Genomic DNA, 115343 nt, shown 5'->3' with positions numbered 1-115343 from the left:
ACCTTCGACTTCTGGCGAATGCAATATTTCTATCAAAGCAGTTCGCAACTGCGGGATATAACGAGTGGACATGATCATGGCCAGTGTCATGACTGGCAGGACTAAGCCCAGCTCATTGGCCGTTGCCTGAATGGGAAACCAGTGCAGCTGAACGGAAAAGATCAGAATCAGGATAATTCCCATAACAAAGCTAGGAATGGCATTTAGGAAGGCCAGACCTGCCATCAGGAAGCGATCAACTGGCTTTCCAGAATGGTAGGATGTGTAGAGAGCCGTCGGCAGGGAAATTCCCAGAGTTGCTAGCAGGGTATAAAAAGCTAGGTAGACTGTATTGGGAAAATAGAAAACCAGCTGCTCCCAGACCGAAGCTCCAGAATTATAGGTCACACCAAAGTCGCCATGGACAATCCTGCCCAGCCAGGCCAGATATTGCTCCATAAAGCTGCCATTCAGACCCATCTCTGCCCGCTTGATTTCCAGCAGTTCCTTGGTATAAGGAATGCCCTGAGCGTTGAGGATGCTCTCAGCCGGATCTCCCGGTGCTAGATAAACCAGTAAAAAGGAGATAAAGCTGACGCAGAGCAGGATGAGGACGAATTGCAGAATCGTTTTGATAATAAATTTAATCATGCGCCTCCCTTTCAGATGTCTGGTAGCTTCCAGGCTTCTTGCTAGCTACAGCCAACAGCACTTCGCCTTGGTGGACGACCAGGGTCGCTTTCTGGTAGAGGACCAGACCGTCTTCCTTGGCAGTCACCTTTTCTAAAATATTGCCATAAATATCACAGATTTCGCCGATGACCTGACCAGCCTGTACTGTTTGATTGGGCCGGACAAAGCACATCCAGCAGCCTGACCTTTGACAGGTCAGATAGTAACTGTCGTCAAAGATCAGTGGCGCCTGCTTATAATAGGGCATAGTCCCTTCAAAAAGATAACGTGCGACTTGTTTGACCGACTCTTTCATGGCCAGCACATCCTCTGGCAGACAGGTGCCATTTTCTCCCTGCTCCAGAAGGATGCTGGGCAAACCATAGTCCACCGAGGCAGCGTGATAAAGATTGCCGCGGTCCTGAGACTGATAGATAATCGGTGTCCCAGAAGCCTGCAGCATCTGATAGGACTTTTCAACTACCTCTGGATTCGCCCGCAGAGAGTAGTAACCATGCGGTGTCAATAGCTCTTCGCGATTGCCACTGTGCAGGTCAATCAGGAAATCACTGACACTAAAGACCTGGCTCTCAATCACAGACCGAATCTGATAGCTGAGGCTGGAAACTGGCCCTTGGTCCTGAAAGATCCTGTTTAGATTGAGACCGTCCTCAGGTACAAGCGTCGTCTCCCGAGCCCAGAAGCCGCTGACATTGACTGCATGCAGGAGGAGGACAGAGCCCTGAAAGTTAAAGTCCCATTCATGCGCCAAGTCCATCAGCGCCTTGACACCGACATACTCGCAGCCATGGACTGCAGCACTGATGGTCAGCAAGGGCTGGGTAGCCTGTCCTTTAAGCAGAGTGTACTGGATAGCCAGCTTATCCGTGATAGGCAGACTTCCTTGATAGCTGCTGCATGGAGCCATAGAGTCTAGTTCTTGCTTAATCCTCATCTTTATCCTCCCTGTACTGACTGAGCAAGAGCTTGGTATAGTCACTCTTGGGAGCAGAAACGACCTCTCGCATGCTGCCTTTCTCCTGCACGATTCCGTCCTTGAGGACGACCAAATCTTCCGCAAAATTGCTGACCAGAGCGATGTCATGAGAGATGAAGAGAAAGGAGGTCTGCGAGCGCTCCTTGATATCTGCCAGCAGCTGCATGACTTCATACTGAACGGTCACATCCAGAGCACTGGTGATTTCATCGCAGATGAGCACATCGGGATTAATCAGCAGGGCACGGGCAATAGCTGCTCGCTGACATTCTCCTCCGCTCAGTTGATGCGGAAGCCGTTGGGCAAGCTCAGGTGTCAGACCAACCGAACTCAGCAAGTCATGGATGGCTTGCTTCCTATCTGACGGCTGCTGATAGAGAGAGAAGTTTCGACAGACCTCTTCTAGGCTCTGCTGAATGCTGCGCTTGGGATGAAAGGTTGACTGGGGCTGCTGGGCGATATACTGGACCCGAGCATAGTAGTCCCTATCCTTGTAGGCAGAGACTGGCTGGCCCAGTAGAGTCAGCTCCCCTTGGTCCGGCTTTAAAAAGCGGCAGATGAGCTTGGCAATAGTACTTTTTCCAGAGCCTGATTCACCGACCAGACCCAAAGCCTGTCCCTTTCCTAAGCTAATATCAATATCAAAGACACCGATTCTCCGCTCGCCTATCTGATCATACTCGTAAGTCAGCTGCTGACCAACTAATACTTGATTCATAGCCGCCCCCCTTCTCTAAACTCCGCCAATTTAGGCACTGCCTTCAGCAATTTCTGAGTATAAGCCTGCTCAGGATAGCGAAGAACTTGATGGGCTGGACCGCTTTCGACTATCTGTCCTTCCTTCATGACGACTACTTTTTGCGCCAGATGCTCAGCTACGCTGATATCATGTGTGACAAAGAGAATGGCCATGTTTTCCTCCTGATGAAGCTTGCTCAAGAGATCAAGCAGCTTCATTTTCGATAGGACATCCAGAGCGCTGGTTGGCTCATCAGCCAGCAGCAGTTTGGGTCTGCTGGCTAGAGCAAGCGCTACACCGACTAGCTGCATCATACCGCCGCTGAGCTCGAAAGGATACTTATTGACGACTTTTTCAGGCAGCAGACCCACCATCTCTAGGCATTCTTCCAAGGGACGGAGATTTACTGCTTGCTGGCCCTGATTTTTCACCAAGTCCTGATAATGCTTTTTGATCTTACGGCGGTTATTGAAGCTGAGACTGGCATGCTGACTAATCCAGGCCACTTCTCGGCCTACAAAAGGCAGATAAATGCGATGGTTCTGGGGATGAATTTCCTGCCCCTCAAAGGTAATACTGCCCTCTGTCACTGTCAGCCCCCTAAGAGGGAGGCCCAGCAGCATCTTGAGCAGGGTAGACTTGCCACTGCCGCTCTCGCCCACAATCGAAAGGGACTCCCCCTCTGCAAGATAGAGGGAGACCCGATCGAGAATGACTTTATCTGCTGACTGCACCAGCAGATCTTTCATTTCCAGCATGTTTTATTCCTTTGATAGTTTGTTGCTGACGTGATAGTAGTCTGTTGGATGGGATTCCAAACCAGAGACGGACTTGTCCATTACCAGAGCGACCTTGAAGAATCCGATGATGGTAAAGCCGTAGTCCTTGTCCATGATTTCTTGGATTTCCTTGCTGAGCTGATTGCGCTTAGCTGGATCAGTTTCAGTCGCCAGCTCTTCGATTTTCTTGTCTGCTTCTGGGTTGCTGTAGTGACCGATATTGGCTGTACCATTGGTCTTAACGGCACTGTTGAAGAAGGCATATGGATCACCGATAGGAGCTGCTACCACCGCATAAGGTGTGAAGGCATAGTCCTTTTCACTGGCAACGGCACTGACTTCAACTTTCTTAATAGTCGCTTCGATTCCGACTTCCTTGAGCTGTTGTTGGCTTGCTTCTACAGCCAGCGGCATTTCAGGCAGACGAGTAAAGGACAGCAGCTCAATGCTGACTTTTTGACCGTCTTTTTCACGGTAGCCATCGCCGTCAGTATCCTTGTAGCCAGCTTCATCCAAGAGTTTTTTAGCTTTTTCTACGTTAAATTCATGGACGCTCTTTTGCAGGGCAAAGGCAAATCCTTTAGGGAAAGGGCCAACAGCTGGCACAGCTGAGCCTTTAAAGAGGGATTCAGAGTAGGTCTTCTTGTCAACCAAGGTATCTAAAGCCTGACGGAACTTGTCATCTGCTACGTAAGGATTTTCAAAGTTATAGTAGTAAGCTAGGTAGCGGGAACCTTCTACTTCAGAAATTTTGTAGTTCTTATCGGAAGCATAAGTACTTAGATTTGCATAAGGCAGACCATAGACGGCATCAACTTCCTTAGACTTGAGGGCTGCAGAAATAGCTGTCGGATCAGAGAAGTATTTGATCTTCAGATTAGCAACTTTTGGCTTGCCATCCCAGTAGTCATCATAAGCTTTGAGCTCTGCTCCGCTCTCAGGAGTGTACTTGGTCACCATGTAAGGGCCAGTTCCGACAGGAGCCTTGTCAGATGCACTCTTGCCAGTCGTATCGACAATGGCGGAGTATGGCTCTGCCAAGAGATTCGCCATGATAGGTTGCACAGCCTTTGTCTTGATGGTCACGGTTTGACCCTCCGCAGAGATACTGTCAATGCCCATATCTGATGCTGCCCGTTCGCTGGTCTTAATCAAGCGTTCCAGAGAAGCTTTGACCTTTTCACCGGTCATTTTTTCACCATTTTGGAAAGTCACCTTATCCTTGAGGGTAATTTTCCACTCTAGGTCTGAGACTGCTTCGATTTTCTCAGCCAGCCAAGGTTTTACTTGGAGTTTGTCGTCCATCTTAAAGAGGGTTTCTCCCACTCCGTAACGGACCGTGAACCAGCCATTGTATTCCGCTGCTGGATCCACATTTGCTGGAAATTGCGTATAACCGATGGTTACAGTCTTACTGCCACTATCGCCAGCAGGTTCGCTGGTTTTGCTAGGGTTTACACAGGAGGCTAGGGCTAGGCCTGCCAAGGCTAAAACCATTATTTTTTTAAAATGTTTCATAAAATATTCAAATTCCTTTTCTATTTTGTAAACTACTTTAAGACGGTCTGTCCTAGTCAAATCTAAATAGACTTTAGCTCTCTGTCTAAGGTGGCTCAGTGTCCTGCCGATGTGAGAGCAAACGAGTAAAAAACAAATGATTGCTCATTCTCTTTCCTCCTTGGGGATTTGTTTGTCTTAGTCTTAGTCTTTTCTTTCCAGATAGCTTCGAGCATCTTCGACAAAGGCAGTTGGCAAAGCCAGGTCAGCCTGTAGCTCATCGCGATAAGCTCGGATGACTTCTGCCTCTCGGCCAGAGACAACCTTTTCAGCCCAGTCTGGGTCTAGGAGCAGAGCCTTGCCGAGGGCAAAGAGCGGAATCCCCGCATCCAATACTCGCTGGGCATCCTGCTTGGTCTCTATCTGACCGACACCAATGAGAGGCACTCTATCATTAATTTTTCTGATAATTTTCTCAATCACTGGCTCCGAGTCCTGAGAGTCTCTGATGGACGTGCGCCAGACATCAGAGGTCGAAATATGCAGATAGTCCACCTGATGATAGATAAGCTGCTCCAGTAACTGCAGGGTATCATAAAGCTGGATACCTGGCTCTTCAATCTCTTCCGGAGAAAAGCGGTAGCCAATCAGGAAGGGACGGTTAGCCTCTTCTTTGACTAGTTGCTTGGCTCTTTTCAGCAAGGTCTTTGGAAATCGCAGGCGGTTATTCAGACTGCCGCCCCACTTGTCCTGACGGACATTTGAATGAGGAGAGACAAACTGCTGGATCAGATAGGTATTGGCACCATGAAGCTCGACTCCGTCAAAGCCAGCCTGAATTGCCCGTCTAATAGCTGACAGAAAGTCCTCTATCACCTGCTCCACTTCAGCGTTCTTGAGCGCCCTCGGCTCCGCCAGATAATCGCGTGGAGCCTTAACAGCACTGGGTGCTACTGGCTGACCGTCAATCAAATCAGGCAGAACCATACGACCACCATGATAGAGCTGCACAATAGCCAGAGCCCCTTGGTCCTTGATGGCCTTGGCCAGACGGCTAAGCCCCTCAATCTTATCGTCCTCGGCGCCGCTGAAGCTCTCCGCAAAGGACTTGCCCAGAGGATGGACATAGGTACTGCCAGTGATGACCATGCCAACCGACCTGGACCGACGGGCAAAAAAGTCAATATCTGCCTGAGATACATAGCCACCCGGCTCACTAGCGCAGATGGTCATAGGAGCCAAGACAACGCGATTGCGCATAGTCTGACCATTTTTAAAAGTGAATTCATCCTGAATCTGTGTATTCATCTGGTCACCTCTTTCCCAAGATAAATCCTGTTGTTTGTTTTTTAATAATAAATCCTTAGAGTAAGGTCGCCTGCCAATTCTGGTCGCGTTCTTCCAAGAGCAGCACTCGGCCTTGCGGGACATCAATGTTCCAAAAAACTGCCTCCGGGTCAACCAAACGCTGGTAAATCAAGCGTAGCACTCCCAAATGAGCCACTAGAGCCATTGAGTCCTCAGTACTATCTAGCAGGCGGTCTGTTGCTGCCCAGACTCTGGTCTGAAAGTCAGCGAACACTTCTGCCTCAGGAGGCGTGACCTCAAAAGGTTCCTCCAGCCAAGCCTGCCAGACTTCTGGAAAAGCCGCTTCAATCTCATCAGCCGTCAAGCCCTCCCATTGTCCAAAGCCTCGCTCGTCAAAATCAGCTATGGGCTGGACTTGTCTGTCTGGAAAAGCTAGCTGGGCTGTTTCCTGTGTCCGTTTGAGACAACTAGTGTAAATCACATCAACTGGGTGCTCCTGCATCAGCAGCGCCAGCTGCTTGGCATCCGCTTGTCCTTGCTCATTAATCGAGACGTCATGGCTGCCATAAAAGCAGCGTCTGCGGTTGTAGTCTGTCTGACCATGCCGCATTAGATACCATCTTTTCATCCTAGTACCACCAAACCTAAGAGATAGAGGAGCTGGGCAATTTCGACATAGGCCCCTAGCGTATCGCCTGTGTGGCCGTCAATTTTATTATAAACGAAACGACGATAGCCAATTGCTCCCAGAAATACCAAGCCGTAAGCCAGAAGGCCTCTCCAGCTGAAAACCAGCAGAGACAGGAGCAAAGGCAAAAGCTGGGCAAGCAGGATATGACTAGTCTTGCTGCCACTGAAGAAATTTCCCGAGCCGCCGCCTTCTCTGGCATAGGTCATCCGGTAAAGCTGCAAACTGAGACCGGCCTTGCCAATCATAGTCAGACTGGCCACGATAAACCAGCGAGGCTCTGGCAGATAAGGGTAGAGAACCAGCATCAGAGCATAGTAGAGAATGAGCGCTAGTACGCCATTGCTGCCAATCCGGCTGTCCTTCATAATCTCTAGCATCCGCTCCTTCTTACGAGAGGAGAAGAGACCATCTGCCGTATCCGCCAGGGCGTCTAAATGAAAACCACCTGTCAGCAGAACATCGAAAGCAAGGGTCAGAACCCAAGCGACCATCCCTGGCAGAACTAGACTCGTCAGGAAATAAAATCCACCTGAAATCAGCCCCAGCAAGAGGCCAAAGAGGGTCAGAAAAGGAAGCCCCCGTCGCAGATAGGAAATATCCACTGCTTTTGGGATTACAATCCGGCTAAAAAATTGGGTATAGATAATCAATGCCTTTATCATTTCAACTGCTGAGCGAGGCCGCAGATGACTAGGTAAGCCTCACTCGCCTCCTTTGCAATCAGTTGGTTAATCTTGCCCTGCACATCACGGAAGAAGCGCCCTAGTCTGGTCTCTGGGACAATGCCCAATCCAACCTCGTTCGTTACAATCCAGCACTCAGCATCTGTCTGATGGATTGTAGACAAGAGCTCTTGCCATTCTTCTTCCAAGAGCTGCAGCAGGAAAGACTGCTCCTGCCGACTGAGAAAGTGTTCCTCGGTCAGCTCCAGCTTGTCTGGAAAATGCTGGGCAATTAAATCAAAGAGGCGATTGCTGGTCAGAAGGGTGGCACAATCCAGCAGGTAAACTGGATGCGACTGTTCTCGCAGCCAGTCCGCCAGCCCTGCATACTGTTCCTGAGTTGTCCAGGAAGCCGGCCGGCGTTCTTGGTGAAGCCGAATCCTCTCCTGCCATTCTGGATCCTCTCCTCGGGGCAGGCCGGTCGCAATGTAGCAGACTTCCTCTCGGTCCGCTAGTCGCTCCTCTGTAAATGCTGACTTACCGCTTCTAGCACCGCCTGTCACTAACACAATTTTAGCCATTTGCTTCTTCTTTCATTTCTTGAAATGCCTGCTCAAAGGCCGCCAAGGTCTGGTCTAGGTCCACTCTAGTATGAGCACTGGACATAAAATTGGTTTCATACTGAGATGGCGCCAGATAAATGCCCTGTTCCAACAAGAGACCGTGCAGTCTTGCAAACTGAGCATGGTCAGCCGCCTTAGAATCCTCAAAGTTACGGACTGGCTTCCGGCTGAAGAAGAAGCCAAACATGGTACCTTTTGACACGACTTGCAGATTAATGCTGTACTTATCGGCTAAACTTCGTAAGCCATCACAGAGGTAGTTCGTTTTCTCTTCAATCTCAGCAAAAAGCTCAGGTGTCAACTGTTTCAGGGTTTCGTAACCGGCCGTCATAGCCACGGGATTACCCGACAAAGTACCAGCCTGATAGATGCTACCTAGGGGAGCCACCTGATCCATATAGACGGCCTTGCCGCCAAAGGCTGCGACTGGGAAGCCGCCACCGATGACCTTGCCCAAGCAGACAAGGTCTGGCTCTGTCTGATAGAGGCCAACTGCTCCCTGATAATGAGCTCGAAAACCACTCATGACCTCATCCACGATAAAGAGAGAGCCGTATTCCTGAGTGAGGGAGCGAATATTACTGATAAAGTCCGCATCCGCAGGAATCAAGCCCATATTGCCAGCAACTGCTTCTAAAATGACACAGGCGATATCGTCTCCGTACTTTTCAAAGCAAGCTTTGAGAGCATCTGTGTCATTGTAAGGCAAAGCCAGAGTTTCCCCAGCTACCTGAGCAATGACTCCGGCAGAATCAGCAATCCCAAAGCTAGCCAAGCCTGAACCAGCCTGAACCAAAAAGGAATCACTGTGGCCGTGATAGCAGCCGATAAATTTAACAATTTTAGATCGCTTGGTCACTCCACGTGCTACCCGAATGGCGCTCATGGTCGCTTCCGTTCCCGAATTGACCATCCGCATTCTTTCCATGAAAGGCAGACGCTCCTGCACCAGCTGGCCGAGAGCGATTTCTCTAGGACTAGGAGCACCAAAGCTGGTCCCTTCCCAAATAGCTTCCTCAACTGCCGGCAAAACATCCTTAGGAGCATGCCCCAAAATCATAGGCCCCCAGGACAGGACGTAGTCAATATAGCGGTTGCCATCGACATCATGCAGATAGGCTCCGCTGGCTTTTTCGATAAAAAGCGGATAGCCGCCCACAGCCTTAAAAGCCCGGACAGGACTGTTAACCCCGCCTGGAAAGAGCTTTTGAGCCTCTGCGAAATATTGGTTGGAATGTTCTCTCTTCAAGTTGGTCCTCCTTATCTAGAAAACTGCTGATTTTCCGCAGTCTCTATCCTTCTCTCAGATAGCCAGCCGCATCCTTGGCAAAATAAGTGATAATCAAGTCTGCACCAGCCCGCTTCATACTGGTCAAAGTTTCCATAACAATAGCTTTTTCATTGATCCAGCCCTGCTGAGCTGCTGCCTTGACCATGGCGTATTCTCCACTGACATTATAGGTCACCAGAGGCAGCTGGGTTTCCTGGCGCAGCTCTCTGAGGATATCTAGAAAGGCCAGAGCCGGCTTAACCATGAGAAAGTCTGCTCCCTGCTCCTCATCACTCTTGGCTTCTCTAAGAGCCTCCAAGCGATTGGCCGGATCCATCTGATAGGTCTTGCGGTCGCCAAAGGCCGGAGCACTCTCACCTGCATCTCGGAAAGGTCCATAAAAGCTAGAGGCAAACTTAATGGCATAGGACATGATCGGAATATCTTCAAAGCCCGCCACATCAAGCCCCTGACGGATAGCCGCCACAAAACCGTCCATGGCATTGGAAGGCGCAATGACATCTGCTCCAGCCCTGGCTTGGCTGACAGCAACTTCTGTCAGTCTAGTCAGAGACAGATCATTGTCCACTTCCTCCCCTCGCAAAATGCCGCAATGGCCGTGACTGGTAAACTCACAGAGACAGGTGTCTGCAATGACGACCGTCTCAGGGAAATGCTTCTTGATCAGACGGATAGCTTCCTGCACAATGCCATTTTCAGCTGAAGCTTGGCTGCCTCTTTCGTCCTTTTCTGACGGAATGCCAAAGACGATAAAAGCCCGAATGCCCAAGTCTATACATTCCTGAACTTCTGGCAGCAAATCCTCGAGGGAGAACTGATAAACTCCCGGCATGGAGGCTACTTCTTGCTTTTCAGTTAGGCCTTCCTTGACAAACAAGGGTTGGATAAAATCATCCACAGACAGCTTGGTTTCTCGAACTAGCTGTCGCAGACCGCTGCTTCTCCTCAGTCTGCGATGTCTATAAAATTCCATGCTTCTTCTCTTCTTTCTTGATTATTTCCTTGACCATTTCCTCAACAGAAGGACTCTGGGGCTGGTAGTCTACCCCATAGCCGGACTCCTTGACTGCCTGAGCCGTTGTCTGGCCAATCACTGCAATCTGATGGCTGGTCGCTAGATGGGGCTTAATAGCACAAAAACTCTGCCAAGCCGATGGACTGGCAAAGGTCCAAATCACATCCTCTTGGGACAGATAGATCTCGAGCTGGTTCTGACCAGCAGGATTTGAGGTCGTTTCGTACATAGGCCAAGCCCAGACATCATGACCTGCTTCTTTTAATTTCTCGGCCAGACTGGGATTGGACAGGCTGCTCTGGGGCAGCAAGATCTTCTGCGTCGGCAGAGCTAAATCCAGCCACTCCTGAATAAAGTCAAGACCATAGTGGCTGCTAGACTCAAAATCACAGGCTCGGCCTAGCTTGTCCAGCGCCTGACTGGTCTGAGGTCCAATGGTCGCAATCTGGTAGTCAGCTTTCAGATAGGGATTGAAAGCCTCCACTGCGACAGCACTAGTAAAAAAGGCCCAGTCGGCTTCTGGCAGAACTGCTTGAACAGCTTCTGGCAAGGGTAGAGACTGACAGCGGATGAGAGGGACATGCTGCGTCTCAAATCCAGCCCGTCTGATTTCTTCTAGCCAAGTAGAGTCTGGCGCCTGTTCTCTGGTAAAGATTATTTTTTTAACCATGGCATTCCTACTGCTCCCTTATCGGCTAACTGGCGCACAGCCTGCTCTGCCAATTGCTGACCATCTTGCCCTTTAAGGCTGACAAAGACACATTGGCCGTCTTCCTTGGCCAGCATGGCCTCTAGCTGATAGTCCTGACCTTTTTTCTGAGCCAAAGCAGCGATAGGAAAGGTGCAGTCTGCATTCATCTGAGCCAAAACTGCCCGCTCAACTGCCACTTCAGCAGCTGTCTTCTCATCCTGAACAGTTGCCAAGAGACTCCGCAGTTCCTCATCCTCTTCCCGGCATTCCACTGCCAAAGCTCCCTGAGAAATAGCCGGCAGGCAAAGACTGGTCTCTAAAGGCTGAATGTGAAGATGGCTTTGGTCCAGCCAGCCCAAACGTTTAAGTCCAGCCATAGCCAAGACAATCGCATCGTATTCACCTTCTTCCAGCTTCTTTATGCGTGTATCAATGTTGCCCCGAAGTGGCTTAAAAGTCAAATCCGGTCTCTGAGCCTGCAGCTGAACCTGTCGGCGAATGCTGCTGGTTCCTATAAGAGCGCCCTCAGGAAGATTAGCTAGCGTCTGGCCAGCTTGACGGAAAATCAAGCAATCGCGAACATCTTCTCGCTGACTAATCGCACCGAGCGCACAGCCCTCAGCTAGCTTAGCCGGCATGTCCTTGAGACTATGGACTGCCATATCAATCTCACCAGCCAAGAGAGCCCGCTCGATTTCCTTGACAAAGACTCCCTTGCCGCCAATTTCCTGGAGACTGACATGGGTCAAGCGATCTCCTTTTGTCGTATAGGGAACGAGGACAAAATCCCGCTCTGGATGGAGCTTCTTGAGCTGGTCCACTAACTGTTGGGTCTGGGTCATGGCCAGCTTACTCTTGCGGGTTCCTACCTTAATGACCTTCATCTTTTCCCCTTTCTCTGTGTAAACCAAATATCTTGGCAATCAAGGCAATGTCATAGTCTGAATGCTCTCCGACTGACAGCTCTTTGAGCTGCAAGATTGGCTCCTTCAGGACTTGGTTGATAATACTCTTCATGTGCTTGGAAATCTGCTTTTGCTCCCGCTCGGTCAAATCCGGAATCTTACGATTAAGGCTTTCCATGGCCGAAGCTTGAGCTTCCAAAGCCTTATCCCTGATTTCCTGAATCAGAGGAATAATACCCAACTGCTGACGCCAGTCAGCAAACTTGACCAACTCCTCATCAATCTCCAAAGCAATCCGACCGGCAATCTCCTGCCGCTCTGCCTTATATTGTTCCAGTTGATTGGTCAGATTTTCGATATTATAGAGCTTGAGAGACGAGCTAGGATGGCAAGAACGAGGCAGACAGAGGTCAAACACAACCGCATCCGCCTTAAGCATGGAGGGAAAGATAACGTATTCTTCCGTTTTAACTGCTGAAAAGACCACATCCGCATCCGCCAGCACCGCTTCCAATTCATCCCAGCCATGGGCAGATACCCTGTCTTCTGTCAGAAATGCTTGGGCCTTGCTGACCGTACGATTGAGCAGCATGACTGACTTGAAAGGCCGCTGGAGTGCATACTTAGTCACCAGCTGACCAATCTCTCCCAAGCCGATAACAGCTACCTTTTTAGTGCTGTAATCCAGCCCCAGTCGGTCCAATTCTTGGATGGCAGTTAGGCCGATGGAAATGGGCCGGTCATTGATTCGATAAGTATCATGCATGCGCTTAGCAAAGGTCAGCGCCTGCTTGAAAGCCTGATTGAGGACAATTCCAGTTGTACCAGCATCTTGCGCCGTCAGAAAAGCCTGCTTGAGCTGGCCCAAGACCTGACTTTCACCGACAATCTTGGATTCCAGGCCGATAGAGACCCGCAGGAGATGCCGCAAGGCCTCATCCCCCTCACGAAAGACCAAATACTCTTCCAGCTCCTTAACAGGAATCTGAAACCAGTCCGCCAAAAAATGCTTGGAATAGTAGCGGCCAGTGTGCAGCTGGTCCACCACCAGATAGAGCTCGGTCCGATTGCAGGTAGACAGGATGATATTTTCCAAGATACTTTTTTCTCTTTTCAGGAGCTTTAGAGCTTTGAGCCCCTCCTGATCTGAAAAATGCGCTTTTTCCAAAATTGTCAGCGGTGTTTCCCGATGGGTCAAACCCACATATAATAGGTGCATGCTTCTTTCTTTCTTTTAAAGTTGGTCTAAAATTGCTTCTATCTTCTTGCGAATCTCCTTGGAGCGACTAGGCGAGAGACCATTGGTCGAGATCATGACAGATACGTCCTTCTTTCGCGCAATGGCTACATTATAAAAGTCAGAGAAGGTCTTGTCTCCCGTATTGTTCACCAGCTGACTGGGTGCCGCTTCCTCCATAATCTGACGGTTGACTTCCTCCTGATCTGTACAGGCAAAGACCAGCTTCGCGCCTTCCAAATCACCTGTCTGGTAGGATCTAGCTAGCCACTGGATCTCCGCCTGCGGAATATCAGTATGCAGAGTCGGACTGACCACTGTCACAGCAGCCTGCTCAGCCAGCAGGGTCTTAATCTTCCGCGCTGCGACCTTGCCGCCTCCCACTACCACGACTTTCTTCTCTCTGATATTAATCATGACTGGATACATGCTAGCTTCTCCTATTTCTTTTCCCGAAAGATTTTCGCGCTGCGTTTGTAAACTGTATCTGGCTCCTCTAGACGGTCATTAACCAATCGAGCCAGCACAAAAAAGTAATCCGACAAACGGTTGATGTAGATCAAGCCTACCTCATTGACTGCTTCTTCTGCCTCTATAACAGCTACCATACGGCGCTCCAGGCGTCTGGTCATGGTGCGGGCCACATGCAGGAGACTGGCAATCCGATGGCCGCCCGGAATGATAAAGCGGTCGATTTTCGGAGGAATATGCATATACTCATCCATCCGCTCCTCCAGCCAGCTGACATTGGCTGGCTCTTGCTTGTAGGGACGCAATTCCCTCGGTGTCGCCAAGTCGCTGCCACAGTCAAAGAGATGCTGCTGGATTTCCTCGCATTCCAGACGCAAGTCGTCCAAGATAGGATAGTCACGCATCTCAGATACGACATAGCCTAGATGAGAGCAAAGCTCGTCCATCGTTCCATAAGCTTCGACCCGAATATGGGTCTTGGATACTCGATCCCCACCGTAGAGACGTGTAAAGCCCTTGTCTCCGTATTTGGTATAAATTCTCATTTTTCTTCTCTATTGATGATTTGATAAATCTGCTCCATGTCCAAAGACTGGCGCAGGACGTCTGCTAACTTATCATACTCTCTGTCTTTAAAGTCTTTGATACTGACAAGCTGGTCCTCTAGCGGCTCTAAGCCCTTAGCCAGACGAAGTTCATTCAGGTACCGACGAGTCCATTCTAGATTGTCAAAGACCCCATGAAGGTAGGTCCCTTGCACCTGCCCACCATAAGCCACTGCCCCATCTGGACGCTCGGTTGCCTCACCATTTTGCTCCTTGATGATGGAGAATGGCTCAAGACTATCCGCCAGCTGGGTTTCCCCCATGTGAATCTCGTAGCCCTCTAGCTCTTGCCCCTCATGCAGGGCTCTGACCTGAGTCGTCCGCTTGACCGGCTGAAGCACCGTCTCTGTCTCTAAAATCCCTAGACCGCTAATCTCTTCTAAGTCAGACTCTAAGTGCAGCGGGTCGCTAATCTTCTGCCCCAGCAGCTGATAGCCGCCGCAGATACCAAAGATTGACACCCCCTGCTCCAGACACTCGAGAATCTCGGCTTCAAGACCAGACTCTCGCAGATAGTTCATGTCTTCGATGGTATTTTTACTGCCCGGCAGAATCAAGAGATCCGGCCGACCGATTGCATCACCAGGCTGGACATAACGGACAGAAACATCCGGCTGGATTTCTAAATTGTGGAAATCCGTAAAGTTAGACAGGCGCTTGAGGCTGACAACTGCGATATCCAGACTCTTTCTGCTATCAAAGCGCCGGCTCTTCTGCACCAGTGCGACACTGTCTTCGCTGTCAATATCCAGCTGGGCATAAGGCACGACTCCGATGACCGGCACCTGAGTCAACTCCTCAATCATATCAATGCCAGACTGCAGAAGAGCCACATCGCCGCGGAATTTATTGATAATAACCCCCTTGATCCGCTTGCGATCCTCAGGCGGCATGAGCTCAATCGTTCCGTAGATAGAGGCAAAGACGCCTCCCTTATCAATATCCGCCACTAAAATCACTGGCGCATCAACTAGCTTGGCCATGCCCATATTGACAATGTCTCGGTCATTGAGATTGATTTCAGCTGGACTTCCAGCGCCCTCAATGACGATGATATCATTCTCAGCACCCAGCTCCTCATAGACTTCCTTAATCTTAGGCAGGAGCTGCTGCTTGTATTCATGGTATTCGACAGCATCCATATCCCGCAGGACACGGCCTAGAAAAACAACCTGGGACTTGCGGTCAGAGGTGGGTTTGAGCAGGACTGGATTCATGCGGACATCCGGCTCTTTGCCAGCTGCCTCAGCCTGAACGACCTGAGCCCGGCCCATTTCATCTCCTTTTTTGGTGATAAAGGAATTAAGCGCCATATTCTGCGACTTAAAAGGCACCACTTCTAGGCCATCCTGCTTAAAAATCCGGCAGAGCCCCGCCGCAATAATGCTTTTCCCAGCATCTGAGGCAGTCCCCTGTACCATCAATGATTTGACCATTTTACATTTCCTCCTAGCTGCTCAAAGAAAGCAGCTTCATTTTCTGCCAGTGGCGTCTGAATAGTCTGATGAAGCTTGACAATCCAAGGCACAGCCAAGCCCGCCTCTACTAGCAGATCTCCCTGCTGGAAGAAATCATACTTGCTGCCCTCCGCGATCAAATGCCCTTTCTGCAGCAGGTAGGCATAGTCGCAGCAGTCATACATCAGATCCATGTCATGGCTGGATACGATGATGTTTGTCCCAGCCTGAACCAGCTTTTTCATGGTCTCGGCCATCTGATCCCGCCCTTTGGGATCCAACCCTGCCGTAGGCTCATCCAGCAGCAGATACTTGGGCTGCAGGGCTAGCATGCCGGCAATAGCCACCCGCTTTTTCTGGCCGTAGCTCAGATACTGCAAGGGTCTGTCCTGCAGATGGGAAATGTCCATTATCTCTAAAGCCATCGCTACTCTGCTTGCTATCTCGTCTTCTTCATAGCCTAAGTTTTCCAAGGCCATGCCAATATCGTCCTTCACAATGGTATAAAAGAGCTGCTGCTCCGGATTCTGAAAGACCATATTGACATGCTGCCGATACTGAAACAAAGCCTTCTTAGAGTCGCCTACAGGCTGACCATCATATAAAACACTGCCCTTCTGCGGTTGGAGCAGTCGGGTGATGATTTTCATGATGGTAGACTTACCTGAGCCATTAACTCCCAGAATGCCGGTAATCCGGCCTTCTTCGAAGTTCATAGAAATATCGTGCAGCGTTGGATTTTCGTCATACGAAAAAGAAATATTCTTTACTTGTAACATCTGAGTTTCCTATCTAATTTCCATTATAGTATAAAAGCAGTCTTATTGTAAATGCGCTTTCATTATTCACTGTGCTCAGCATCAAATCTTAGCGTCAGCACCTCATTTAAATGCTGATTATCATCTAGCAATTTAACAAAGAGAGTATTGGCTAATCTGCCCCAAGCTTGGTGTTGCTTCCTTTTATTGTAAAAGGAGAATTTCAAGTCCAAGGTATCTCGAATGGTCACAAACTCATAGAAGACCAGGAAAATGAAGCGATACATGAGGACAATCAAGTCTAGCAGTACCCGTGGAACATGCATAGCTTTAAAAAGCCGCAGCATCTGAGCAAAAGGCACCGTCAGGACAAAGAAATAAGTCGAAACCAAGGATGAATAGATGCGCAAGAGGATAAAAATGGTCTGCTGGACAGAAGATTGACTGATGCCCAGATAGCCCTGACCTAAAGGCAAGGCCAGCAAGAGCTGCTCCTGACTGTTCTGATAGGTCAAGACAAAGGTCAAGAGACTAATCAGGATAAAGATACTGGCATGCAGATACCACTTCAGATAGCGCAGCCACGGAAGCCGAGCCACATAGCAAGTCAGAGGCGCCACCAAGACGATAAGTCCTAGCTGCAGACTCCTGACACCAGAAAAGCTGACAGCTAACAAGAGCAGATAGATGACAAATTTATAAGCAACCGGCAGATTTTTCAGCCGATTTTGATAGGCGTATTTATCAATCGCAAACAAGTGGAGGTCTCCTTTCTAGCTTTGTTTTTACCATGCCCCCAGTACAGAGCAGCTCCGGTCCCAAACAAGCTGAATCGCTATCAAGAACCAGAGCTCTCTCATACTGTTGAAGGCTTTTATTTATGTTCAGAGTTTTCCTTTTGTTGGCCTTGCTTTTTCCCTTTGTGGTAGCCAATGACATAGAAGATGATACCCGCTCCGATACTGCCTTGCAGGGTGAAGAGCAGACTTTCTACTTCCGGACCTGCTGGCTCAAAAATTGGTGAAAACCAAGGCTCATAGTCCTTTTGGATAGAGCTAATGGTTTTTTCAGCAGCGTCATCTGTTCCACTGTATTCCACACCCTTAGGTGCAAAGATAAAGGCAGCTAGAGTGACTGCTACTGCAGCCAAGATCAAGATGAGATTCTTATATTTTTTCATTTGAACAGACCTGCTCTTTCTTTGATATTTTCTGAGATCAAGTTATAGAGGACAACTGTCAGCAATCCTTCTACGATAGCGATCGGGATTTGAGTGGTCAAGAAGACACCCATGAACTTCAACGCAGAACCAACAAAACCGCTGTTAGCATCTGGGAAGACCAAACCGAGCTGGATAGAAGTTGTCGCATAGGTCGCCAAGTCAGCAATCACAGCACAGATAAAGATAGAAACCGGTGTAGACAGCTTAAGCGATTTAGCAAACTTGTAAACGAAATAACCAACGAATGGACCAACCACTGCCATTGAGAAGGCATTGGCACCCAGAGTTGTCAAGCCACCGTGAGCCAAGAGAAGAGCTTGGAAGAGCAAGCAGATGGTTCCCAAAACGCTGATAACGGATGGACCAAACATAGCAGTTCCCAGACCAACCCCTGTCGGATGAGAGCTAGATCCTGTCACAGATGGAATCTTCAAAGAAGACAGGATAAAGATAAAGGCACCGGACAAGGCCAGCATGGTCTTGGAATTTGGATCCTCTGCAACGATTTTCTTGATGCGCATCAAGCCTACGACAAAGAAAGGCAGGAATACGGCGAACCAGAAGATACACCAAAAGAGTGGAAGATAGCCTTCCATGATATGCATAGCTGACACAGACTGGGTACTCAGTACCGCCAAAATAGCCAGCAAGGCCACAAAAGTTACTTTTTTATTTTTCAATAGTTTCATGTTTTTTTCCTTTACTAAGAACCTAAGCTCAAAAAGATGAATGCCTATCCATGAACATGGGCTCTGATATTAAAAAATCTTCTTTTTCACGAGGAAGGTAGTAAAATAAGGCAGCTTGGTTTCTGGTGTGATTCCTTCGAGGCCCAGCAGAGTCTGCTGCTTGTCTGTCGAAGAATTGCTAACCATAAAAGTCTGCTGCAAGAGACCGAGCTTTTCGAGCAGGGGCATGACAGTATCTAGGTGATTGGCCACCTTCATCAGCACAATCGAGTCATGCAGCTCAAGCGCCGCCTCAATCTTCTCAGCAGAAGCCGTAGCCGGCATGACCGCCAGAGACTCCTCATCCATAGTCAGGGGCTGACCTAGCTCAGAAGCCATGCTGCAGAAAGAGGTGATACCAGGGATGGTCTGACAGTCGATTTCCTTTTCCAGCAGAGCTAGCAGGTAGCTGTAAGTGCTATAGACCATGGGATCTCCCAGTGTGATAAAACCGACATTCTTGCCAGACTTGACATCTTCTGCGATTTCAGCAGAGATGGCCTGCCACTGGACTTCTTTGGTCGAATTGGAACGGACCATGGGGAAATGCCGCTGCTTGATTTCCAGATGCTCTTTCAGATAGGGTTCTGCAATACCTAATGCAAAGCTCTTGCTCCCCTTCTTAGCCTCTGGTGTATAGAGAATATCTAAGTCTTCCAAAAGCCGACTGGCCTTGATAGTGACTAGCTCGCTATCCCCCGGTCCCACACCAATTCCGTAAAATTTTGCCATTCCTTCCTCCTATTCGATGATTTCTTCTAAATGCTGGATGTAGAGCTGTTGAACTTCAGGGTATTCGCCCAGACCAACCAGATGGGCCTTAACCTCATATCCCCGCTCCTTGAAGAAGTGATACCAAGAACCTTCCTCATCTGAGCTCATATCATTGGTCGCATGGTCGCCTGCTACCAGCATGAAAGGTGCTAGATGCACTTCTCGGACGCCCTCTTTCTTCAGTTCCTGCTCAATCAGTTCAACTGGAGGATAGCTTTCTACACAGCCGATATAGACTGAGCTTCCCTTCATCATATGATCCAAGGCCGCATAAGCTGTAAAAGCATAATGCTGGCTGCCGTGGCCCATCAGAACTGTTGCTGCATCTTGACCTTCATGGCCATACCGTTCCAGCAGAATATCCTTGACAGCCTCATAGTCTTCCTGACTGTTGAGCAGAGGCTTGGCAACGACCAGCTTTTTAAAAGCTGATTCAAACTCTTTGGCTTGAGCGAGAATCTTCTCATACTCGCTGCCCAAAATGACATGGAGAGGCTGGATATAGACCTCTTCAGTGCCCGCCTCCAAGAGCTGCTCCAAAACCTCTTTGACCGTAGGAATATCTAGCCCTTCCTGCTTTTTAATCCGCCGTCTAACGACATTGGATGTAAAAGCTCGGTGTACCGGATAGTCTGGAAAATGTTCCTGAATAGCCTGCTCACAAGCCTCAATTGTTTTGCGTCTGGTCTCGGGATAGGTCGTTCCGAAACTGACTACTACTATAGCTTTACTCATGACCTTTATCCTTTCAGAGAATTTCCCGACATTTATCAATGATGGAAGCGATGGTCGCTTCATCCGTCTCAACAATCTTGCTAAAGCCTGCTTCCTCTAAAACAGCCCGCGTGCTAGCACCCATGACAACGATAGGGACATCTGTCCAGTCAAATCCAGCTTCCTGATTAGCTGCTACAAAGTTCATGGCCGCAGTAGAGTTTGGGAGACAGACAACTTCAATCTCTGACCAATTGTCACTGCTAATCTGACTGTCAAAGGCCAGCCTGTGGCTAGCAATAATCGGCAGCGAATAGAGTTCTGCCAGACTGGCTTTCTTATGCTCAGCTGTCAGAATATACCAGTTGCCGCCTTCTTTTTCAAGAGCAGCTGCAAAATCCGCATCCGACTGCTGAGGCGTCATCCGATCCAGCACAATACCGCTCGCTTCGATAGACTTAGCCGTATGATGACCAATAGCTGCAAAGCGGATGTGCGGCAGACTACGCAAGTCTCTGCCTGCCTTGCGGAGGGATTTCAAGAAGAGCGGCCAGCTCTGCATATCTGCAAAGAGAAGGCCGTCTACCTGCTCCAAGTCCGGCAGCTGCAATTCTAACTCTTCAACCAAATCTCGAGCTGGGAATGTCGTCAGCGCTGCTCCAGCATCCTTGAGCAAGCGAGGAAGTCTGCCAGTCTCTGACTGTTGGATAAGGATTTTACGACCGAAAAGTGGCAGATTCTCATGGAAATTCAGCTGCTGTCTATAGGCCACGACATCACCTACCACGATGACACTCGGTGCCTTAAAGTCTTCAGCTTCTGCTAGTTCGACTATGTTACCCAAGGTTCCGTCCACCGAGCGCTGCTGAGGATGGGTTCCCCATTCAACGATGGCGGCTGGCTTGTCCTTGCCATAGCCTCTAGCCGTCAGCTCTTGGACGATGGTAGGCAGATTTTTCATGCCCATAAGGAAGACCAAGGTTCCTTTGAGCTTAGAAATTGCTTCCCAATTAAGCATTTCTGTCTCATCCTTGAGATGGGCTGTAAAGACATGAAAGCTTGTCGCTACATCCCGATAAGTCATAGGAATCCCTGCATAGGTCAGACCAGCCACAGCAGAGGTGATACCTGGCACCACTTCAAAGTCCACACCGGCTTCCACCAGCTTGACTCCTTCTTCTCCGCCTCGGCCAAAGATATAGGGATCACCGCTCTTGAGGCGGACTACCCGCTTACCCTGACGGGCTTTTTCGATGAGAATCTTTTCAATCTCTTCCTGTCGGATGCAGGGCTGGCCTGGCTTTTTGCCGACATCTATCTTTTCGCAGTCAGACTTTAGATGCTGAAAGAGCTCTTGATTGACCAAGCGGTCAAAAACCAAGACATCTGCTTCTTGAAGCCGTCTCTTGCCTTTGAGGGTCAACAACTCCGCATCGCCTGGACCTGCTCCCAGTAATGTTACTAAACCGGACATTTTTTCTCCTTTTATTAACTATTTTGTCAGATAGGCCTCTAACTCTTCTAAGTTAGAAACCATCTGCGGATAGGCCACAATTGGCCGAGAGATGATAATGCAGTCCATCCCCAGCTCTTGACAGCCGTCAATCTTTTCACGAATACCACCGACGGTACCGCTCTCCTTGGAAACAAAGACATCTGCTCCCGAGCGCAGCAAAAGCTCTTTATTGCACTCTTTGGAAAATGGAGCCTTGATCGCATCGATCTGATCCGCTACCAGTCCCAGCTGCTCACAAGCTAGAAGCACTTCTGAAGTCGGCAGAACACGAACGACAATCCGCTGCTCTGGCAGCCCCTTGACAAAGAGCGGCAAGGTCTTGCTGCCCGTTCCCAGATAAACAGTCTTGTAGCCGCGCTTGGCAATTTCTTCAATCGCTTCTTGGGTCGAATGCACCACGATGGCTCCGCTCAAATCCAAGGTAGCCTGACGCTCAAAGCGCAGGTAAGATACACCAGCCATCTCTGCCGCCCGAATGGCTTCCTTGGAAACAATATCCGCAAAAGGATGGGTCGCATCAATGATTTCATCTACATCATTCTCTTTGATAAAGGCAACCATGTCCTCGGCTGTCAGCCGGCCCTGAATGACCGGCTGGCCGTATTTGGAAGCCAAGTGCCGGCCGTAGTCTGTGACAACAGAGCTGGTCACATCAATTTTCAAGCGGTCAAGCACTTCTAAAATAGCGGTGCTGTCGGATGTCCCTCCCAGCAGTAATTTCATCATAAAGTATATCCTCGAGGTGTGATCATGCGTCCGTTTTTAACATAAGTTTCTTTGTTACCAACGATAACGATTGTCGTCATATCTACCAAAGTCTCATCCAAGTCTTTGATAGTCGTCAAGATGATTTCCTCATCCTTACGGCCAATGTCCTTACCGATACCGACAATGGTATCCTCTGACTTGTACTCAGACATGATAGAAAGTGCTTTTGTCAGATGGTCTGGACGTCCCTTACTCCGAGGGTTGTAAAGGCAGACTACAAAGTCACCTTGAGCTGCGGCATGCAGACGCTTCTCAATCATTTCCCAAGGCGTCATCAAGTCACTCAGACTGATATGACAGAAGTCGTTCATGAGGGGAGCACCCATAACTGCAGCAGCACCCAGACTAGCTGTAATACCTGGAACCACCTTAACTTCTACATCACTGGCATCTCCCAGCAATTCTAAAATCAAGCCAGCCATTCCATAGACTCCGGCATCTCCACTGGAAACAACTCCGACATTTTTGCCAGTCTCTCTAGCCAAATCAATGGCCTTTTGACAACGGTCGATTTCCTGGCGCATTCCATTCGCTACGAGCTCCTTGTCCTTGACCAAATCAAGAATCAATCGCATATAAGTCGAGTAGCCGACGATAATTTCACAATCGGCTATAGCAGCCAATGCTTCTTGCGACATCAATTCTTTTTTACCTGGGCCTAATCCGATAACGTATAACATATATTTTTTCTCCTTTATGGGTATGATAAAATTTTATAAGGGCAGTTGGTTCATAAGACCGTCTGCTCTTTTTGATTTACTTTTTGGTTATTGCTTTTGCAAGCGCATAGGTACAGCCGTTCTTGGCAAAGCGCTCTGTCAGGACTTGACCCTGACTGGCCAGATCTGCGCTGGCCAAGGCGACACTGCCGACTCCTACTGTCTTTTTGACAAATTCTGACTGAGGATAGCGGTCTGCTACGACAGACAGCTCCTCCTTACTAAAGGTCTCAAAGGGACAGCCCAATTCCTCAGCTAAGGCCAGAATGGCTGCTTCATCCTTCTTGACATCAATGCTGACGATTTTGGAAATCTCACTGGCAGAAATCCCCTGCTGCTGACAGAATTCCTCAAAGCCTTCTCGGAAGACAGCAGGAGCCACATCCTTTCTAGCACCAACTCCTAAGATATAAGGTTGAGGATAGATGAGAGCCAGATTGTCTCTTTGAATGTCCTTTTTTTCTGCAGTCAGCAGAATCAACGGTTCCGTTCCCTTGAGAACAGCTGCAAGTCCTTCCTCATCCACCAGAGTCAGACCGCGAAGGTCGGTAACCCAGTCCTTTTCCTGATAGAAATAGACGGTTCGGCCGCTGCCTAGATAGCTGTTGAAAGGTTTGATAAATTCTCTCAATTCCGGTCGCCAGCCATTGACTGATTGAGCCAGATTGTCCAGAGCTGTTACATTCTGCACATCTGTCGCTGTCGTGATAACAGGATTGGAACCGAGCAATTCTGCGATGTCTCGCGTCACTTGATTGGCTCCGCCTAGATGCCCGCTCAGCAGGCTGATGACATTCGTCGCTTTCTCATCCATGACCACTACTGCTGGATCGCTCGCCTTGTCTTTCAAGACTGGAGCAATAGCTCGCACAACTGCCCCGATAGCCATGATACAAATGAGAACATCCACTTCCTGAAAGAGCTGACCAAGCGCCTCAATCACTCGTCCTTCGATGGCAATGACTCTGTCATCTGCCAATCGAGGCGTCGTATAGATAGGGATTTCCTTGCCCAGCTTCTCCCGCAGAGTCAGAGCCAAGTCCTTGCCGACCGCTGTCACTGTCGCAATGGCATAGCGGGCTTGAGAATCACTTGGCATGGCTGCTCTTCCCCCGTCTGAACTCATGCTGGAAATCCGCATGATAGAGCTTGGAATAGTAGAATTCCTGACCTAAAAAGTCACCGACCAAAATCAAAGCTGTCTTTCTAATCTTAGCTTCCTTGACCTTCTCAGCAATGTTTGTCAAATCGCCAAAGACCTTCTTTTCATCTGGCCAAGTAGCCTTGTAAATGACAGCCACAGGCGTTTCTGGAGGATAGCCACCCTCAATCAGCTCACTGACGACCTTTTCAATGCCTTGAACGGATAGGAAGATGGCCATAGAGGTCCGATGCTGAGCATAGCTTTTCAGGGATTCCCGATCTGGCACAGGCGTCCGGCCAGCCATCCGAGTGATGATGAGGCTTTGAGAAACCTCTGGTACAGTATACTCCGCCCCGATACTGGAAGCAGCTCCCAGAAAAGAGCTGACGCCCGGCGTACAGTCAAACTCAATACCCCGCTTCTTCATCTCTTCGATCTGCTCTCGAATGGAGCCATAGATGGAGAAATCACCCGTCTGCAGGCGGACCACATCTTTACCAGCCTTGACTCCAGCCTCCATGACATCGATGATTTCCATCAAGTGCATGCTGGCGCTATCATGAATCTCAGCCCCTTCCTTACAGTAGTTCAGCAGGTCTGGATTGACCAAGGAGCCTGCGTAAATGACCACATCAGCCTCAGACAGCTGCTTGTAACCTTTGAGCGTAATCAGCTCTACATCACCTGGGCCTGCTCCAACAAAATGTACTTTGGACATCAATTAGCCTCTCTTTCTTTTTTCTTACAGGAAACGATAATGGTCGGATTCTGAGGCTTGAAGTAGTGCCCCTTGCCTATAGCTGTCCAGCGGCTAGCCTGAACTGATACAATCTCTAAATCCTCCCAGTCCATCTGCTCCGCTATTTGAGCCGCTTCCAGAGCATTCTCCAGCAGGATAAAGTTCAAGACCAGCCGACCGCCCGGCTCCATGAGCTGGGCACACCAGTCGAAAATCTCCTGCATATTGCCCCCGGTCCCTCCGACAAAAATGGCATCAAAGCTGCCTTCCAGCTCAATCGGAGCTAGTCCTTGATGGAGACGGACATTTTGGCAGCCAAAGTGCTGGATATTCTCCTGAGTCAAGGCCACCGCGTCTTCATTGCGCTCCACTGCCACCACTTCCAGTTCTGGATAGGTTCGGGCTGCCTGAATCGTGACACTGCCAGTGCCAGAACCGACATCCAGCATGCGCTTGGCTCGATGCAGCTCCAACTTATCCAAACTGATGGCTCTGACTTCTTCCTTAGTCATAGGGACTTTAGCCCTTATAAATTCCGAATCCCTCATCTAACACCACCACCACATTCATTTCATATTCTCTATCTTCCACCTCACTCGCAGGCAGAATAGTAATACGCTCGTCTTCATAACTCAGCTGCTCACCGATGACCAGCACCTTATCTAAGCCTCTTTTAACGGCCTCTTGAGCAATCTCGTAGGGACCAACTTTCTGATCCGTCACCATAAAGACTTTTGACAGACTCATAATCAAGTCAAAGTTAGGTGCCTTAGCATGGCTGCTCGTCAGATAAGCGTCGTTCATGGGCAGGGCAATTCTGCTGGCCAGATACTGCATGGCGCTTATACCTGGGGAGATGACCACGCGCCCCTTGAACTTCTCTGATAGCCATTTGCCCAAACCGTAAATCAGCGGGTCTCCTGAGGCCAGATATAAAATTTCCTCATCCTCACCAAAGCTTTCCAGCAATTCTGCCAGCGCGGCTAATTTTTTAGGCGGGACCAGGCCCTTATCCTTATAAGCCGGTGGCAAAATTTCTAAATGCCGCTCGCTGCCTAAAATGCGGTTAGCCTTTTCAAAATAGGCTTCCTGTCCCAGAAGACCATAGCTAGGATCTCCCGGACCAATTCCGATAACATAAATCATGTCCATTCCTCCTTTATCTGCTCTAAAGGCTGAGTTGATGCCAGATAGCCTTCCTCAGTCCCAAAGACAACCACTTCAATACTGACTTCTGGCTTACGATAGCGGAGCAGGCGCTCACTTCTAGCCTTGATCTTATCCGCCAAGACCTGATAGACACCCTCATAAGAAAATTCTTTAATGGCTGTCCCAGCTGCCTCGGTCGTCAAGCACTTATCCACCTTTTCCAGCAGCTCCATGGGCGCCCCCATCAGGGCTAGATTAGCCACCAGCGTTTCCATACGGGCATCCGAGTCCTTACTGTGGGTAGAGAAAATCCCAGCCGCCACTTTGACAAACTTGCCCATGTGACCGATCATCAAAACCTTTGTAAATCCGATTCGCTGCACTTCTTTGAGGACATGGCCGACAAAGTTACTCATATTGACAATGCGCCCAGCTGGAATCCCCACAGTATTAGTAGCAAAATCTTCACCGTAATTCCCTGGCACCAAGACGACTGAGCGATGTCCTTGATTATAGAGCATGGTTAACTCGATCGTTATGGACGCCTTCCAGCTATCCTCGGACATAGGATTGACAATCCCTGTCGTTCCCAAGATTGAAATGCCGCCGACAATGCCTAGTCTGGAATTGTAGGTCAGCTTGGCCGTTTCTTCGCCGCCAGGAACGGAAATGATAACCCGTGCTCCACAGTTGGGACCGATAATCTCACGGACATGCTGCTCAATCATCCGTCTAGGAGTTGGATTGATAGCTGCCATGCCGACATCGCAAGCCAGCCCCTTCTCAGTCACGCGCCCGACGCCCTGACCGCCGTCAATCTCGATTTCCGTCTGATCTGGTAAAAGAGTCACGGTCGAATAAATCAAGAGGCCATGCGTCGCATCCGCATCATCGCCGCCATCTTTTTCAATGGCCGCTGTCGCTTCTTCTGGTCCAAAGGAAGGATTGTGAACATCCATGGTCACTTCCACACCTGAAGCCGTATGAACAGTGACCTTTTCTTCTCTTTCCTGATTTAAAATCATGCTCATGGCTGCAACGGTCGCTGCCGTCGCACAAGTACCAGTTGTAAAACCTTTTCTTAATTTCTTTCCATTGACATAAGCGTATTCATCCATCATTAGCCCTCTCCTTTCTCCGGAGCCTGCTTTTTATCTGAAACACTGTAACGCTCATAGTCTGTAGTGTCGAGCTTGAGCTGGTAGAGGATGGCATTGACCACAGCCGCTGCGATGGTACTGCCACCCTTTTGTCCCAACGCCGCGATAGAAGGCACAGAACTTTCATGGAGCTTGAGCTTGGATTCTGCCGCTCCGACAAAGCCGACTGGAACTCCGACAACCGCATCCGGCTGCAAGCTCCCCTCTTCGACCATATCCAAAACCTTAAAGATAGAAGTTGGAGCATTCCCAAAGACAAAAAGTTTTGGACCGTCCACTTTAGCTGCATATTCTACAGCAGCCATGGAGCGAGTAATTCCTTTTTCCTTAGCTTCCTGAAAGACTGCCGGCTCATTGACCAGACAGCGATAGGAAACACCTAGGTCATCCAGCAATTTCTTATTAAAACCACCCAAGACCATGGTTGTATCCGTAAAAATCGTGCCCTTGTTTCGGAGGACGTAGAGGATTTTCTCAATAACCTGATTGGAAAACTTGATATTGTAGAGGTAGTCAAAGTCTGCACTGGTAAAGACAACCCGCTTGAGCACTGCCTCTTCAAAAGGATCCGAAAAATGAATATCTGGATGCTCTTGGTCAATAATTTCTTGAATCTTGCTGAAACTTGCTTCTTCAATCTTGTGCGCTGCTTTTAGATAGGACATCTAGTTCTTTCCTCCTTCTTTACTGGATGGTGTAGAGTAGCGGACATAGTCATCCGTCACCACTTCTCTCAGCTGGTAGATAATGGCATTGATAATGGCTACAACAATCGTACTGCCACCTTTTCTGCCGACATTGACAAGGGCAGGAAGACCTGACTGAAGCAGCTCCTCTTTGGATTCTTCAACATTGATAAAGCCGACCGGAACCCCAATCACAGCGTCCGCTTCTACCAGTCCCTGCTCTGCCAGCTCAATCAGATAAGACAAAGCCGTCGGAGCACCACCAAAGGCAAATACTTTAGGGCCTTCAATCTTGGCTACTATCTCAACAGCCGCCATAGCTCTGGTAATCTGCTTTTCCTTAGCCAGCGCAACCACTTCTTCATCGCTAATCAAACAGCGGTAGCTCACACCTAGCTGGTCAAGAACCCGCTTATTAATCCCATTGAGAGAGATATTGGAGTCCAGCAGGATAGTCCCCTTAGCTCTGATTACTTCTTCTATTTTTTTAAGTACATCATGCTCAAATCGCATGGTATAGAGATAATCGAAATCTCCCGTCGTATGGATAGCCCTCTTGATAATGGATTCTTCCATTTCCGAATGGAAGACATAATCAGGATCTTTTTCAGTAATCATAGACTGAATAATTTGAAAGCTCTTTTCCTCGATAGAGGAAGGATTTTGGATATATGTCATAGTATACTCCTAGAAATATGCTTGCTTTACTAAATAAAAAAGAGTGAACAAGATTAAACCTGTCATGGTGCTTGTATAAAGCAGAGAGATAGCCGTCTGAATATCATCCGCCGCAACCGGCCTGGAAGCCTCTCCAATGGTCGGCTTCTCGATTAGCTCTCCGTGATAGACGTGCGGTCCGCCCAGCTGAATGCCCAGAGCACCAGCTACAACTGCCTCCGAAAAAGCACTGTTGGGACTAGCATGCTGATAGCGATCCCGCCAGCCAATTCGCAGGGCTCCTTTGATATCCAGCAGTAAAATCTGACTACTGAGAATCAAGAAAATCCAAGTCAACCGCGCAGGAATCAGATTGGCCAGATCATCCATCTTGGCAGATATCAAGCCGATTTTGCGGTATTTCTCCGTCTTATAGCCCACCATGGAGTCCAAGGTATTGATGGCCTTGTATGTCATGGCTAAGATGGGGCCACCTAGAAAGAGGCAGAGCAGCGGTCCGATAACCCCGTCGCTAGTATTTTCAGCCACCGTCTCAATCGTCGCCTTGCTGATTTCCTCTGGTGTCAGCTGAGAAGTTTCACGGCCGACAATCATGCCAACTTGCTTTCTAGCTTCTTCCAAAGTACCAAACTTGAGCGTATAGTAAACTTTTTGGGCCTCAAAAGCTAGACTCTTAGTCGCCAGACTGGCATAGGCCAGATAGATCCAGACGATCCAGTAGAGGACAGGATGAACCAAACCAGCTAACCAAAGCAGCCCGTAGCTAACTCCCAGCGCCAAACCAACTGTTGTCAACCAGAGGAAAAAGCCAAATAGATAGGGCGAAAACTGCCTTTTCTCCTGCAAGCGCATACATAGATAAATACAGGAACCCATCCACTTGACCGGATGAGGCCAGCTATAAGGATCGCCAATCAGCCAGTCCAGTAAGACGGCTAGAAAAATTGCAATGAGTGTCATATCACTTCGCCTCTTTGATATAGTTCAGCCAGTTGGCCAGCAGTTGCTCATCCTGATAAAAATGAACATGCAGGTAGCTGGCAAAGGTTCGGCCCTTTTGATAACCGCCTGTCCAGGCAGCTACGACCTGACCGTCTCTGACCTTCTCCAGCTTGAGGACCGTATCTTCCTCAGTCTCAAAGACCGAATGGTGAAACTCATGTCCCCTGACAGCTGTACCTTTAGGACCAAAAAGACTATTTACCTGCGTTTCTGCTTGACAGTAGCCAAAGCTTTTCAGGCCGGGTGTCATCAGGCTCTTGCCCTTGAAAATACCGACCATTTCATAGACCTGACCCTCTACTTCCAGCAGCTCTCCCAGATACATGAGTCCGCCGCATTCTGCGTAGATTGGCCGTCCCTGCTCATGAGCCTTCAGGACTGAAGCCCGGAAAGTCGCATTTGCCATCAGCTCCTGAGCGTAAACTTCTGGAAAACCGCCGCCAAAATAATAAGCATCTGCAGCTGGGAGTTCCTTATCTTTCAGAGGGCTGAAAGGCACTAGCTGGACATTGAGCTCTCTTAGAAAGTCTAGATTATCTTCGTAGTAAAAGTGGAAAGCATCATCCAAAGCATAAGCCAAAGTCAAGGGCTGATCATTGTGGATATGAAAAGGATTGGTCATCCGCTTATCGGGAAGTTCTGCCTTTTCCAGCAGCCTGTCTAGATTTATATGCTTGGCTGCTGCCGCTCCCAATTCCTCAAATCGATGGTCCAAATCATCCATTTCTACATCAGGGATTAGACCCAGATGGCGCGATGGCAGCTCTGCTGTTGCATTCTTAGGAAGATAACCCAGAACTTCAACATCGGTATACCGCTCTATGGCGCCCTTGATGAGTTCATAGTGGTTCTGTGAAGCCACCCGATTGATAATGACTCCAGCAATATCCAAATCCGGATCAAAAGTCGCAAAGCCATGGACCATGGCTGCTGCCGAGGTGGATGTCGCCTTCCCATCGATAATCAAGACAACTGGAATACCCAACTTCTTAGCAACAGAAGCAGAGGACGCACAGTCCTTATCTGTTCCCAGACCATCAAAGAGGCCCATGACTCCTTCAACCACTGCCACATCTGCGTCTCCATGCCATTTGTAGTAGGACCAAGCCAGACTCTGATTATCCGGTATCATAAAGCTGTCCACATTCCGCGACGGCCGCTTGGTAATCCGACTATGGTAAGCCGTATCAATATAATCTGGTCCAACCTTATAAGGCTGGACCTGATAGCCTCTGTCTGCCAGAACTTTCAAAATCCCTAGGGTAACTGTGGTCTTTCCGACACCGCTGGAAACACCAGCCAGCATAAATTGCTTCATCGTTTTTACTCCAGATTCGCTGATAAAAAAAGTACTACAAAAAATAAAGAATTTTTATTTTTTTGTAGCACCGTTGCTCACTTATATATAGAGCAAACACCCCGTTGTGTTCGCTTTCAGTTCTTATATTAAATTTATTTTAATATAAAGCATAAAAGCTGTCAAGTTTTTAATAGAGCATCTGCAAAAAAAGTCAGGATTTTAGAGCGTCTTCACTGAAAACTGAGCATTTTTTACAATTCTGTTAAATTAAAAAAAACATCAGAAAAACGAACATTCCTGATGTTTTATTTGAGCATCAACTTGCATCTTCCTCTACAAACTGGCTATTATAGAGGTCCGCATAGAAGCCATTCTGATTCATGAGTTCATCATGGTTGCCCTGCTCGATGATATTTCCATCGCGCATGACCAAGATAAGATCTGCATTACGGATAGTGGACAGGCGGTGGGCAATGACAAAGGAAGTCCGGCCTTCCATGAGTTTGTCCATAGCCTTTTGAATCAGCTCCTCCGTCCGTGTATCGACCGATGAAGTTGCCTCATCCAAGATCAAGAGCGGTGCATCTTTCAGCAGAGCACGAGCGATCGTCAATAGCTGCTTCTGACCGACCGATAAGTTGACCGTGTCATCCAGCACTGTATCATAGCCCTGCGGCAGAGTCATGATAAAGTGATGAACACCGACCGCCTTCGCTGCGGCAACAACTGCTTCATCTGTCACATGCTCCTGATTGTAAATCAAGTTTTCTCGAATTGTTCCCTCAAAGAGCCAAGTATCCTGCAAGACCATTGAAAAGGCATCGTGAACCTCGGAGCGTTTCAAATCCTTAATATCTATACCATCAATGCTGATCCGTCCCTTGTCAATTTCATAGAACTTCATAAGGAGATTAACGATAGTTGTCTTGCCAGCACCCGTTGGGCCGACAATGGCAATCTTCTGTCCGGCTTTGGCCTGGGCTGAGAAATCATGAATAATGGTCTGGTCCGGCTTGTAGCCAAAGAAGACATCTTCAAAGGCAACATCTCCCTTGACAGCAGTAAACTTCTGCTCTTTATGCTGGTCGTCTTCCATCTCAGGCTCAGCTAGAAATTCAAAGACACGAACCAGCGCTGCACCAGCCTGCTGCAAGACAGTGATTCCTTGCGCAATCTGTGACAAAGGCTGAGAGAAGGTCCGCACATAAACCATAAAGGCGACAATAATTCCGATACTAATAGAGCCATTAATCGCCAGAGCAGCACCGACCAAAATAACCAGCACATAGGCAAAATTCCCCGTAAAGAACATGAGCGGCATCATCATGCTAGAGATAAATTGCGATTTCCAAATACTGTTATAGAGATTATGATTGAGAACCGCAAAGTGCTCCTTTGACTGCTCAATGGCATTATAGCTGGTAACGACATTATGGCCGGAGTACATCTCCTCCACGTAACCGTTGACAGCTGCCAGATCGTTTTGCTGGGCGGTGAAATAACCCTGGGACTTGCCCATAATGAGACCAACAAAGACAAAGCCTATTACAGTAGCCAAGATAGTTACCATGGCCAAGATCCAGTTCATGAAGAACATGGTCAAAACTACAGCCACCAAGAGCAGGCTGGCAGAGATGACGTTACCCAAACTCTGGTTGAGGGATTGGCCGACCGTATCCACGTCATTGGTCACGCGCGACAGAGTATCCCCCTGAGAATGACCATCGAAATAGCCCAACGGCAGCTTGTTAATTTTCTCTGCAATGGCCGTCCGCAGCCGCTTGGAGAAATACTGGATAACCGTACTGATGATAAAGGACTGACCGTAGTTGAGAATAGCTCCGACTGCATAGAGCACGGTCAGCAGAAGGGCAATCTCAGACACAGCTTTCAAATCAATGCTGGTAGTCAAACCATCAGAAATGAGATTGGTAATTTCTTTTAATTTATTTGGCCCATAGACCGTAATAATGTTTGACAAGACAGCTCCCACAAATGCCAAAGCAAGAGGAAGCTGGAAGCCTTTGAGATAAGGCCTTATCTGGCTAAATAATGAAGGCTTCTTATTTTCCATTTTCTAATTCCTCCTTGGATAGTTGTGAGTAAGCAATTTCTTGATAGACTTCGTTGCTGGCTAAGAGCTCTCTGTGGGTCCCTTGACCGACAACCTTACCAGCATCCAAGACCAAGATTTGATCCGCATCCATGATGGTAGAAATCCGCTGCGCCACAATCAGCTTAGTCATATCCTGCGTCCGCTCAGCCAGTTCCTTGCGCAAAATGCGGTCTGTCTTATAATCTAGGGCTGAGAAGGAGTCGTCAAAGATGAGTATTTCTGGCTTACGAGCCAAGGCTCTGGCAATAGCCAAACGCTGACGCTGACCACCAGAGAAGTTGGTCCCGCTTTGAGCCACTTCAGCTTTCAGCCCCTTTTCCTTCTCTTGGACAAAGGGCTTAGCCTGTGCTAGATCAAGAGCCTCCCACATTTTCTGCTCATCCAGCGGGCTTTCTTTGCTTTGACCGAAGTCCAGATTGCTCTCGATATCACCAGAGAAAAGCACAGCCTTTTGCGGGATGTAGCCGACCTTATTATGCAAGTCTTCCAGCTGATAATCCTGAACATTGACACCATCTACCAGAATCTCTCCTTCAGTCACATCGTAGAAACGAGGGATGAGATTGACAAGTGTGGATTTCCCTGAACCAGTTGAACCGATAAAGGCCACGGTATCACCAGTCTGCGCTGTAAAGCTAACATGCTCAATGACCGCTTCAGAATTCTTAGCATAGCGGAAGGACACATCTCGAAATACCACTTCTCCCTTGCTATCTGCCGCTGCCTTAGGATGTTCCGGACTGGTGATAGAAGAATGCAGATCCAGCACTTCATTAATCCGGCCAGCCGATACAATGGTCCGAGGCAGGACGATGAAGAGGGCACCCATGAGCAAGAACCCAATCACAATCTGCATAGCATAGGACATAAAGACGACCATATCACTGAAGAGCGGGAGACGCTCCTGCAGTCCAGCCTCCTGGATCAAATAAGCACCAATCCAGTAAATCGCCAGTGTCAAGCCGCTGGAAATCCCCATCATAACTGGATTCATCATGGCCATCAGACGACCGATAAAAAGATTGAGCCGGGTTACTTCATCATTGGCCGCCGCAAATTTCTCATCCTGATAATCCTCAGCATTGTAAGCCCGGACCACGCGAATCCCAGTCAGACTCTCTCTAGTGACACTGTTTAGCTTATCGACCAAGCGTTGCGCAACTGACTGTTTGGGAAAGGCCAATGTCACCAAAACTACTGTCAGCAGGATATTGACTATAACAGCAATAAGAACTGCTATCAGCCAGTTCTCGGACTTGCCAATAATCTTGGTCATGGCCCAAATCGCCATAATCGGTCCCCTGGTCACCACCTGAAGCCCCATGGTAATTAAGGTCTGTACCTGGGTAATATCATTTGTCGTCCGAGTCAGCAGACTAGGGATTGAAAATTTCTTAATCTCCGTCTGCGAATAGTCTAGCACACGGTTGAAAATATCGCTCCGCAAGCTCTGGGTAAAGCTGGCTGCTATACGAGCGGCAAAAAAGCCAACCACAATAGCTGACAGCAAGCTAGCAAAAGACAGGCCGATCATTTTCAGACCTGGCTCCCACAAATCTGCCAAACCAGTCCCTGGTGTTTGCAGCAACTCTGTAATCGTCGAAATATAGGTTGGAACTTCTAATTCCAGATATACCGTTAGGAAGGTGAAGAGCACACTGAGAACAATCATGCTCACTTCCCTTACCGTCAGCCGTTTAAATAACTTAAACATCTTTCCCTCCATTTTCTAAACTTTCGATATTCTGATAAAACTTGGCCATGACTTGAGAAAAAATCAGCAGTTCCTGCTCAGAAACACCATTCAAAATAGAAAGGTTCATTTCATCAAAAAAGTCACGGATTTTTTTCATTCTTTCCTGCGACTGCGGAGTGAGACGGATATATTTAGCCCGCTTGTCTGTCTTGCCCATTTCCAGCTTGATAAAGCCATTCTTCTCCATCCTTTTCATTAAGTTAGAGGCCACCGATTTTGAAATATCCAACTCCTGCTCAATATCCTTGATAAGGGTATCCTTCCCCTCTTCCATACGACAGGCGACAATATGCAAGACCTGCCCCTGAGGCCCAGCCATGGACTCAATCCCTTGCTCCTTGGCAAGCTTTTCCGCTATGAGATGAATCTTTCGTCCAAAACGCTTCAATTCCAGTAAAGGCTTATCCATACCTGTATCCTTTGTAAAAATAGTTTTCGTGAGAACTATTTTAACACAAGAAAAAAGAAAGTCAAGAAAAAAGTTTCCATGAGAACTATTTTTTCAACAAGAAAAAAAGCGAAGAAAATTTCTTCACCCTTCCTTTCAAACTGACAAACAGCCTAAAAATTGATTGGTCCCGCATTAAAATTTTGAAGAAGAAGCGAGGAATAGAGCCCCTCCAATGATAAGGAGAATGCCTGCAATCCAGCCTATAAATGGAATGGGCGCGATGTTGCTGCTTCCGACGATAAGGAGGACGCCCGCTGCGACACTGAAACGCATTTGACCTTTGTAATAAGCCAAGGAAGTAATTCCCAAGCCCAGAGCTGCCAATTTAATCACCGCTCCCAGTAAATTCAGGCCAGAATCACCTAGTAGGGCTGAAAAAGGAACAAAAAAGATATTCGAGAGCAGCAAAATAGTCCCTCCAATCAAACCAACCAGACCGCTTATCAGTGCTAAAGTTTTTGTTTTCATTTACATCTTGCCTCCTTCAATATTATTCTGCTAATTATCTCTAATTTTAGACATTTTTTGCAATTTTGTCAAATTTTTCTAAATGATAATCCCTTCCAAATGATCCAATTCATGCTGGCAGATTTGGGCAGGCAGGCCTTTCAAGGTCATGGTCTGCTGCTGCCAATGTTTATCCAGATAATCAATTGTGATTTCCTGATAACGTTGGGTAGGACGGCTTCCAACCAAGGACAGGCAGCTCTCTTCTGTCTGATAGGGGCCTGACTTAGAGCGCAGCACCGGATTAAACATGACTACCGGCACCAAACCATATAGAAAGATAATGACTCGCTTACGGACGCCAATCATATTGGCTGCGAGTCCTATACAGTTTTCTTGATTTGCCTGCAGCGTATCCTGCAAGTCTTGAGCCAGATAAAGGTCTGCTCTGATGGCTGCTGTAGGAAGAAAATATCTTTGAAAATTGCTTTTTCCATTACTTTTCCTCATAGAGAAGGGCCTGATAAATCAGACCCTATAAACTTATTTTGCGTGGCGCTCACTAACTTCTTTAGCCAGTACAAAGTTGCCCAGCGTTGCGGAGCCATTTCCAGCCACAGCTGGTGTCACGATATAGTCACGAACATCGGGAACTGGCAAATAGCCATTCAGGAGAACTGTGAATTTCTCACGAACCCGATCCAGCATGTGCTGCTGAGCCATAACACCGCCACCAAAGACGATGACATCTGGACGGAAAGTCACTGTCGCCTGAATAGCCGCCTGAGCGATATAGTAAGCTTGAATATCCCAGACAGAACTATTGAGTTTAATATTTTCCCCACGAACTCCGGTCCGCGCCTCTAAGCTTGGTCCAGCCGCCAATCCTTCCAAGCAGCCATTGTGGAAAGGACAAACGCCATTGAACTCTTTTTCCACATCCATAGGGTGCTTAGCCACATAATAATGCCCCATCTCTGGGTGTCCTGTCCCCCCTACAAATTCGCCTCGCTGGATAGCGCCAGCACCGATTCCTGTTCCAATCGTATAATAGACCAGATTTTCAATGCGGCCGCCAGCATTGTTGCGGGCTACTACTTCACCATATGCTGAACTATTGACATCCGTTGTAAAGTAAATGGGCACATTGAGGGCCCGGCGCAGAGCGCCAACAATGTCCACATTAGCCCAGTGCGGCTTAGGAGTAGTCGTGATAAAGCCGTAAGTCTTTGAATTAGGGTCAATATCAATTGGCCCGAAAGATCCAACAGCTAGACCAGCTAGATTGTCGAAACGAGAAAAGAACTCAATCGTCTTATCTAGCGTTTCAATAGGTGTGGTCGTTGGAAACTGTGTCTTTTCAACAACTTCAAACCGCTCATCGCCTACAGCACAGACAAACTTAGTGCCGCCCGCTTCCAAACTTCCATACAATTTTGTCATTATAAATCCTCTTTTAAAATTTGATTTCTACTCTATTCATTATAGCATATCTCTTGCAGACTTCTTGTTAAAAATAGTCTTTTTAAAGCTTTTTCAACAAGACTGTACTTATGACATAAAAAACGAACAAATCAACTTTTGTTCGTTTTCTAAATTCCATTAGGCTTTCACTTCAATAATTGCGTCGCCTTTAGCAAGAGCTCCTTCTGCTACTGGAGTCACAGAAGCGTAGTCAGCTGTGTTGGTAACGATGACCATAGTCGTATCATCCAGACCAGCGGCTGCAATTTTCTCAGCTTCAAATGTTCCCAGAACATCACCAGCTTTGACCTTGTCACCTTGAGCAACCTTTTGGTCAAAACCTTCGCCATTCATAGACACCGTGTCAATACCAACGTGGATAAGGATTTCAGCACCATTAGCTGTCTTCAAACCATAGGCATGGCCTGTCGCAAAAGCGATCGTCACTTCTGCATCAGCTGGGGCGTAAACAACACCCTCACTAGGTTTGATGGCAATTCCTTGTCCCATCGCTCCGCTAGAGAAAACAGGATCATTCACATCGCTCAAAGCCACTGCCTGACCAACGATTGGACAAATAATTGTTTCGTCTTGAAGAGCTGCTGGAACATTGCCAGTTGTTTCTTCTTCTACTAATTTTTCAGTTTCAGCTTTTTCTTCAACAGTGTCTTCATCTTTATAACCGAACATATAAGTCAGTACAAAACTCAAACCAGTTGTTAAAACAACCATAAAGATATATTGCAACAATTGACCATTCAGGTAAAGGAGTGTACCTGGAATAATTGTGATACCGAAACTTGTTCCTGCAAGCCCCATAATAGAAGCTAACCAACCACCAACAGCACCAGCACCCAGTCCAATTACAAACGGTTTAACAAAGCGCAAGTTAACACCGAAGATAGCTGGTTCAGTAATTCCCAATCCCGCAGATAGTGCCGCAGGAAATGCAAGAGCCTTGAGTTTTTTAGATTTTGTCTTCACAGCTACAGCCAAAGTCGCACCAGCCTGAGCTGTCATAGCAGCAGTGATAATCGCATTAAATGGATCTTTCCCGGTTTGAGATACCAATTGAGATTCTAGTAAGTTGAAGATGTGATGAACACCAGTTACGACAATCAGTTGATGAACTGCACCGATAATCAAACCAGCAAGACCAAACGGAAGGCTAAGAAGGAACTCTGTACCATTCAAAACATATGACTCAACAATGTGGAAGACTGGACCAATCACAAAGAGTCCCAAAATAGACATTACAAGGAAGGTAAGGAATGGAACAAGAAGAAGATCCAAAACATCTGGAATTTTCTTGTGTAGCCATTTTTCAAATTTAGCACCAAACAAACCTACAAAGAAGGCTGGAAGCACAGAGTTTTGGTAGCCGACTACTGGAATAAAACCAAAGAAATAAATCGGATGGACTTTTGTTGCTGTAACTTCGCTAGTGAATTTCAAACTTCCAAGAACATCCATATTAGCAATTTTGTCTAAAATATCCTTAGAAGGATCAACAGCAAATTTAGTAGCCTGACCAGCTACATCCCAAGCATTTGGAAGTGCTGAGTTAACCATCATTAAACCAAGAACCAAACCAATGATTGGGTTTCCGCCAAAGACTCTAAAAGCTGACCAGCAAATCAGAGCAGGGAAGAATGCAAAGGCTGTATCAGTTAAGACTACTGTATAAGTGTAGAAGTCAGTCGATTTGAAAGCATCCGCTGTGGTACCAAATAAAGATAAAACTTGATCCTGAGCAATTGCTCCACGAACTCCCATGAAAAGACCTGTCGCAACAATAGCCGGAAGAATTGGCACAAATACATCACCAAATGTACGGATAGCACGTTGGAACCAATTTCCTTGCTTGGCAGCTTCTGCTTTCATGTCATCTTTTGATGAAGTTGGCAATCCTAAGGCTACAACTTCGTCATAGATTTTATTAACCGTACCAGTACCAAAGATAATCTGGTACTGGCCTGAGTTAAAGAAGGCACCCTGAACTTTTTCCAGATTTTCGACAGTATTTTTGTCGATTTTACCTTCATCTTTTACCATGACGCGCAAGCGAGTCGCACAGTGAGCCACACTGTTGACATTCTCACGTCCGCCAAGGGCATCGATGACTTTTTTTGCAATTTCAGTATTATTCATTTGCAAAAATCTCCTTATAAATATTTTTAACTTTTTGAAAGCGATTTTATCATCTTTACGAATATTATTTTACCATGATTCAAAAATATGTCAAGCGTTTTGCAGAAAAAATATTTTTTTACTGTTAAATGTTGATTTTTCAGCAGAAAACGTTTACTATAGTAATAAGAAATAATATGATTCGGAGGACAAAAGATTGGCTTGGACGACTGAAAAACGCTACAAACGCTATGAAGACTGGACTCAGGAAGAGCTACAGCAGATCAAAGAAAACATCGCTAAATCTCCTTGGCGGGCTAACTACCATATGGAGCCTCAGACAGGTCTCCTCAATGACCCTAATGGCTTTTCTTATTTTGACGGCAAGTGGGTCGTTTTCTACCAAAACTTTCCTTTCGGAGCTGCTCATGGACTCAAGTGCTGGGTACAGTTGGAAAGCGATGACCTAGTTCACTTCACGGAAACTGGTCTTCGGGTGCTGCCAGATACTCCTCTGGACAGCCACGGCGCCTACTCGGGCTCTGCCATGCAGTTTGACGACAAGCTCTTTCTCTTCTATACTGGCAATGTACGTGATGAGAACTGGGTGCGTCACCCCTATCAAATCGGTGCCTTGTTAGATAAATCAGGTAAGCTGGAAAAAATTGACAAGGTCTTGATTGAGCAGCCTGCTGAAGCGACAGACCACTTTCGCGACCCACAAATCTTCAACTACAAGGGGCAATTCTATGCCATTGTCGGTGGGCAAAATCTAGACAAACAAGGCTATATCAAGCTGTACAAGGCTGTTGATAACGACTATACCAACTGGGAAGCCGTCGGCGATTTAGACTTCGCCAATGACAAGACAGCCTATATGATGGAGTGCCCTAATCTAGTCTTTATCAATGACCAGCCAGTCCTGCTCTATTGCCCTCAAGGTTTGTCTAAGGACGTACTGGATTATGGCAACATTTATCCAAACATGTATAAAATAGGTCAATCGTTTGATACAAGCAAAGCTGCTATGATTGATCCGAGTCCTATCCAAAATATGGACTACGGCTTCGACTGCTACGCCACCCAAGCCTTTAACGCACCTGACGGTCGCGCACTGGCTGTCAGCTGGCTAGGCTTGCCTGATGTGGAATACCCATCTGACCGCTTCGACCATCAAGGAACCTTCTCCCTCGTCAAGGAATTAACCCTGAAAGACGGCAAGCTCTACCAGTATCCAGTGCCTGCTATCAAGAATTTGCGAGCAGAAGAACGGCCTTTCGCTGCTTTGGCAGAAAGCAAGAACAGCTATGAACTAGAGCTGAATCTCGCTGCAGACACCGAGCATGAAATCGTCCTCTTTGCAGACAAGGATGGCAAGGGACTACGTATCAACTTTGACCTCAAGGCTGGTCAAGTGACCGTTGACCGCAGTCAAGCGGGTGAGCCATTCGCTCTGGACTTTGGAACCAGCCGAAGCTGCAATATTGACAAAGAAGCTACAAATGCTAGTATATTTATAGATAAATCGATTTTTGAAATTTTCATCAGTAAAGGAGAGAAAGTATTTTCCGGCCGTGTCTTCCCGAGAGAAGACCAAACAGGTATTGCCATTACTAAGGGCAATCCAACCGGTACTTACTATGAATTAGATTATGGTCGCAAAACTAACTGATGTAGCAAAACTAGCAGGAGTCAGCCCCACAACTGTTTCCCGCGTCATCAACAGAAAAGGCTACTTGTCTGACAAAACGATTTCCAAGGTTGAGGCAGCCATGCGAGAATTGGCTTACAAGCCCAACAATCTGGCACGCAGTCTCCAAGGAAAATCAGCCAAGCTAATTGGACTCATTTTCCCTAATATCAGCAATGTCTTTTATGCAGAATTGATTGACAAGCTGGAGCATGAGCTCTTTAAACAAGGTTATAAAACCATCATCTGCAATAGTGAGCATGACTCTGACAAGGAGCGAGAATACCTTGAGATGCTGGAAGCCAATCAGGTGGACGGCATCATTTCTGGCAGCCACAATCTAGGCATTGAGGACTACAATCGTGTGACCGCACCAATCATTGCCTTTGACCGCAATCTCTCGCCGGATATCCCAGTTGTCTCTTCAGACAACTACGGAGGCGGAGTGCTGGCAGCTCAGACCTTGGTCAAGGCTGGAGCGCAAAATATCATCATGATTACTGGCAATGACAATTCCAACTCACCGACCGGCCTGCGCCATGCTGGCTTTGCCTCTGTCCTGCCTGATGCTCCTATTATCAATGTATCCAGTGACTTTTCTCCAGTCCGAAAGGAAATGGAAATCAAGCAAATCCTGAGTCAAACTAAGCCCGATGCTATTTTTGCTTCAGATGATTTGACAGCCATTTTAATTATGAAGGTCGCACAGGAGCTGAACATCCAGATCCCTGAAGATTTGAAAATCATCGGCTACGATGGCACCTACTTTGTGGAAAACTACTACCCGCAGCTAGCAACGATCAAGCAGCCACTGAAAGATATTGCCCGTCTCTCTGTAGACCTACTCCTCAAAAAAATTGCCGGCCAAGAAGTCCAAACAACTGGCTATTTCCTGCCAGTCAGTCTCTTACCTGGTAAGAGTGTTTAACACAGATATAAGCAAGCAAAGACGACATCCATTATTGGAAGTCGTCTTTATTTAGCCATAGTCTAAAAAATTTCTCACAGGGCAATAATCAATTATTACTCTTTCTTTCTAAAGGTTAACAAACCGGCCAGGAAAGCAAGGAAGCCACCTAAAAGTGCCAGCAGGGAAGTGCTTGTTCCGGTTTTTGGCAAGGTTTTTTCTGTTTGGCTAGCCGCTTCTTTTACTTCTGAAGCCTGAGGTTTTTGCCCATCCAAGGATATAGCCTGAAGCTGAGCATTGGCTGCAGAAGGGGCAGACAGCTGCTCTTTTTGAGCTACTGGAGCTTGAGATTTTTCTTCCTGAGCTGGGGTCACTTTTCGAAGTCGCAAAATAGTCGCTGTCAGCGGAGCTAGGGCTAAACCATTGCTGTTTCTGGTGACACCTGCTGGATCAGCAATGGCAGTCAATCCTGCGGTATTGCCGTCTGCTACAACCTCTGCACCTGCTAGATGCTTGTAGGCTTCACCAAAGTTGAATTGTCGTTCCTTGGTGTCCGCATTGACAAAGACCGCATAAATATCGCCATTCGACGCAACTACTTGGTAGCCGAGTACAAGGTCTTCTTTCTCAATACCATCCGTACCAGGCTGAGTGATGAGGGTCACATTTTGCTCCACTTCATCTTTGGAACTGCGGGTAAAGGCATCCGTTGATTTCCGCAAGGCAATCAAGCCTTTCATATAGGCACGACTCTTGGCATTTTCAGGGAACTTCTCCGAATCAGTCGCCTTGGTCCAGTCAAAATGGTTGACCGCGTCGCTCGAATCATAAGAATCATGAATGAAGTACGGATAGTCAAACGGCGTGCCGTCTTCATTGGTCAACAAATGCGCTTTATTTGGAACCTTGTCTTCAGAGACAGGATATTTGTAGGCAGGATCACGGAATTGCTTGGTCCGGCCGTACTCTTGACCAGAATGGATAAATGGTGTCCCTTGCGAAGTCAGAATCATCAGATTTCCCAGACGTAGGCGGCGATGAATCTCTTGATAATTGGCAGCCACTGCCGGATCTTTCTTGATCGACTGGGCAATGATATCAAAGAGCGTCAGATTATCATGGGCGGCGATGTATTGAATCACATCCCCTGGGCTATCCGCCTCAAAATTGGTTGGCTGCGCCTTGATGTTTTTGAAGACATTTTCCACACTACGCTTGCCACCAGTGATGAAGGCTGGTGTTCCTTCATTTGGATAACCTGATTTCAAGGTATTGCGAATATCATCTGAGAAGACCGCTACCGTGTCTGTTGACTTCATCCAAGATTGGTCAGCAGGCTGGACAGCTTTATTTTCATCACCTGTATAGGTCTTCCAGCCCTCACCCAGCATAATGAGATTTGGATTAAGCTTTTTAGCTTCTTCAAAGGCTTTTTGGATGGACTCAGCATCATGATCTCCCATCATATCAAAACGGAAACCATCTACCTTGTATTGCTCTGTCAGATACTTAATCGAATCCACCAAGACTCGTCTGCTCATATAGTGGGTGGTCCCCAAGCGGCCGCCACCAAAGTTGGTTCTCGGTGTACCATCCGCATCCATAAAGTGGTAGTAATTGGGCTCCAAGTCTTCAAAGATAGAGGTCTTAGCTGTATGATTATAGACCACATCCAGGATAACGCCCATTCCACGCTTATGAATTTCGTTGACAAGATTTTTGAATTCCTCAATGCGCTTGGCTGGATCTGTCGGCGCGCTGGAGTACATACCTGTCAGCGAGAAGTAGTTTTGCGGATCATAACCCCAGTTATAGTTGCTGTTACTGGAAGCGTACTTGTCCATGCGCTCAGCATTTTTCAGCTCATTTACAAAGTAATAACTTAGAACTGGCAAGAGCTGAACGTGGGTCACTCCCAAGTCTTTCAAATAATCTAATTTCTCAATGAAAGCTGAGAAAGTTCCAAATTGAGATTTCAAATCCTTTGAGATAGCTGGATCAGAGGTAAAGTCACGAACGTGCGCCTCATAAATCAAGGCATCTTCCCGCTTCTTAAAGTTCGGAATAGTAGCATAGGTCAGGTCTTTCGGTCCATATTCACTTGGATCTACAAAGGCTGCCTTGGCAATCTTGTAGGCATCCCCCTTGTCCGCATCTTCACTGTTCCAAGCGGCTAAAGACTTGGCATAGGGATCCAGCACAAGAACTTTTTTGCCGCCGCGAGTGATTTCATAATGATAGAAATACCCTCGATAGTCTGAAATTCCTAGACCGCTCTCAGGCGTCAGGCTGCTGGTCCATGTGCCAGACTCACCTTTCTGCATAGCAAGGCGTCCAATGACCTTGTTCTGATCTTCCTTGTCATAGACCACCAAATCGACTTGGTCCGCACTTGGTGACCAGAAAGTTAGGTCCACTTGTTTGCCCGCTTGAGAAACACGCGCTCCCAAATCACCATCATACTTATAAATACTATCTTTCAGCTGCCAGTTCATGCTGGTTTTGAATTGATCATTACCATATTTGATAATATAAGGTGACTGAGCTTGGTTAAAATCACCGATGAATTTGGCGCTTTTGGTCTTAGGATCCAGAACTACATCTTTAACAACGACTTCATTGCCATCTTTGTCTGTAATCTTTAAGTTCTTTAAAATGTCCTCTTTTTTAGCATTTTCTAAGGTAGAAAAGCTGGCTTCAATCTCGGTCAATCCTACATGCTGGGCACCCGTCATACGAATATCATTGACAAAGTAAGGGTTGGTATAAACTGTCGGATCCGCATCACGCAAGAAAATTTGGCTGTTTTTCTCCAAATTAGCGAAATTATAATCCTGATTTTGAATCTTCACATCATCTCCTGATTTGCTCTCGTCTAAAAGCAAAAGGCCAATCATCTTAGCAGCATCTTTCAGGGGAACATCTACATAGCGGCCGTATTTCCCAGTATTTTCAAAATCCACTCCGTCAGGCCAATTCTTGCTTGGATTTTGGACATCTCCCCAGAGCCAGAGCGACTTCTTATCATACTGGCCATCTGTACGATAGTAGTTGATTCGAACCATCCCTTTTTTCAAAGGCTCATAAGTATGAGGTTGATAGTCTGTGTCAAACCAAACCTCATTCATCTGAGGACTGAGCAGTTCAACTGTCTTGTCACCCGTAATATTCTGACCTGCTGTATTATTGATTAGAAGGCTGATCTTGCTTCGTTTTTCGGCCATCTTGACATCAAGATAATAGCCGTAGTCGTCTTCTTTAGCAGTCGCAAAACTAGTCGCTCCAGTCGGCCAACCTCCCTTTTGGCTAGAAGGCGTCTCAACATCATCCCAAGTCCACAGGCCTAAGCTCTCTAGATTTTGTGACGGCAAGGTTTTGAAATGAAAGCGAATATTGCCTTCTTCAATAGCATCTTTCGCTGAAGCTTGCGACTGACTAACTGCTTCATGCTTGTCTTTTTCACTTGGATTTGCAGCTTCTTGACCAGCTGCTTCTGAACCTGCACTAGCTGGAGCTTGATCTGCTAGCACACCAGTTAGAGCTGCCTGCTCTGAAGCTCCCTCTCCTGAACTATCTGTCTCTCCAGTTTTTTCTTCATCTGCTGACTTAGGTTGGGCTGCCGCATTTGTATCAGAGACTGCTGCTGTCGCTGGGCTACCCGATGTGCTCGCTTCATCCGCTTGGACTAATTGGGCATTCCCCAGTAGGAATCCTGAGGCAATGACAACAGAGGCTACTCCTACTTTTAAGCGACGGATGCCGAAATAATGACGCTTTTCGCTCTTCCTAGACTGTAGGTGATAGTTATTTTTCATAAACAGAAAACTCCTTTATATTTCTTAGAGAACATCTGTGCAAACGTTTTCTGTATTTATTATACCGATTCTTTTTGAACTTGTAAAGGCTTTCAAGAGGAGTTTTTTCACTCAGATACTTCATGCTCTCTGTGTGGATTTTGATGATTCGATAAGCTATTTGCGATTCAAACAACAATAGGCAAACAAAAAAGCCAAGACACTTGTCTCGACCTTCATTTTATTCAACGATAAATTGACTCAAAATCCCATTAATGAACTTACTGGACTTTTCGTCAGAGAATTGCTTGGAAAGCTCAATGGCTTCGTTGACTGCTACTAGCTGTGGGGTGTCAAACTCTGTAATCTCAAAGATACCCAGACGCAGGATATTTTTCTCTACCAGCGTCAGACGATCCACTGTCCAGCCCTTTTTGAGGTGCTGGGCAATTTTCTTATCCAAGTCGTCCTTGGACTGGACCACACCAGAGACCAGATTGAGCAAGAAGGCCGGAATATCAGCTTCCGCCGCTTTGTCTGCCTCTTCGTCCTTATCATAGGAATAGGCAAATCTACAAGCTTCTACAAGATCCCCTTCATACTCTAGGCTCATCAGGGCCTGAAAAGCCCGCTGGCGCAGACCTCTTCTGGATTCCAACAGTATATCAGTCATTGAGGAAGTCCTCATCAAATAGATCTTTCAAATCTGGCTTTGGTGCCTTTTCTGGAACAATGCCTGCCACATGGATATTGACAGCAGACAACTCTACCTCAGCCATATCAAAAACAGCGCTTTTTACAGCCTTCTGGATTGCTACTGCAACAGTCGGAACGCTGACACCGTATTCCAAATACAGGTAGATGTCCACCGTCACATCACCTGTCTCATCGGTATGGAGTGATACTCCGCGACCAAGTGAGCGCATAGAAAGACTGTCTGACATACTCTTATTTGCGAAGGAATAAACACCTTCTACCTTTGCCGTTGCAATGGCAATGATTTTTTCCAAAACACGTGGCGCAATGACGATTTCACCTAATTGTTCAGCTGCCATAGTTATTACCTCTTCTATATTATGCGCGAGAAACGTAAGTTCCTTCTGCAGTGTTGATGATTAATTTTTGTCCAACTTCGATGAAGTCTGGTACGTTGACAACAAGACCTGTCTCTAGTGTCGCTGGCTTACCAGATCCGGTAACAGTAGCTCCCTTGATAGAAGGCTGAGTATCTGTCACGACCAATTCAACTGTTGTTGGTACAGTCACACCAATCACTTCTGTTCCGTAGAACTGGATTTTCACATCAGAGTTTTCAAGGATGAATTTCAATTCTTCTTCTACATTGACTACTGGAATTTCATATTGATCGTAAGTCTCAGTATTCATGAAATAAGCAGTGTCATCCATTTGGTACAAGTATTGAGCTGGAACAGTTTCAATAATGGCTTGTTCAAATTTTTCTTCTGGACGGTAGCTGGTATCAAAGGTAGAGCCAGTACGAACATCGCGCAGCTTCATACGCATAATCGTATTTCCCTTACCTGGTTTGTGGTGGCTCGCTTCCAAAACGCGGATGAGTTTTCCATCAGCTGTTTCGAAGGTCATTCCAGCTTTCAGCTTACTTGCTTCAATCATTCTATATTACCTCTTTTTAAAATTATATTTCTACTTATTCTATCATAAAGCCTGATAATTCTCAAATAACAATCAACTCTTTCGGCGCAAGAGTTAGGACTTCACAGCCTGTTTCTGTGATGAGGAGATCGTCTTCGATGCGGACACCGTATTTGCCGTCCAAATAAATACCCGGCTCATCCGTCAGGACCATGCCCGCCTCAATCGGCTCTTCTGATTTGCCAAAGTAAGGAATCTCATGGATATCCAGACCGATACCGTGGCCAATCCCATGGCTAAAGTGAGGACCATAGCCAGCATCGTTAATAATCTGACGCGGAATCCGGTCAAAATCAATTCGGCTAAGCCCAGCCTTGGCTGCTTCTATCAGGGCTTGATTGCTACGCAGGACGATATCATAAATCTCCCGTTCCTCATCCGTCACCTGCCCCACATGAACAGTCCGCGTCATATCGCTGACATAGTGATTGTAGTAGCAGCCAAAGTCCATGGTCAGGGTTTCACCCTTTTGAATGACCTTGTCACTAGCCACACCATGCGGCATAGCAGAGCGGTAACCCGAAGCGATGATGAAGTCAAAAGAGGCACCTGAAGCACCTAGCTGCCGCATACGGGCATCTAAAAAGTTCATAACAGCCAGCTCTGTCGTCTCACCAGGCTTGATAAAGTCCAGTACATCTAGGAAGGCTTGATCCGAAATCTGACAGGCCTTGCGAATGGTCGCGATTTCTTGCTCATCTTTAATCATGCGCAGATTTTCAATAAAGCCCGTCATGGGAACCAACTCGTAGGCAGAGAAGACACTTTCCAGCATTTTGAAGTAAGCATAGGAAATCTCATCCTCAAAACCGATTTTTTGCAGCTTGTCATCCGCAATAATCTTGACAATCTCTCCAATCGCGTCGCGCGATTCCACAATATCAAAACCTTGGACTACTCCCTTGGCAATCAGCGTATAGCGTGCATCCGTCAGAAAAATCCGACGATTCTTGCTGATGAAAACCGTCGCTTCTGTCCCGCTGAAACCAGTCAGATAGTAAATATTTTTCAGATTGGTTACTAAAACAGCATCGCAGTCTGTCTGAGCCAATGCTGCTTCAAACTTTTCAACTCTTGATAACATGAGGCACCTCCGTGAAATAACTAAGCTTATTATATCAAAAAACCAGTCAAATAGGACATTTTTTGACAAACCTTATCCAGGAATTAGAATCCAACGAGCATTCTCTGACACAAAAAATCCCTGTTTTTAATATCAAACAGGGATTTGATGAATTATTTTACGTGCAGCTTGCCTTTCAAATATTGACCGGTATAGCTGGCTGGATTAGCTGCGACTTCTTCCGGTGTCCCCGTCGCAATAATCGTACCGCCACCGACACCGCCTTCCGGTCCCAAATCAATGATATGGTCAGCTGTCTTGATAACATCCAAATTGTGCTCGATAACGAGTACTGTATTGCCATCGTCCACAAAGCGTGATAGCACTTGAAGGAGCTTGGCAATATCTTCAGAATGCAGACCCGTGGTCGGCTCATCCAAGATATAGAAGGACTTACCAGTCGAGCGCTTGTGAAGTTCGCTGGCCAGCTTCATCCGCTGAGCTTCACCACCTGACAAGGTTGTGGCTGGCTGCCCTAGAGTCACATAGCCTAGTCCCACATCCTTGATAGTCTGAAGTTTGCGGGCAATCTTGGGAATATGCTGAAAGAACTCTACCGCATCATTGACCGTCATGTCCAGAACCTGAGCGATATTCTTCTCCTTGTAGTGAACCTCTAGAGTCTCGCTATTATAACGGGTACCGTGGCAGACCTCACAGGCCACATAGACGTCAGGTAGGAAGTGCATCTCAATCTTGATAATCCCATCACCCGAGCAGGCCTCACAGCGACCGCCCTTGACGTTAAAGCTGAAACGGCCCTTCTTGTAGCCGCGAATCTTAGCTTCATTGGTCTTGGCAAACAGATCGCGAATATCGTCAAAGACTCCAGTATAAGTAGCTGGATTAGAGCGCGGTGTCCGGCCAATCGGACTTTGGTCGATATCAATCAGTCGATCCACGTGCTCAATACCGTTGATTTTCTTGAACTTACCTGGCTTAGCAGAGTTGCGGTTGAGTTTTTGAGCAATAGCCTTTTTAAGGATAGAGTTGACCAGCGTTGACTTACCGGATCCAGAAACTCCCGTCACAGCGATGAATTTGCCCAAGGGGAATCTAGCCGTGATATTCTGCAAGTTATTTTCCTGAGCACCAGTCACTTCGATAAAGCGGCCATTGCCTACACGGCGTTCCAATGGTACTGGGATCTCGCGCTTACCTGACAAGTATTGGCCTGTGATAGATTTCTTACTCTTAGCTACTTGTGCAGGGGTGCCGGCTGCGACGATTTCACCACCGAAAACACCGGCTCCTGGTCCCACATCAATCAGCCAGTCAGCCTCCCGCATGGTGTCCTCATCATGCTCAACCACAATGAGGGTATTGCCCAGGTCGCGCATCTTCTTGAGGCTGGCAATCAAGCGGTCATTGTCACGCTGGTGCAAGCCAATAGAGGGCTCGTCCAAGATATAGAGGACACCACTCAAGTTAGAACCGATCTGAGTCGCCAAGCGAATCCGCTGACTCTCACCTCCTGATAGAGTCCCAGCCGAGCGAGACAAAGTCAGGTAATTAAGGCCAACGTTATTAAGGAAGGTCAGTCTATCATGAATTTCTTTAAGAATAGGCTGCGCAATCGTAGCTTCATTGTCAGTCAAGCTAAGCTTATCCAACTGAAGCAAATGATCAGCAATCGACAAATCTGAAATCTCACCGATATGCAAGCCAGCTTCGCCGCCAACCTTGACAGACAAGGCCTGAGGGCTGAGTCGATAACCGTGACAAGCCGCACAAGTCAGCTCATTCATATAAGCTCGCATCTGCGTCCGAGTAAAATCACTATTGGTTTCATGGTAGCGGCGGTTGATATTGGTGACAACCCCCTCAAAAGGAATGTCAATATCGCGCACACCGCCAAATTCATTTTCATAATGAAAATGGAACTCTCGTCCATCTGAGCCAAAGAAAATCAGCTGCTTTTCTTCCTCCGTCAGCTCCTCAAATGGCTTGTCCATATCAATGCCAAAGGCAATCATGGCCTGCTCCAGCATCTGTGGATAGTAGTTGGAGGAGATGGGATTCCAAGGCGCTAGCGCTCCTTCGCGCAAGGTCTTGCCAGCTTCTGGCACAACCACATCTAGATCCACCTCCAGCTTAACCCCCAGACCATCACAGTCCGGACAGGAGCCAAAAGGCGCATTGAAAGAGAAGAGGCGTGGCTCCAGTTCTGGGACTGTAAAGCCACAGACTGGACAGGCGTAGTGCTCAGAAAAGAGCAGCTCTTGACCGTCCATAGTATCAATCACCACATACCCCTCAGCAATCCGCAGAGCTGCTTCGATCGAGTCAAAGAGGCGGCTGCGCACCCCTTCCTTGATGACAATTCTGTCCACCACGACCTCAATATCATGTTGCTTGCTCTTGGACAGCTCTGGTACTTCCGTCACATCGTAAATATCGCCATCCACGCGCACACGGACATAACCGTCCTTCTGAATCTTATCAAAAACGGTCTTATGCTGGCCTTTTTTCTTGCGGATGACCGGCGCTAAAATCTGCAGCCGCTGACGCTCTGGCAATTCCAAGACCTTGTCAACAATTTGCTCAACAGATGAAGCCGTAATAGCTCCATGACCGTTAATACAGTAAGGCGTCCCAACACGAGCATAGAGCAGGCGCAGGTAGTCATTGATTTCGGTTGCAGTTCCCACTGTTGAGCGGGGATTTTTACTGGTCGTCTTCTGGTCGATGGAAATAGCCGGGCTGAGTCCATCAATCGAATCCACATCTGGCTTTTCCATATTGCCCAAAAACTGCCGAGCATAGGCCGACAGACTCTCCACATAGCGGCGCTGCCCTTCTGCATAGAGCGTGTCAAAAGCCAGACTGGACTTGCCTGAACCAGACAACCCCGTCACCACGACTAGCTTGTCCCGTGGAATTTCTACATCAATATTTTTTAAATTATGAGCTCGCGCTCCATGAATCACAATTTTATCTTGCATCTTGACCTCGTTTCACTTATAAACCTTCTCCATTATAACAAATTTTTCTGCAAACTTTTGCCCCAAAAACCCGAATTTGTAGTATAATAGTACGGTATGCAAAAAACTCTGGAAAGGAAAATGATTATGAAGCAAGTCTTTTTATCAACTACGACAGAATTCAAAGAGATTGATTCACTCGAATCAGGCACTTGGATCAATCTTGTCAATCCTTCCCAGAGCGAATCAATCGAAATCGCCAACGCCTTTGGTATTGACATCGCCGACCTGCGAGCACCGCTCGATGCAGAAGAAATGTCCCGACTTACGATCGAGGATGAGTATACACTAATCATCGTTGACGTACCCATCACTGAGGAGCGGAATAACCAGACTTACTATGTCACGATCCCCCTTGGTATTATCATCACGGAAGAGGCTATTATTACCACTTGTTTGGAAAAATTACCTCTGCTGGACATCTTCATTCACAGGCGCCTGCGCAACTTCTATACTTTTATGAAGTCACGTTTCATCTTTCAGATTCTCTACCACAATGCCGAGCTGTATCTGACAGCCCTGCGCTCCATTGACCGCAAGAGTGAGCAGATTGAAAGTCAGCTGCACAAGTCCACGCGAAATGAAGAACTGATTGAGCTCATGGAGTTGGAAAAGACCATCGTCTATTTCAAGGCCTCCCTTAAGACAAATGAGCGCGTGATTAAGAAGCTGACCAGCTCCACTAGCAATATCAAGAAATACCTGGAGGACGAGGACTTGCTGGAAGATACCTTGATTGAGACCCAGCAGGCCATTGAGATGGCTGATATCTACGGCAACATCCTCCACAGTATGACAGAGACCTTTGCTTCTATCATTTCTAATAACCAGAACAATATCATGAAAGCCTTGGCTCTGGTGACCATCGTCATGTCGATCCCGACTATGATTTTCTCGGCCTATGGGATGAACTTCAAAAATAACGAACTGCCTCTCAACGGTGAACCACATGCCTTCTGGATTATCATGTTCATCGCCTTTGCCATGAGTGCTTCGGTCATGGCCTATCTCATGCACAAAAAACTATTTTAACCTTTAGAAAGAACGCCTATGTCACAAGTATCCCTCGACAAACTCAGCAAAAAAAACAAAGAATTTATCCATATCGCGACTAACCAACTCCTACAAGACGGCAAATCCGATCAGGAAATCCAGACTATCTTAGAAGGCATTCTGCCGGAAATCCTGGAAAATCAAACCAAGGGAATCACTGCCCGCGGCCTCTACGGAGCCCCAACTACTTGGGCAGCTTCTCTGACTGCAAAAGAGCGCTATGATGCCGAACATCCAAAAGAAAATGACGATCCTAAATGGATGATGCTGGACTCTGTCCTTTTTATCTTTGGTTTCTTTACCCTCCTGACCTCAATCGTCAATCTGGCTTCCTCTCAGCCATCTGTCTATGGACTGACGACTCTCGTTCTTGGAAGCATCGTCGGCGGCCTTTCTTTCTATGCCCTCTACCACTTTATCTACCGCTTCTACGGACCAGATAAGGACCGCAGTCAGCGCCCTAAGCTGCTCAAGTCCATCCTTACCATGGTAGCGGCTATTCTCCTCTGGAGCATGTCCATCGTCCTGACTAGTCTCCTGCCTGAATTCCTAAACCCCCGCCTGTCCAATATCGTAGTTGCTATTGTCGGTGCTATCGCCCTAGCCTTGCGCTTCTATCTCAAAAAACGCTTCAATATCAAGAGCGCAACTATGGGGCCGACGAGATATTAATATCACACAAAAAGAGGTCAGTGACCTCTTTTTGATTTGCTTCGGAAATATTTCCAATAAAGAGAGTAGGGAATGGGTAAACTGAGAATCAAGCAAAAGCGATTGACAACAATGTCCGCCTTTCCTGCGCTGTTAAAATGAATGGGAACCTGCTCTGGCAGCAGGCAGATAATCAAAAATATGATTACTGCTAAGAAAAACAAAACGAATAAATCTTTCTTTTTCATTAGCCACGGACCTCCTTAAAATATCCTTGTTTTATTAAATGCCTATAAAGGACGACTGCCAAAAGCAAAAGTCCAAGAGCTAAGATTCGCAGCGAAATCTCCAAGTCCATACCAAACAGTAAGGAAAAGCAAAAAGGGAACACAAGAACCAAGATGCCAATTCCTCCAGACAAGATAGCCGCAAAACTTTGCTTAATAATAATCATTTCATTGTCCCAGATGAACTTAGGATAATGAAAATTGACCACAAGTCCCTGAAGGGCTGTAAATAGAGAATAAGCCAGTGAAATAAGGACCAAATCCACTACTTGCAAGCCTCCTAGAGAGAAACGCCAAACCAGAACAGGCCAGCCAAGCAGCAAGGCTGTGAAGTGTAAGGAAACTGTCAAGGCCAACTTTGCCATCATTATCTGCCTCATAGAGACCGGGAACGTCTGAAGCAGCCAAATCTCTTCCCCCTCTAAGGAAATACTGACAGCTGCAGGATTGGAAATACTAAGACATCCAGCCAGTAATAGAGGCAAAAATTCTCGGCTATTGCTGAGTCCAATCGAAGAAAAGAGGACATCAGGACTCATAAAACAAAGCGAGATGGCTAAAACGATGATTAAAATGGTTCCCAGTCCGCTATTGAGCATATAAAGATAGGAACTCATAAAATTCGCAATTTCTCTCCTATAAAGAGCCATAAAGGGAGACTTCTGCCTGCTTCTATAGACTTTGCTTTCTGACTTCACCCCTGTTATCATCTGATTCATTTTTAAATAATTTCTACTTAAATACCTTAGAAAAAGTCCTGTCAGCGCAAACGATATAAGCATCAACAGAAGGCTAGCACACCAAAAATGCTGAGGGTTAAAAAACAAGCTTGCTGGAGGATAGAGAGAAGTCATCTGCTTGGTAAGCAAGAGACCAACATTTTCCGCTGACAGTCCAGCTCTCATAGCCCACATACTGCCTGTTGCCAGCACCAAAAGCAAGAGGAGAGAAAAAAGGAAGGCAACTAGATTTTTATGAGGGGCCTTTGAGGCTATGTAGGCAACGCACAAGCCAAGTAAAGAGGCTAAACAGAGAGGTAAAAGAGGGACAAATCCCATTAAAAGCAGATAAAGAAGCAACTCCAAGAAGGACGCACCATATCCAAACCAAAGGAGGCCTGCTGGCAGCATGAGAAGAACGGCAAACACACTGTTCAAAAGATAAAGAAAAGCGTATTTCTCATAGACGATTTCTCTAATACTGAGCGGCAATACGATGAGCCTGTCAAGTTCCTCTTGGTTAAACAAGATGCCATTTGACTGCATCAGACTGAAAAAGAAAATAATAAAACTAACCAAGGCAATCATATAGGCTGGAATCAAATTTACCTGCCCCAACTTGACTAAACTCAAAGCCGTCAAAAGATTGTAGCCTGAAAATAGCAAAACAAGCAAGAAGAGCAGGCCAAGCTTAAAATACTTGCCCAACCCTCGTCCTTTCCTTAAATCATTAAGCGAAAATGTGCTGTATAATTGTACTTTTAAAAGCAAAAGAATATTAGTCATCATCCTGTAACTCCATAAATACTTGTTCCAAACTGAATGCCCCCTTAATTTCAGAGGTCCTTCCATTAGCCACTAAACGTCCCTTTTGCAGAATTGCCACCTTATTGCAGAGTTCTTCCGCAACCTCTAAAACATGGGTAGAAAAGAAAATCGCATGCCCTTGACTACCTAGCTCTCTCATGATCTGCTTAAAATAATAAGCACCTTTCGGATCTAAACCGACAAAAGGTTCATCTAAAATCAATAGTTCTGGTTCATGTAAGAGAGCCGCTATTAGTGCCAATCGCTGCTTCATTCCATGTGAATAAGCTGATATCAACTGATCCAAAGATCTATCCAACTCAAACATTTTAGAATACTTTTCTATAGCCGCTTGCCTTTTTTCCAAAGAGACTCTATAAATGTCTGCTACAAAGTCCAAAAACTGCCTTGCTGTCAGATTTTTATAAAGGTCTGGGTTATCCGGCAGAAACGCCATCCTTTTCTTACAAAGCAAGGGCTCCTTCCTGATAGAGTGCCCACAGATATAAATCTCTCCTTTATCAAAATCATGAATCCCTACAATGGACTTAATGGTGGATGTCTTACCTGCTCCATTGGCGCCGATGAAGCCATAAATATCCCCAGGCTCCACCATCAGACTAAGATCATCCACTGCCTTTTTACCATTGCTATATACTTTTGTTAAATGTTCTATTTTTAACATGAATTTCTCCTTTTATTTAAACTGACATCTTGTCAGTATTATCGTAAAATTTTTTAAATATCAAGATTAAGAGATTGAAGGTTCGAACTGACAATTTGTCAGTTTTGCCTCTAAATAAAAGGCAGAAAACTGCCGATTATTCTAAAAAATAGATTCTTCTAATCCTAAGCTTCTTTCTAGGATTGCCTGGAAGCTGGTGAGATAATCCTGCAAAGTCTCTGGTTTTTCCTGACTCATCTTGATATCATTGGACACAAAGACGTAGGCAGTCATGAGAAAAGAAGCCGTTTCATGCGGATATTTCAAATGAAAATCTCCAGATTTCTGACCTTCCTCCAAGATATGAGAAAAGAAAACAATCATCCGCTCACAGAGTCTATGATAAAAGCGATCCAAGACATAGCGATTTGTTTCTAAATTGACTGTTTCTTGCAAGACTTGATTTTCCTGTGTTCTGCTTTCCTCTGGGATAAGGGTTGCCTCAATAAAAGATCTGATTTTTTCCTTGGCCCCGACATTTGCCTGATAGCTGATTTTTTCGAGCTTCCTCAGCAAGGGCTCAGAGTTCTTTTCAATCAAACAATAGAGAATATCTTCCTTATCCTTAAAATGATAGTAAAGCAGACCTCGAGAAATTCCAAGCTTATCAATAATGTCTTGAGTTCTTGTCTTTAGATAGCCCTTTTGGGCAAAGAGCTGTAAGGCTGCAGACATAATCTCCGACCGCCGCACCTCTACTTCCTTGACATCACGCATGATTTCTGCCTCCTTGTGGTCAGTATAGCACTCCACTGACATTTTGTCAATGATAAAACAAAAAAACAGCAAGCCAGAGCCTGCTGTCAATCTAATTAGTCTTCATTTACGAAAGGCATCAAAGCCATTACGCGAGCGCGTTTGATAGCTGTTGTTACTTTACGTTGGTTTTTAGCTGAAGTTCCTGTTACACGACGAGGAAGGATTTTCCCACGTTCTGAAACGAAACGGCTAAGAAGCTCAGTATCTTTGTAATCAACATATTCAATTTTGTTTGCTGCGATGTAATCAACTTTTTTACGGCGTTTGAATCCGCCACGACGTTGTTGAGCCATGTTTTTTCTCCTTTATAGTTTTAATTGTCCATTAGAATGGTAAATCATCATCTGAAATATCCAAAGGATTGGTTGCTCCAAATGGATTTTCATCACGTGAAAAGTCTGGTACTGAATTTGTAGGCGCTGAATAGTTTGAACTTGGTGCAGAGTAAGCTCCACCTGTATGACCCTCACGCACACTACGGCTTTCCAACATTTGGAAATTCTCAGCCACGACCTCTGTCACGTAGACACGTTGTCCTTGCTGGTTATCGTAACTACGAGTCTGGATACGACCTGTCACCCCGATAAGTGAGCCTTTTTTAGCCCAGTTAGCAAGGTTTTCAGCCTGTTGGCGCCACATAACGACATTGATAAAATCAGCCTCACGTTCGCCATTTTGACTCTTAAATGTACGGTTTACTGCAAGAGTAAAAGTCGCAACTGCTACATTTGATGGGGTATAACGCAACTCAGCGTCACGTGTCATACGCCCTACAAGTACAACATTGTTAATCATAGTTTACCTTCTTACGCGTCAAGTTTGACGATCATGTGACGAAGAATGTCAGCGTTGATTTTTGAAAGACGGTCAAACTCTTTAAGAGCTGCATCGTCGTTTGCTTCAACGTTAACGATGTGGTAAAGTCCTTCACGGAAATCTTGGATTTCGTATGCAAGACGACGTTTTTCCCAAGTTTTTGATTCAACAACAGTTGCACCGTTGTCAGTCAAAATAGAGTCAAAACGTGCTACCAAAGCGTTTTTAGCTTCTTCTTCAATGTTTGGACGAATAATATAAAGAATTTCGTATTTAGCCATTGATTTTTCCTCCTTTTGGTCTAATGACCCCGAGACTTTGCAAGGGGTAAGTGAGGTTTGCTCACAAATAACTATTATAGCAGACTTCCAGCAGAATGGCAAGGGAAAGTTTTGATATAAAGAAAACTCTCCCTGTTACCAAGGAGAGTCCGAAAAATACGATTCGTTTTTAGAGAGGCTAGACAATTCTTCCTTGATCGACAACTAGTTTTCCAGCCTTGTAAACCTGATGGGTCAGGTTAGTCGCAAAGAAATAAAGTGGATAGTCGATATTCTTAGCGTCTAGGATGGTAATGTCAGCCTGCTTGCCAGTATCAAAGCTGCCAATCTTATCTTGACGGTTAACTGAGTAGGCCGCATTGATGGTTACAGCGTTAAGGACTTCCACTGGCGTCAGACGCATCATAAAACAACCTAGCTGCATAACGAACTGCAGGTTAGCTGTTGGACAAGAGCCTGGATTGCTGTCGGTAGTCAGGGTGATAGCCATACCAGCTTCTAGCATCTTGCGAGCTGGTGCATAGGTATCTTCCATCAGACTGAAGGTAGTTGCCGGCAGGAGATTACCGATAACCTTGGCTTCCGCCATCTTGCGAATACCTTCGTCTGTCGCCATCATCAAATGTTCCGCACTGGTTGCTCCTAGTTCAGCTGCGACATCTACTCCACCGATAGACTCGATTTCATCAGCATGGATACGAAGCTTGAAGCCCATTTCCTTAGCCTTAGAAAGTAAGTAGCGAGACTCGTCAGCTGTAAAGACGCCCTTTTCACAGAAAATATCACAGAACTCAGCTAAATTTTCTGCCTTTACTCGAGGCAGCATTTCCTCTACGATGAGCTCCAGATATTCCTGAGAGCGTCCTTTATATTCTGGTGGAACGGCGTGGGCAGCCATAAAGGTAGAAACGAGGTCAATCTCGTGGTCACGGTCCAGAGCCCCAACAACATCTAGCTGGCGCTTCTCTGTTTCCCAATCCAGACCATAGCCACTCTTGGCCTCAACAGTCGTCACCCCATGTAGCAGCATATAGTCCAGCAGTCTCTTAGACTTACCATAGAGAGTGTCAAAAGAAGCTTCTCGCGTCGCCCGAACTGTACTGAGAATACCGCCACCTTGGGCAAGAATTTCCAGATAAGGGACCCCAGCTAACTTCTTAGCAAACTCATGCTCCCGACTGCCACTGTAGACCAAGTGAGTATGACAGTCAATAAAGCCAGGTGTGGCAATCTTGCCTTCATAAGACTGAATCTTAGTATCTGGTCCAATCAGACTGGCATCCGGCTCTCCACTGCCAACTGCTAGGATTTTGCCGTCTTTGACTGCAATGTAGCCGTCCTCCAAGACCTGAGCTTCCTTCATCTCCTCGCCAAAAAGGGGATGGCCGAGGTCCTTGGGACAGAAGACTTGATTAAAGTGAGTTAATAGTAAATCAGCAGTCATGCTTGTTCCTCCATTTCATTTCCCGACATATTTGCTTTTTATCATAATACACTATCGTCAAATTATAGTCAAAAGCTTGTAAAAGATAGGAGCCCCGCTTTTTTTACTGTTTTTGTCATTTTCTTGACTCTTTATGGACGGGACTCTTATAGAATGTAGGAGAAAGATATTTTACACTTGACTAAAAGGAGGATTTTTCATGTCATACTTTAGCGAAAATGAAATTGCAGCAGCAATGACCGTCAAATTAGACGATGTACTGCCTGAAAAAACAGTTTTCCAAGAAGGCATTCGTCGAGCACCTGACCGGGGCTTCCGTTTGACTCAAGCTCAAACCGAAATTGCTCTTAAAAATGCCCTTCGCTATATTCCAAAGAGATTCCATGAGGAAGTGATTCCAGAATTTCTGGAAGAACTGAAAACTCGCGGACGGATTTATGGCTACCGCTGGCGTCCAAAAGAACGCATCTACGGCAAACCAATTGATGAGTATAAAGGGAACTGTACCGCAGCCAAGGCTATGCAGGTCATGATTGACAACAACCTGAGCTTTGAAATCGCCCTTTATCCTTATGAATTGGTTACTTATGGGGAAACTGGATCTGTCTGCGCTAACTGGATGCAGTACAACCTCATCATGAAATACTTGGAAATCATGACCGACCATCAAACCTTGGTCGTGGAATCTGGCCACCCACTCGGACTCTTCAAGTCCAAACCAGAAGCACCTCGCGTTATCATCACTAATGGCCTCTTGGTCGGTGAGTACGACAACATGAAGGACTGGGAAATTGCAGAAGAAATGGGCGTGACCAACTATGGTCAAATGACAGCCGGCGGCTGGATGTACATCGGCCCTCAAGGTATCGTCCATGGTACTTTCAACACTCTCCTCAATGCTGGACGCTTGAAACTAGGTGTAGCTGATGATGGCGACCTGACTGGTAAACTCTTTATCTCTTCTGGTCTAGGTGGCATGAGTGGAGCTCAAGGGAAAGCAGCCGAAATTGCTAAAGCTGTAGCAATCGTGGCAGAAGTAGACTATTCTCGGATTGAAACTCGTCACTCCCAAGGATGGATTAGCCAATTGGCTGAAAGTCCAAAAGAAGCAATCGATTTGGCTCAGAAAGCTCTGGAAGCTGGCGAATCCACTTCTATCGCCTATCATGGTAACATCGTAGACCTCTTAGAATATGTCAACGAGAACAATATCCATGTAGATTTGCTGTCTGACCAAACTTCTTGTCACAACGTCTATGACGGTGGCTACTGTCCGGCTGGCATCAGCTTTGAAGAGCGGACACGTCTCCTAGCTGAAGACAAGGAAACCTTTGCTAAGTTGGTTGATGAAACATTGGAACATCACTTCAAGGCAATCAAGACCTTGACTAACAACGGCACCTACTTCTTTGACTATGGTAATGCCTTTATGAAGGCAGTCTATGACTCTGGCATCAAGGAAATTTCTAAGAATGGCTTTGATGACAAAGACGGCTTTATCTGGCCATCTTATGTAGAAGATATCATGGGCCCAATGCTCTTTGACTATGGTTATGGTCCTTTCCGTTGGGTATGTCTGAGCGGTAAGCACGAAGACTTGGTAACTACTGACCATGCAGCTATGGAAGTAATTGACCCTAACCGCCGCTACCAAGACCGCGACAACTACAACTGGATCCGCGATGCAGAAAAGAACCAGTTGGTTGTTGGAACTCAGGCTCGGATTCTCTACCAAGACTGTATGGGCCGTGTCAATATCGCCCTCAAGTTCAATGAATTAGTCCGCGAAGGCAAGATTGGCCCTGTCATGATCGGCCGTGACCACCACGACGTATCTGGTACGGACTCACCATTCCGTGAAACTTCTAATATCAAGGACGGATCTAATGTTACCTGCGACATGGCTGTGCAATGTTATGCTGGTAACGCAGCTCGCGGTATGAGTCTGGTAGCTCTCCACAACGGTGGTGGAACTGGTATCGGTAAGTCTATCAACGGTGGCTTTGGATTGGTACTGGACGGCAGCGAACGCATTGATGAAATCATCAAATCTGCTATCGCTTGGGATACCATCGGCGGAGTTGCACGTCGTAACTGGGCTCGCAATGAGCATGCTATCGAAACAGCTATCGAGTACAACCGTCTCCATGAAGGAACAGACCACATCACCATTCCATTCCTGACTGACGAAGATTTGGTCAAAGAATCTGTTAAGAAATTGTTTAAATAAGAAAAAATTCCCCCAACTTCTGAACTGAGCTAGATCTCACATCTAGCTCAGCTGGAAGTTCCACTTTATTCACTTTGTAATTTTAATAACATATAACACGAGGTAATATCTTATGTCAAAAATTGTTGAATGTATTCCTAACTTTTCTGAAGGCCGCAACCAAGCGGTCATTGACGGTCTAGTGGAAACAGCTAAGAGCGTGCCAGGCGTAACACTTTTGGACCACTCTTCTGATGCCAGCCACAACCGCAGCGTCTTTACCTTGGTCGGCGACGATCAAAACATTCAGGAAGTTGCTTTCCGTTTGGTTAAATATGCTTCTGAAAACATTGACTTGACCAAGCACCAGGGTGAACACCCTCGTATGGGCGCAACTGATGTCCTGCCTTTTGTACCTATCAAGGACATCACAAGTGAGGAATGCGTAGAAATTGCGAAGACAGTATCTGAGCGGATCAACCGTGAGCTCGGTATTCCTATCTTCCTCTATGAAGATGCAGCGACTCGCCCAGAGCGTAAGAACTTGGCTAAGGTTCGTAAAGGACAGTTTGAAGGCATGCCAGAAAAACTCTTGGAAGCTGACTGGGCACCTGACTACGGTGAAAGAAAGATTCACCCAACTGCTGGTGTTACTGCTGTTGGTGCTAGAATGCCGCTCATCGCCTACAACATCAACTTGGATACAGACAATCTGGAAATTGCCAACAATATTGCCAAAATTATCCGTGGATCAAGCGGTGGTTACAAGTACTGTAAAGCTATCGGTGTAATGCTGGAAGACCGCAACATTGCTCAGGTTTCTATCAACATGGTCAATCTGGAAAAATTCCCACTCTATCGTGTCTTTGAAACAGTTCGCTTTGAAGCTAAACGCTATGGAGTTGGTATCCTCGGCTCAGAAGTCATCGGTTTGGCTCCAGCCAAGGCTTTGATTGATGCAGCAGAATACTATCTGCAAATCGAAGACTTTGACTACGGCAAGCAAGTTCTGGAAAACCATTTGCTGGGCTAGGAGGACAGAAACCTATGAAATTAGTAGATTTAAGTTTGACAGAATTTGCCCAAGTCCTAGGCTCAGATGCTCCTGCACCAGGAGGCGGATCTGCCGCTGCTCTTTCCGCAGCCAACGGTATTTCCCTGACTAAGATGGTTTGCGAATTAACCCTTGGCAAGAAAAAATACGCAGAATTTGAAGCAGAAATTGCTCAAGTACACGCAGAAAGTGCCCGCCTGCAAGAAAGCCTACTCGCAGCTATTGACAAGGACACTGAAGCCTTCAATCTAGTCTCCGCCGTCTTTGATATGCCTAAGGAAACAGAGGAAGATAAGGCTGCTCGTCGGGAAGCTATGCAGCAAGCTCTCAAGGAAGCGACCAAGTCACCTTATGGTATGATGGAAGATATCTTGGCTGCCCTGCAAACGACTCAAAAGGCTGTCGGCAAGTCCAATACCAATGCTGCCAGCGACCTGGGGGTAGCAGCTCTCAACCTTAAGGCTGGCCTGCAAGGGGCTTGGCTCAATGTCCTCATCAACCTGTCAGGTGTCAAAGATGAAGCATTCGTCGCAGACTACCGCAGCAAGGGTGAAGAACTCCTCCAAAAAGGCTGCTCTCTAGCCGATGAAATTTATCAAGAAATTTTGAAAGTTGTCTAATAGATAAACGGAAGAGGAGCCCACTCTTTCCCATGAATGGACTTTCTTTTCTCAAGAGGTAACAATATGGTTTTATCAGATATTGAAATTGCGAATTCGGTTCAAATGAAGCCCATCAAAGAGGTGGCAGAAAAGCTAGGAATTGCTGAAGACGCCTTGTCTCTTTATGGAAATTACAAGGCAAAAATCAGTGCCGGCCAACTGGAAGCCTTAAAAGACAAACCAGACGGTAAACTGATTCTCGTGACAGCTATTTCTCCAACACCAGCAGGAGAAGGCAAGACCACGACTTCTGTCGGATTGGTCGATGCTTTGGCTGCTATCGGTAAAAAAGCTGTTATCGCTCTGCGGGAGCCTTCACTCGGACCTGTCTTTGGTATCAAGGGCGGAGCTGCTGGCGGTGGTCACGCCCAGGTTGTACCCATGGAGGACATCAATCTCCACTTCACTGGTGACTTTCACGCCATCGGTGTTGCCAACAACCTGCTGGCGGCTCTCATTGATAACCACATCCACCATGGCAACGCCTTAGGCATCGACTCTCGCCGCATCACTTGGAAGCGGGCAGTGGATATGAATGACCGGCAACTTCGCCACATCGTAAATGGCTTGCAGGGCAAGGTCAACGGTGTTCCACGTGAAGATGGGTTTGACATCACAGTTGCTTCTGAGGTTATGGCTATTCTTTGTCTGTCGGAAAATATCACTGACCTCAAGAACCGTTTGGAAAAGATCATCATTGGTTACAGCTTTGAAGGCAAGCCAATAACTGCCAAGGATCTGAAAGCTGGTGGCGCTATGGCTGCTGTCCTCAAAGACGCTATCCATCCAAACTTGGTTCAAACTCTGGAACACACACCAGCCTTGATTCATGGTGGACCTTTTGCCAACATTGCTCATGGCTGTAACAGTGTCCTAGCTACCAAGCTAGCTCTCAAATATGGCGACTATGCAGTCACAGAAGCTGGTTTCGGTGCTGACCTCGGTGCTGAAAAATTCATTGATATCAAGTGTCGTACATCTGGTCTTCGTCCATCGGCTGTAGTTCTGGTTGCTACTATCCGCGCTCTCAAGATGCACGGTGGTGTGGCTAAGAGTGATTTGGCTGAAGAAAATGTCCAAGCTGTTGTAGATGGTCTGCCAAACTTGGAAAAACATCTGGAAAACATTCAAGATGTTTATGGACTGCCAGCTGTCGTTGCTATTAATAAATTCCCGCTGGATACCGAAGCAGAATTGCAAGCAGTTTATGACGCCTGCCAAAAACGTGGAGTTGACGTCGTGATTTCCGACGTCTGGGCGAATGGCGGAGCCGGTGGTAAAGAGTTGGCTGAAAAAGTCGTGGAACTGGCCGAAGGAGACAATCACTTCCAATTTGTATATAATGAAGAGGACTCCATTGAGACCAAGCTGAACAAAATTGTTACTAAGGTCTATGGAGGCAAGGGCGTTCGCCTGACTCCTGCCGCTAAACGCGAGCTCAAACAACTGGAAGAGCTGGGCTTCTCCAACTATCCTATCTGTATGGCTAAGACTCAGTACTCCTTCTCAGACGATGCTAAGAAACTGGGCGCACCTAAAGACTTTGTCGTGACTATCAGCCAGCTCAAAGTTTCTGCTGGTGCAGGCTTTATCGTTGCTCTTACTGGTGCAATCATGACCATGCCAGGATTGCCTAAAGTGCCGGCCAGCGAAAAGATCGATGTTGACAAAGATGGCAATATCAGCGGTTTGTTCTAATAAATACCAAAAATGACACATATAACCCTTTTAAGAGTAAATGATTTTCAAGTTTCCGATTGGTCGGGGGGAAAGACAAAACAGCTTTATCTTTCCCCGCCAACTGGCCACTATGGCAAGCGGGAATTTGACTATCGGCTCTCGACAGCGACTGTGGAGTTGGCTGAAAGTCAGTTTTCTGACCTCAGCGGCTTTCACCGCATTCTCATGAGCCTAGACCACACACTCCATCTCCACAATGCCAGCCGGCAGGAGGAAACGGTTCTAGCTCCCTTTACTCCTTATGTATTTGAAGGGAGTGATTCTATCACAAGTCGTGGAACTTGTACCGACTTTAACTTAATCTACAGCAACCATTATCAGGGACAGATGATTGCTATCTCAAATGGGCAAGAGCTTAGCCGAGATGACGAAATTCAATTTATCTATGCCTTAGAGGATCTGACGGTGACGGGAACAAACCTGCCAGCACTTAACCTAGAGGCAGAGCAGCTTCTGATAGTGGAAAAAGAGACTCAGGAAACTGAGCTGCATATAATGTTTTCGAGTAACCAGCCAAAGGGTGCGTCTCTTGCTATATGGGCTGGTTTGACCCACATCCCTACTAAGTAAAGATACCATGATGCCTTGTCACCATTCTATCTTTACTTGGAAAGGATCCCATATCTCTAAAGGAGAAACATTATTATGGATGCAACTAAACTCACTGCACAAGAACAAGAACAGGAAAAAGCGAAATTCAGCTTTTCCGGTGCAACTCTCTACGGTATCAATGCCGTTATCGGATCAGGGATTTTCCTCCTACCGCAAAAGATTTATAAAGGACTTGGTCCTGCCTCTCTAGCTGTCATGCTTGGAACTGCCCTCCTCGTTATTCTCCTAGCCGTCTGCTTAGCAGAAACTGCAGGTTATTTTAATAAAAACGGCGGAGCTTTCCAATATTCCAAAGCAGCCTTTGGAGACTTTGTCGGATTTAATGTTGGCTTCCTAGGCTGGGCGGTTACCATCATCGCTTGGTCTGCTATGGCAGCAGGATTTGCGAGACTTTTTGTTATTACTTTTAAATCCTTTGCCCCCTATGAACTTCTGCTCAGTGTGAGCCTGATTATTTTGCTCAGTCTAATGAATATATCAGGTCTTAAGACTTCCAAAATGTTCACCTTGACCGCAACCGTAGCCAAGCTCATCCCAATTGTCGCTTTCAGTCTATGTGCGATTTTCTTCATCAAAGGAGGAATTGACAAAGGAAACTTCACTCCGTTTCTTCAGCTAGAACCTGGCGTAGATATCATGAAAGCTATCTCTAGTACAGCCATTTATATCTTCTACGGATTTATCGGATTTGAAACCATGTCTATCGTTGCTGGTGAAATGCGCAATCCGGAAAAGAATGTACCTCGGGCTATTTTGGGCTCTATCAGTATTGTCTCTGTTCTCTATATGCTGATTATCGCAGGAACTATCGCCATGTTAGGCAGCCGTATCCTGCAAACAGATGCCTCTGTACAAGACGCCTTTGTAGAGATGATTGGCCCTGTTGGAGCATGGATTGTTTCTATCGGAGCGCTGATTTCTATTGCTGGACTTAACATCGGGGAATCTATCATGGTTCCACGTTATGGTGCAGCTATCGCAAATGAAGGTCTGCTTCCTAAGAAAATTGCAGAAACCAACTCTAAAAATGCCCCTATAGTTGCCATTATTATTTCAGGAATCCTGGCCATCGTCCTGCTCTTCTCTGGTAAATTTGAAGAATTAGCAGCTCTCAGCGTGGTCTTCCGCTTCTTCCAATACATCCCAACTGCTCTAGCTGTACTAGTATTAAGAAAGAAATATCCAGACAAGAAAGTAGTTTTCCGCGTTCCATTTGGTCCAGTAATTCCAATTTTGGCGGTTCTAGTCAGCCTCGTCATGATTTGGGGTGAAAACCCAATGAACTATGTCTACGGCCTCATCGGTGTCCTTATCGCCAGTGCAGTATACTTTATCTATATAGTACTGATTTGTAAAAATAAAGTTCTTGAACAAGAAGGAGAATGAATCTTATGACACATGTAATCAATTTGGATGGCGAACACCTTACTTTAGAAGACGTCATCGCAGTAGCCCGTCATGGAGCCACCTGCGAAATCAACCAAGAAGCAAAGGAAGCTGTTGAAGCTTCCCGTAAAATCGTGGATGACATCGTCCGCGAAAAGCGGGTAGTCTACGGTGTTACAACCGGATTTGGCTCTCTCTGCAATGTCAGCATCTCACCAGAAGATACGACTCAACTGCAAGAAAACCTAATCCGTACGCACTCTTCAGGCTATGGCGATCCCCTGCCTGAAGATGCCGTCCGCGCTATCATGCTAATCCGGATTAATTCCTTGGTCAAAGGTTATTCTGGTATTCGTCTCTCTACTGTCGAAAAGCTCCTGGAATTGCTCAATAAAGGCGTCGTGCCATTTATTCCAGAAAAGGGCTCTCTCGGTGCCTCTGGTGACTTGGCTCCTCTGGCTCATATGGTTCTGCCTATGCTAGGACTGGGGCGCGCTTACTATCAAGGTGAATTGCTCTCTGGACAAGAAGCTTTAGACAAAGCCGGTATCGAGAAAATTGCTCTAGCAGCTAAGGAAGGGTTGGCACTGATTAACGGTACGACTGTCCTGACAGGTATCGGAGCTCTGGCTACCTACGATGCCATCCAGCTGCTTAAATTATCAGATGTCGCTGGCGCTCTTTCCATGGAAGTTCATAATGGTATTACCAGTCCTTTCGAAGAAGACCTGCATACCATTCGACCTCAGAGCGGACAGCTAGCTACAGCCCGCAATATCCGCAACCTGCTGGAAGGCAGTGGAAATACGACCGTAGCCACTCAACAACGGGTCCAAGACCCTTACACCTTGCGTTGTATTCCGCAGATTCATGGTGCTAGCAAGGATTCTATCGCTTATGTTAAGACCAAGGTTGAGATTGAGATTAACTCCGTTACAGACAACCCTATCATCACCAAGGAAGGTCATGTCATCTCAGGCGGTAACTTCCATGGAGAACCAATGGCTCAGCCATTCGACTTCCTCGGCATTGCTATTTCTGAAATCGGAAATGTATCCGAGCGTCGTGTGGAACGTCTGGTCAACAGTCAACTGAGCAAGCTTCCATCCTTCTTGGTCAAACACCCAGGACTCAACTCTGGCTTTATGATTACCCAGTATGCTTGTGCTTCGCTCGCTTCTGAAAACAAGGTTCTGTCTCATCCAGCCAGCGTAGACTCTATCCCATCTTGTGAAAACCAAGAAGACTTTGTCAGCATGGGGACTACTGCAGCACGCAAGGCAGCTGAAATTCTCAAGAATTCTCGCCGCATCGTGGCAACAGAAATCATGGCCGCCTGCCAAGCTCTGGATCTGAAACCAGAAAACCATGAACTGGGTAAAGGAACCAAGCCGGCCTACGACCTCTTCCGTCAGCATGTCCGCTTTATCGAGTTCGACAAGGATATCGAAATCTATGAAGAGCTCAACAAGGCTTCTGAGCTGATTGAAAACGAAGAATTCCTAGCAGCCGTTGAAAAGGCTGTGGACTTGACCATTCAATTCTAAAGCTGATGACTCTGTAAAAAAGCTAACCTAAGAAGCCCGCTCTCGTTCAGCTGGGCTTCTTTTCCCGCCAAAAGTCATTGACAGGCTTAGCGGAAACTCTTATAATAAAGTCGCAAGTATCGTTATGGAAAAGGACAAAATCATGTTAGAAGATTACTATCAGCTAGATAACAGCTACTATCATAAGAGACTAGATGATGATTTATATGCTGCCAAATGGGGGATGGTTATTGAGTTTTTGGACTTAAATGACCCCAACTTAAAACCCTTTGACGGCGTCAACTTTGCCTTGATTGGCTTCAAGAGTGACAAAGGGGTTTATATCAACCACGGCCGAGTGGGGGCTGTCGAAGGGCCACAAGCTATCCGAACTCAGCTGGCCAAACTTCCTTGGCATCTTGGCAGAAACGTCCGCGTCTTTGATGTTGGCGATATTGACGGTCCTAACCGCTCTCTGGAGCAGCTGCAGCAAAGCTTGGCTCGAGCAGTCAAACGCCTGCGAGAGCTCAATCTCCGGCCCATTGTCCTAGGTGGCGGCCACGAAACAGCCTACGGCCACTATCTGGGACTTAAGTCGTCACTAGCTCCTGACCAAGACTTGGCCGTTATCAATATGGATGCCCACTTTGATTTGCGTCCCTATGACCAGACTGGTCCTAACTCTGGTACCGGTTTTCGCCAGATGTTCGATGACACTCTGGCTCAGAAGCAGGCCTTTAACTACCTTATCCTAGGGATTCAGGAGCACAATAACAATCTCTTTCTCTTTGACTTTGTGGCAAAATCCAAGGCTATCCAGTTTCTGACTGGAATGGATATTTACCAAATGGGTTACAAGGAAGTCTGCAAGGCAGTCGATGCCTTTTTGGCCGGCAAGGAGCAGGTCTATTTGACCATTGACATTGACTGCTTTGCAGCTGGTGCGGCGCCTGGTGTCAGTGCCATTCAGTCGCTCGGTGTGGATCCCAATCTAGCTGTTTTGGTCTTCCAGCACATCGCTGCCTCAGGCAAGCTGATCGGCTTTGATATCGTCGAAGTCTCTCCGCCTCACGATATAGACAACCATACGGCTAATCTGGCAGCCAGCTTTGTCTTTTACCTGACCCAAGTCTGGGCGCAAGCACATGACTGATAGGCATTTAAAAACTTCATTACAAACATCAAAAGAGGATGAACATTGCTTTCATCCTCTTTTATTTTGTGCTTAATGCCTGATACAGACCTTGGCGTAAGTTTTCTAATTCCTTGAGCTGGTGCCGATCACGGTAGGGATTGAGCTGGCTTTTGGCTGTTTCATAGTAGGTCTCAAAGTCCTGATCTAGCAAGTCTTCAAAGCCTGCTTCCTGCAAGCTGCCAGTCAGCAGGCGATACTTAATCACAGCCATCAGATAGTAGATCAGCCCCTTGTCCCGCGGATTGCCATAGCGACTAATGAGGCTATCCTTTTTCCGCAGCAGATCAAGCACAGGCAGATAATCTCTCTTCTCACAGCCAATCAAGGCCAAATACACTTCCAACTGGGTCTCTTTCCAAGGGAAACTGAGGGACTTCAAGGCTGTTTTAGCCTTGAGGAAAATCCGCTCCGCCTGCTCATAATCTTTCAGCTGATAATAGGTCATACCCAAGCCGATGTAGAAAGCAAAAATCGAAGGCTCTGCTGTTTTATTTTCCGTCAGCTTAATGGCCTCCTTCTGATGGGTCAGCGCAGTCGTGAAATTTCCGCGAATCTGCTCAATCTCCGCCAAATAGTCTAGAGCCGCCGCAATCTGAATCGAGTACTTGGAACGCAGCGAAGCCGTCAAGCTGAAACAATCAATAGACTGGTAGAGATGGTGAAGCGACTGCTCCTCATCTCCAATCATGAGATGATAGAGCCCCTTGAGCCGGAGATTGATAGCAATGGCCTCGTGATTGTTGGCCTGGACCGATGCATCCAGAGCCAACTCCGTATAATAGCGCATCTCAGAGATATTCTCCGTCTGGATGCAGTAATAAATCATCTGCCGATAGCCTTCTAGGAGAAACTCCATCTGCTGCAGCTCCTTGGCTGAAATAATCACCTGCTGGATATTGTCCATTCCCTGCTGGTAATTCCCCGTCCGGATAGCATAGCGCCCTTCTAGATAGAGGAAACGGAGAACCAATAGCTGAAAATCCTTGTGATTCTGATGTTTTCTCTCTAAGCCCTCTATCTCCCGACGGATACGGTCAAACTGGTCTAAAACTGCGGACTGATTGCTATCATCCGTCTTTTCGATAAAACCAAACTCCCGCGAATAAATTGGAAAGAGCTCGTGATGAAACTGCAGGGTAGCCTCAAGATAATGCAGCTCGTACTCCAGAGACTTAATCGGCTGCTTGGACAGCTTGTAGTGATAGGCGATTTCATTGAGCAGCTGAGCATGATAGAGAGAGTCTCCCAGCTGGTCTTCCATGCCTTGGGCAATCTGGTGATGCAGCATTCGCTTCTTGGCCAATGACAAGCGCTCATAGGCGTAAATCCTCAAAAGCTCCTGGCTGAACCGCGCTACCAAGTCCTCGCCCTGCTCCTCTTCCATCAATAGCTGCTTCTGTCCAAACTCCTCAGTGATTTCGACTACTTCTTCCATCGAAAGGCCTAATAACCTAGCCAAGAGTGAAACCGACGCAGGAGCCCTAAAACAAGCCAGATAGTCCACCAACTCCTCTTCTTGACTGCTCAGGTAATCCAGCTTCAAGGACAGCTTAGCCTTGATGGCCGGAGTCAGCGGATGAAATTTCTCTCCCCGCAGGAGCTGCTCAGCGTATTCCGACAAGAAGAAAGGGATGCCTTGACTAACTCGATAAATATCCTCAAGGCCTTCTTCAGATATGGCTAAGTGACCTGTCTGGGCTTGCAAGTAAGCTGCACTATCCTTAAAATTCAGCGGCTGCAGTTCAATAAAGCCCAGCTTATTGCGTACCAGCAGGTGATTGAAAAAATGTTCCAAATAAGAAGGGGTGCTCAGATGCTTGGTCAGCACAAAGGCCACAGGATAGCCGGTCAAATGATTCATAACTTGCTCTAGGACAGTAACGCTAGCCTCATCCATCCAGTGACAGTCCTCAATCAAGACAATCAAAGCTTTTTTCTTAGAAATCTTCTGCAGAATATCCACCACAAACTGAGCCAGCTTGTCCGCATCCAACTGAAGACCGGAAGTACCGCCTGTCAAAATGGGAAAATAACTCTCCAAAATGACCTGCCACTGGCTGATAGAGAGAATCTGGTGCTGAATGACCAAATCCCCCAAACCGTCCAGCAAACCACGCCAAAGCTGGAGTTCTGCCTTCATCTCTTCCTTGAAGCACTCAGCCATGACAATCTGGAAATACTTGGTCTGATTGGCCAGTACTTGACGAGTCACTGTCCGCTTTCCGATACCAGTACCACCGACTAGGACCAGAGCACGCGCCTCCTGAGTCTCTATCACCTTAGAAAAGTAAGATTCCAAACGCTTGATTTCATCGACCCGCCCGAAAAAGTGATCCGTATTGCGCAGAAACTGCTTGGTCTTACGCTCGCTACGGTCCTTAGCAAGCACCTCATGATATAGTTGCTGGATCGGTTCCGTAGGACTAATGCCCAGTTCCTTATCCAAAATATTGACCAATTTATAATAAGTCTCTATCACCTTGCCAGGCCGATCATGATCCTGATAGAGTTTCATGAGCAGATGGTAGTTCTTCTCATCAAACTCATCAATGCTGATCAAGCGATGCAAATTCCGCTCAGCCTCTTCCAAATCTAGCTGGTCTTTTTCCGTTTCAAGCCGTTGGTAGCAGGCTTGGATATAAAGTTGCTCATATCGCGTCCGTATCTTAGACACCCAGTAATCAAAGGCCTCGCTGTCCTTGAGATAGAAGCCCTGCAGAAAATCACCCTGATAAAGAGACAGATGCTTCGCAGGATGGTTCGTAAAAAATTCTACATCACTTTCAATCGCACACTCGGGATTAAGCGACAGCACAGTCCGGTTGGGAGCGACAACCCATTCCCCACCTAGTAGCTTGTTAGCTTGATAAATCGTGTTGCGCAGATTCTTTTTGGCGGTCTGATTATCCTTATTTTCCCAGAGGATTCCTGCAATCTCCTCCCGATTGACTGCTCCATTGATGTGAAGATAGTAAAGCAGAGCATTGATTTTGGCAAAAGGAAAAAAGACTTCCTCCTGATTGAGAAAGACACTCGGACTTCCCAGCAATTTCAACCTCAACAGATCTTTCGTCATGCAAACGCCTCCAAGAAACCTTATAGAACTAATATAAACAAAAAGAGACAGTTTGGCAAGTAAAGTATTATACCAGCCCTTAATTTCCAGTTTTTAAATTGGTTTTATTTAGGATTTTTTTGTTATACTAGGATGAAAATAAAATTTTAGAAAGTTACTTATGAAGAAAAATATTGTTCTTTTCACTTTTCTCCTTCTGAGCGCGATTGGCTTAGAATACGAGACACAAGCCTATACAACTGGCAGTATGTCAGGCACTTCCTATGGGATTGTCGGACTATCAGCCCTCTTGGCCCTGCTCTATATCATTCCTTCCCTGCTCTTGATTCGTCAACTGGGAAAAAAATGGCAGACGCCTGCACTTAGTCTTGGGGTAGCTCTGCTAGGTGGCCTTTTCATTTCTGGCTGGACCTCTGGCTTGGCCAACACCTATATCCACGAGTGGGTCAGCACGAGCTTCCCAAATACTCTGCTCAGCGACCTAGAAAATGCTATCGCAGCTCCGCTGGTTGAAGAACCCCTCAAGCTGTTGGCAGTTGCCTTCGCTGTCTATCTAGTCCAAGTCAAAAAGCTCAAATCCTTCTTGATGCTGGGGATTACGGCTGGCATGGGCTTTCAGATTAGCGAGGACTTCTCTTACATCCTCTCTGACCTGCCCGAAGGCTTCTCCTTCACTATCTCTGGTATCCTAGGCCGCATCACTGGCGGCGTTGCCTCTCACTGGCTCTACACCGCCCTAACCACTCTCGGTCTAGCTCTCATGCTGCGCTATGCTAAAACTCAGAAAAAATACTTCCGAGCAGGGCTTTTCTACTTCCTATCAGCCTTCGTTCTCCACTTCTTCTGGAACTCACCGCTGACTGCTATCGAAACAGATATCCCAATCATCGTACCTGCCATGACTGCTCTGGCTGTCTTTATCTTTTACCAAGCCTACCGAACAGCCCATAAAATCGATCAGGAAGAATTGTGAGGGGAATAATACCAAAAGAGTTTGGGACAAAAAGATTTCAATTTTTAAAAATCTTAATTATTAAGCCCTTCAAATCTATAATTAAATACGAAAAGCGAACAAAGCAGAATTCTGATTACCAGAAAACTAGTTTTGTTCGCTTTTTATATTTGAGGTTGGACTTTTGTCCCAGGTTCTTTTGATCTGAATGGCTATCTGATTATATATATGATTATGATAAGATTTATTTATAATGCTCGCTTTCATACCATAAAGCATAAAGAGGATTAATTTTTTGCAGTAGCTCCTTTCCGTATCTATACCTCTTCCCCTGTGTCTCCTCAACTAATTGACTAACTTTATCAAATTCGTTTCTTTTAATTAATCTTTCTATTACATCCGCATTTTTTTCATCAATCACTTGTGAAGAAACAATCTCAATGATAATTTTTAAAATTTGATAAGCCACTTCGTCATCAGTTAGATTAGAAATCTCAGATGTAATTTTACCTCTTTCTGTAAAAATTAGATTATATTTTTCATTTCTATTTTCTATTATATTGATTCCTTCTGGAAAGTAGGGCGGTTTGTTTGAAAAATAGATTCCAAATTCTTCTAATTTTATATTTCCAATTTCGGAAACTCCATCTTCAATTTTGTTTTTTAATTTTGTTAACATAAAATCATTCCTTTTTTGTTTTATGTAAGTAACCACCTTTTTCTAGTTCTCTCATCGGCAAATATGTATAATATTGAATACCCATACCAGGTTCATCAAACCAAGGTGCGACTAATCCTTCTCTTATTGGTATCTCTTTTAGAGAAATATAGTCTGAATCCGGTTGTAATTTCATAAAAGGAGGCAAAGCCTTTTCACCAAATGTTGCTCCTGCAGGAGAGAAATACCTTCCTGTTGGATTAGAACCAATCCTATTTATTCTGGTTCCTGGTAATATAACGGATTCTTTGTATTCACCATTCAAAAATCCATCTTTATGTATACTTCCATCAACCCTGCCCAAAGCACTTTCGGGAGTTCCTGGATAAATGGCGTTTCCGGTTAGCTGATTAAAATAATCTGGATTGTCAAATACTTTTTTGTTCTCAAGATAGAATTCAGGCTCAAGTAGTTGAGACCATTGGGTCAGCTTTGCTCTATCAGATGGCTCCAATCCTTCATTCACATAACGATTCCATAGATCGTAACGATGCGTATCAATCCTCTTTTCCTTGCCAATGTGAGGATAAAAATTAGAAGCTCTTCGAGCATTTGCGCTATCTGCTATATTATTTAGTATTCTTTCAGTTCTAGCGTGAGTAGAGAAGTTAGAAGCCTCTCGAGCCCTTGCGCTATCTGCTATGTTGTTTAAAACTTTTTCTGTTAAAGCAGACTGATGGCCTTTTTGCTCAAGTTTAGCAACTTCTGCAAATGGAGATTTCCTAGTCACCTCTGTAACCGATAAATCTTTAGCTGCCCCAACACCCGAAGTCATTTTAGTAACTCCTAGAGCAGAAGCTCCTTTAGTTAATAATTTAGCCCCCTTGGCTAGCGCACCTGGACTAAATATACTATAATCTTCCTCAGCCTTACTACTATACTCAAGAGGTCTAGGAAAATTATATGGTGTGCTATCACGGAAACTTTGCAAAGCTCCTCGCTGTATGAACGGTAACTCTTCAGCTATTAAAGTCCAACCATCAATTATTGTTTTTCCAAGATTTATGGCCCCATTTGGTACATCTGCTACTAAGTTGACAGCGCCTTTAAAGATGCCAGAAGGAGCTGCGCTAGGGTTATCAGCCATCCTTTTAATAGCTGCTGAAACACTACCTATGCCCTCTCCTAAAGCGACACTTCCTCTCCCAACAATATATTTATCAAATCTCTTTTCGCTCGCACCACTATCCATAAGCTTCTCACCAAGCTCATTAGCCTCATCAGAAAGACTTTTAGAAACATGGGGAAGACTGTTCACTAAATTATTAATCCTATCAGTTAGCCCCTTTCTATTTTGAAAGTCACTAACTCCCCCTGATGCAGGCGAACTATTCTTTGGAATATAGCTCTTTGCCCCTATCCTATATGGAATGACGGTTTGAACCTTATTCCCCTTATTGAGATTGAACAATGGACTAATGTAAAGAGGACTATAATTAGATTCTTGACTTTTCTGTGTTGCTTGTTGGGTCAGCTGCGTGTGATTTTTTTTCGCTTGGTCTTGGGCAAGATTTCTAGCTTCGATTCGAGCTTGCCTTGCTTGAGAAGCTCTGTTTTGTCTTTCTTGAGCTCGCGCCAAGGCCTTAGCTTCTTCTTGAGCCTGGCGGAAAGTATCAATTTTATTTTCTGCCGACTGGATTTTATTAAATCCTTTGGCTAACGCACTGATTTCTTCTGATGTATAGTTAGATAAATCTACATTGACCTTATCACCAGGTGTCAGATTAATACGATTTTGTTTATTATTGATGTTCAGCTTATTCTGCCCATGCAAATCCTGAAGAGCCAGCATAGAAGCTGCTGCTGCTTTTTCCTTATCATCTGGATAATGGAGATTGCCGATTTTGGCTAAGCTATCACCTTTCTTGATCTGATAGTCATTACTTGCAGATTGATTAAATAGAGGCTGACTTTCTTTACTATTTGCAAAATCCAACAAGCCTTGATAAGCCGATGTAGGCTGACCTTGGCTATCGGTAAGAGTAGACTGACCATAAGGAGTAAAATCTAACTTTCCCTTGTTACTTGAGGAGGCTGAGCTTAAACTATACTCTGGAGTTGTGGTAGCCGACGTTTCAGAATTATTCAGACCATAACCATGGTCTTTTAACGCTTTAATAAACTGATTTCTATGTTCTTCTGACAAGGAATCTAAAGCTGTTTCAACTTCCGGTGAGACAGCTAAGTTATAGCGGCTACTGCCTGTGCTTGCTTTTTGAGTTCCAGCATTGGCAGACTCCAAGGCCTTTTCAGTAAAGTCTACTGCACCCAAAGCGTCTGTCGCTGATTGATCTACTTTGGAATCCGCCATTTTCAAGGCATCATCTTTACCTTTTTTAGCAAGATTGTCTGTCGTTACAGTATCATCTTTACCAGCAATCGCCTTATAATCAACAGAATCCGCCAAGCTGTCTGAAGCACTTACAGATGAATCGCTGATTGGTTTGTAATCGCTAGGCTTGATATTGCTAGCGTCCTCGCTTACTGATGGTGTACTAATTGGACGATAGTCGCTTGAACTAACATTGCTGACACTTTCGCTTACCGATGGTGTGCTGATTGGCTGATAGTCACTCGAACTGATATTGCTGACACTTTCACTTACCGATGGTGTACTAGTTGGCTGATAGTCGCTTGAACTAACATTGCTGACACTTTCGCTTACCGACGGTGTGCTAATCGGACGATAGTCGCTCGAACTAACGTTGCTGACACTTTCGCTTACCGATGGTGTACTAACTGGCTGATAGTCACTCGAACTGATGTTGCTAGCACTTTCACTTACCGACGGTGTGCTAATCGGACGGTAGTCGCTCGAACTAACGTTGCTGACACTTTCACTTACCGATGGTGTACTAATCGGACGGTAGTCGCTTGTGCTGATGTTGCTTAAGCTTGAACTAGAATTAGAACTGATTGGCGCATAATCAGAGGCTGAGAAAGAACTTCCAAAACTAGAACTGCTAAAACCTCCGCCAAAATCGAAAGCTTTTACCTCGTGAGGTTGAAAAGCCATCGCACTCAGTATGACAGCCGAAGCTATAACAACTTTACGAAATGATTTTTTCATAAGACAACCTTTCTATAATATAATACCTTTAATATTATAACGCATATTTCTTATACTGTTAATATTTTTGGTACAATGTTATAGTTTTTTAATAAAAAGTTGGAGTATCTTCATATTTATTTTCCTAATTTTTAAGACTCATTTAAGATAGTTATGTATTATCTAGCCCATTCCCACCAGCCTTTCTATCCTCTCCTTTCTCTGCTCTTTCCTTAAAGAAATGTTAACATTTTCTTAAAACTAACTTATATTAGGAATCTTTAAGCCGCAGTCTGTATACTTTCTACAAATCATCTAAGAAAGAGGTATGGATATGGATTATCTAGTGATTCCGGCCTATGAGCCTGATTATAATCTTATTAAGCTGATTAAAAAAATTCACCATAAGAGTGATTTTCATATCATTGTTATCGATGACGGCAGCTCATCTAAATGCCAGATAGTCTTTGAGCAGGCGGAGCAGTACGCGACCGTGCTCCGTCATCAGGTCAACCAAGGCAAGGGGCAAGCGCTGAAGACTGCTTTTACCTTTATCCAAGCACTGAAGATATACGGAACGGTGGCAACAGCAGATGCGGACGGCCAGCACAAGGTCTGGGATATTTTCCGTGTAGCGAGCAAGGCTTCTGAAAATCCCAATCGGCTGATTCTGGGAGCACGCGCCTTTACTGGCAAGGTGCCTCTGCGCAGCCGCTTCGGCAACAGTCTGACTCGGGCTCTCTTCAAAGCCCAAACTGGCGTGGGTGTCTCCGATACTCAGACAGGCTTGCGAGCCTTTACGACCAACATGATTCCATTTATGCTAAAGATAGAGGGGCAGCGCTATGAGTATGAAATGAACATGCTCTTAGAAGCCAGCAAGGAATATCCCATTTTGGAAGTGCCCATTGAGACGATCTATATCAATGACAATCAAGGCTCCCACTTCCGACCGATTCGAGACGGGCTCATGATTTATAAAAATATTTTCAAATTTGCCCTGACTTCTCTCAGCAGTTTCGTCGTTGACTACATCGTCTACGCACTGGCTCTCTTGTTTTTAGCTGCCGTGCCGACCAGTCTGAGAATTCTTCTCGCAAATGGGATTGCCCGCGTGACCAGCTCAATCTTTAATTACTCAACCAACAAAAAGCTGGTCTTTAAGAACGACGACAGTATACTCAAGACTGGAACCGGCTATTTCAGCCTAGCTGCAGTGCTCTTTATCCTAGATACACTGCTGATTCGCCTCTTCTATGCTGTCTTTGCTCTCAATCTTCTGATTGTCAAAATCATCGTCGGCATCTTGCTCTTCACCGTCTCCTGGATGGTGCAAAAGAGATTTATTTTTAAGGAAAGGACACACACCGCATCATGAAATTTTTAAAGAAAGGCTATGCCTATGCCTCCATTTTCGGGCTGCTTCTGACAGCTTCTTTCAGCTACTCCATGCTGAAAACCTTTGTCATCGCAGAGACCATTTCCACGGTTTCAAGCACAAGTTCGTCGTCCGATGCCGAGGCTGCCAGCAAGGCTGCGGAAACAGCGACTGTAACGGACACCAGCTATTCAGATGACAACATCTCGGTCACGCTAACTGAAAAGACCGTCAGCAACACCCAAGTCTACATCGCCGATGTGACCGTCAGCTCATCAGAATATCTGAAAACGGCCTTTGCCCAAAATACCTACGGAAACAATGTCACCGCCAAGACCTCGGAAACGGCGGCCAACAACAATGCTATCCTAGCGGTTAACGGCGACTACTATGGAGCCAACACAACTGGCTATGTCATCCGCAATGGCGTCGTCTACCGCGATACCGTCCGAGAAGACTCCAGCAATGGTGATTTGGCTATTTACAAAGACGGCTCCTTCAAGATTATCTATGAAGACCAAGTCTCTGCCGATCAACTGGTCAAAGACGGTGTGGTCAATATCTTGGCCTTCGGTCCATCCTTGGTCGAAAACGGTGAGATTGTCGTTGATACCAACTCTGAAGTCGGCCAGTCCATGTCTTCCAATCCACGGACAGCTATCGGTATCATTGATGAAAACCACTACATCATCATCGTTTCAGACGGACGCACCTCAGAAAGCGAGGGGCTTTCCCTCTACCAGATGGCAGAAATCATGAAATCTTATGGTGTCAAGACTGCCTATAACCTTGACGGCGGCGGCTCCTCTACACTTTACTTTAACGGTCAGGTCATTAACAAACCTACAACCAACGGAAATACTATCTCAGAAAGGTCGGTGAGTGATATTGTCTACATCGGTTACTAATCCCAGCAAAAAACGTTTTAGAAAAACAGCCCTTATCTACGCACTATTAACTATTTTCTTCTTTGCTTTCAGCAGAATCTATGAATCCTTCAGTTTCGGCGAAACATCTAGCCACATGCACTATCTCTTTGCCATTCCTCTAGTGGGTGGCATCCTCCTCCTGCTCTTCATGAAGGTCATCCCTAACCTCTCTCGGCTCAGCCTCAACCTCTGGAACTCGGCTGTAGCCATTATGACAACCGGCATGCTCATCCGTGGCATCGTCAATCTATCTGGCCGCTCCACGACGCTGGATATGCCCTACTGGTACGTAGGAGCTGCCTTTGCGGCTCTGGCACTACTCTCCATGGTCTTTACTCGAAGTGAGAGGAATAAAGAATGCCAAGCACAGCCAATACACAGCAAAAAAGAAGATTCAAAAATAAGTCGTCGTGAAACCTACAGTCAAGTATAAATCATAACCACCCGTTAGACGGGTGGTTATGATTTATTTCCCATCTTATCTACTCATCCTCTGCTTCAAACAGCCAGAGTTTTGAATCAAAGTCATAGCTCGGCTTTTGCTCAGAATCCTCCAGAAGCTGACCGCTGGAAGCGTCCGTTGTGACCAGCCCAACTCGCATAAGCTCAGCCCCCATATAGGCACGCCCCTCTAGCCAATAGACCTTATCCAAAGCCAGTCCTTTCAACTGCAAGCGCTGATGAGAGCGATTGACTTGGTTGAGGACCTTGAAAGTGCCTAAAAGTGCAGTATTCTGATCCTGACTAACAACCATCCAAGCTGTCTGCCCATCTCCCTTAAATGGCGACTGCAGTCGATAAAAAGTTCCATTATGAATCAGAACTCGATGGCGCTTGTAAAAAGCTATCTGTTCTCTGACCTCAGCCAATTCTTCTGGACTTAGCTGATTAAGGTCCAGCTCATAGCCAAAGGAACCGAAAAAGGCGACATTGCCCCGCGTCTTCAACGGAGTCAGACGATTGGTCTGGTGATTGGGCACGATGGAGACATGAGCTCCCATGGATGAAAGCGGATAGAGAAGACTGGTTCCATACTGGATTTTCAAGCGCTCAATCGCATCCGAGTCATCGCTGATCCAAGCTTGCGGAGCATAGTAGAGCATACCTGGATCAAAGCGGCCCCCACCTGAAGAGCAGGACTCAAATAACAATCTCGGATAGCGACTAATCAAACGCTCATACAAGTCATAAACACCCAAGACATAGCGGTGAAAAATCTCTCCTTGCTGATCAGCTGGCCAGGCAGCTGAGAAGACATCCGTCAGAGGGCGATTCATATCCCATTTGATATAATCCAGCTGCGCTTCCTCAATAACCGCCGACAGACGCTCAAAAATCTCATCCACTACTTCCGACCGAGAATAGTCCAAAACGAACTGATTCCGACCATGGTGGGGCTGTCTATCTGGCACTGCCAACAGCCAGTCAGGATTAGTTCGGTAGAGTTGGCTGTCCTTATTGACCATTTCCGGCTCAAACCAAAGACCAAACTGCATGCCCAAACCGTGAATACGTTCTGCTAAAGAGCCCAACCCCTGCGGCAACCTGTCTGGATTGACAAACCAATCCCCCAGCCCAGCGCGATCATTAGTCCGCTGGCCAAACCAGCCGTCATCTAGCACAAAGAGCTCCACTCCTACTTCCTGAGCCTTTTCAGCAAGATCCAGCAACTGATTCTCACTAAAGTCAAAATAGGTAGCTTCCCAGTTATTGATGAGCACAGGACGCGCTCGCTCGCGCCAGTATCCCCTTGCTAGTCGTTGACGAAATAGCTGATGAAAGACTTGACTCATGCCGTTGAGGCCCTGCTCAGAATATACCAGCAGAGCTTCTGGACTGGTAAAGGACTGGTCCGCAGCCAGCTTCCACTCAAAACCGAAAGGATTGATGCCTAGCTGCAGCCGAGTCACATCATAGGTATCCACCTCAGCCTGAATGAGAAAATTGCCTGAATACACCAAGGCCGCTCCTAGCACTAGACCTGAAAACTCAGTCGTTTCCGGTCGCTTAAGAGCTACAAAAGGATTGTGGTGAGGACTGGAAATACCACGAGTTGACTCAATGGACTGAATCCCCTGCTGAAGCGGGCGCTCCTTGATATGGCGTTCCCGGGCCCATGCCCCTGATAACTGCAGCCAGTCATAATCAGCATCTGGCAGATCCAGCGACAGACTAGCTAGGGATTCCAAGTAGCAAGTTTCCCTGCCTTGATTGATCACTTTGCAGGAGCGAGCGATAACCGGCCAATCAGCAAAAATCGTATAAAACAGCTGAACTTCTACTTTTGTCACCGCATCTTGCAGGGTTAGAATAAGACTCTTAGCCTCCGTTTGAGCCTCTGTATAAGTAGCGGGCAGCCCCTCTAAAGCTGGCTTACCATCTACCATCTGATGACTGACATAGACAAAGTCAGTAATGCACGAGCCATTTCCCTGCCGCAGACAGATAGCGGGATGGCGAAAGTCTGTCGTGCCGTATTCTGGAAATTCCTGCCGCACATGCTCCAAAGAATAACGTAAATCCCCTTCTTTCCGATAGGTCGTCATAGGTCGATGCTGCAGCTCCACAAGATAAGAATAATCCCGCTCCGGTACCGCCGCGCCGTAGTAAAGCTGCAAGAGTTTACCATCCTCCGAAACCCGAAAGATATAAGAAATCTCACCATTAGTCAGATGAAATTGTCTGTACTCTTCATTAAACAAAATACTCGCCTTATTCATGACCTTCTCCTTTCGTAGTCCGCAATCATGCTTCTCCTTTCATTATAAAAAAGGCTCTCCCTTTTGGTAAGCCTTTCTTTCTAGTATTATTTATCCAAATGTGACTTTTTACAGCTCCTGCCCCAGATGAGAGCTAGACTTGCGAAAATTCAAGGGCGACTGGCCACGCGCCTTTTTGAAGGCTTTTGAAAAACTCTGTGTTCCGGCAAAGCCCGTCTTATTGGCAATCTCTTCCACCGAAAGCTGGCTGCTCGTCAGCAAATCGGCTGCCATATTGAGCCGCAAATCATTACTGTACTCCTTGATCCCCTTTCCTACTTCATCCTTGAAAAGCCGAGATAGGTAGGAAGGGTGCAGAGCCAATTTCTGCGCCAAGTCCTGTACAGATAAACTTTCTGGCAGATGACTGCTCAGCAGTTCCAAGACCTGCTGGACATAGGGATTGACCCGACGGCTTTCCGTGATTAAAGAGGTCTGCTTAAGACGCTGGGACAAGAGCTCTAAGAAGCGATAAACTTGCCTTTGCAGAGCCAGTTCAGCTGTTATTCCGCTGCCTTCGTAAGCCAGACTTTCAAAGACCAAGGCCTTAAATTCCTGCAAAGAAGTCAGCTCAAAAGACCATTGGCCAGACTGTAAGCCCAGAGCCTGCAGATAAGGAGGCAAGAGGCGTCCACCCAATCCCATCCAGACATAAGACCAAGGCTCTTCTCCATCAGCCTGATAAAAGACCGACTGACCCGGTGGCACCACAAAGCCCTGCCCTTCCTGCAAATCATAACGTTGATTGCCAACGGAGTAAGTCCCCCGTCCCTCCAGTATGATATGAATGACATAAACATCCCGAACAGCCGGCCCAAAGCTATGATGGGCTTCCGTTTTTGAATAACCACAGAAAGCAAAAAAACAATCTTCCTGGCCAAACTGCATAGACTTAACCAAGGTCAGCGAATGCTCCATCAGCTCCTCCTTAGATTTGGATAAGTTTTTTATCCTTATTATAAAACAAAAACCACTAAACAGCAAATGAATCTGATTAGTGGTTTCTTCATTCATCTTAGAAAGATTGGACGGATGGGTTATGATTAAAGAGGGCATGGGTAGCCTTATAGATATGGTAGGCTGTTGCAGCATTATTCATAGTGTAAAGGTGTATGCCCGCCACATCCTGGGTCACCAAGTCAACAATTTGGTCCACAGCATAAGCCAGACCAGCTGCTCTCAGAGACTCTGGGTCATGTTCGTACTTATCCAGAATAGCCCGGAATTTTCTTGGCAGCTTGATATTCTCACAGGTCTTGAGCAGGCGCAGAGCCTGATTGCGATTGAGAATCGGCATAATCCCAGCATGGATGGGCACTTCAATACCGGCTAAAATACACTTGTCCTGAAAATCATAGAAGCGCTCATTGTCAAAGAAAAGCTGGGTCACTAGGCTAGAGCAGCCAGCATCCACCTTTTTCTTCAGATTTTGAATATCCGAAATCTGATTTGGAGAATCCGGATGGCCCTCCGGATAGCAGGCTCCGATGATGTCAAAGTGCGGTGCTTCTGTCTTGATGTATTCGATCAAGTCAGTAGCATAGGTAAAATCATCCTTAGGCGCTACATCTGGAAAAATATCCCCTCGCAAAGCTAAAATCTGATGGACACCAACCCGATCTAGAGACTGCAAGATATTGGACACCATGTCCTTGGTCAGATAAACCGCGGGTAGGTGAGCAATCGTCGGTATCTTGAGGTCGTTGGCGATGAACTCAGTCAAACGAACCGTCGTCTCCTCAATGTCAAATTTATTATTGCTGGCTGTCACACTGATAAAGTGAGGAGCCAGATCTTGCATCTCTCTCAATGCCTGAAAAATCTTATCATTGCCTACTGCCGGATTGGGAGGAAATACTTCAAATGAGAGACTGGGTGTGTGACGACGAACCATATAACAAAAAGTTCCTTTCAATGATGGTAGCGATAGCCAAGGACAATCCTACAAAAACAGCTCCTGCAGGATTGTCAGCTCCGCTTCAATTTTGGTATGTTCCTCCATCAAGATCAACTTTTGAGGTTCGAGGAGGATTATTTCAAGTGTTTTCTAGCTGCTTTGGCTGCTTCTACTAAGCGCACCAAGCTAGCCTTGGTTTCTGGGATACCACGAGTTTTAAGACCACAGTCAGGGTTGATCCAGACCTTGCTGCTTGGCACCTTAGCCAAGATAGCTTCAATCGTATGGTCAATTTCCTCTTCATTTGGCACGCGCGGTGAGTGGATATCGTAAACTCCAGGCCCCACTTCTGTCTGGAAGTTCTTAGCCTTTAGCTCATCCAGGATTTCCAAGTTAGAGCGGCTCGCTTCAAAGGAAATCACGTCCGCATCCATATTGTCAATAGCAGGGATGATATCAGTAAATTCTGAGTAACACATGTGAGTGTGGATTTGCGTATCTGGCGCTACTGTTGAGTGTACCAGACGGAAGGCTGGAATTGCCCAGTCAAGGTAATCTTCATACCAGTCGCTGCGACGGAGTGGCAATTTCTCACGAAGAGCAGCCTCGTCGATTTGGATAATCTTAACACCTGCAGCTTCAAGGTCAAGCACCTCATCCTTGATTGCCAAGGCGATTTGAAGGGTTGAATCCTTGATAGAGATGTCTTCGCGTGGGAATGACCAGTTGAGGATGGTAACAGGTCCAGTCAGCATGCCCTTAACAGGTTTGTCTGTACGGCTTTGCGCATAGCTAGACCATTTTACAGTAATTGGGTTGAGACGGGTCACATCGCCCCAGATGATTGGTGGTTTAACCCCACGCATACCGTATGATTGTACCCAACCATTCTTAGAGAAGAGGTAACCTGACAGGTTTTGACCGAAGTACTCAACCATGTCATTACGCTCGAACTCACCATGCACTAGCACGTCAAAGCCGACTTCTTCCTGCCACTTGATCCATTCATCAATCTGCTCAGCCAAGAATTTGTCATAGTCTTCTGCTGACAATTCACCCTTGCGGAAAGCCAAACGTTTAGCACGGACTTCCTTAGTTTGAGGGAAGGAGCCAATTGTCGTAGTTGGTAACGGTGGCAGATTGAGTGTCTTGTGCTGGATTTCTTCACGCTCTGCAAAGGCTGGCAAACGAGTGTAATCTGCGTCAGTCAAACCAGCGATGCGTGCACGAAGTTCGGCATTTTCACCAACACGTTCAGTCGCAAAGAGTTCTTTGTTAGCAGCAAGTGCTTCTGCACCACTGCCATTGCGGATAGCATCCAAGTCACGGATTTCATCCAATTTTTCCACCGCAAAGGCAAAGTGGTTCAAGATTGCTGGTTCAAATTCTTCATTAGCCGTTGTAAATGGCACATGGAGCAGTGAACATGAGCTTGTCAAAACAAGATTTTCAGCTGGGATTTGCTCAAGCACCGCCAAGCTCTTTTCATAGTTGTTGCGCCAGATATTTTTACCATTGACAATCCCTGCATAAAGTGTCTTATCAGCTGGGAAACCACCTTTGACAAGTTCAAGAGTTTTCTTGCCTTCTACAAAGTCCAGACCAATCGCATCTACTGGCAACTCTACAAGGTCTGCATAGATGTCACGAACGTCACCAAAGTAGGTTTGAATCAAGACTTCCAAGCCTTTCTTGTCTGCCAAAAGCTTCTTATAAAGGTCCAAGAAGAGAGCTTTTTCTTCTGCTGACAGGTCTTTGACCAGACTTGGCTCATCCAGCTGGATACGCTCTGCACCTAGCTCTGCTAATTTGGCAAAAACTTCTTGATAAGCTGCAGCCAGAGCATCTACAAAGTCAGCCGGCGCTGAACCATCTTCAAAGTCAGATACTTGCAGGAGGGTGAATGGTCCAACCACAACTGGACGGGTTACCAAGCCCAACTCTTTAGCTTCTGCAAATTCATCAAAAATCTTATGCCCAGCCAGTTTGACTTGGGTTTCTTTTTCAAATTTAGGAACGATATAGTGGTAGTTAGTGTTGAACCATTTCTTCATCGGAAGGGCACGGACATCCCCTTTTTCGCCCTGATAACCACGAGCCAAGGCAAAATAACGCTCCAAGTCAGTCAACTCCAACCCTTGTACAGATGACGGCACTACATTAAAGAGAAAGGCCGCATCCAGCACATTGTCATAGTGAGAAAAGTCATTTGACGGAATCTCTGAAATCCCCTTTTCCTTAACAATATTCCAGTGCTTAGCGCGCAGCTCTTTGGCCGCAGCCAGAAGCTCTTCTGCTGAGATTTCATGTCTAAAGTATTTTTCAGTAGTAAATTTCAATTCGCGGAATTCACCCAAACGTGGGAAACCAATGATAGTCGTTGACATAAACGTCCTCCAAAATTTTTCTTGATTTTATCTTATCAGAAAATCCCCCCTCTGTATAATTGGAATTTTCCAGAGTTTGATATAGCCTAAAACTATAACCTATCTCGTCAACCAGTCCAAAATCCCCATTTTAGAAGCACCATTGACTGTAATTATTGTTTGCTATAGGTAGAAGTTATGACCTTGGAAAAAGAAAAACCAGCGATTTTTATTTTCGCTGGCTTCTTTTCATTCTTTTACTAGTGCTTTTTTCTCCTCCTTCTCCACAACAAACTCTCTGATTAAGCGGTAGATAACTGCAAAGATAGGCGTGAAGAAAATCATGCCGACCAAGCCAAAGAGGTTACCCCCAATCAGGGCGGCGGCTAGGGTAAAGAGAGTTGGGAGACCGACGGACTGGCCTACCACGCGCGGATAGATAACATTGCCCTCAATCAGCTGCACTCCCTGAAAGACTGCGATTGAAAGAAGGGCTTTCCAAGGGCTGTCGGTGAAGATAAAGATAGCACCTAGAGCACAAGCTGAGAAAGGCCCGATGTAGGGAATGAAAGAGAGCACTCCAGCCAGAACTCCTGTCAAGGCCGCATAAGGCAGGCCTGTCAGAGAGTAGGCGATAAAGACTAAAATCCCAACAATGACGGCCTCGATCATCTGCCCCATCAGAAACTTATCATAGGTCTCAACAATGACAGAACCGACATAGGATAGGCGTTTGACAGCTTTCTCAGGAAGCAGGACCTGCAAGAGACGGCTAGTGATTGTCTGCAAATGCTCCTTGCTGCTCAAGAAAGCAAACATGAGAAAAATAGACATGATGACCGAGAAGAAATTGCCAAAGATGGCAGAGATATTGCCTGTCAGACTGCCCAGAAGAGAGATGGCTCGGTTGACAATGTCACTATTTTGCAGCTGCTTGGTCAAATCTTTCAGCTGGCTAGAGGAAAGCAAGCCAGACTGCTGCAGCCACTTGGCTACCTGAGGCGCTACCTTGCCGATTGTTGCGCTTAGCTGATTGACCGCTGTGGTCAGGGTTGGCACGACGATGGAGACAATCCCCGTCATAATGAGAGCTAAAATCAGCACCTCTAAAACTAAGGCCAAACCGCGCTGCAACTTCTGAGGGACTCGGCATTTGCCCAAGAAGTCTTCCAGCTTTTTCATCGGAACATTAAAGATAAAGGCCAGGACTCCACCTAATATAATGGGTGAAAAAACCGAAGTCAGACTCTGCAGCCCAGACCAGATGTTCCCGATATAGAGAACCAGAGCCAGAGCGAGCGCCGCAAAGACGATCAGTTTATAAGATTCATTTATTTTTTTCATAAGGCTTCCTTTTAAGGTTTTGTCATTTCCTTATTTTATCATAATTTTCGCGGGCTTTCGAGCAGGAGGAAGCAAGGGTTAATCAGCTTTGTCTTCACTTTTAATTTTTTGAAAATCTTGAAGATATAGAAATCCAGCCCCTATGGACAGAAGGCCTGCAAAGATAGCTAGAAAAGGAATAAATCCCATGATAGATGCAAAAAGCAGCATCTGATGATTCATCTTATTGACCCTTGAGTCCCCACTATAATGAGACATACCCGCTAAGGAAAGTATCAACAAGAAAACATTAATTAGCATAATCAGAAGTGCCCATATGTAATTCTCAATGAAGCTGACAATCAAATCAACAAACTCAAAACTCGATCTTTGTAAAGAAAAATAGATGATAAGAATTCCCGCTATAATACTCACAATCCCATTTACCAATAACAATTTATTCGACTTCATAGAAATCTCATTCTTTCTTTTTTTAAAATAGTATACCTAGCTACTTTCTAATCTGTCAACCATTATAAAAGAATGACTGTTTCATCCGATAAATCCGTTTTCATTCAAATTATCTTATGATAAAATAACTTTATGCACAAGAAAACGATTATTGATTTTAAGCAGTTGGGCCAACGCCTGATTTTTACGAATCCCATCAAGGAGCTAAAGACTCGCCGTCTTGACCAAGTGGAGGAACTTTTGACAGAGATTGAGGGCTGGCAGGAGAAAGGATACTATGCTGTCGGCTATGTCAGCTATGAAGCAGCGCCAGCCTTCGAGGAAAAGTTTCAGGTTCACTCAGCTCCGCTCCAAAAAGAATACCTCCTCTACTTTACTATCCACGATAAGGCCGAGGAGGCTTCCATTCCCTTGACCTATAAGGAAGTGGGGATGCCAGCGGCTTGGCAGGGGCTGACTTCTGAGCAAGAGTACCAGAAAGCTATCGAGACTATCCATCATCATATCCGCCAGGGTGATACCTATCAGGTCAACTACACGGTGCAGCTGTGTGCAGAGCTCAATCCTGAGGACAGCTTAGCTATTTACAACAGGCTGGTCGTCGAGCAAAATGCGGCCTACAATGCCTATATAGAGCATGATGAGACCGCCATCTTGTCCATCAGCCCCGAGCTCTTTTTCGAGGAGCAGCGAGGTCAACTGACCACTCGTCCTATGAAAGGAACCACCAATCGGGGACTGACCTTAGAGCAGGATAGAGAGCAGGCTGCATGGTTAGCACAAGATGCCAAAAACCGAGCAGAAAATATGATGATTGTCGATTTACTCCGTAATGACATGAATCACATTTCTCAAACGGGCAGCGAGCGGGTTGAGCATCTCTGCAGCGTCGAGCAATACTCTACAGTCTGGCAGATGACCTCTACCATTAAAAGCCTGCTACATGAGGGAATTGGGCTGGCAGAGCTTTTCAAGGCGCTCTTTCCTTGCGGATCCATTACAGGTGCTCCTAAGATTTCGACCATGGCTATCATCAAGGCGACAGAAAAAGCTGCCCGCGGGGTCTACTGCGGTACAGTAGGTATCTGTCTGCCAGACCAGAGACGGATTTTTAACGTTGCCATCCGCACCATCCAGCTAGAGCGGGAAAAAGCTATCTACGGCGTTGGCGGCGGAATCACTTGGGACAGCACGTGGAAATCTGAATACATCGAAACCCAGCAAAAATCTGCCGTCCTCTATCGGAAAAATCCGCGATTCGACCTGATTTCTACAGGAAAAGTAACGGACGGAAAGCTAACCTGGCAAGAACAACATCTGCAAAGACTGACAGAAGCAGCCAGCTACTTCGCCTATCCTTTCGACCAAGACAAACTGAAGCAAAAGTTAGAAGAAACCTACGCTCAGCTGGATAAAGGGCAGGATTACAGGCTGCGTATAGCTCTTAAAAAAGACGGCAGCATTGAGCTAGAAATGGCTCCTCTGTTGCCGCTGACGGCGACTTTCAGAAAGGCAAAATTGGTCGAGCAAACAGCCAATCTAGCTCAGCCCTTTACCTATTTCAAGACCAGCCATCGGCCACATCTGACCTTGAAGCAGCAAGAACAGATTTACTACAATTCCCAAGGCCAGCTACTGGAAACCTCTATCGGCAATCTGCTGCTGGAGCTAGACGGCAAGCTCTACACGCCTCCAGCTGAACTAGGCCTGCTTAAGGGTATCTACCGCCAGCAGCTACTGGATAAGGGTCAGGCTACTGAGAAAGTTTTAACGCTGGCTGACCTGGCTCAAGCGGAGAAAATCTACGCCTGTAATGCAGTCAGAGGGCTGTACGAGCTGGAGATTTATAAAGGAGAGCTCTGACATGAAAGTTATCTTTCTGCACGGACTAGGGCAAGATGCGCATTCTTGGAAGAAAGTTCAAGAAGCCCTAGTCAATGTCCCAACGGAGTCGCTGGCTCTTTTTCCGAAGGGCAATGAAAGTTACCAAGACATTCGACAAGCAACCCTCCAGCACCTTCAAGCTGAAGAACAGCCTTTTATCTTAGTCGGTTTGTCACTCGGTGGCCTACTGGCACTGGACCTAGCTGACCAAGCTCTTCCTCATCTGAAGGGTTTGATTTTATCCGGGACTCAATATAATTTAGCAGATAATTTTCTCTACAGACTGCAGATTCTCGTCTTTAAACTGATGCCCAAAAGCGTCTTCACCAAGCAAGGGGCGGATAAAGGCCAGATGCTGCGGATTTTGACCGAACTGCGTAAGGTAAATCTTACTGATAAGGTAAAGAAAATCAAGCTCCCCAGCCTGCTGGTTTGCGGAAACAAAGACAAGCCCAATCTAAAAGCTGCCTATGAACTTAACAAGCTGCTAAAAGATTCTCAACTTCGCATTATAGAAAAGGGCGGCCATTCTCTGAATAGCCAAGCGCCAGAAACATTTGCTCAAATAATTGAGAAATTCCTACATGAGTTCTGACCCTTTTATAAAACCAATCAAAAACTTTAGAAATATTTGAGAAATTCTTTATAAATATTTGAAGGTTTGGCGCTATACTAATTAATAAGAAGAGGAGTTTTCTCTCCTAACATCATGAAAAGGAGAATTGATCATGGAAAATGTTTTGGTTTTACAGCAAGTCAGCAAAAAATTCGGCCGGCAGTACGCTCTGACCGATGTGAGTCTGACGATAAAAAAAGGAGATATTTACGGTTTGATTGGCAAGAACGGGGCCGGAAAGACCACTCTGATCAAGGTCATCACCCAGCTTTTGGAAGCAAGCAGTGGCAATATCTCCCTCTTTGGCTCTCAGAACTATCAAGAATGGACGCAGAGCCTCAAACGGGTCGGATCGGTCATCGAAACACCGGTTGCTCACAACCACCTGACAGCCTATGAAAATCTCAGCTACTACTGCAAGCTCCGCCATATTCCCCATGCGGACAAGGTCATCCGTGAAACCTTGGAATACGTGGACTTGACGGATACCGGCAAGAAGAAATTTCGTGACTTCTCTCTCGGGATGAAACAGCGGCTGGGTCTGGCTATTGCGCTTCTTACTAGACCTGACCTGATGATACTGGACGAGCCTATCAATGGCCTGGATCCGGTCGGCATCAAGGAATTCCGCCAGCTGGTGCAGCGGCTCAACGAGGAGTTTGGCATGACCTTTATCATCTCCAGCCATATCCTGTCTGAACTCTACTTGGTGGGTACTCGGTTCGGCATTATCGAGGAAGGACGGCTGATTCGCGAGATTTCCAAGGCGGAGTTTGAAGAACAGAGTGAAGACTATATCGTGCTTAAAACGTCACAGTTAGAAGAAGCCAGCCGGCTGATTCACGACCAGCTCATGCATCGCATCAAGGTGGTCAATGCTTCTGACGAGATTCATATCTTCACCCATTCTCATGAGATTAGCAAGATTGTCAAGGAACTTGCGACTGCAGATATACCAGTGCAGGAGATTTACTATGCACGACAAAACCTAGAAAACTTCTTTACAGACTTGGTCAAATGACAAAGGGAGGCTTATCATGATGGATTTCATTAGAGCCGATTTTTACCGGCTCATGCGTTCAAAAGGCTTTTGGATTACTGAGTTTTTACTATTCTGTGTGATTTTCTCAGCAACCTTCTTCCAAGCAAATATTCATTTAGGAGTAAATATCTCCAGAAATGAGGCTGCTACTCAAGCTCTAGGAAAACTAACCGGTCTTCAAGCTCTGGACTATTTTGCAGGCAATACAGACAGTCTGTTATTTTTCACTATTATTGGTATCAGTATAGTTCTTGGAGTGGACCTGTCTCGGAAACTTTATAAAAACTGTCTGAGCTATGGCATCTCTAAGCTCAGCTATTATTTTTCTAAATTCTTTGTCTGCGTTAGCATCGCAGCCTTTCACTTCCTAATGATTGTATCTATCTCCTTTGTGACCGCTAGTCTGTCCAACGGAATTGGTAGTGCCCCCAGCTCTTTTTTGCCTCAGCTGGTAGCTGCTCTCTTCGTTCAATTTCTCGGCACGATTGCATGGATTGCCATCATTTCTTTTGTACTCTATGCCAGCCACTCCATCGTGTCTAGCTTTCTAACCTATTTCCTTGGCGGTACCTTACTGACTATTCCCCTCATCTTTTACCCTGACAATGAATGGTTGCTCTATCTGACTCTGCGATTTAACACAGATATGGCAGCAGATAGCGGAGCTGTTATCAAGGCTATCCTGACAGTGGTAACGGTCACCCTGCTCTTTCTAGGTGGCGGGCTGATGGTTTTCAAAAAGAAAGATTTATAAAAAGCAGGTACAATCTTAAACATTCAGAGGAGATTTCATGTTACATACCATTCAGGCGGAACTCTACCAGCTTGTCCGCTCCAAGCTTTTTTGGCTAATAGAAGGGCTGCTCTTTTTTCTCATTTTCATCAGCTCTCTTGGTGAAAGAAACTTTAATTTTTATATCTCTACATCTTCTGATCCAGAAGAAATAGTCAGCCAAGGTTGGACAGGATTTGAAGCTCTCGGGCAGCTTGCTAAAGATTTCCTGCCCTTTGTCATGATTACTGTCCTTGTGCTCATCATCTTTCTGCTAGGTCGTGACCTGACTAGAAAACTATACAAAAATATATTGGCTAGCGGGGTTTCTCGGAAAGAATTTTACTTATCCAAAATAGCTGTTCTTGTCATAATTATCATCTTTCAACTAGTGGCAGCCTTTGCTATAGCCTTTATCTTTGGGAGCCTCTTCCACGGACTTGGAACTATGCCAAAGAACTTTTTCTGGAGCTTTTCCTTGTCTTTCTTTCGCTCCTTTCTCTTTATTATGACCTGCAGTTCCGTAGTTACCTGTCTTCTCTACCTGACCCGCTCCACCCTAGCCAGCTATCTCGTCTTTTTCGCCCTGATTATGCTTCAGTCTAGCCTCGTCATCGTTTTCCCTCAGATAAATTCTGAACTATTCTTATTCCTTATCCTAGCTGGTTCTATCTTAGGTGGTTACCAAGCCTTTCAGCACAGGGACTTATAAATTTAAGCAGTCAGCCCTTTGGCTGCTTTTTTATTGCTTTTGGATTGGTTCTGCATTTCTTTAGAAATATTTTAGAATTTCTTGAGAAATATTTGAAGTCTAGGCTGTAAACTAAAAGTAAGAACAAAGAAACGGAGTATCACCATGCAGCATATCTTAGAGATTAAACATATTACGAAACAATCCAGCCAGCAATACGCCCTTGATCAAGTCAGCCTATCTATCCAAAAAGGCGATATTTATGGACTGATTGGCAAGAAAGGGAGTGAAAAAACTAACCTGATTAAGATAATTTCCCAGCTCATTCATGCCAGCAACGGAACAACTGCCCTCTTTTCCTCTGCTGACAATCAGAAGGAATGGAAGAAGGCGCTCAAGCAAAGCGGAGCTATCATCGAAACACCGATTGCCCACGAGCATCTGACGGCCTTTGATAATCTGCTCTATTATTGCATTGATCGAAAGGTTGCCAATCCTGATAGGGTTATCCAAGAATGCCTAACTTATACCGGACTGACCAAGACTGGCAAGAAAATATTCAGTGAATTTTCCCTAGGCATGAAGCAGCGGCTAGGCATCGCTATCGCCCTTATTGATAAGCCAGACCTGCTGATATTGGATGAGCCTTTTAATAATCTGGGACCTATTGACATCAAGGAATTCCACCTCATGATCCAGCGAATCAGCCAAGAACTAGGGACGCCCCTTATCATTTCCAGTCACATCCTATCTGAACTTTCCTTGGTCGCCACCAAATTTGGCGTTCTGGAACAAGGCAAGCTTGTCACAGAATTTACCAAAGAAGAATTCGACCCTCAACTTATACCAGAACAGCTTAACTAGCTACAAGTCTAGCAATGACTATTCTTCTTCACAAAGCATTGCTGAAACCTTTGTTGCTTTTGAGAACTTGACATCTTTTAACATAAAAAATGAACACCCCAAGCAGCCAGTCAGCCGATTGGTTGTTCCGCATTTCTTTAGAAATATTTTAGAATTTCTTGAGAAATATTTGAAGTCTAGCTTGTATACTAAAATCAAACCTAAGAAAGCGAGAATATACCATGCAAACTGTTTTAGAAGTAAAGCAAGTTACCAAACAATATGGCCAGCAATACGCCCTCGATCATGTGAGTCTTTCAATCCAGAAAGGCGATATTTATGGACTGATTGGCAAGAACGGGGCTGGCAAAACCACTCTTCTCAAGACCATTAGCCGGCTCATTCATGCCAACAGCGGAACCGTTTCTGTCTTTGGTTCGCAGAACTCTAAGGAATGGAATGAAGCCCTGCGCAAGATAGGTACTGTCATCGAAACACCAGTTGCTTACAATCAGATGACTGCTTATCAAAATCTCAACTACTACTGCAAGGTCCACCAGATTGCCCAGCCCGACCAGCTCATCAAGGAAACCCTGGCCTATGTCGGATTGAGCAATACTGGTAAAAAGAAATTCCGCAACTTTTCGCTAGGAATGAAGCAGCGTCTAGGAATCGCTATTGCACTTATCAGTAAGCCTGAACTCATGATTTTAGACGAGCCCATCAACGGCCTAGATCCTCTTGGCATCAAGGAATTTCGACTGATGATTCAGCGACTCAATCAAGAATTGGGAATCACTTTTATCATTTCCAGCCACATCTTGTCCGAGCTTTATCTGGTAGCCACCAAGTTTGGAGTGATTGACCAAGGACGGCTTGTCGCAGAATTCACCAAGGATGACTTTGACCGAGCCAGCGAAGATTATATCGTCCTCAAGACTAGCGATAAAGAACAGGCTGCCAATCTCATCCAAGGCAAGCTCCACTATCAGCTCAAGGACGCTGATAAATCTGACGAACTGCACATTGTCGCCCAAGAGCAGGAACTAAATGACATCAACAGGGAGTTGGTCCTATCCAACATTCATGTCAATGGTATCTATGCAGCTCACAAAGATTTAGAAAAATACTTTACAGATTTAGTCCAGTAAGGAGAAAAAACCATGTTACATACTTTTCAAGCAGATTTTTACCGCTTCTTTCGTTCCAAGGCTGTTTGGATTACCGAATTCATCTTTCTACTGACGACCTTGAGCGCAGTCTTTGGCAAATTAAATGCCGTCCAGCTTATACAAGCGGTGTCTAACGCTATCGGTAATAATACTTTTATCATCATTATCCTGTCTATGGTCGTCATCGGGACAGATCTGAACAAGCAGCTTTACAAGAATACATTAACCAGCGGTGTTTCCCGTACCAGTTTCTTCGTCTCTAAAGCCCTAATCATGGTCTGCGTAACGTTCCTGCAGTTGACTCTCTATTATAGCATCAACTTTATCCTAGCAGCCATTCTAAACGGTATCGGTGATTTATCCGCCACCTTCCTGCTTCAGTTTATTCTTCTATTCTTTGTGCAGTGCCTGACTGTCATTGCTTGGACAGCCATTATTTCCTTTATTCTTTATCTGAGTAAATCTATGATTGCTGCTCTGGGAGGTTACCTTTTCTGCGCATCCTTAACCGGAGCTCTTGCTCAATTTTATCCCAAATCTTTATGGCTGCAGCATTTAACCATGAGCTTTGATTTTGAGACACTTCAAAGCAACGGTGTAACCTTAAGAATTGTTCTAATCGCCTTGTTTTTGGGGACCGTCTTCACAGCAGCAAGCCTCTATACTTTCCATAAAAAGGATTTATAGTAGAAAATGAGCTAGTTCTTGACTGGCTCATTTTAATCTCTTCAATTACATATTTCTTTAGAAATATTTTAGAATTTCTTGAGAAATATTTGATAATTAGTTTGTATAATAAAAGTATAAACAAAGTAATTAAAGGAGAAACATCATGCAAAATGTTTTAGAAGTGAAAGGACTCACTAAAAAATACGGTGATCAATATGCTCTGAAAGACGTCAGTCTTTCCATCAAGAAAGGAGAGATCTACGGTCTCATCGGAAAAAACGGTGCTGGTAAGACCACACTGATCAAAATCATCACTCAAGTCATCTATCCTAGCGGAGGGTCCGTGTCTGTCCTGGGCTCTCAGAACCAACAAGAATGGACCAAGGCCCTCAGCCATACTGGATCTGTTATCGAGACCCCTGTAGCTCATGCCCACATGTCGGCCTATGAAAATCTGCGCTACTACTGTACCGACCGGGGCATTCCAAATGCTGACAAAGTCATCAAAGAAACCCTGCAATATGTCGGCCTGACCGATACTGGAAAGAAAAAATTCCGCAATTTCTCTCTAGGGATGAAACAGCGGTTGGGCATTGCCATTGCCATTTTGGGGCGTCCCGACTTGCTCATTCTGGACGAGCCCATCAATGGTTTAGATCCAGTTGGGATTCAGGAATTTAGAGAAATGGTCAAGCGCCTCAATCAAGAATTAGGCATCACCATCATCATTTCCAGCCATATCCTGTCCGAGCTTTATCTAGTAGCAACTCGCTTTGGCTTTATCAATCAAGGGCATTTCATCAAGGAGCTGTCTAAGGAAGAATTTAACCGAGAAAGCGGCGACTATATCATCCTCAAAACGGATAATCTCAAGCAAGCTGCTCATTTAGTGCAAGACAAGCTAGGCTACCAGCTCAGACCGACCAACAAGGAAGATGAGCTGCATATTTCCGGTAAGGTACAAGAAATTCGCAAGATTGCCAAGGAATTAGTCCTAGCCGACATCCCAATCGGGGAAATCTACTACGCCCACAAAGACTTAGAAAAATACTTTACAGACTTAATCAACCAACAAGGAGGAAACACTCATGTTTAATAGTATCAAGGCGGATTACTACCGTCTCTTCCGCTCCGTAGGATTCTGGGGAGTGCAGGCTTTCTGCATCTTTGGAATTCTCCTCGCCATTTTCACTTCCAAAGTTGTCAGTTCCGACAACGGTATCTTTTTTGCCATAGATGTCGTCTCCTACAACAGCGGCATGCTCTTTATTGCCTGCAATGTCATGACTAGCTTGCTTCTCGGTGTTGATCTCAATGACAAACTTTATCACAATAACCTGACTACAGGCAAGACTCGGACCCAGTATTACTTCTCTAAAGCACTGGTTATCGGTAGCTTACTGCCTATGCAGTTCATACTGCTCTACATTTTAGGTATTGTCATCGAATTTGTCCGAACCGGCGGTAATATGGGAACCCTGCCAGCTAATTTCTGGGGACAATTCGCAATACTCTTTGTCATGCAGGTCATCTGTACCTATGCTTGGTACTGCATTACCAGCTTTGTCCTCTACTTGACTCGAAACTATAGTGTCGTCTTTATCACCTATATCATGACCTACATCTTACTCGGCCTCCCTAGTCAAATGGTTGATGCCAATAATGAATGGTTCAAGGCTATCAAGATGGAGTTCGTCTACGGAGACGCTTCAATACCAGGTGTCATCACCAAAACAGCTATCTTTGCTCTCAGTCTGATCACAGTCTTTAGCTTAGCAGGACTGGCTACACTGAAAAAGAGAGATTTGTAAAATAAAAACTCAGCTAATTTAGTGATTAGCTGAGTTTTTATTTTTGAGCGGATTTTGATTGGATTATGAGCGGATTTCACTCCTTCTGGTCTAGCCCTCTTTATCGGCTTTCTTTCACTGCTTCCAATCTTGCTTTTTCAAGAACAAACTGATGCAGACTCCTAGGATAAGGTAGAAAGTGACAAAGGTAAGACTGGCTGCCAGACTGGTCGGATATGGAAAGATCTTGCCCAGAGGAAAAAGAATATTAGATAGAAATCCGAGGGGAACAAAGAGCAAGAATAAAATCAAGGCTAGCTTAACCTGAAAAGAAGGTCTTACCTCGGATAGATTGCGGCCCGTTCCCCACACTAGCAGCCCTACTCCCTGAACGATCAGCACCGGCGTTAGCAAGATACTGATTTTGAGAAAATCAGCTAGGATAATGGAGAGGATGATGCCCAGACCGACAAAGCCAAGAGAGAGCTGATAGCAAATATTGCTGGCTATTCTCCTGTGCTTGATTGACTGCTCTTCCTCTTTCTGGACTACAGGCTCAATTCCCTTGAGCAGATAGTCTGTGGTCACCTCAAAATAGTCACTCATGGAAATGATCTTATCCAAATCAGGCATACTCTGCTCGCTCTCCCACTTGGAAACGGCCTGTCTAGACACACCGAGTTTTTCGGCTAGCCCCTCCTGAGAAATGCCCCGCACTTTTCGCAGGTACTGGATTCTGTCTGATAGATTCATGGATTGTTTTACCTACTCTTTCTTATTTTTTATACTTTCTTTCATTGAAACTTATTATAGCACAAGGCGGAGAGACTGCAAAGTCTGATTGTCATCTCTTCATAAAATGCTAGACTTCTTCTTTAGATGGAAGAGCTTTTTCCTCCCTATCCGTCCGATACCAGAGATAGATACTATAAAGTGTCAGGAGAATCACACCTCCAAAGTAAAAGAAGGGATTAACTTGAGAGAAATCTAAATTGTTAGCTTGAGCTATTCCAACAAAAGTCGGGATGAGAGTGTTGGAGAGTGCATGAAAGATGTTACAAGCAAGGACAGACTGGGTCTTCTTATACAGAGCTGCAAGCCAAAAAGATAGAAGGATACTGAAAATGATAAAAACCGAGAACAGATCCTGGCTTCGATCATAAAAGCGATCGTAAAACCAGAGAGGAATATGCCAGATGGCTCAAATAATACCGGTCATCAAGGTAGAGACAAAGAAAGAAAACTTTTTCTCTAAGGCCGGCTGTAGGAAGCCGCGCCAGCCAAATTCTTCAATCCCGCCCGATAGGACAATACAATAGATAAAAAACCAAGGAAATCTTACTAAAGCGCCGTCTACCAGCTTGCCGCCAGAAGCTAGGGCATAGAAGGCGGTCAGACCGCCACCATAGATTAGCAAGTAGAGCCAGGTCTCTTTCTTGCCTGAAAAGAGATAGGAGCAAATGGCCTTGAAGCCTTTCTTTTTCAGTACGATCAGGCTAGCCAGCATAGGCCCAAACATAGCAATACCATTTAGAATAGCTTCAAGAGCAAGATAGGCTGTAGGTGGACTGTCTGGCCAAAGGTTTTTGAGGATAATGTCCAATAGCCAGAATCCCCATGTCCAGCCGAAGTTCCAAGCCAGGAACGGCAAAATTAGTTTGGGTTGTGGTTTGATAGTTGTTTCTGTATTCATGAGAATACCTCCTTATAATATAATTAAACTCAAGTTTTTGATCCAAATCTTCAAAGACAGCGACTCGTTCATTCCGAAATCAAAAACTCGGTTTCTGCTTTCAGATTAACAAAAAAGCCAGTTGCCTTTCTAGCGACTGGACTTGGAATAAAGAAAAAATCTAGTTGCTTTTTGAGTGATTGAACTTGGAATCATTGTCAACTATCAGTTGCAAGTCAGTTATATCAAGGGTTTAGAGCAGTTGGCTGGTTTTTCACTTTGACTGTTAAAATGACCTCGCTGATATGACTTGCTTTTCAAATCACAAAACAAAAAGGCATCTTTATCATGCCTTTCTTCGACTTAATCTAAAAACAAACCTCCGCCAATTCAAAAATTAGCTGAGGTTTATGAGCGGATTTTGAGGATAGCTAATAGAGCTAACTCTTTCTTTTTTGCTTTTTTAAAAGTCATTTACAAAGTCACAACTAGTTCAAACCAGTCGTCCTCTGCTTTCATTGTCAAGTCCCCGCCCAGAATTTCGACTAACTGCTGGGTGATGTAGAGCCCCAGCCCTGAAGACTCCTCGCTGCTGGATAAGTTTTCTGAGTAAAAGCGATTAGTCAGCTTATCCAGATATTGGATAGGCTGCTGGACGATATTTTTGACGGTAAAGATACAATGCTCGCCCTCTTTTTTCAGAGAAATGCTGGCGGCCTTACGGCCGTGCTTGAGGACATTGCTTATCATATTTTGGACAATGCGCTCTAGAATTTCTGGGTCTGTCTCTAACTCTAGACCTTCAGCCAGCTCTACCTGCAAGTCAATCTGGGCTTTCTGAAAGGCATCATAATAGGTAAAAAGCTGCTGGGTTACCAGCTGAGATATATCTGTCGGCTGGACATTGGCCCGAATGGCTCCCTCCATCAGCCGGCGGTACTCCATCAAGGCTTCCAGCCGTTTGGATACCATTCCCAGACTATCTGCAATTTTGATTAACTGCTGACTTTCCTGACTATCATCCTTCAGCAGCTGCTGGGTATAGCCGCTAGCAATGGTCAGAGGGGTGCGGATATCATGGGCAATATTACTGATAGCCATATCCAGCGTCTTCTTTTCCTGCTGGACGACAAAGGTCGTCTTATCTAGCTCCCTAAAGAGCAGCTCTGCTTCCTCTGTCAATTCCAAAATACTGGGGGCATGAGCAGCAGGAGCCAGACGATTCTGGCTCCCTGTCTGCCGCTTCCGACGAATCTGCTGAGCCACGTCCTTGACCGCCAGATGATAGCGTATGAAACCAATAGCCAGAAACAGACTGATAAGGGCAAATAAAATGACTAACACCAACATATCAGTCCTCCTTGAGCCGGACACCTAGTCCCCAAACAGTCTCTATGTATTCCTCTGTTGGGTCCAACTGAGCCAGTTTCTTGCGTAGATTGCTGAGGTGGGTATTCAGAGTATTATCCCCAGGCAGATAGCTCTCTTCCCAGACCTGCTCAAAGAGCTCTTCCTTGGTGTAAATCTTCTTGGGATGACGAAGCAAGAGCTGGAGGATATGATATTCTTTCTTGCTCAGACGGACGCTTTTCTCACCGCAGACCGCCTCAAAGGTAGCCTTGAGCAGACGGATATTTTTAAAGGACTGGCCTTCTTCTTCGCCAGTCAAAGCCTGCTGGCTGCGCAGCTGCACGGTGATACGAGCAAAAACCTCATCCAGATTGAAAGGTTTGACGATATAATCATTAGCACCATTCAGCAGATACTGGCTAACCAGCGCTTTCTCATCAAGGGCTGTTAGCATGACCACTGGCACCGTAGCATTGCTGCTGCGAATTTCCTTCAACACTTCATCACCATTCTTCCCCGGCAGCATGATATCCAAAAGGACCAAATCAATCTCCTCCCGCTCAAACAGCGAAATGCCCTCTGTCCCCGAATAGGCAGAATAAACCGTGTGTTCCTTCTGAAAAAGATCTTTTAGAATTTCATGAATATCACTATTGTCTTCGATGAGTAAAATATGAGCCATAAACACTCGCCTCCAGAAATTTCCTATCACTAGTGTAGCAAGGATAAGAGGCTAAGTCAATAAAAGATGGACTATTCGAAAAACTTTAGAAATATTTTAGAATTACTTGAAGGATATTTGAGAATCGGACTTTAAAATAGAAAGAAATAAGAAATGTATGTGCTATAAAAAGGAGGCTCAGAATGTTTAAAATTTTTTACAAAATCATTTTTAGAAGTATTACTTTCGCCCTTGAGGGCTAAAAAAGGAGAGCCGCATGAAGAAACTGATTTGACTGATTTTTTTAACAATCTTAAGGTCAAGGATTTTTCAACAGGAGCCGGAGTGCAGATGCCATCCTTTATACAGGGTACGGCTAAATGATGCAAAAAATCAATGACCTTATCAGAGTATAAAAATCAAACCATTTAAAGGAGAAAATTCTATGACTAATGAAACAAGAATAAAACCACAACCAAAACTAGTCTGGCCGTTCCTGGCCTGGAACTTCGGCTGGACTTGGGGATTTATGTTGCTAGCTATCATTCTCAAAAATCTCTGGCCGGAAAATCCACCTATACTCTATCTAACTCTGGAAGGCCTCCTAACGAGTCTCAGTATGTTCGGACCAGTAATAGCTAGTCTAATGGTGCTGAAAATAAAAGGCTTCAAAGCCATCTGTTCCTTTATCTTCTCAAGCAAGAAAGGGACTTGGCTCTATCTCCTACTCTTCAGTGGAGGTCTGGCTGTGACTTTTGCATTAGCTTCCGGAGGCAAGCTGGTAGACGGGGCTCTGCTTTCATTTATTGGATCCTTTATCTACCTTATGACCTTGGCTGGTGGCATGGAAGAGCCTGGCTGACGAGGCTTTCTGCAGCCGGCTTTGGAAAAGAAGTTCTCTATGTTTATCGCCTCCTCGATAACCGGACTAGCTTGGGCTTGCTGGCATATTCCTCTCTGGTTTTATGACCGCTTTTATGATCGAAGTCAGGATCCCTTTCTAGTCTTTATCATTGTAAGTATAGTCCAGTCCATCTGGTTTGCTGCACTGCATAAGAAGACGAAATCTGTCCTTGCCTGTATGATTTTCCACGCCCTGCTAGATATTCTGATAGAAACTTTTGTCGGCATCAACCTAGCTGATAAGTTTGATTTCTCTCAGGTTAACTCCCTCTTTTACCTTGGCGGCTTGGGCATTCTGACCCTTTACAGTATTTATCTCTGGTATCGGGCGGATAAGGAAGAGAAAAACGCATGATTAAAAAATAAGAATAGCCTAATTCTAAAATTAAAAGGAGACTGCGCCGACTATCTGAACTCAGCTTATGTGAATACTAAAGTTGAACAGAAAGGAAATGCTATGAAAAAAACATTTATTCTAACGCTTCTAACGATTATAACTCTAGGACTCTTCCGGCCAATTACTGCATCGGCTGAGGAGTCTCAAAAGCTGCCATCTGGTATCGAACGTGACCAGATCAGCCAGAAAATCCAAGACTATGTCAAGGAACATGAAAAAACAACAGCTGGCATGGAAACTGCTATCTTTGACAAGAATGGTACCATTTATCAAGGCAACTTTGGATACATGGATAAGGAAAAAGGCATTAAGGCTGATGATGATAGCGTTTTTGAATGGGGCTCCGTAACCAAATTAACCATCTGGGTCTCTGTCATGCAGCTCTGGGAGCAAGGTAAGATTAACCTAGAAGAAGACATCCGCACCTATCTGCCAGAGGGCTTTCTTAAGAATCTCCTCTATGACAAACCTATCACCATGTTGGATCTGATGAGTCATCAGGCAGGATTCGATGAGGTAACCATGTACCTACAAGAAGATAAAAGTATCGAAGAAATCCTTAAAGAACAACAACCTATTCAGTCTTTTGAACCCAGTACAGTCACAGCTTATTCAAATTACGGTGCTGGCTTGGCTGCTCTGATTGTCGAGCGGATCTCTGGTCAGACTTTTGCCGACTATGCCCATGAGCATATTTTCCAACCACTGGGCATGGATAAAACGGCTATTTTGCCGGATCTATCAGACAATTCCTACGTTCAGAAAAAGCGTCAAGAAACCAAAGGTTACGACACTAAAGGAAACTTACTGAGCAAGGACCATTTCATCACTAGCATCTATCCTATCGGAGCGGCTACTGGCACCTTGAAAGACTTGGAGAAGTTCGCCCAAGCCCTGCTGGCTCGCAAGACGCTCTGTTACCTCTCTTCAGAAAGTTCAGAGAAAAGCTCAGCAAAGGGCGCCTATTCCTGACGGCCATGACCAGTCTATCTGCCTTAGCAGTGACCGCTAATATCCTCTATTGGTCCCTCTATCAGTGGTGGGTATTCTAATATGAAAGGAGCCAGCTATGAAAAAAACATTTTCCCTAATCCTTTTAACACTTTTGACTTTAGGACTCTTTCGACCAATTACCGCACTGGCTGAAGAACAGAAACTCCCATCTGGCATTGACCGCAACCAAGTTGGGCAAAAAATCCAAGACTATGTCAAGGAGCATGAAAAGACGACTGCCGCTATGGAAACGGCAGTATTTGACAAGGATAGCACCATTTACCAAGGCAACTTCGGTTATATGGATAAAGAAAAAGGCATCAAAGCTGACAAAAGTAGCGTCTTTGATTGGGGCTCTGTGACCAAGCTGACCGTCTGGATAGCTGTCATGCAACTCTGGGAACAAGGAAAGATTGACCTAGAGGAAGATATCAAGACCTATCTGCCAGAGAATTTTCTTAAAAATCTGCACTTCGACAAAGCTATCACGATGCTGGATCTCATGAATCATCAGACGGGATTTGATGAATCTCTGTCTTACACAAAAGGTGATAAAAATATAGAGGAAAATCTACGCATGCTCCAGCCTGTCCAGTCCTTTGAACCTGGAACAGTAACCTCTTATTCCAATTATGGTGCTGGGCTCGCTTCTCTGATTGTCGAGCGGATTTCCGGTCAGACCTTTGCTGACTATACCCACGAGCATATCTTCCAGCCGCTTGGCATGGACAAGACAGCTCTCCTACCGAACTTATCTGATAATCCCTATGTCCAGAAAAAACGTCAAGAGTCTAAGGCCTATGATACAAAGGGAAATTCATTAGGGACAGCTTTTTATGAATATGGTCTCTACTCAATTGGCCAAGCAGCCGGTACCTTGGAGGATTTACAGAAATTTGCTCAGGCTCTGCTGGGGCGCAAGGTTCTCTTTGAACGTCCAGAAACATGGAATACTCTCTACACTCCTACTTCGACCTATCCAGGTACAGACATTGCTCGCAATGCCCACGGTTTTTGGATCAACGAATACGGAATCAGCATCATTGGCCACGGCGGCAATACTGATGGTTTCAGCTCCCGGCTTATGCTAGACTTGGAAAGTGGCATCGGCTACATAGTCATGACCAATCAAAGCATGGAAGAGAATTACAACTACCAAATGCCCGAACTGGTTTTCGGAAGACGCAAAACAGCTGACGAAGAGACTCAAAAGCAGTTTAAACCAGGCTACTACCGTTCTCCGCGCACCTATCTCCATGGTCCCTTGTCCTTTCTAAGACTCATGATGCCCTCAATAGAGAAGATTGACAATCCTGCTCAGAACCGAATCTTGAGTACCAATTTTTGGACCATCTATGAGAGCAAGGGAAAGATTACAATCCCCGTCGCTGTGGTAGACTATGAGAAAATCTCTGCTTTCGACTTCTATAAGGACTATATCATCTTAGGTTTAGGCATCCTTGGAATTGTCTATGGTTTTGGAACGCTCATCATCAGCCTTTTATTAGGAGCTTATCGCTTAATTTCCCGAAAAACGGTTGAGCGCACAGACCGCACTTGGAAGGTCTGGAATCTACTGACTTCTCTTGGTATTCTGGCTGTTCCCCTAAACCTACTAATGATTATGATACCTTTGATGGCTGATGACCTTGATTCTCTAGCTCCTTGGCGCTACATGCTCTTTGCTGCCTTGGGACTCCTGCTAACCGCTGCTGCTCTGCTGCCGCTCTTCAGAAAGTCCAGAGAAAAACTCAGCAAGGGCCGCCTCTTCCTGACGGCCATGACCAGTTTATCTGCTTTGGCAGTGGTCGCTAATATCCTTTACTGGTCCCTCTACCAGTGGTGGGTGCTTTGATAAATGAGGTGTTATTATGTTCAAACTGATTTCTGTTTGGTTAAAAATCTGGATTCCCATTCTCTTTGCTATGGGAATCGGTATTCTCTTATATCTTATCACAAATTGGACTACACTAGATGCTGGAAGCAGATTTGTAGCTATAATCTATGTCATGCTCCCTTTGCACTGTCTAGAGGAATGGAGATTTCCTGGCGGTTTTCATTATAACTACAACATGCTTCGGCGCTCTCAACAGCCCGATTGCTATCCTATGAATCAATTTTCTGATATGCTGACTATTATGTTAGCTGAATTAATTGGTATTGTCTGTCTTTTCTACGGTGTCAATCAGATCATTGTCATCTGGAATCTTATCTTTTGCTTTTTTGAAATGATTGGCCACCTGATTTTTGGGTTCAGTATGTACCGACGTTTTCGAACAGTAGGAAAAAGAACCATTTATAACCCAGGTTTTGCGACAGCGGTTGTCTTTATGCTTCATGCTCTCTACTATGTTCTGAGCCAGTATCCTACAAATCTCCCCGGTTTGCCAATAATCATTTTAGCCATTATCAGTGGAACAGTTCTTGTAAGTAGTGTCGTTCTTATCCCTGAGCAACTGTTCAAATCAAAAGAGACTCCTTATCCTTTTGATAGCAACCGTTATTATGAAAAATATATCGCAAGAAAAAATAACTGAGTTCCCTTCCCTATTTCATAATCTTCTTCAAAAATTCTATGAGAAGTCAAATGCATAACTAATCGACTAATACTCACCAAAAATCGAAAAGTAGCTTAGTTCTATTCTGCTATTTTAAGTTTGGACTTGCAACCAATCAGACATATCTAATGTTTGTAAGCTGCTATTTCCAACTCTGTCGCGACAGAAACAATAATATGGACACACCTGACCAGTCTCTCTGCTTTGGCAGTGGTGGGTGCTCTAAGGCAAATTTTATATATCAGTCCCTCTGGCTTTCTATTTTTTGACCACTAAATTTTATTTAGTTTTTTCTTGATTTTTTATATTTTATTTATTACAATATGAACAAGTTCATAAAATGAACGTATTCATATTTTGAAAAGGATTTAAAAATGAAAGTAAGTAAAAAAGAGAAGAATCGTCAAGCTATTTTAGAAGTGGCAGGGGAGTTGTTTCGCTCTAAGGGCTTTGGAGCAGTTTCTATGCGAGAGATTGCAGAAGTCTGTGATATAGCTACTGGAACTCTATATAATTATTTTAAAAGCAAGGGGCAAATTTTTATTGAAATAGTTATCCAGAAGCAGTTTAAGTTGACTACAAAATTTGATGAAAATGCTGAGACTTATACAGAGCTTGTGGCAAGTATTAAAAAGCAGATTATATCTGATGTTGGCACTATAACTGAAGTTGAGAAGTCCGACTGGCAGAGCATTTTTCAAATTCTCACCTCTGATACTGATTCCAGTCAATATTTGAGCAACTTGCTGTATCTTGATAGTCAATATCTTCAATCAATTAAGACTTACTTGGAAAGCAAGGCTCATCTACTGCCAGAAAACTACCCAATCGACCTCCTGCTGGAAATACTTTATAACAATTTAGGGCTTTTGGTAATCCGATATCTTTATACGGATATGCCACCATCACTTTTAATGGAAAAAGGATTGGAACAGATAGAATTTATCATGGGGCAGGGAGGAATAAAATATTGAGAGATATTTGCACACCTAAGTTTTTACAGGAACTATTTGGACGGAAAACAAGCCTGATGACCATAGTTATAACGATGACCTTCTCTTTTCTGGTAACTGGATTACTCTGGCGTCTTTCCTTGCCAGATCAGAATTGGCCATTATGGCAAATCATCACTTTTTGCCTCTTATCTGTAGATATCAGCGGAGGAGTGATCGCTAATTTAACTCAAGGGACTAATCATTATTATCAGGAGTCTGTAAAACGACGATGTATTTTCCTCCTGATTCATATTCAGCCCTTACTTCTAGCTCTACTTTTTAATCAATCTTTACTAATCTGTACTATGGTCTGGCTTGGTGCGATGATAGGCGCTCTGTTTGTTAGCGAACTACTGAAAGATTGCAGGGAGCAAGCATTAACTGGTGCTTCTATGGCGGGGTTGGGTTGCATTCTTCTTATTAGTTACAGTAAATTGCCAATCAGTATGACAGCTCTTTTATCACTTTACCTGATTAAACTTCTATTCGCTTTTAGTGTAAATCACGATATGACCGCTTGAAGTAAAGATTATAAATAAAAGTATGCGAGTCTAAAATATGATGAACAGAAAGGAATCCCTATGTTGAAAAGAATCTTTATATTTATCCTTAAAACAATCACTTGGCTGGTAGGACTCTTAGCTCTGGCCTTATTGGCTATCTTTCTCTATCACCGCTTTCAAATAGCTCAGGAAAGCAAACTCATTGAGAAGCCGATTGGTCAGCTAGTCGAGGTAGAGGGTAAGAAGCTTAATGTCTACACTGCCGGCAAGGGCAAGAAGACTTTGGTTTTCCTAGCGGGACTGGGCACCAATGCTCCGGTGCTGGATTTCAAGGCTCTTTATTCCAAGCTAGAGGAGGATTATCGCATCGTCGTGGTAGAACGTCTAGGCTATGGTTACAGCGATGATGGGAACGATAATCGCTCATTGGATAGACGGGTAGAGCAGACACGTAAGGCCCTCAAAGCTGCTAAGATATCCGGGCCTTATGTTTTGGTTCCGCATTCGATTGCCGGTTTAGAAACGATTCACTGGGCCAATCATTACCCAGAAGAAGTAGAAGCTATTATCGGGCTGGATATGACCATGCCTCATACAGAGGTGGCTGACCAGCAGAAATTTTATGGTTCTTATCAGACTATCCAGCTGGGGAGAATGTTAGGCTTGGCTCGCCTACCGATTTTCTTTGATGAAAATAGCAGCCCAGCCATAAAGTCTGGAGCCCTCAATAATCAGGAAAAAGCTGTCTTTAAAGCCTTGTTCCACCAGCGGTCAATCACCCAGGCGGTCATGAACGAAGTCAAGAATCGGAAGAAAAATGTTGAAAGGATTAATAAAGAACCTGTGCCGCAGATTCCGACTCTTATCTTTGCGGCTGTCCAGAAAGGCGGAGAAGCTCCCAAGCTGGAGGAAGAGTTTGTAGCGCAGAATGCCCAAGCCAAACTTGTGACATTAGAAGGCTCCCACTATATCCATGACGAAAAGCCAGAGGAAATCGCCCAGCAAATAAAGGAATTCTTGAAATAATGAATCTTGTAAAGTATTTAAATTTCAGTTAGACTAAAGTTCCTATTAAAAACACATACTTAAAAAAGGCTGAGACATTCATATCTCAGCCTTAGTTTATTTCACAGATGCTCCGTTAGTCGCGATGACTTCCTTGTACCAGTCAAAGGATTTTTTCTTGGAGCGCTTGAGTGTTCCATTACCTTCATTGTCCCGGTCCACGTAGATAAAGCCATAGCGCTTCTTCATCTCGCCAGTGCCGGCTGATACCAGGTCGATACAGCCCCAGGTCGTGTAGCCCCACAGCACCACGCCGTCCTCATTGATGGCTTCCCGCATGGCCTTGACATGGGCCGCCAAGTAGTCAATCCGGTAGTCATCAGCCACATAGCCATTTTCATCCGGAGTGTCCACTGCGCCCAGACCATTTTCCACGATAAACATGGGCTTTTGATAGCGATCCCAGATGGTATTAAGCGTAATGCGCAAGCCCAGAGGATCAATCTGCCAGCCCCACTCAGAAGCTTCCAAATAAGGGTTCTTGAGAGAAGCAAAGATATTGCCCTCAGTCAGCTCGTTGACCTTAGGATCGCCCGAAGCCACCCGGCTAGAGTAGTAAGAGAAGGAAATAAAGTCCACCGTATGTTCCTTAAGCAGCTGCAAGTCTTCTTCTGTCATTTCGACAGTGATGCCCTCGCGCTCCCAAGCTTTCTTAGCGTAGATGGGATATTCACCACGCGCCTGCACATCAATGAAGAAATAGTTTTCTCTATCTTCCTGCATGGCAGCCCAATAGTCAGCTGGATGAGCTGTATTGGGATAGTATGGACCCGCCGCTAGCATACAGCCGACCTTGTTTTCCGGGTCAATCTCATGAGCCAGCTTGGTGGCAATAGCTGACGCGACCAGCTCATGATGGGCTGCTTGATACTTGACCTGCTCCTCATTTTCGCCTTCTTCAAAGCAGAGCCCAGCCCCCATAAAAGGTGCATGCAGAATCATATTGATTTCATTGAAGGTCAGCCAGTATTTGACCAAGCCCTTGTAGCGAGTGAAGAGAGTGCGGCAGAGACGCTCATAAAATTCCAGCATGAGACGACTCCGCCAACCACCATATTGCTCAATCAAGTGCATGGGACAGTCAAAGTGAGTAATGGTCACCAAGGGCTCAATGCCATACTTGTGGCATTCCTTAAAGAGGTCTTCGTAAAATTTCAGGCCAGCTTCATTGGGCTCCAGCTCATCCCCCTTAGGGAAAATCCGGCTCCAAGCAATGGACAGACGATAGGTCTTAAAACCCATCTCACCAAAGAGGGCAATGTCCTCCTTGAAGCGATGGTACATGTCAATAGCTTCCTTGGCTGGGTAGAAATAGCCTTCCTCAAAGTCAAACATCTTTTTCTTACCCGTGATGATGGCTAGACGGTCCTCACCAATCGGCACCACATCTACATTAGCCAGCCCACGACCATCTGCATCATAAGCACCCTCACACTGGTTGGCAGCTGTCGCTCCGCCCCACAAGAAACCATCCGGAAAAGTCAGTTTTTCAGTCATCTTTTTGCCTCCTTATCAATTAAACGTTTTTCTTATATTATAACAACCAATCAACAAATAAACTTCTAGAATACTACGAAAAAATGGTACTATTCTGAGCTCTATGGTGTCTGTGAGGTTCAGTATTCCCGATACTCTTCAGCTCATGTAGAACCACCTCAAAGCAGGTCAAGACAGTAGGACAGCCAGTTGCTGGTCAATGATGAGGGAGCTAGCATTAGGAGGGAGATCAACTAATCCTTACTTGATTTGTAATGGCATAGATATCATTGTCATCTATCAGAAACTGGCTATCATCATGAGGATCCACATAGACTGGGATAGGTCTAGGATTCTGGCTGTAAGAGATAAAATGATGTTCTCTTAAGGGAAGGCAAATGCTGGTTTGATAGGGCACTTGGTTAATATCAAATTCAAGCCAAATCTCATGCAACGGATTATACTCTCTAAACTGTTCAGCGGGGATAACATCGATAATATAGCCGTCATAGACAGACCCTAGTCTTCTGGCTTGAGCGAGGCTAGCCTTCTTTATCCAAGCAGCAATGATTAAAGATAGGCTCTTGCCGACTAGCAGCAGACTGAAGCCAGGAAAAAAGACTAGATAAAAGATATGATAGTTTTCACTGGAAGCACTCTGATAGGGATACTCAGGGTTATAGGCAATAGAGATTTGACTTTGAATTTTGGGTTGCGTAAATTTAGCGATAACAGAATGGCCTTCATAAGCCACGCCGTCTACTTGGTATTGGTAGATGCTACTATAAAAACTTAATCCTCTTCTTCCTCTATTATACACATCATAGTCAATGACTTGAGCGGATGTAGTTTTCCAACCATAAAATAAGGCTTTGAATTGCCCTGTTTCAGTAATACAAATATAAGTGAGGACTATCATAACCATGCTTAGGCTAACAAAGGTCACAATGAGATTCTCTTTACGAACCGTTCCCTCAACAATACTGATCCTTTTTGCCGCCTTGGGTTGCGGCTTTGGCTCCTGTGGGGGATTAAAGGCCTGATAAAGAGAGAGGACAGCCAATGCCATAAATAATAAGAATCCCAGCACTGGCATGAGTACAAGGATAGGGATTGGGATGTCATTCTTATATTGGCTCTGCTCAGGCGACTTGGGATTATAGAGAATGCTAATGGTTTCCCCAGACTTAGGCACTTCATCTTGATAGAGGTCTGAAATCCCCTGGTAGGTTTGACCATCAACAATGTAGTGATAAATAGGGTAGTAAGCGGGTGTAGAGCGTTTTTGCGGACTGGTCGTAAACCCGCTTACCTCAGCCGTTATGGTCTGCCACCCCTGAAATCGACTCTTGTACCAGTTAGTGGACGAGACATCTTTCAGCATCATGAACAGAAACGATAGCCCCAAGACACAACTTAATAAAGCAAAGAGTAGTTTGTATAATTTGTTTGAACTAGTATTGTCTCTTGTCATATCATCCTATTATACCATAGGTCAGGGATTTTTAGCCTTTTTATACTCATCCAAAATCAAAGCGCAATGTTTTATAACCACCTTAGTTTAATCGATTTCACAGCTGAAATAACAAACCCCCAATCTGGCATTTCTCTTCAGACCAGTGATAGATTTTCCTTATCAGTGCGATAAAAAATACATATTACTAAAGGTCTGTTATCTATGCTAAACTAGGAACATCAAGTGTTTAAGGAGTGAGAGCCGTGAACTGGGACGTCGTCAGTGATTACTATCCCCTCTATCAAGAGGCCTTTCTTTTAACCATGTTCATAGCCTTTTGGGGAATTTTGGGATCAATTGCTGTCGGATTCTTAGTCAGTCTGATTCGCTTTTACAAGATTCCAATTTTGAAGTCGCTAGCAACCGCCTATATCGAGTTTTCCCGCAATACGCCGCTGTTGCTGCAGCTTTTCTTTCTCTACTTCGGCCTGCCTCGTGTTGGACTCGTTCTGTCCTCTGAGGCTTGTGCGACGATTGGGCTAATCTTTCTGGGTGGTTCCTATATGGCTGAGTCTTTCCGAAGCGGCCTTGAAGCAGTCAGCCAAACGCAGAGGGAAGTCGGACTCTCTATCGGCCTGCGACCAGTACAAGTCTTCTACTATGTCATCCTGCCTCAGGCTGCAGCTATTGCCCTGCCTTCCTTTAGTGCCAATGTCATCTTTTTAATCAAGGAAACCTCAGTATTTTCAGCTGTTGCCTTGGCAGACCTAATGTTTGTAGCTAAGGACTTGATTGGCCTTTACTACGAGACAGATACGGCTCTGCTCATGTTGGTCATCGCTTATCTGATTATTTTGCTGCCAATTTCACTTGGCTTTAGCTGGATAGAAAGGAGGCTGCGGCGTGCAGGATTCGGGCATTCAAGTTCTCTTTCAGGGGAATAATTTCTTACGTATCTTACAGGGGTTGGGCGTTACCATTGGTATTTCCATCCTCTCGGTCATCATCTCCCTTATCTTAGGGACTATTTTTGGCATCATCATGACCTCGCAGTCAAAAGTCGTGCGCTTTCTGTCCAGAGCCTATCTAGAGTTTATCCGCGTCATGCCCCAGCTGGTTCTGCTCTTTCTGGTTTACTTTGGCTTAGCCAGAAATTTCGACATCAATATCTCTGGTGAGCTTTCAGCCATTATAGTCTTCTCTCTTTGGGGAACGGCGGAGATGGGTGACTTGGTACGGGGTGCCATCACTTCCCTGCCCAAGCATCAGTTTGAGAGCGGTCAGGCACTGGGACTGTCGCAGCGCCAGCTCTATGTCTACATTATCATCCCACAGGTACTGCGACGGCTTTTGCCGCAGGCGATTAATCTAATCACGCGGATGATTAAGACAACCTCACTCATCGTCCTTATCGGAGTCATCGAGGTCGTCAAGGTCGGCCAGCAGATCATTGACAGCAATCGTCTGTCTATCCCTTCTGCTGCTTTTTGGATTTATGGCTGCATTCTGCTGCTTTACTTCGCAGTCTGCTTTCCCATTTCTAAACTATCCTCTTATTTGGAAACCATCTGGAAGGAGTAACGGACATCATGTCGGAAATCATTTTAGAATTACGGGACATTCGCAAGTCTTTCGGCAGTAATGCCATCCTTAAAGGCCTGTCTCTCTCTGTCCAAAAAGGAGAGGTCGTGGTCATCCTAGGATCATCTGGCTGCGGCAAGTCGACCCTGCTTCGCTGCATCAACGGCCTTGAAAGCATCCAGTCTGGCGATATTTTGCTAGACGGCCAATCCATCCTCAGTCAAAAAAAGGACTTCCATCTCGTTCGTCAGAAGATTGGCATGGTCTTTCAAAGCTATGAGCTCTTCCCCCATCTGGATGTCCTGCAAAATCTAATTCTTGGTCCCATAAAAGCTCAAGGGCGCAAGAAGGACGAGGTCATCAAGGAAGCTGAAAGCCTGCTAGAGCGGGTCGGCCTGGCTGATAAAAAGCACAGCTTTGCTCGCCAACTGTCTGGCGGCCAAAAGCAACGGGTAGCAATCGTCCGTTCGCTCCTCATGCACCCAGAAATCATCCTTTTTGATGAGGTGACTGCTTCGCTGGATCCCGAGATGGTCCGCGAAGTGCTAGAGCTCATTAATGACCTGGCTGAGGAAGGCCGGACCATGTTGATTGTGACCCACGAAATGCAGTTCGCCCGCGCCATTGCTGATCGGATCATCTTCATGGACCAAGGTGGTATCCTCGAAGAAAATACCGCCCAGCAGTTCTTCACCCAACCCAAAACCAAGCGAGCCCAGGAATTTCTCAATGTCTTTGACTTCAGCCATCTAGGCTGACAGTTATGCCTACCCCACCACTGATGTGGCTGCTCTTTGGTATCTCTGTGTTTTCTTCACCTTCCCATATCTTATAAAGGAGTCTCTTATGAAATTATCTAAAACAATCTTTGCTTTAACAACCCTAACTCTGGCTTTCTTCCTTGTCGCTTGTGGCAGTTCCAGCAAGAAAGATGCTGGTAACAAAGACGCAGCTTCCAGCAAAACGGTCAAGGCCCGCAGTCTTGAGGAAATTAAAAAGAGCGGTAAGCTTCGTATCGCGGTTTTCAGCGACAAGAAACCGTTCGGCTATGTAGATAACAACGGCAAATATCAAGGATATGACATTTATCTGGGCGACCAACTCGCTAAAGATTTAGGTGTTAAGCCAGAGTATGTGCCTGTAGATGCTGCTAACCGGGCTGAATACTTAATCTCCAACAAGGTCGATATTACCCTAGCCAACTTCACTGTCACAGACGAGCGGAAAAAACAAGTTGACTTCGCTCTGCCCTATATGAAAGTATCTCTCGGAGTTGTATCACCAAAAGGCTCAGTTATCACCAAGCCTGAGCAGTTGGAAGGTAAGACCCTGATCATCACCAAGGGAACCACGGCTGAAACCTACTTTGAAAAGAACTACCCGAATATCAAACTGCAAAAGTATGATCAATACAGCGATGCTTACCAAGCCCTGCTAGACGGCCGCGGCGATGCCTTTTCTACGGACAACACTGAAGTCCTAGCCTGGGCGCTGGAAAACAAAGGCTTTGAAGTCGGCATCACTTCGCTGGGTGATCCAGATACCATTGCCCCAGCTGTGCAAAAAGGCAATACCGAGTTGCTCAACTACATCAACGACGAAATCAAGAAACTGGGCAAAGAAAACTTCTTCCACAAGGACTATGAAGAAACTCTCCACCCAACATACGGCGAAGCTGCTAAGGCTGACGACCTAGTTGTTGAAGGCGGGGAAGTTAAATAAACCTGCTGATATAGAGCAAGAAGTTAGACAAAACTTAATTTCTAGCCGAAATATAAGAACAGTTTACATAAAAACGCATAAAATCAACACTTTTGTAATCAGTTGATTTTATGCGTTTCTTCTATGTCAAACAGACCTATTTCATTTGATAAAAATCAATCACTAGACCAGCAGGGCCTTTAACTAGTAGCGATTCTGTTCCCCAATCAGTTACAGCTGGGCCGTGTAAAATCTCGGCACCAAGCTCTTTCAACCGTTTGTAGTTCTGCTCTACATCCTCAATCTCGATGTGAAGAATGATGCCTGACTGAAAATTTTCCAAAGGAATCAAATGATTCTCTGACAACATGAGACAGTGACTGCCAATCGTGAACTGAGCAAAACTGTCGTCAACATAGTCTGCCTTTTTATCCAAAATACGTTCCAAGTCAGCACAGACTTGGGGAACATTTGAAACGATAATATCTAATTGATTTA

General features: G+C 45.7%; 104 protein-coding genes and 5 pseudogenes (1 of these 109 running past the window's edge). 37 read left to right on the top strand and 72 right to left on the bottom strand.

Going from position 1 to position 115343, the window contains the following annotated elements:
• The 42 genes and pseudogenes from RYK49_RS01660 to RYK49_RS01455 all read right to left on the bottom strand — a co-directional run.
• Positions 1-630 carry the 5' portion of an ABC transporter permease gene (locus tag RYK49_RS01660; protein WP_314830384.1) on the bottom strand. The gene continues 366 nt to the left of window position 1, outside the view, so 630 of the gene's 996 nt are visible here — the first part of the coding sequence; its start codon is at positions 628-630; its stop codon lies off the left edge, out of view.
• Entirely contained in the window at positions 623-1606 is a 984-nt protein-coding gene (locus RYK49_RS01655; protein WP_314864668.1) for a M14 family metallopeptidase, read from the bottom strand. Before RYK49_RS01655 ends, RYK49_RS01660 begins: the two co-directional genes overlap by 8 nt.
• On the bottom strand, positions 1596-2366 hold the full coding sequence (locus tag RYK49_RS01650) for a dipeptide/oligopeptide/nickel ABC transporter ATP-binding protein (RefSeq protein ID WP_314830382.1): 771 nt from the start codon (positions 2364-2366) through the stop codon (positions 1596-1598). Before RYK49_RS01650 ends, RYK49_RS01655 begins: the two co-directional genes overlap by 11 nt.
• A complete protein-coding gene (locus tag RYK49_RS01645; protein WP_314830381.1) occupies positions 2363-3145 on the bottom strand; it encodes an ABC transporter ATP-binding protein in 783 nt (260 codons plus the stop codon). The genes RYK49_RS01650 and RYK49_RS01645 overlap by 4 nt, the downstream gene beginning before the upstream one ends.
• A gap of 3 nt (positions 3146-3148) precedes the next feature.
• Entirely contained in the window at positions 3149-4744 is a 1596-nt protein-coding gene (locus tag RYK49_RS01640; protein ID WP_314830380.1) for an ABC transporter substrate-binding protein, read from the bottom strand.
• A gap of 123 nt (positions 4745-4867) precedes the next feature.
• A complete protein-coding gene (locus RYK49_RS01635; protein WP_314830379.1) occupies positions 4868-5971 on the bottom strand; it encodes an NADH-dependent flavin oxidoreductase in 1104 nt (367 codons plus the stop codon).
• Between the two features lie 55 nt (positions 5972-6026).
• A complete protein-coding gene (locus RYK49_RS01630; RefSeq protein WP_314830378.1) occupies positions 6027-6599 on the bottom strand; it encodes a histidine phosphatase family protein in 573 nt (190 codons plus the stop codon).
• Complete coding sequence (gene cobS / locus RYK49_RS01625) at positions 6596-7324, bottom strand: adenosylcobinamide-GDP ribazoletransferase (RefSeq protein WP_072073478.1); 729 nt, start codon at positions 7322-7324, stop codon at positions 6596-6598. The genes RYK49_RS01630 and cobS overlap by 4 nt, the downstream gene beginning before the upstream one ends.
• Positions 7321-7905 carry a bifunctional adenosylcobinamide kinase/adenosylcobinamide-phosphate guanylyltransferase gene (cobU, locus tag RYK49_RS01620; protein WP_314830377.1) on the bottom strand — a complete coding sequence of 195 codons (585 nt, stop codon included), beginning with the start codon at positions 7903-7905 and terminating at the stop codon, positions 7321-7323. The genes cobS and cobU overlap by 4 nt, the downstream gene beginning before the upstream one ends.
• Positions 7898-9196: a glutamate-1-semialdehyde 2,1-aminomutase gene (gene hemL, locus RYK49_RS01615; protein WP_314864666.1), complete on the bottom strand. Its 1299-nt coding sequence runs from the start codon at positions 9194-9196 to the stop codon at positions 7898-7900. The genes cobU and hemL overlap by 8 nt, the downstream gene beginning before the upstream one ends.
• Before the next feature lie 43 nt (positions 9197-9239).
• The gene (hemB, locus tag RYK49_RS01610; protein WP_314864664.1) at positions 9240-10211 is read right to left on the bottom strand and encodes a porphobilinogen synthase; all 972 of its coding nucleotides are present in this window, start codon (positions 10209-10211) and stop codon (positions 9240-9242) included.
• Entirely contained in the window at positions 10198-10923 is a 726-nt protein-coding gene (locus tag RYK49_RS01605; RefSeq protein ID WP_314864662.1) for a uroporphyrinogen-III synthase, read from the bottom strand. Before RYK49_RS01605 ends, hemB begins: the two co-directional genes overlap by 14 nt.
• Positions 10908-11828 (bottom strand): hydroxymethylbilane synthase, encoded by a 921-nt coding sequence (gene hemC / locus RYK49_RS01600; RefSeq protein ID WP_314864659.1) that lies wholly within the window; start codon positions 11826-11828, stop codon positions 10908-10910. Before hemC ends, RYK49_RS01605 begins: the two co-directional genes overlap by 16 nt.
• Positions 11815-13068, bottom strand: coding sequence for a glutamyl-tRNA reductase (gene hemA, locus RYK49_RS01595; RefSeq protein WP_314864657.1), 1254 nt, complete (start codon positions 13066-13068; stop codon positions 11815-11817). Before hemA ends, hemC begins: the two co-directional genes overlap by 14 nt.
• Before the next feature lie 15 nt (positions 13069-13083).
• A complete protein-coding gene (locus tag RYK49_RS01590) occupies positions 13084-13515 on the bottom strand; it encodes an NAD(P)-dependent oxidoreductase (RefSeq protein WP_314864655.1) in 432 nt (143 codons plus the stop codon).
• An 11-nt stretch (positions 13516-13526) separates the two neighbouring features.
• A complete protein-coding gene (locus RYK49_RS01585) occupies positions 13527-14102 on the bottom strand; it encodes a cob(I)yrinic acid a,c-diamide adenosyltransferase (protein WP_002919585.1) in 576 nt (191 codons plus the stop codon).
• Positions 14099-15598, bottom strand: coding sequence for a cobyric acid synthase (locus RYK49_RS01580; RefSeq protein ID WP_314830371.1), 1500 nt, complete (start codon positions 15596-15598; stop codon positions 14099-14101). The genes RYK49_RS01585 and RYK49_RS01580 overlap by 4 nt, the downstream gene beginning before the upstream one ends.
• The gene (locus RYK49_RS01575) at positions 15583-16398 is read right to left on the bottom strand and encodes an energy-coupling factor ABC transporter ATP-binding protein (RefSeq protein ID WP_227964187.1); all 816 of its coding nucleotides are present in this window, start codon (positions 16396-16398) and stop codon (positions 15583-15585) included. The genes RYK49_RS01580 and RYK49_RS01575 overlap by 16 nt, the downstream gene beginning before the upstream one ends.
• A gap of 62 nt (positions 16399-16460) precedes the next feature.
• Positions 16461-17135 (bottom strand): CbiQ family ECF transporter T component, encoded by a 675-nt coding sequence (locus RYK49_RS01570; RefSeq protein WP_002901127.1) that lies wholly within the window; start codon positions 17133-17135, stop codon positions 16461-16463.
• Positions 17136-17251: 116 nt separating this feature from the next.
• Entirely contained in the window at positions 17252-17557 is a 306-nt protein-coding gene (locus RYK49_RS01565; protein WP_002901129.1) for an energy-coupling factor ABC transporter substrate-binding protein, read from the bottom strand.
• Positions 17554-18288: an energy-coupling factor ABC transporter permease gene (locus RYK49_RS01560; protein WP_002929343.1), complete on the bottom strand. Its 735-nt coding sequence runs from the start codon at positions 18286-18288 to the stop codon at positions 17554-17556. The genes RYK49_RS01565 and RYK49_RS01560 overlap by 4 nt, the downstream gene beginning before the upstream one ends.
• Before the next feature lie 69 nt (positions 18289-18357).
• Complete coding sequence (locus RYK49_RS01555) at positions 18358-19059, bottom strand: cobalt-factor II C(20)-methyltransferase (RefSeq protein WP_314830369.1); 702 nt, start codon at positions 19057-19059, stop codon at positions 18358-18360.
• A 9-nt stretch (positions 19060-19068) separates the two neighbouring features.
• Positions 19069-19836, bottom strand: coding sequence for a sirohydrochlorin cobaltochelatase (locus RYK49_RS01550; RefSeq protein WP_314830368.1), 768 nt, complete (start codon positions 19834-19836; stop codon positions 19069-19071).
• Between the two features lie 13 nt (positions 19837-19849).
• The gene (gene cobA, locus RYK49_RS01545) at positions 19850-21289 is read right to left on the bottom strand and encodes a uroporphyrinogen-III C-methyltransferase (protein ID WP_314830367.1); all 1440 of its coding nucleotides are present in this window, start codon (positions 21287-21289) and stop codon (positions 19850-19852) included.
• An 18-nt stretch (positions 21290-21307) separates the two neighbouring features.
• A complete protein-coding gene (gene cobK, locus RYK49_RS01540) occupies positions 21308-22057 on the bottom strand; it encodes a precorrin-6A reductase (RefSeq protein ID WP_002932231.1) in 750 nt (249 codons plus the stop codon).
• Complete coding sequence (cobJ, locus tag RYK49_RS01535; RefSeq protein WP_004188179.1) at positions 22054-22779, bottom strand: precorrin-3B C(17)-methyltransferase; 726 nt, start codon at positions 22777-22779, stop codon at positions 22054-22056. The genes cobK and cobJ overlap by 4 nt, the downstream gene beginning before the upstream one ends.
• 76 nt (positions 22780-22855) lie before the next feature.
• The gene (gene cbiG, locus RYK49_RS01530) at positions 22856-23917 is read right to left on the bottom strand and encodes a cobalt-precorrin 5A hydrolase (protein ID WP_314830422.1); all 1062 of its coding nucleotides are present in this window, start codon (positions 23915-23917) and stop codon (positions 22856-22858) included.
• Positions 23907-24680: a cobalt-precorrin-4 methyltransferase gene (locus tag RYK49_RS01525; protein ID WP_002919595.1), complete on the bottom strand. Its 774-nt coding sequence runs from the start codon at positions 24678-24680 to the stop codon at positions 23907-23909. Before RYK49_RS01525 ends, cbiG begins: the two co-directional genes overlap by 11 nt.
• A complete protein-coding gene (locus RYK49_RS01520; protein ID WP_314830366.1) occupies positions 24680-25249 on the bottom strand; it encodes a decarboxylating cobalt-precorrin-6B (C(15))-methyltransferase in 570 nt (189 codons plus the stop codon). The genes RYK49_RS01525 and RYK49_RS01520 overlap by 1 nt, the downstream gene beginning before the upstream one ends.
• Complete coding sequence (locus RYK49_RS01515) at positions 25221-25853, bottom strand: cobalt-precorrin-7 (C(5))-methyltransferase (RefSeq protein ID WP_314830365.1); 633 nt, start codon at positions 25851-25853, stop codon at positions 25221-25223. The genes RYK49_RS01520 and RYK49_RS01515 overlap by 29 nt, the downstream gene beginning before the upstream one ends.
• Positions 25844-26971, bottom strand: coding sequence for a cobalt-precorrin-5B (C(1))-methyltransferase CbiD (cbiD, locus tag RYK49_RS01510; RefSeq protein WP_314830364.1), 1128 nt, complete (start codon positions 26969-26971; stop codon positions 25844-25846). Before cbiD ends, RYK49_RS01515 begins: the two co-directional genes overlap by 10 nt.
• Positions 26971-27675: a cobalt-precorrin-8 methylmutase gene (locus RYK49_RS01505; protein ID WP_002901146.1), complete on the bottom strand. Its 705-nt coding sequence runs from the start codon at positions 27673-27675 to the stop codon at positions 26971-26973. The genes cbiD and RYK49_RS01505 overlap by 1 nt, the downstream gene beginning before the upstream one ends.
• Positions 27676-28374 (bottom strand): cobalt-precorrin-8 methylmutase, encoded by a 699-nt coding sequence (locus tag RYK49_RS01500; RefSeq protein ID WP_314830363.1) that lies wholly within the window; start codon positions 28372-28374, stop codon positions 27676-27678.
• Between the two features lie 9 nt (positions 28375-28383).
• Positions 28384-29334 (bottom strand): adenosylcobinamide-phosphate synthase CbiB, encoded by a 951-nt coding sequence (cbiB, locus tag RYK49_RS01495; protein ID WP_314830362.1) that lies wholly within the window; start codon positions 29332-29334, stop codon positions 28384-28386.
• 1 nt (position 29335) lies between these two features.
• Positions 29336-30694, bottom strand: coding sequence for a cobyrinate a,c-diamide synthase (locus RYK49_RS01490; protein WP_314830361.1), 1359 nt, complete (start codon positions 30692-30694; stop codon positions 29336-29338).
• A gap of 298 nt (positions 30695-30992) precedes the next feature.
• Complete coding sequence (locus RYK49_RS01485) at positions 30993-32750, bottom strand: ABC transporter ATP-binding protein (RefSeq protein WP_314830360.1); 1758 nt, start codon at positions 32748-32750, stop codon at positions 30993-30995.
• Positions 32740-34506: an ABC transporter ATP-binding protein gene (locus RYK49_RS01480; protein WP_314830359.1), complete on the bottom strand. Its 1767-nt coding sequence runs from the start codon at positions 34504-34506 to the stop codon at positions 32740-32742. The genes RYK49_RS01485 and RYK49_RS01480 overlap by 11 nt, the downstream gene beginning before the upstream one ends.
• A complete protein-coding gene (locus tag RYK49_RS01475) occupies positions 34499-34957 on the bottom strand; it encodes a MarR family winged helix-turn-helix transcriptional regulator (protein ID WP_002913878.1) in 459 nt (152 codons plus the stop codon). Before RYK49_RS01475 ends, RYK49_RS01480 begins: the two co-directional genes overlap by 8 nt.
• A gap of 174 nt (positions 34958-35131) precedes the next feature.
• Positions 35132-35467 (bottom strand): hypothetical protein, encoded by a 336-nt coding sequence (locus tag RYK49_RS01470; protein ID WP_002903845.1) that lies wholly within the window; start codon positions 35465-35467, stop codon positions 35132-35134.
• 78 nt (positions 35468-35545) lie between these two features.
• A pseudogene (locus tag RYK49_RS01465) lies at positions 35546-35943 on the bottom strand (peptide deformylase).
• A gap of 46 nt (positions 35944-35989) precedes the next feature.
• Positions 35990-36889 (bottom strand): fructokinase ScrK, encoded by a 900-nt coding sequence (gene scrK, locus RYK49_RS01460; protein WP_002907200.1) that lies wholly within the window; start codon positions 36887-36889, stop codon positions 35990-35992.
• 159 nt (positions 36890-37048) lie between these two features.
• Positions 37049-39061 (bottom strand): sucrose-specific PTS transporter subunit IIBC, encoded by a 2013-nt coding sequence (locus RYK49_RS01455; protein WP_314830358.1) that lies wholly within the window; start codon positions 39059-39061, stop codon positions 37049-37051.
• Positions 39062-39257: 196 nt separating this feature from the next.
• Here RYK49_RS01455 and RYK49_RS01450 point away from each other — a divergent pair, with 196 nt between their 5' ends.
• Positions 39258-40712, top strand: a complete 1455-nt coding sequence (locus RYK49_RS01450; protein ID WP_314830357.1) for a sucrose-6-phosphate hydrolase — start codon at positions 39258-39260, stop codon at positions 40710-40712.
• A complete protein-coding gene (locus RYK49_RS01445) occupies positions 40693-41658 on the top strand; it encodes a LacI family DNA-binding transcriptional regulator (protein ID WP_268681674.1) in 966 nt (321 codons plus the stop codon). Before RYK49_RS01450 ends, RYK49_RS01445 begins: the two co-directional genes overlap by 20 nt.
• 95 nt (positions 41659-41753) lie before the next feature.
• Here RYK49_RS01445 and RYK49_RS01440 read toward each other — a convergent pair whose 3' ends face one another.
• From RYK49_RS01440 to uvrA, 6 genes are all read right to left on the bottom strand, one after another.
• Positions 41754-45452, bottom strand: coding sequence for a pullulanase (locus tag RYK49_RS01440; RefSeq protein WP_314830356.1), 3699 nt, complete (start codon positions 45450-45452; stop codon positions 41754-41756).
• Between the two features lie 220 nt (positions 45453-45672).
• A complete protein-coding gene (gene nusB / locus RYK49_RS01435) occupies positions 45673-46104 on the bottom strand; it encodes a transcription antitermination factor NusB (RefSeq protein WP_002915907.1) in 432 nt (143 codons plus the stop codon).
• The gene (locus RYK49_RS01430) at positions 46097-46486 is read right to left on the bottom strand and encodes an Asp23/Gls24 family envelope stress response protein (protein ID WP_002896484.1); all 390 of its coding nucleotides are present in this window, start codon (positions 46484-46486) and stop codon (positions 46097-46099) included. The genes nusB and RYK49_RS01430 overlap by 8 nt, the downstream gene beginning before the upstream one ends.
• 19 nt (positions 46487-46505) lie before the next feature.
• Positions 46506-47066, bottom strand: coding sequence for an elongation factor P (efp, locus tag RYK49_RS01425; RefSeq protein WP_002896485.1), 561 nt, complete (start codon positions 47064-47066; stop codon positions 46506-46508).
• 61 nt (positions 47067-47127) lie between these two features.
• Entirely contained in the window at positions 47128-48189 is a 1062-nt protein-coding gene (locus RYK49_RS01420) for a Xaa-Pro peptidase family protein (RefSeq protein WP_314830355.1), read from the bottom strand.
• Between the two features lie 152 nt (positions 48190-48341).
• Positions 48342-51173, bottom strand: coding sequence for an excinuclease ABC subunit UvrA (gene uvrA / locus RYK49_RS01415; RefSeq protein WP_314830354.1), 2832 nt, complete (start codon positions 51171-51173; stop codon positions 48342-48344).
• 126 nt (positions 51174-51299) lie between these two features.
• Here uvrA and RYK49_RS01410 point away from each other — a divergent pair, with 126 nt between their 5' ends.
• On the top strand, positions 51300-52244 hold the full coding sequence (locus tag RYK49_RS01410; RefSeq protein WP_032912532.1) for a magnesium transporter CorA family protein: 945 nt from the start codon (positions 51300-51302) through the stop codon (positions 52242-52244).
• Positions 52245-52262: 18 nt separating this feature from the next.
• A complete protein-coding gene (locus RYK49_RS01405) occupies positions 52263-52937 on the top strand; it encodes a DUF1129 family protein (RefSeq protein WP_314830353.1) in 675 nt (224 codons plus the stop codon).
• 17 nt (positions 52938-52954) lie between these two features.
• Here the strand turns inward: RYK49_RS01405 and RYK49_RS01400 are convergent, their stop codons facing one another.
• From RYK49_RS01400 to hutI, 8 genes are all read right to left on the bottom strand, one after another.
• Positions 52955-53164: a DUF1648 domain-containing protein gene (locus tag RYK49_RS01400; RefSeq protein WP_002898286.1), complete on the bottom strand. Its 210-nt coding sequence runs from the start codon at positions 53162-53164 to the stop codon at positions 52955-52957.
• Positions 53164-54774, bottom strand: coding sequence for an ABC transporter permease (locus RYK49_RS01395; RefSeq protein ID WP_314830352.1), 1611 nt, complete (start codon positions 54772-54774; stop codon positions 53164-53166). Before RYK49_RS01395 ends, RYK49_RS01400 begins: the two co-directional genes overlap by 1 nt.
• On the bottom strand, positions 54701-55414 hold the full coding sequence (locus tag RYK49_RS01390; RefSeq protein ID WP_314830351.1) for an ABC transporter ATP-binding protein: 714 nt from the start codon (positions 55412-55414) through the stop codon (positions 54701-54703). The genes RYK49_RS01395 and RYK49_RS01390 overlap by 74 nt, the downstream gene beginning before the upstream one ends.
• A gap of 141 nt (positions 55415-55555) precedes the next feature.
• Positions 55556-56212, bottom strand: a complete 657-nt coding sequence (locus RYK49_RS01385; RefSeq protein WP_314830421.1) for a TetR/AcrR family transcriptional regulator — start codon at positions 56210-56212, stop codon at positions 55556-55558.
• A 53-nt stretch (positions 56213-56265) separates the two neighbouring features.
• The gene (gene rpsR / locus RYK49_RS01380) at positions 56266-56505 is read right to left on the bottom strand and encodes a 30S ribosomal protein S18 (protein WP_000068664.1); all 240 of its coding nucleotides are present in this window, start codon (positions 56503-56505) and stop codon (positions 56266-56268) included.
• A gap of 31 nt (positions 56506-56536) precedes the next feature.
• Positions 56537-57007 carry a single-stranded DNA-binding protein SsbA gene (gene ssbA, locus RYK49_RS01375; protein WP_000609602.1) on the bottom strand — a complete coding sequence of 157 codons (471 nt, stop codon included), beginning with the start codon at positions 57005-57007 and terminating at the stop codon, positions 56537-56539.
• An 11-nt stretch (positions 57008-57018) separates the two neighbouring features.
• Positions 57019-57309 (bottom strand): 30S ribosomal protein S6, encoded by a 291-nt coding sequence (gene rpsF, locus RYK49_RS01370; RefSeq protein ID WP_049530661.1) that lies wholly within the window; start codon positions 57307-57309, stop codon positions 57019-57021.
• A gap of 178 nt (positions 57310-57487) precedes the next feature.
• Positions 57488-58753 (bottom strand): imidazolonepropionase, encoded by a 1266-nt coding sequence (hutI, locus tag RYK49_RS01365; protein ID WP_314830349.1) that lies wholly within the window; start codon positions 58751-58753, stop codon positions 57488-57490.
• Between the two features lie 199 nt (positions 58754-58952).
• On the opposite strand from hutI, the gene RYK49_RS01360 reads away from it, so the two are divergent.
• From RYK49_RS01360 to hutG, 8 genes are all read left to right on the top strand, one after another.
• On the top strand, positions 58953-60983 hold the full coding sequence (locus tag RYK49_RS01360) for a urocanate hydratase (RefSeq protein WP_314830348.1): 2031 nt from the start codon (positions 58953-58955) through the stop codon (positions 60981-60983).
• Between the two features lie 112 nt (positions 60984-61095).
• Positions 61096-61995, top strand: a complete 900-nt coding sequence (gene ftcD / locus RYK49_RS01355; RefSeq protein WP_314830347.1) for a glutamate formimidoyltransferase — start codon at positions 61096-61098, stop codon at positions 61993-61995.
• Positions 61996-62009: 14 nt separating this feature from the next.
• Positions 62010-62636: a cyclodeaminase/cyclohydrolase family protein gene (locus RYK49_RS01350; RefSeq protein ID WP_061584968.1), complete on the top strand. Its 627-nt coding sequence runs from the start codon at positions 62010-62012 to the stop codon at positions 62634-62636.
• A 66-nt stretch (positions 62637-62702) separates the two neighbouring features.
• The gene (locus RYK49_RS01345) at positions 62703-64376 is read left to right on the top strand and encodes a formate--tetrahydrofolate ligase (RefSeq protein WP_072073425.1); all 1674 of its coding nucleotides are present in this window, start codon (positions 62703-62705) and stop codon (positions 64374-64376) included.
• A gap of 12 nt (positions 64377-64388) precedes the next feature.
• The gene (locus RYK49_RS01340; protein WP_314864650.1) at positions 64389-64988 is read left to right on the top strand and encodes a HutD family protein; all 600 of its coding nucleotides are present in this window, start codon (positions 64389-64391) and stop codon (positions 64986-64988) included.
• A gap of 75 nt (positions 64989-65063) precedes the next feature.
• Positions 65064-66416, top strand: coding sequence for an APC family permease (locus RYK49_RS01335; protein ID WP_002898305.1), 1353 nt, complete (start codon positions 65064-65066; stop codon positions 66414-66416).
• A gap of 5 nt (positions 66417-66421) precedes the next feature.
• Positions 66422-67963 (top strand): histidine ammonia-lyase, encoded by a 1542-nt coding sequence (gene hutH / locus RYK49_RS01330; RefSeq protein ID WP_314830345.1) that lies wholly within the window; start codon positions 66422-66424, stop codon positions 67961-67963.
• A 142-nt stretch (positions 67964-68105) separates the two neighbouring features.
• Positions 68106-69095: a formimidoylglutamase gene (hutG, locus tag RYK49_RS01325; RefSeq protein WP_314830344.1), complete on the top strand. Its 990-nt coding sequence runs from the start codon at positions 68106-68108 to the stop codon at positions 69093-69095.
• Between the two features lie 61 nt (positions 69096-69156).
• Here the strand turns inward: hutG and RYK49_RS01320 are convergent, their stop codons facing one another.
• Entirely contained in the window at positions 69157-72213 is a 3057-nt protein-coding gene (locus RYK49_RS01320) for an AAA family ATPase (protein ID WP_314830343.1), read from the bottom strand.
• 160 nt (positions 72214-72373) lie between these two features.
• Here RYK49_RS01320 and RYK49_RS01315 point away from each other — a divergent pair, with 160 nt between their 5' ends.
• A complete protein-coding gene (locus RYK49_RS01315; RefSeq protein ID WP_314830342.1) occupies positions 72374-73186 on the top strand; it encodes a PrsW family glutamic-type intramembrane protease in 813 nt (270 codons plus the stop codon).
• 223 nt (positions 73187-73409) lie between these two features.
• Here the strand turns inward: RYK49_RS01315 and RYK49_RS01310 are convergent, their stop codons facing one another.
• The gene (locus RYK49_RS01310) at positions 73410-73844 is read right to left on the bottom strand and encodes a hypothetical protein (RefSeq protein WP_314830341.1); all 435 of its coding nucleotides are present in this window, start codon (positions 73842-73844) and stop codon (positions 73410-73412) included.
• 4 nt (positions 73845-73848) lie between these two features.
• The gene (locus tag RYK49_RS01305; protein ID WP_314830420.1) at positions 73849-76290 is read right to left on the bottom strand and encodes a TNT domain-containing protein; all 2442 of its coding nucleotides are present in this window, start codon (positions 76288-76290) and stop codon (positions 73849-73851) included.
• 970 nt (positions 76291-77260) lie between these two features.
• Here RYK49_RS01305 and RYK49_RS01300 point away from each other — a divergent pair.
• Genes RYK49_RS01300 through RYK49_RS01290 form a run of 3 tightly spaced genes read left to right on the top strand, consistent with a single transcriptional unit; the run spans position 77261 to position 79672 of the window.
• Positions 77261-78310, top strand: a complete 1050-nt coding sequence (locus tag RYK49_RS01300) for a bifunctional glycosyltransferase family 2/GtrA family protein (RefSeq protein WP_314830340.1) — start codon at positions 77261-77263, stop codon at positions 78308-78310.
• A complete protein-coding gene (locus RYK49_RS01295) occupies positions 78307-79218 on the top strand; it encodes a phosphodiester glycosidase family protein (protein ID WP_314830339.1) in 912 nt (303 codons plus the stop codon). Before RYK49_RS01300 ends, RYK49_RS01295 begins: the two co-directional genes overlap by 4 nt.
• On the top strand, positions 79199-79672 hold the full coding sequence (locus RYK49_RS01290) for a hypothetical protein (RefSeq protein WP_314830338.1): 474 nt from the start codon (positions 79199-79201) through the stop codon (positions 79670-79672). Before RYK49_RS01295 ends, RYK49_RS01290 begins: the two co-directional genes overlap by 20 nt.
• A 49-nt stretch (positions 79673-79721) precedes the next feature.
• On the opposite strand, the gene RYK49_RS01285 is transcribed toward RYK49_RS01290, so the two are convergent.
• The 6 genes from RYK49_RS01285 to RYK49_RS01260 form a co-directional block, all read right to left on the bottom strand.
• Positions 79722-81959: an alpha-galactosidase gene (locus RYK49_RS01285; RefSeq protein WP_314864648.1), complete on the bottom strand. Its 2238-nt coding sequence runs from the start codon at positions 81957-81959 to the stop codon at positions 79722-79724.
• Positions 81960-82067: 108 nt separating this feature from the next.
• Complete coding sequence (locus RYK49_RS01280; RefSeq protein ID WP_314864720.1) at positions 82068-83012, bottom strand: AraC family transcriptional regulator; 945 nt, start codon at positions 83010-83012, stop codon at positions 82068-82070.
• Position 83013: 1 nt separating this feature from the next.
• Positions 83014-83892 carry a methylenetetrahydrofolate reductase [NAD(P)H] gene (gene metF, locus RYK49_RS01275; protein ID WP_002896521.1) on the bottom strand — a complete coding sequence of 293 codons (879 nt, stop codon included), beginning with the start codon at positions 83890-83892 and terminating at the stop codon, positions 83014-83016.
• A 137-nt stretch (positions 83893-84029) separates the two neighbouring features.
• Complete coding sequence (metE, locus tag RYK49_RS01270) at positions 84030-86282, bottom strand: 5-methyltetrahydropteroyltriglutamate--homocysteine S-methyltransferase (protein ID WP_314864646.1); 2253 nt, start codon at positions 86280-86282, stop codon at positions 84030-84032.
• Positions 86283-86510: 228 nt separating this feature from the next.
• The gene (locus tag RYK49_RS01265) at positions 86511-87605 is read right to left on the bottom strand and encodes an AI-2E family transporter (RefSeq protein WP_314830335.1); all 1095 of its coding nucleotides are present in this window, start codon (positions 87603-87605) and stop codon (positions 86511-86513) included.
• A 78-nt stretch (positions 87606-87683) separates the two neighbouring features.
• A complete protein-coding gene (locus RYK49_RS01260; protein ID WP_314830334.1) occupies positions 87684-88055 on the bottom strand; it encodes an insulin activator factor in 372 nt (123 codons plus the stop codon).
• A gap of 132 nt (positions 88056-88187) precedes the next feature.
• Between RYK49_RS01260 and pabB the strand changes: the two genes are divergently transcribed.
• The 10 genes and pseudogenes from pabB to RYK49_RS01210 all read left to right on the top strand — a co-directional run bounded on the left by pabB (position 88188) and on the right by RYK49_RS01210 (position 97555).
• Positions 88188-89918, top strand: a complete 1731-nt coding sequence (pabB, locus tag RYK49_RS01255) for an aminodeoxychorismate synthase component I (RefSeq protein ID WP_314830333.1) — start codon at positions 88188-88190, stop codon at positions 89916-89918.
• A gap of 1 nt (position 89919) precedes the next feature.
• Positions 89920-90534: an alpha/beta hydrolase gene (locus tag RYK49_RS01250; protein WP_314830332.1), complete on the top strand. Its 615-nt coding sequence runs from the start codon at positions 89920-89922 to the stop codon at positions 90532-90534.
• Positions 90535-90667: 133 nt separating this feature from the next.
• Positions 90668-91576 carry an ATP-binding cassette domain-containing protein gene (locus RYK49_RS01245; protein WP_314830331.1) on the top strand — a complete coding sequence of 303 codons (909 nt, stop codon included), beginning with the start codon at positions 90668-90670 and terminating at the stop codon, positions 91574-91576.
• Between the two features lie 16 nt (positions 91577-91592).
• Positions 91593-92351: an ABC transporter permease gene (locus tag RYK49_RS01240; protein WP_314830330.1), complete on the top strand. Its 759-nt coding sequence runs from the start codon at positions 91593-91595 to the stop codon at positions 92349-92351.
• Between the two features lie 37 nt (positions 92352-92388).
• Positions 92389-93081 (top strand): ABC transporter permease, encoded by a 693-nt coding sequence (locus RYK49_RS01235; protein WP_314830329.1) that lies wholly within the window; start codon positions 92389-92391, stop codon positions 93079-93081.
• A 144-nt stretch (positions 93082-93225) separates the two neighbouring features.
• Positions 93226-93894, top strand: a pseudogene (locus RYK49_RS01230) (ATP-binding cassette domain-containing protein); the annotation flags it as partial.
• A gap of 251 nt (positions 93895-94145) precedes the next feature.
• Positions 94146-95054, top strand: a complete 909-nt coding sequence (locus tag RYK49_RS01225; protein WP_048772341.1) for an ABC transporter ATP-binding protein — start codon at positions 94146-94148, stop codon at positions 95052-95054.
• Between the two features lie 12 nt (positions 95055-95066).
• On the top strand, positions 95067-95762 hold the full coding sequence (locus RYK49_RS01220) for a lantibiotic ABC transporter permease (protein WP_048772339.1): 696 nt from the start codon (positions 95067-95069) through the stop codon (positions 95760-95762).
• 145 nt (positions 95763-95907) lie between these two features.
• Positions 95908-96840 (top strand): ABC transporter ATP-binding protein, encoded by a 933-nt coding sequence (locus tag RYK49_RS01215; protein WP_048772336.1) that lies wholly within the window; start codon positions 95908-95910, stop codon positions 96838-96840.
• Complete coding sequence (locus tag RYK49_RS01210) at positions 96833-97555, top strand: lantibiotic ABC transporter permease (RefSeq protein WP_004189941.1); 723 nt, start codon at positions 96833-96835, stop codon at positions 97553-97555. The genes RYK49_RS01215 and RYK49_RS01210 overlap by 8 nt, the downstream gene beginning before the upstream one ends.
• Before the next feature lie 114 nt (positions 97556-97669).
• Here the strand turns inward: RYK49_RS01210 and RYK49_RS01205 are convergent, their stop codons facing one another.
• The 4 genes and pseudogenes from RYK49_RS01205 to RYK49_RS01190 all read right to left on the bottom strand — a co-directional run bounded on the left by RYK49_RS01205 (position 97670) and on the right by RYK49_RS01190 (position 101238).
• Positions 97670-98287 carry a helix-turn-helix transcriptional regulator gene (locus RYK49_RS01205; protein WP_314830326.1) on the bottom strand — a complete coding sequence of 206 codons (618 nt, stop codon included), beginning with the start codon at positions 98285-98287 and terminating at the stop codon, positions 97670-97672.
• Positions 98288-98396: 109 nt separating this feature from the next.
• Positions 98397-99227: pseudogene (locus tag RYK49_RS01200) on the bottom strand (lysostaphin resistance A-like protein).
• A 453-nt stretch (positions 99228-99680) separates the two neighbouring features.
• On the bottom strand, positions 99681-100556 hold the full coding sequence (locus RYK49_RS01195; RefSeq protein WP_002926714.1) for a sensor histidine kinase KdpD: 876 nt from the start codon (positions 100554-100556) through the stop codon (positions 99681-99683).
• A gap of 1 nt (position 100557) precedes the next feature.
• On the bottom strand, positions 100558-101238 hold the full coding sequence (locus tag RYK49_RS01190; RefSeq protein WP_314830325.1) for a response regulator transcription factor: 681 nt from the start codon (positions 101236-101238) through the stop codon (positions 100558-100560).
• A gap of 424 nt (positions 101239-101662) precedes the next feature.
• On the opposite strand from RYK49_RS01190, the pseudogene RYK49_RS01185 reads away from it, so the two are divergent.
• The 7 genes and pseudogenes from RYK49_RS01185 to RYK49_RS01155 all read left to right on the top strand — a co-directional run bounded on the left by RYK49_RS01185 (position 101663) and on the right by RYK49_RS01155 (position 108592).
• Positions 101663-102475 (top strand): annotated as a pseudogene (locus RYK49_RS01185) (lysostaphin resistance A-like protein).
• A gap of 102 nt (positions 102476-102577) precedes the next feature.
• A pseudogene (locus RYK49_RS01180) lies at positions 102578-103432 on the top strand (serine hydrolase domain-containing protein); the annotation flags it as partial.
• 154 nt (positions 103433-103586) lie between these two features.
• A complete protein-coding gene (locus tag RYK49_RS01175) occupies positions 103587-105365 on the top strand; it encodes a serine hydrolase domain-containing protein (RefSeq protein ID WP_314831493.1) in 1779 nt (592 codons plus the stop codon).
• 16 nt (positions 105366-105381) lie between these two features.
• Positions 105382-106047: an HXXEE domain-containing protein gene (locus RYK49_RS01170; protein WP_314864643.1), complete on the top strand. Its 666-nt coding sequence runs from the start codon at positions 105382-105384 to the stop codon at positions 106045-106047.
• A 395-nt stretch (positions 106048-106442) separates the two neighbouring features.
• A complete protein-coding gene (locus RYK49_RS01165) occupies positions 106443-107042 on the top strand; it encodes a TetR/AcrR family transcriptional regulator (RefSeq protein ID WP_175859727.1) in 600 nt (199 codons plus the stop codon).
• Positions 107039-107584, top strand: coding sequence for a hypothetical protein (locus RYK49_RS01160; protein WP_311154821.1), 546 nt, complete (start codon positions 107039-107041; stop codon positions 107582-107584). The genes RYK49_RS01165 and RYK49_RS01160 overlap by 4 nt, the downstream gene beginning before the upstream one ends.
• 60 nt (positions 107585-107644) lie before the next feature.
• Positions 107645-108592: an alpha/beta hydrolase gene (locus RYK49_RS01155; protein WP_314831491.1), complete on the top strand. Its 948-nt coding sequence runs from the start codon at positions 107645-107647 to the stop codon at positions 108590-108592.
• A 96-nt stretch (positions 108593-108688) separates the two neighbouring features.
• On the opposite strand, the gene RYK49_RS01150 is transcribed toward RYK49_RS01155, so the two are convergent.
• Positions 108689-110128, bottom strand: a complete 1440-nt coding sequence (locus RYK49_RS01150) for a 6-phospho-beta-glucosidase (RefSeq protein ID WP_314831490.1) — start codon at positions 110126-110128, stop codon at positions 108689-108691.
• A gap of 229 nt (positions 110129-110357) precedes the next feature.
• On the bottom strand, positions 110358-111581 hold the full coding sequence (locus tag RYK49_RS01145; protein ID WP_314831489.1) for a DUF3592 domain-containing protein: 1224 nt from the start codon (positions 111579-111581) through the stop codon (positions 110358-110360).
• Positions 111582-111826: 245 nt separating this feature from the next.
• On the opposite strand from RYK49_RS01145, the gene RYK49_RS01140 reads away from it, so the two are divergent.
• From RYK49_RS01140 to RYK49_RS01125, 4 genes are all read left to right on the top strand, one after another.
• Positions 111827-112507: an amino acid ABC transporter permease gene (locus RYK49_RS01140; RefSeq protein ID WP_049539304.1), complete on the top strand. Its 681-nt coding sequence runs from the start codon at positions 111827-111829 to the stop codon at positions 112505-112507.
• On the top strand, positions 112467-113144 hold the full coding sequence (locus tag RYK49_RS01135; RefSeq protein WP_002911195.1) for an amino acid ABC transporter permease: 678 nt from the start codon (positions 112467-112469) through the stop codon (positions 113142-113144). The genes RYK49_RS01140 and RYK49_RS01135 overlap by 41 nt, the downstream gene beginning before the upstream one ends.
• A gap of 8 nt (positions 113145-113152) precedes the next feature.
• A complete protein-coding gene (locus RYK49_RS01130) occupies positions 113153-113902 on the top strand; it encodes an amino acid ABC transporter ATP-binding protein (protein ID WP_125336386.1) in 750 nt (249 codons plus the stop codon).
• An 88-nt stretch (positions 113903-113990) separates the two neighbouring features.
• Positions 113991-114866 carry a cysteine ABC transporter substrate-binding protein gene (locus RYK49_RS01125; RefSeq protein ID WP_314831488.1) on the top strand — a complete coding sequence of 292 codons (876 nt, stop codon included), beginning with the start codon at positions 113991-113993 and terminating at the stop codon, positions 114864-114866.
• A 136-nt stretch (positions 114867-115002) separates the two neighbouring features.
• Here RYK49_RS01125 and RYK49_RS01120 read toward each other — a convergent pair.
• The coding region (locus tag RYK49_RS01120) for a VOC family protein (RefSeq protein ID WP_314864641.1) at positions 115003-115343 on the bottom strand (341 nt) is incomplete at its 5' end.

The sequence above is a fragment of the uncultured Streptococcus sp. genome (assembly GCF_963525625.1).
Classification (GTDB): domain Bacteria; phylum Bacillota; class Bacilli; order Lactobacillales; family Streptococcaceae; genus Streptococcus.
The sequence above is the reverse complement of the archived record's forward strand: the minus strand, read 5'-3'. Positions and strand labels throughout refer to the sequence as shown.

Bases quoted from the DNA above. Each gene is read 5' to 3' on its own strand.
- RYK49_RS01360 (WP_314830348.1), top strand. From the start codon at position 58,953: ATGTCATACTTTAGCGAAAATGAAATTGCAGCAGCAATGACCGTCAAA.
- nusB (WP_002915907.1), bottom strand. From the start codon at position 46,104: ATGACTGATATACTGTTGGAATCCAGAAGAGGTCTGCGCCAGCGGGCT.
- RYK49_RS01260 (WP_314830334.1), bottom strand. From the start codon at position 88,055: ATGAAGTCGAATAAATTGTTATTGGTAAATGGGATTGTGAGTATTATA.
- RYK49_RS01525 (WP_002919595.1), bottom strand. From the start codon at position 24,680: ATGTCCAAAGTACATTTTGTTGGAGCAGGCCCAGGTGATGTAGAGCTG.
- RYK49_RS01125 (WP_314831488.1), top strand. From the start codon at position 113,991: ATGAAATTATCTAAAACAATCTTTGCTTTAACAACCCTAACTCTGGCT.
- RYK49_RS01410 (WP_032912532.1), top strand. From the start codon at position 51,300: ATGAAGCAAGTCTTTTTATCAACTACGACAGAATTCAAAGAGATTGAT.
- cbiG (WP_314830422.1), bottom strand. From the start codon at position 23,917: ATGCCAAGTGATTCTCAAGCCCGCTATGCCATTGCGACAGTGACAGCG.
- RYK49_RS01580 (WP_314830371.1), bottom strand. From the start codon at position 15,598: ATGGTCAAATCATTGATGGTACAGGGGACTGCCTCAGATGCTGGGAAA.
- RYK49_RS01280 (WP_314864720.1), bottom strand. From the start codon at position 83,012: ATGAATGAAGAAACCACTAATCAGATTCATTTGCTGTTTAGTGGTTTT.
- cobJ (WP_004188179.1), bottom strand. From the start codon at position 22,779: ATGTTATACGTTATCGGATTAGGCCCAGGTAAAAAAGAATTGATGTCG.
- RYK49_RS01565 (WP_002901129.1), bottom strand. From the start codon at position 17,557: ATGAAAAAATATAAGAATCTCATCTTGATCTTGGCTGCAGTAGCAGTC.
- RYK49_RS01560 (WP_002929343.1), bottom strand. From the start codon at position 18,288: ATGAAACTATTGAAAAATAAAAAAGTAACTTTTGTGGCCTTGCTGGCT.
- efp (WP_002896485.1), bottom strand. From the start codon at position 47,066: ATGATTGAAGCAAGTAAGCTGAAAGCTGGAATGACCTTCGAAACAGCT.
- metF (WP_002896521.1), bottom strand. From the start codon at position 83,892: ATGGTTCGTCGTCACACACCCAGTCTCTCATTTGAAGTATTTCCTCCC.
- RYK49_RS01505 (WP_002901146.1), bottom strand. From the start codon at position 27,675: ATGTCCTATCTAAAAGCAGCGCACAAGATTGAAGAAGCAAGTTTCAGC.
- RYK49_RS01300 (WP_314830340.1), top strand. From the start codon at position 77,261: ATGGATATGGATTATCTAGTGATTCCGGCCTATGAGCCTGATTATAAT.
- RYK49_RS01655 (WP_314864668.1), bottom strand. From the start codon at position 1,606: ATGAGGATTAAGCAAGAACTAGACTCTATGGCTCCATGCAGCAGCTAT.
- cobK (WP_002932231.1), bottom strand. From the start codon at position 22,057: ATGATGAAATTACTGCTGGGAGGGACATCCGACAGCACCGCTATTTTA.
- RYK49_RS01475 (WP_002913878.1), bottom strand. From the start codon at position 34,957: ATGGATAAGCCTTTACTGGAATTGAAGCGTTTTGGACGAAAGATTCAT.
- RYK49_RS01575 (WP_227964187.1), bottom strand. From the start codon at position 16,398: ATGTTACAAGTAAAGAATATTTCTTTTTCGTATGACGAAAATCCAACG.
- RYK49_RS01555 (WP_314830369.1), bottom strand. From the start codon at position 19,059: ATGGCAAAATTTTACGGAATTGGTGTGGGACCGGGGGATAGCGAGCTA.
- RYK49_RS01590 (WP_314864655.1), bottom strand. From the start codon at position 13,515: ATGTATCCAGTCATGATTAATATCAGAGAGAAGAAAGTCGTGGTAGTG.
- RYK49_RS01165 (WP_175859727.1), top strand. From the start codon at position 106,443: ATGAAAGTAAGTAAAAAAGAGAAGAATCGTCAAGCTATTTTAGAAGTG.
- RYK49_RS01445 (WP_268681674.1), top strand. From the start codon at position 40,693: ATGGTCGCAAAACTAACTGATGTAGCAAAACTAGCAGGAGTCAGCCCC.
- RYK49_RS01430 (WP_002896484.1), bottom strand. From the start codon at position 46,486: ATGGCAGCTGAACAATTAGGTGAAATCGTCATTGCGCCACGTGTTTTG.
- RYK49_RS01170 (WP_314864643.1), top strand. From the start codon at position 105,382: ATGTTCAAACTGATTTCTGTTTGGTTAAAAATCTGGATTCCCATTCTC.
- RYK49_RS01225 (WP_048772341.1), top strand. From the start codon at position 94,146: ATGCAAACTGTTTTAGAAGTAAAGCAAGTTACCAAACAATATGGCCAG.
- RYK49_RS01650 (WP_314830382.1), bottom strand. From the start codon at position 2,366: ATGAATCAAGTATTAGTTGGTCAGCAGCTGACTTACGAGTATGATCAG.
- ftcD (WP_314830347.1), top strand. From the start codon at position 61,096: ATGTCAAAAATTGTTGAATGTATTCCTAACTTTTCTGAAGGCCGCAAC.
- RYK49_RS01320 (WP_314830343.1), bottom strand. From the start codon at position 72,213: ATGACGAAAGATCTGTTGAGGTTGAAATTGCTGGGAAGTCCGAGTGTC.
- hutH (WP_314830345.1), top strand. From the start codon at position 66,422: ATGACACATGTAATCAATTTGGATGGCGAACACCTTACTTTAGAAGAC.
- RYK49_RS01210 (WP_004189941.1), top strand. From the start codon at position 96,833: ATGTTTAATAGTATCAAGGCGGATTACTACCGTCTCTTCCGCTCCGTA.
- RYK49_RS01205 (WP_314830326.1), bottom strand. From the start codon at position 98,287: ATGAATCTATCAGACAGAATCCAGTACCTGCGAAAAGTGCGGGGCATT.
- RYK49_RS01420 (WP_314830355.1), bottom strand. From the start codon at position 48,189: ATGTTATCAAGAGTTGAAAAGTTTGAAGCAGCATTGGCTCAGACAGAC.
- RYK49_RS01550 (WP_314830368.1), bottom strand. From the start codon at position 19,836: ATGAGTAAAGCTATAGTAGTAGTCAGTTTCGGAACGACCTATCCCGAG.
- hutI (WP_314830349.1), bottom strand. From the start codon at position 58,753: ATGACTGCTGATTTACTATTAACTCACTTTAATCAAGTCTTCTGTCCC.
- RYK49_RS01220 (WP_048772339.1), top strand. From the start codon at position 95,067: ATGTTACATACTTTTCAAGCAGATTTTTACCGCTTCTTTCGTTCCAAG.
- RYK49_RS01630 (WP_314830378.1), bottom strand. From the start codon at position 6,599: ATGAAAAGATGGTATCTAATGCGGCATGGTCAGACAGACTACAACCGC.
- RYK49_RS01245 (WP_314830331.1), top strand. From the start codon at position 90,668: ATGGAAAATGTTTTGGTTTTACAGCAAGTCAGCAAAAAATTCGGCCGG.
- RYK49_RS01485 (WP_314830360.1), bottom strand. From the start codon at position 32,750: ATGGAAAATAAGAAGCCTTCATTATTTAGCCAGATAAGGCCTTATCTC.
- RYK49_RS01605 (WP_314864662.1), bottom strand. From the start codon at position 10,923: ATGGTTAAAAAAATAATCTTTACCAGAGAACAGGCGCCAGACTCTACT.
- cobA (WP_314830367.1), bottom strand. From the start codon at position 21,289: ATGTCCGGTTTAGTAACATTACTGGGAGCAGGTCCAGGCGATGCGGAG.
- RYK49_RS01405 (WP_314830353.1), top strand. From the start codon at position 52,263: ATGTCACAAGTATCCCTCGACAAACTCAGCAAAAAAAACAAAGAATTT.
- RYK49_RS01310 (WP_314830341.1), bottom strand. From the start codon at position 73,844: ATGTTAACAAAATTAAAAAACAAAATTGAAGATGGAGTTTCCGAAATT.
- RYK49_RS01155 (WP_314831491.1), top strand. From the start codon at position 107,645: ATGTTGAAAAGAATCTTTATATTTATCCTTAAAACAATCACTTGGCTG.
- RYK49_RS01240 (WP_314830330.1), top strand. From the start codon at position 91,593: ATGATGGATTTCATTAGAGCCGATTTTTACCGGCTCATGCGTTCAAAA.
- rpsF (WP_049530661.1), bottom strand. From the start codon at position 57,309: ATGGCTAAATACGAAATTCTTTATATTATTCGTCCAAACATTGAAGAA.
- RYK49_RS01175 (WP_314831493.1), top strand. From the start codon at position 103,587: ATGAAAAAAACATTTTCCCTAATCCTTTTAACACTTTTGACTTTAGGA.
- hemC (WP_314864659.1), bottom strand. From the start codon at position 11,828: ATGAAGGTCATTAAGGTAGGAACCCGCAAGAGTAAGCTGGCCATGACC.
- RYK49_RS01130 (WP_125336386.1), top strand. From the start codon at position 113,153: ATGTCGGAAATCATTTTAGAATTACGGGACATTCGCAAGTCTTTCGGC.
- RYK49_RS01490 (WP_314830361.1), bottom strand. From the start codon at position 30,694: ATGAAGCAATTTATGCTGGCTGGTGTTTCCAGCGGTGTCGGAAAGACC.
- RYK49_RS01455 (WP_314830358.1), bottom strand. From the start codon at position 39,061: ATGAATAATACTGAAATTGCAAAAAAAGTCATCGATGCCCTTGGCGGA.
- RYK49_RS01340 (WP_314864650.1), top strand. From the start codon at position 64,389: ATGACACATATAACCCTTTTAAGAGTAAATGATTTTCAAGTTTCCGAT.
- RYK49_RS01195 (WP_002926714.1), bottom strand. From the start codon at position 100,556: ATGTTGGTGTTAGTCATTTTATTTGCCCTTATCAGTCTGTTTCTGGCT.
- RYK49_RS01480 (WP_314830359.1), bottom strand. From the start codon at position 34,506: ATGTTTAAGTTATTTAAACGGCTGACGGTAAGGGAAGTGAGCATGATT.
- RYK49_RS01500 (WP_314830363.1), bottom strand. From the start codon at position 28,374: ATGACATATATCCAAAATCCTTCCTCTATCGAGGAAAAGAGCTTTCAA.
- hemB (WP_314864664.1), bottom strand. From the start codon at position 10,211: ATGGAATTTTATAGACATCGCAGACTGAGGAGAAGCAGCGGTCTGCGA.
- RYK49_RS01295 (WP_314830339.1), top strand. From the start codon at position 78,307: ATGAAATTTTTAAAGAAAGGCTATGCCTATGCCTCCATTTTCGGGCTG.
- ssbA (WP_000609602.1), bottom strand. From the start codon at position 57,007: ATGATTAACAATGTTGTACTTGTAGGGCGTATGACACGTGACGCTGAG.
- RYK49_RS01145 (WP_314831489.1), bottom strand. From the start codon at position 111,581: ATGACAAGAGACAATACTAGTTCAAACAAATTATACAAACTACTCTTT.
- RYK49_RS01520 (WP_314830366.1), bottom strand. From the start codon at position 25,249: ATGAGGGATTCGGAATTTATAAGGGCTAAAGTCCCTATGACTAAGGAA.
- RYK49_RS01350 (WP_061584968.1), top strand. From the start codon at position 62,010: ATGAAATTAGTAGATTTAAGTTTGACAGAATTTGCCCAAGTCCTAGGC.
- RYK49_RS01395 (WP_314830352.1), bottom strand. From the start codon at position 54,774: ATGGAAGGACCTCTGAAATTAAGGGGGCATTCAGTTTGGAACAAGTAT.
- RYK49_RS01440 (WP_314830356.1), bottom strand. From the start codon at position 45,452: ATGAAAAATAACTATCACCTACAGTCTAGGAAGAGCGAAAAGCGTCAT.
- RYK49_RS01345 (WP_072073425.1), top strand. From the start codon at position 62,703: ATGGTTTTATCAGATATTGAAATTGCGAATTCGGTTCAAATGAAGCCC.
- scrK (WP_002907200.1), bottom strand. From the start codon at position 36,889: ATGACAAAATTGTATGGAAGTTTGGAAGCGGGCGGCACTAAGTTTGTC.
- hemA (WP_314864657.1), bottom strand. From the start codon at position 13,068: ATGCACCTATTATATGTGGGTTTGACCCATCGGGAAACACCGCTGACA.
- RYK49_RS01265 (WP_314830335.1), bottom strand. From the start codon at position 87,605: ATGAAAAAAATAAATGAATCTTATAAACTGATCGTCTTTGCGGCGCTC.
- RYK49_RS01645 (WP_314830381.1), bottom strand. From the start codon at position 3,145: ATGCTGGAAATGAAAGATCTGCTGGTGCAGTCAGCAGATAAAGTCATT.
- RYK49_RS01315 (WP_314830342.1), top strand. From the start codon at position 72,374: ATGAAGAAAAATATTGTTCTTTTCACTTTTCTCCTTCTGAGCGCGATT.
- RYK49_RS01235 (WP_314830329.1), top strand. From the start codon at position 92,389: ATGTTACATACCATTCAGGCGGAACTCTACCAGCTTGTCCGCTCCAAG.
- RYK49_RS01515 (WP_314830365.1), bottom strand. From the start codon at position 25,853: ATGGACATGATTTATGTTATCGGAATTGGTCCGGGAGATCCTAGCTAT.
- cobS (WP_072073478.1), bottom strand. From the start codon at position 7,324: ATGATAAAGGCATTGATTATCTATACCCAATTTTTTAGCCGGATTGTA.
- RYK49_RS01585 (WP_002919585.1), bottom strand. From the start codon at position 14,102: ATGAGAATTTATACCAAATACGGAGACAAGGGCTTTACACGTCTCTAC.
- uvrA (WP_314830354.1), bottom strand. From the start codon at position 51,173: ATGCAAGATAAAATTGTGATTCATGGAGCGCGAGCTCATAATTTAAAA.
- rpsR (WP_000068664.1), bottom strand. From the start codon at position 56,505: ATGGCTCAACAACGTCGTGGCGGATTCAAACGCCGTAAAAAAGTTGAT.
- cobU (WP_314830377.1), bottom strand. From the start codon at position 7,905: ATGGCTAAAATTGTGTTAGTGACAGGCGGTGCTAGAAGCGGTAAGTCA.
- RYK49_RS01470 (WP_002903845.1), bottom strand. From the start codon at position 35,467: ATGAAAACAAAAACTTTAGCACTGATAAGCGGTCTGGTTGGTTTGATT.
- RYK49_RS01385 (WP_314830421.1), bottom strand. From the start codon at position 56,212: ATGTCAGTGGAGTGCTATACTGACCACAAGGAGGCAGAAATCATGCGT.
- pabB (WP_314830333.1), top strand. From the start codon at position 88,188: ATGCACAAGAAAACGATTATTGATTTTAAGCAGTTGGGCCAACGCCTG.
- RYK49_RS01150 (WP_314831490.1), bottom strand. From the start codon at position 110,128: ATGACTGAAAAACTGACTTTTCCGGATGGTTTCTTGTGGGGCGGAGCG.
- RYK49_RS01635 (WP_314830379.1), bottom strand. From the start codon at position 5,971: ATGAATACACAGATTCAGGATGAATTCACTTTTAAAAATGGTCAGACT.
- RYK49_RS01250 (WP_314830332.1), top strand. From the start codon at position 89,920: ATGAAAGTTATCTTTCTGCACGGACTAGGGCAAGATGCGCATTCTTGG.
- metE (WP_314864646.1), bottom strand. From the start codon at position 86,282: ATGTCAACGACTATCATTGGTTTCCCACGTTTGGGTGAATTCCGCGAA.
- RYK49_RS01400 (WP_002898286.1), bottom strand. From the start codon at position 53,164: ATGAAAAAGAAAGATTTATTCGTTTTGTTTTTCTTAGCAGTAATCATA.
- cbiB (WP_314830362.1), bottom strand. From the start codon at position 29,334: ATGACACTCATTGCAATTTTTCTAGCCGTCTTACTGGACTGGCTGATT.
- RYK49_RS01215 (WP_048772336.1), top strand. From the start codon at position 95,908: ATGCAAAATGTTTTAGAAGTGAAAGGACTCACTAAAAAATACGGTGAT.
- RYK49_RS01335 (WP_002898305.1), top strand. From the start codon at position 65,064: ATGGATGCAACTAAACTCACTGCACAAGAACAAGAACAGGAAAAAGCG.
- RYK49_RS01190 (WP_314830325.1), bottom strand. From the start codon at position 101,238: ATGGCTCATATTTTACTCATCGAAGACAATAGTGATATTCATGAAATT.
- cbiD (WP_314830364.1), bottom strand. From the start codon at position 26,971: ATGATGGATGAATACGCTTATGTCAATGGAAAGAAATTAAGAAAAGGT.
- RYK49_RS01285 (WP_314864648.1), bottom strand. From the start codon at position 81,959: ATGAATAAGGCGAGTATTTTGTTTAATGAAGAGTACAGACAATTTCAT.
- RYK49_RS01390 (WP_314830351.1), bottom strand. From the start codon at position 55,414: ATGTTAAAAATAGAACATTTAACAAAAGTATATAGCAATGGTAAAAAG.
- hutG (WP_314830344.1), top strand. From the start codon at position 68,106: ATGTTAGAAGATTACTATCAGCTAGATAACAGCTACTATCATAAGAGA.